Raw genomic sequence first — 115,343 nt, 5'->3', positions numbered from 1 at the left:
TGCTGCTTTACCGCAACCTGCCACTTTCCGAGATTCAGGACCGGCTGGACCGCCTGCACCCGGTGGCTATGCGCCTCGAAATGAAAGAAGCCATCAACGGTTGCTATCTCATCGACGACACCTATAACAACGATTTGGCTGGTTTAGCCATTGCCCTTGATTTGCTCGTGAACCAACCGCAGCGCGGTAAGCGCACCGTCATCCTTTCAGATTTGCTGGAGTCTGGGCTGCCGGAAGAGAAGCTGTACAGGCAGGTAGCGGAGCTGGTGCAGGCGCGGGGCGTGGAACGGCTGATTGCCATCGGTGAGAGAATCAGCAAGTATAGCAGCCTGTTCAGAACGCCAGCAGCATTTTACCCTTCCACTTCAGATTTCCTGGAACAATTTAGCCCTGTTCATTTCAGGGATGAACTAATACTGGTGAAGGGCGCGCGTGTATTTGAGTTTGAGAAGATTGTACAGGCTTTTCAGCAGAAGGTGCACGGCACGGTGCTGGAAGTAAACCTGGATGCGCTGGTGCACAACCTCAACTATTATCGCTCTAAACTCGCCCCGCATGTGCGGCTGATGGTAATGGTAAAAGCCTTTGCCTATGGCAGCGGCAGCTTCGAAGTAGCCAACCTCCTGCAGTTCCACCGCGTGGACTACCTGGCGGTGGCGTATGCCGACGAAGGCGTGCAACTGCGCGAGAATGGTATCACTCTGCCGATTATGGTCATGAACCCGTCGCCGGACAGCTTTGCAAAACTGCGGCAGTATAACCTGGAGCCAGAAATTTATGCGCTGGAGCAACTGCAGGCTTTTGTCTCCTCCCTCTCTGGCGCCGCCACCTATAAAATACACCTGAAACTGGACACCGGCATGCACCGCCTGGGTTTCACCGAAGAAGAGTTTGATGCGCTTTTCACTTTGCTGCAGCAATACCCTCAGGTGCAGGTGATGAGCGCTTTCAGCCATCTGGCTGGTGCCGATGAGGCAGTGCACAACGCCTTTTCACAGCTGCAAATCAGAAACTTTAGAGAGATGTCTGCCAAGGTGGAGTCACAGCTGGGATATCATGTCATCAAGCATGTGCTGAACTCAGCAGGTATCGTCCGGTTCCCGGAGCATCAGCTGGACATGGTGCGCCTGGGCATCGGCCTGTATGGTGTAGAGGCGACGGGCGATGAGCAGGAGGCGCTGCGCCCGGTGAGCACGCTGAAGACTACTGTATCGCAGGTAAAGAAGATAAAGCAGGGCGATACAGTGGGTTATAGTCGAAAAGGTATAGCCGACGCTGACAAAACTACGGCCACCATTGCCATTGGCTACGCCGACGGTTATGACCGCCGCTTCAGCATCGGCATCGGGGAAGTACTCATCCAAGGTCAGCGCTGTCCGCTCATCGGTAATGTGTGCATGGATATGTGTATGGTAGACGTAACAGGTCTGGGTGTGAAAGCAGGCGATGAAGTCATAGTATTTGGCCCGCAGCTGACGCTGGTAGAGTTAGCCAAACGCATCGGCACCATTCCCTATGAACTACTCACCAACGTCAGCACCCGCGTCAAACGGATTTTCTATTCAGAGTAAACTTTTTAATTTGAGGCTGCGGAGATTGCTGCCGTTGTTAGTGCCTTCACCAGCAACACATACTGGCAGTGTGTAATAAGAGGTGCGTTCCTAAGGTAGAATCAGTAAATCATAAAAATTGAGCAGGATTTTTTTGCTCCTCTCTACTTTTTTCATCTCTTAACCTGCTCATTTACAAATACTCGCATCGCCTTGTCTTCAAATCTGTAATTCTTTTGCTTTCCTACTGAACACCTTGTAACTTGCAGTTGTTTATAATGAGTCTAAATAAAAAGTAAGAGGTGCGAAAAAAGGCAGAAGAGCAGCAGGGGCAAAAAAGTGTGCGCGACCTGAAAATAGGGGAAAGCGGTGTTATCTGCTGCCTCAATGACCCTGAGATGGGCCTGAAGCTGCTCGAGATGGGCTGCCTGCCCGGCACGGAAGTGAAGCTGAATAGCCGTGCTCCTTTCGGTGACCCTATCACCATTATTGTGAACGACTATACCCTCTCACTGCGCTTAGACGAAGCCGAGACAATATTGCTCAAGTAGTAAACCAGATTCATGAGTGTTGTAACTACCCAACCTGATATACCACAGGTCGAGAGGCCTCCTGTGCAACCAACCATTGCAAAAATTGCTTTAATTGGTAATCCAAACTCAGGAAAAACATCTCTATTTAACCAACTGACGGGACTCAACCAGAAGGTAGGTAATTTCCCGGGTGTTACAGTAGATAAAAAAACAGGCTATAGCCAGCTTACCCCGAAGTTAAAGGCGCAGATTATTGACCTGCCGGGTACCTATAGCCTGTATCCTAAGTCTCTGGACGAGCGCGTTATTATCGATTTGCTCTACGACCCCGAGTCCAGGCACTACCCAGACCTTGTTATCATAACCGCTGATGCTTCTAACCTGAAGCGCAACCTGCTGCTTTTTTCGCAGCTGGCTGATTTGCAGATTCCGTCGGTGTTGGCGCTGAACATGGTGGATGTGGCTGAGCAGGAGGGCGTAAAGATAGATGTTCCTGCCCTGCAACGGGAACTGGGGGTGCCGGTAATTCCTATGAATGCCCGCAAGGGGCTGGGAGTAGCTGCCCTCAAAATTATTATGTCGCAGCAGTTGGAGACAACAAAGGCAACTTTTTATGAGGTGCCGGAGGATCTAAAGCCAATGTTGCAGGATATAAAATCCAGGTTTAGCCTGAACAACGATTACCTGGCGCTGCAGTATGCCCACCATTACAAGAACCTGAAATTTCTGCCAGAGCAGGATGTGGCGTGGCTGGATGATTTGCTGCAGGAGGCAGGTTTTCACTCTGTTACCCAACAGGCCAACGAAACTGTTGCCCGCTATACCCGCATCAACGAAATGCTGCTGGATATTGTGCGGGTGGAAAAGGCAGATAAGGCGGAGAAGTTCAGCAACCGCCTCGACCAGGTGCTGACGCACAAGGTATTCGGTTACCTTATTTTCTTCACTATCCTGTTCCTTATTTTTCAGGCGGTGTTTGCCTGGGCCAGTTACCCCATGGACCTTATTGACTTGGGAATCGCCAACCTGAATCTGCTCATACAAGAGAATTTTGAAGGGCCACTGGTGAACTTGCTCACGGAAGGTGTGATTGCCGGCTTGGGTGGAGTGCTGATTTTTGTGCCGCAGATTGCCGTACTCTTTGCCTTTATTGCCATACTGGAGGAAACTGGTTATATGGCGCGTGTCACGTTCATGATGGACAAGATCATGCGCAAGTTCGGCCTGAACGGGAAGAGCGTAGTTCCGCTCATTTCAGGAGTAGCCTGTGCAGTGCCAGCGGTAATGTCAGCCAGAACCATTGAAAACTGGAAGGACAGGATGATAACCATCTTCGTGACACCGCTGATGAGTTGCTCTGCCCGCATACCCGTTTATACTGTATTGATAGCGCTGGTAGTGCCAGAGAAGTATTACTTTGGGTTCCTGAACCTGCAGGGGATTGTGCTGATGGGGCTGTACCTGATTGGGTTCCTGGCGGCTATATTTTCTGCATTACTCTTAAAAACAATCCTGAAAGCCCGTGAGCGCAGTTACTTTATCATGGAGTTCCCTGTATATAAGATGCCGCGCTGGAAGAATGTGGGGCTTACTATTGTAGAGAAGTCGAAGGCCTTTGTATTTGAAGCCGGGAAGGTGATTGTGGCCGTATCTATCATCCTCTGGGTGCTGGCTTCTTACGGCCCCGGTGATAATTTTGAGGTAGCCCGGCAGAAAGCACTGATAGAAGCACAAGCCCAGAACCTGAACGAGGCGCAGGCAGAGAATCTGATTGCTTCTTACCAGTTGGAGTCTTCTTATGCCGGTGTTATCGGCCGCACGATAGAGCCCGTTATCCGGCCATTGGGCTACGACTGGAAAATTGGTATTGCCCTGCTTACCTCCTTTGCGGCACGCGAAGTATTTGTGGGGACCATGTCCACCATCTATAGTATTGGGGAGGAGGAGAATGTGAGCACCATCAAAAATAAGCTCATGACAGAGAAAGATGCCAACGGAGACCCTTTCTTCACGCCTGCCCGTGCTTTTTCGCTCATGATCTTTTACCTGTTCGCGATGCAGTGCGTGAGTACGCTGGCTATTGTGCGCCGCGAGACAAAAAGCTGGCAGTGGCCGCTGGCGCAGCTAATCTATATGAGCGGACTTGCTTACGTGATGGCCTTTATTACTTACCAGATTTTCAGTTAGAAGCCAGGAGTATCTACAGTGAACTAACAGTTGTTAGGAAAATGCTTTACTATTTTAGGATAAATTTATAGCTTAGGAGTATTATAGTTTTCTTGCATCTCCTGACTATGAAAAACCACTTATTAAGCCTAATAGCTGTATGCTGCTTCATTTCTTTGCTTGTAGCCCCATCTGTTAGTGCACAAATAATTTATATCGGAGATCCGTCCTCTGCTGCCACACAAAAAAGATTCAACGAAATATTCAGTAAAAACCAGGACTCCGAATCAGTGCCTGTGGCCTTAGCAGAACTTCTTCCGGAAAACACTATCAACACCGCTGATCTGGCGCTTACATTTCCTAAACATAAAATTCCGTTTGAGTTACTGAAAGTTAAGTTGCCTGTTCTGACTGACTATACAGATACCTTAGTCGTTTTGTGGTACCTGCGAAAGCCAGAGAATGTAAAGGCTGGAACCGTTAACGTGATGCTGATTGCCCAGGATGCACAGAAGAAGCTGGCCTATTTTATTGATGAAAACAACAACCGGGACTTGTCAGATGATGGCAGTCCCTTTTTCTTTGAGGAAGGAGAGAAACAACGTCAGGTCGATATTGAGGACAAGCGCATAGGCACTTTAAGCTTTGTACTTCAGAATTTAGAAGCTGCCGTAGCTGCTCCTGCCCAACCTGAGATTGCCCCTTACGGCACTAACGAGAAGTCTGAGAAAGTTGTAATTGCCCCGGACGAGAAACCACCTTTTGCCATACATTTCATTTCTGGTTTATCATCAGGCAGCGGCAAGGCCTTGTTAAGTTACAGGGAACTGCCAAGGCCAGACTCCGACGAGAGCGACAAGACATACACCTATAATGCTTCCTATTATGCTTCCCTTCACACGACAATGGGCATTGCTGCCTCGCTGTATAATTTCTATATAGGCGTGAGCGGCAGTATGGAGCTGTTTGAGGTAGGAGAGCAGTACCTGGTTGAAGAGTTTAGTAAACAAGGGGTGCCTTCGAGGCAGTTAAACCACAATACAGGATACTGGCCAAACATGCGCCTTAACCTGAATGGCTTTATGGAGTACGACTTTGTTATTGTGAATAACCTGCGTTTTGCACCTACTGCCAGCTTTACGCGCTATAATTTTATTCAAAATCACTCTTTTGTGCTCAACGGTGAGAAAGATATAAATGATTACTTTACCGAACGCTACTCCTATTCATTTGGAGGTAAAGTAAAATACGCTGTGAACAACAAATCCCTTTTCTTTCTTGAGGTTTCTAGTCGCTTTAACCACTTCAATGCCAGTTCATACTTTCCATATCTGGAGCCCGAATCGTTCAATATGAAGTTTAAACAGTTTTACGGTGGTATTGGACTTCAGGTGAAGCTTGCTTCATTTAAATAGACATTATTTTATTGCTAAAGTTATATTTATTGCTGAATACATCTTTATGCTGATGACAGGAAACTGTTTTGTAGTTTTATCGTATTAATAATGCAACAAAAAATAGCGCAATCTCCTATTTATAAAACTATATATTTTTAACAGTGTCTTTTTCATAAATGAAAAGATGGCTGTTTAAGTGCTGTGAGCCAGTTTAATAGAATAAAAGAATATTTAAAATTGGCGTATGTAAAAAATATTGCATAAATTCGATGTAATCTCACCTTAAACAACTATACATATGAAGCTACTTTTCCTCTTTCCTGACTCTCCCCGAGTGCATTTCAAAGCAAAAAATTCCGGATAACCCTGCAGTGTAGGTTTCTGCTCAGGGTCTTGTTGTTTCTATATCAGTCATGACAGCTTTTGCTTTGCTGCTGACTCTACTATAAGCTCTTTATAAACTCACGGGTTATAAAGGCTCTTTTACCTAAAGTGCGTCTGCTTTCTATTTATGCCAGCTTCAAGGCACCAGCAGTCCTCTGTCACTGATGAACTGACACATGCTTTACCCGACAAAGGCGGTAAGTTTAATCAACAGCTGTAATGTTACAGCCCCTCAGAAATCTAGGTGGATTCTGCCTTCTCTTAGACCAAAAACTTTATTTATACATTTCTATTTCTCACTTTATAACTAACAAATGAAAAAAATACTACTATTAAGCATGCTCCTTGTGATGGCGCTGCTGCAGCAAGCCATGGCGCAAACCAGGGCTGTGTCTGGACAAGTGATAGATGCAAACACTAACCTGCCTTTGCCTGGTGTTACTGTTCTCGTGAAGGGTACTACAATTGGTACTGCTACTGGCGCAGACGGAACGTATGTTGTGAATGTTCCGGAGGGAAGTAATACGCTCATATATAGGTTTATAGGTTACAAAAATGTTGAGCGGCCAATCAATGGTGCTAATGCGGTAGATGTGCGATTAGTGGTGGATGCAGAGCAGCTTAGCGAGGTGGTGGTAACTGCCCTTGGCATCGAGCGTGAGAAAAAAGCCCTGGGCTACGCCATTCAGGAAGTAGCTGGTGAAAGAGTGAACCAGGCTCGTGAAACAAACGTGGTGAATGCTCTTTCCGGTAAAGTGGCGGGTGTGCAAATCGTGAATTCCAGTGGTGCGGTAGGTTCCTCTGCCCGTATTACGCTTCGCGGTAACAACTCCCTTACAGGAGATAACCAGCCACTTTTTGTTGTGGATGGTATTCCAATTAACAACAGCACCAACACAAATGCGGGTTATGGTGGTGTGGACTATGGTAACGCTGCTGCTGATATCAACCCGAATGATATCGCTTCTATTTCTGTGCTGAAAGGTGCTAACGCTGCCGCCCTTTACGGTTCGCGTGCTGCAAACGGTGTAATCCTTATCACTACAAAGTCTGGCAGAAATGCACAGGGACTTGGTGTAACACTTGACCACAGCACAACTTGGGAAAGCCCGCTGATACTCCCTGATTACCAGGATGAATATGGACAGGGGTACAACGGCCTGTTTGAGTATGTGGACGGTGCCGGTGGCGGTGTAATGGATGGTGTGGATGAAAGCTGGGGACCACGCTTAGATGGTGCGCCAAGAGAGCAGTTCTTTGGAGTTGGCCCCTGGTCTGCAAATCCAAACAACGTGAGAGACTTCTTTCAGACAGGTAGAACCAATAACACAAACGTTGCTATTACCGGAGGAACTGAAAAAGCTAATGCCCGCCTTTCCTTAGGCTATATCGATCAGGAGGGTATTGTTCCAAACACTGACCTGACCCGATACTCTGCCAGCCTGAATGCTAACATGGCGCTTAGCTCAAAACTGAGTGCTGCTGCCAGCTTCAACTATATCCAGAACAAGAGCGACAACCGTCCATCGAATGGTTATTCAGGTGACAACATCATGCAGCAATTTGTGTGGTTTGGCCGCCAGGTTGATATCAACAGGCTCAGAGACTACAGAAACGAAGACGGTACATTGTTTAACTGGAACTACAACTACCACAACAACCCATACTTCGTTCTTTATGATAACCTGAACGGTAACCAGCGTGACCGCTTGTTCGGTAACGTTTCGTTGAAGTATAACTTCACCGACTGGTTAAACCTGATGGTGCGCGGTGGCGGTGACATGTTCGCAGAAAACCGCAAACGCGTTTGGGCTACAGGAACGATAGATTACCCGCAGGGACGTTTCTATGAATCTGAAAGATTTGTGAGCGAGACAAACTTCGACTTCCTGTTTGCTGCTGAAAGGGATCTCTCTGAGGAGATTTCTATTGGCGCTACTTTTGGTGGTAATACCAGACGTAATAATTTCAGAATGAACGATGTGCTTGTAAGAGCGCTTGCAGTTCCCGGAATTTACAACGTATCCAATGCGCAGGGTAACCCATCTCCTAGCAACTTCAGAAGCGAGCGCGTTGTAAACAGCTTGTACGGTACGGCCACCATTGGTTTCAGAGACTACCTGTTCTTAGATTTAACAGCCCGAAACGACTGGGCCTCTACGCTGCCAATCGCAAATAATTCTTTCTTCTATCCTTCGGTGTCTACCAGTTTGGTTTTCACAGATGCTTTTGGAATAGAAAGCGATGTGCTCTCTTATGGTAAGTTGAGAGCTTCTTGGGCGCAGGTAGGTAACGATACAGACCCTTACAGAACAGTCGGTACTTTCTTCTCGAATGACCCTTGGGACGGAATACCTAACCTTTCTTATACAAGCACATTGGCAAACGCCAACCTGCAGCCTGAGCAGACAACTTCCATCGAAGTTGGGACTGACCTTCGTTTCTTCTTAGACAGAGCTTACGTAGACTTTACTTATTATAAGAAGAAAACAGTCGACCAGATAGTGCCAATCAGTACTTCCGGTGCCTCAGGATTTAACTCGCAGATTGTGAACGTGGGTGAAATCGGTAACGAAGGTATAGAACTACAGGTGGGAGGTACGCCAATTCAAACTGCTGACGGATTCAACTGGGAGGTCATTGTGAACTTCGCTAAGAACAGGAACGAAGTAGTTGAGCTCACTGAAGGACTTGATGCTTATCAGTTGGGTACTTACTGGGGGCTGAGCCTTGAGGCAAGACCAGGCGAGACGTTTGGAGTATTGTACGGTACTGGCTATCTGAGAGATGATGACGGTAATATTGTAGTTGACGCGGTTGGCCGTCCGAGAAAAGACCCGGTGCGCCGTGTGCTTGGCGATATTCTTCCTGATTGGACAGGTGGTATCCGCAACACCTTCTCTTACAAAGGCTTTAACTTGAGTGCACTGCTAGACATGCGTAAAGGTGGTGACATCTTCTCTGTAACGCACATGTTCGGTCTTTATGCCGGAGTGCTTGAGGAAACATTGCAAGGCCGTGAAGACGGAATTGTTGTACCAGGTGTAAAAGACATGGAAGGTACTGTAAATGACATCAATGTTCCTTCTCAACGTTACTTCCAGTCTCTTTATGGCACACATGAAGCGCATATCTTCGATGGCAGCTTTGTGAAGCTTCGCGAAGTAACATTAGGTTATGAAATACCTCAGGCCTTAGTGAGCAAGGCCAAGTTAAGAGGTGCCAGCATTAGCTTTATCGGCCGTAACCTGCTGCTGCTCCACTCCAACATTCCGCACATTGACCCGGAGACTGCTTTTGGTGCTGATATTGCCAGCCAGGGCTTTGAGTTTGGTGCTTTACCATCAACAAGAAGCTATGGTGTAAACCTGAGACTGACGTTTTAACAAAGCTGTAGTTTAAACTATAAACAAATCCCTGACATGAATATAATTTCAAAATATAAACTTTGCTTTGCACTGCTTCTCGGCTTCGGCCTGAGCTCATGTGACAAAGATTTCGAAGAAATAAATGTGAACCCCAATGCACCTGCGGATGTGCCTGCTGTAGTGATCCTGCCGGCGGCACAGCAATCAGCGGTTAGCCGGTTGTTTGGTGCGAGCCTTAACTTAACGTATGCAGAAACCTGGGCGCAGCACATTGCTAAAATCCAGTACATTGATGAGGACCGCTACGAGTTTCGCCCTGATGCGATTGCAATACACTGGGACTCGCTCTACAGTGGCCCTCTGTACGATACACAACTCATCATACAGAAGGCTGAGGAAAGCGGCAACCAGGCTATGGAAGGTACTGGCCGCACATTTCGCGCCCTAATTTACCAGAACATGACCGACCTGTGGGGGGATATTCCTTACTTCGAGGCCTTACAAGGAGCAGAAGGTAACATGACGCCGGTATATGACGAGCAGGAGGCCATTTATATGGACTTGCTGCAGGAACTGGAGACTGCCAACACGCTGCTTGCCGCAGGAACTGGTACCATAGAAGGCGACCTGATGTATGGTGGCGATATCATGCAGTGGAGAAGATTTGCTAACTCGCTTCGTCTGCGCTTGCTTATCCATATGGCGGATGTAGCTCCTGCTATAGCAAAAGAGGGTATAGAGATGATTACTGGTGACCCGGATATGTATCCCATCTTCGAGAGCAATGATGACAATGCTGAGTTAGCCTTTTTAGGAGCCCAACCTTATCGTAACCCATGGTTCGAGAATGCTGTTACGCGTGACGACCATGCTGTAAGCCAGACACTGGTACAGTTGCTGGGTGCCAAAAATGATCCACGCCTTACGGTTTATGCTAAGCCTGCTGCCGAGCCTGTTGCAGGCGCAGGAGTTAAGTTTGGAGGAAAGACGTACGTAGGCCAGCCTAATGGTGCCTTGGTACAACCTTCTCTGCCAACAGTATCCCGTATCGGTGATTTGTACCGCGGTACAGAAACGCAGCCAATGTATGTAATGACGTACAGCGAGGTAATGTTTATTCTGGCAGAGGCTGCAGCGCGAGGCTGGGATGTTGGTATAACTGCCGCTGAAGCTTATAATGAAGGTATCATAGCAAGCATGAGTCTGAATAGAATCACAGATGATGCTGCCATTTTAGCTTATCTGGCGCAGCCTAGTGTTGCCTATGAACTGCAGGCTAACAAAATGGAAGCCATTAGTGAGCAGAAGTGGTTAGCACTGTTCGGTAACGGCATTGAGGCATTTACTGAAGTGAGAAGAACAGGATATCCGGATGAAGTAGTAGAGCCTGAAGCCTCTGCTTACCCAGGTAGAGGTGTGGCGCTTCGTTTCCCATATTCCATTCAGGAGCAGAGTACGAACCGTGCCAATGTTACCGCTGCAAGTACAGGAATAACAGATTTCCTGTTTGGGGAGCGTTTATGGTGGGATGTAGACTAAGTAGCAAGATTTAGTACCAGGTAGATAGAAAAGTGAATTAGATTTAATCTTCTTCATTGAAAGGCCTTCGGTTTCCGGAGGCCTTTCTTTTTGTGATAGGCACTAAAACAGTAACTTCAGATTAATACAACTTATACCAACTCTCATAAATTTTGTTCTATAGCAGCAAGCGGTAGTGTAGTGGTTATTCTGCCTAAACTGCCGTAGCAACAGCTAATCTAGCGATTCATATACAGCTTTTCCATTGTATGAGTCGGTGCTCTCTAGGCCGAGGGGCCTCGTCTTTGGGCATCGCGCTGGGAGTTTTTCTGCGCTAGGGCGCTGCCGCTCCCGCGGCACCTAAAAATCTCCAAAGGCGCTCAACCCAAAGACTGGAAATACCCTCACTCCGTGCCAACGGGTGGAATAGCTATGGTTATATGGAAGGAGCTTCATGTGATTTGGTATTACTTATAAATCAGAAATACCGCTGGCTGCTTGTGTATATCCGGTAGCTTCCCGTTCCACTGCTGTATAGTCTTTGTCTGGATTAACTCATGCTCCGGGGAGGTGATGTTCGCGGCAATGCACAGCCGTGTTTCCGGGTGCAGCGTCTGAAGAAGGTCCTCCAGCAACTTGTTGTTGCGGTAGGGAGTTTCCATAAAAATTTGTGTCTGGTTGCGCTGCTGCATCTCCTTTTCCAATGTTTTAAGTGCCTGCAGCCTCTCCCGCTTCTCGATGGGCAGGTAACCGTGAAAAGCGAACTGCTGTCCGTTAAAACCACTGGACATCAGGCTCAGCAGGATGGCGGAAGGGCCGGCAAAAGGCACCACTTTGATGTTCTTCTGGTGCGCATGTTTTACAACTTCCGCACCAGGGTCGGCTATACCAGGGCACCCCGCCTCCGAAATGATACCTGCATCTTTTCCTTCGTCCAGTAACGGCTTCAGCGAGGCCTGCACTTGTGCCGGAGTGGCGTCTTTATCTATCTGTACAAAAGTAAGCTGCTCTATCACCAGCTCCGGGCAGATGCTCTTTACATAGCGGCGGGCGGTGCGGAGGTTCTCTACTATAAAGTATTGCAGGTGAGCCACTGTGTCTTTTACCTGCGGCGATATCACCTGGTCTGCTGTATCTTCAGCAAGTATGGTTGGGATTAAGTAGAGTGTGCCAGTCTTTTTCATAGTGCAAAAGTATAAAGTATAACGGTGCCGGAAATAAAAAAGCTGCCACGGCTCTTTTGCAGTGGCAGCTTTGATTATCAGATAAACTGTTTAATATTTCTGAAACGCTCGTTGAAAAACCAGCACGCTGTGTGAGGTTAGAAGGAATCAGTCTGTGCTCAGGAACCTGGTTACCAGGTCGTATACTTTGTCTGGTGACTGGGCGTGTACCCAGTGCCCCGCCTCCGGTATGGTTTCTACCTCTACAAGGGTGAAGAGGTGCTCAATGCTGCCATATATGTCCTCGGGCTGTATATAGCTTGAACGGCCTCCCTTGATGAAAAGCGTGCTTTTTTTAAAAGGAACATCTGCTGTAATGCCAGCTGCAACATGTTCATAGTTCTTCTCTATAGCATCCAGGTTCATACGCCAGGCCAGCGTATTGTCTTCCTTTCGGTGGAGGTTCTTCATCAGGAACAGGCGAACATATTCCTCTTTTATATGCTGGGCCAGCTGTTCGTCTACCTCGCTGCGGCTCGTCACTCCCTCTAAGTTAACTGACTGCAAGGCTTCGATAATCTCATCGTGGTGCGGAGGGTAGGCCTTTGGCGCAATGTCCACTACAATCAGCTTGGTAAGACGCGTGGGGTATTTGAGCGCAAACTTCATGGCTACCTTACCACCCATAGAATGGCCCATGATAGCAGGTGTAGGAATCTGCAGTTCATCTATGAGGCGCAGCACATCGTCAGCCATCACATCATAATTATGCTCCTCGTTGTGCGGTGAACGGCCGTGGTTGCGCAGGTCGACTAGAAATACGTTGTAATGCTCCGCTAAACGCTTCGCCAAAGTTTGCCAGTTATCCAACGTGCCGAATAAGCCGTGCATGATAAGCAGCGGCTGCCCATGGCCCATTTCTTTATAGTGTAGTTTCATTTTTTCAAATATCAGTTAACAGTTCTAGCTTACGAATTTATGATGCAGTTTGATGGCTTAGCGATTTCCCAAACCTTCAACCCTACATCCTTAAAGCTTTAAACCACCTTTATCAGCTTTTCTTCTGCCTTGCGATCTTTCAACACGCCGAAGGGCTGTAGTTGTAATCCAAACTCCTCAAATACCTGCAGTACTTCTTCTTTGCCGGCTGGGTCTACGGCTACTAAAAGGCCGCCGCTGGTTTGCGGGTCGCAGAGGAGGTGCTTCTGGTCTGGTGTGAGTTCGGCTACTTTATGGCCGTAGCTGTCGAAATTGCGGTGGGTGCCGCCAGGTATGGCTTTTTGTGCCATGTACTCCAGCGCCTCGGGCAGCACCGACACCTTGTCAAAGTAGACTTCAGCAGATAGGTTACTGCCTTCGCACATTTCGGAAAGGTGACCCAATAAACCAAAGCCAGTCACATCGGTCATGGCTTTTACCCCCTCCAGCAGCCCCAGTGTTGCACCTATTTTGTTTAGTTGCATCATCTGCTGTGGTGCAAGCTGAGCGTGCTCCGGCTTCAGAATGCCCTTCTTCTGCGCTGTGGTCAGCATACCCACGCCTAAAGGTTTTGTCAGGTAGAGTTCGCAGCCGGCGGTGGCGGTGTCGTTTTGTTTCAGGTTCACGATGTCGACCATGCCAGTTACTGCTAACCCAAAAATAGGCTCCGGGCTGTCGATGCTGTGGCCGCCTGCCAGCGGTATACCGGCTTCGTGGCAAATGCTGCGGCTGCCCTCAATTACCCGTTTGGCAACCTCCGGTGCCAGTTTATCTATGGGCCAGCCCAATACGGCTATGGCCATCATGGGCGTGCCACCCATGGCATACACATCCGAAATAGCGTTGGCAGAGGCAATGCGGCCGAAGTCATAGGCATCATCCACAATCGGCATAAAGAAGTCGGTGGTGCTGATGGTGGCGCGGCCATCACCAATATCATACACAGCGGCATCGTCGCGGGAGCTGTTGCCCACCAGCAGGTGTTTGTTATCAGGATAACTGATATCAGTGTGCAGGATGGTATCAAGTACCTTCGGTGATATTTTGCAGCCGCAGCCAGCGCCGTGGCTGTACTGCGTTAAGCGTATCTCTTTTTCTGATGTATCTTTCATGGTTAAATTAATTTTTGGCGGCTGGCGAATTCCAGTATCCGCTGCGCATTTTCCTGTGGGTCCATGTTCGTTAATGCCAATGGCAGCACCTGCTGCTTGTTAGCCAACTGATAGGTATATGCCTTGTCGTAGTAGGAGAGGGCAATGTCCACCATTTTCTCCATGTTTCCTGCGGCAATGGCTTCCAGGGCTTCTTCTGTGGCGAGGCCACCTAAACGCTTTTTTATCTTGAGGATGGAAGCCTCCAGCAAAGCTTTGTCGGTGCGGCAGTATTCTTCGGCCAGCTTCTGTATGCGCAGTTGTTTTGGCAGCTCCAGCACAATGGTTGGTGCTTTCTGCATCCGGTCATAAAACGGCTTGGGCATCACCACGCGGCCAATGGTGATACTCTCATCCTCCAGCCACAGCGGTTGCTGTTGGTTTGCCTTTAGCAGTTTCATCCCCAGCAGGTTCTCAAAATGCTCGGTGCTGGGCTGTGGTGGCATGCCAATGCTCCCAAAAGCGGAGCCTTTGTGGCTGGCCAGTCCCTCTAAATCCGCGGTTTGCTGGCCAAGCTGCTGCAGGTGGGTGAGCAGGTCTGTTTTTCCGCTGCCGGTTAGGCCGCCAATTACCAGCAGGGGGCGTGGCTTCTGGAACTGCTCCTGCATCAGGTGCCGGTACGCTTTGTAGCCGCCCTGCAGTAGGTGAACGGTATAACCGGAGAAGTTGAGCAGCCAGGCCATGGCACCGCTGCGCATGCCGCCGCGCCAGCAATGCACCAGCAGCTCCTTGTTTTGAGCCAGCTTGCCCGCCTCCTTCACGAACTGTGACATCTTTGGGCCAAACAGGTCCAAACCCATCAGCACCGCCGGGTCGTGGCCCTGCTGCTTATAGGCGGTACCGATAACAGCGCGCTGTCCGTCGTCAAAAATAGGAAAGGAGTGTGCCTGCGGTATATGCCCTACCTGGTATTCTTTCGGCGCGCGCACGTCCAGCACCGGCAGTTGCGCTGCCTTTTGTATGAACTCCTCTATGGAAATGGTCTGTAGCATTGGCTATTTAAGTTGGCGCAGGTAAAGCTGGATAGTGTTTTCCAGCCCAAAGTACAGCGCATCGCAGATAAGGGCGTGGCCAATGCTCACCTCTGCCAGTTCCGGCAGGTTGTTTTTCAGGTATTTCAGGTTGTCCAGGTCCAGGTCGTGCCCTGCGTTGATGCCAAGGCCAAGCTGCTGTGCTTTCAATGCGGCTTTTGCGTAGGGCGCTATGGCCTGCCCGGGGCTGGAGTGGTAGCCTTTGGCGTAGGCTTCGGTGTACAGTTCTATCCGGTCTGTGCCTACCAAAGCGGCACCTTCTACCATTCCCTCGTCCGGGTCCACAAAAATAGAGACGCGTATACCCTGCTCTTTCAGTTCAAGAATGGTTTGCGTCAGGAAGTCTTTATGTTTGATTGTGTCCCAGCCAGCATTGGAGGTAATGGCATCTGGCGCGTCTGGCACCAGTGTCACCTGTTCAGGCTTTACGTCCTTTACCAGCTGAATAAAATCCGGTGTCGGGTTGCCTTCTATATTAAACTCCGTAGCTACCACTTCCTTCAGGTCATACACATCGCGGTAGCGGATGTGGCGCTCATCCGGGCGGGGATGCACTGTGATGCCCTGCGCCCCAAATCGCTCACAATCTTTGGCCGCCTGTACAACATTTGGCCTGTCGCCGCCACGGGCATTCCGTAAAGTGGCTATTTTGTTTATATTTACACTCAGTTTGGTCATGGGTATACGGTTTTTCTGCCGGAGCTTTCACGCTCTTACTTTCAAATGACTAAATTAATTGAATTTTGTTTAAGATGCTTTAAATGGCTCCGGGCATCGAAGCGTATAAAAAGTATCTGCGGTATAAACCGTTTTCCTCAAAAAATAAAACACCAATAAAAGAACTATGACACTAAAAGAACGCATCGACGCTGACATTAAGCAAGCCATGCTGGCGAAAGATAAAACCCGTTTACAGGCGCTTAGAAGTATAAAATCCCAGATACTGCTGGCAGAAACTGAGAAAGGCGGCACAGAAAGTATCTCAAGCGAAACCGAACTGAAGCTCTTGACGAAGTCTGCCAAGCAGCGGCGCGAGTCTGCGGAACTGTACGCTAAGCAAGGTCGCACCGATCTGGAAGAAATAGAGTTGGCCGAGTTGGCTGTGATAGAGCAGTATATGCCACAGCAGCTGGATGAGGGTGACCTGCGGGTGCGCCTCCTGGAAATCATACAGCGTGTGGGTGCCACCGGGCCATCAGACATTGGCAGAGTGATGGGCGTGGCCTCAAAAGAACTGGCCGGTCAGGCAGACGGGCGTGCTATTTCCAGTGCTGCCGGAGACCTGCTGAACAATACCGATTTTTAGATTTTTCCTTATTCAGCCGGTGCAGCTCACCATGTGCGGCCCCGGTTGAATAAAAGGTACAACAATTAGAGTGTAACTGTTGCAAGTGCGAAGGCGATGTCCTGTGTATTTCATCTTATATCTTGTTTCTTAACATGAGTACGTTTGATTTTTTTCTGGCTATTCCCATTGCCTACGGCGCTTTTCAGGGTTTCCGGAAGGGCCTGCTACTGGAACTGGTGTCGTTGGTGGCACTCGTGCTGGCTATACTCGGTGGCTTAAAGCTGCTGGATACGGCCTTGCCTACGATGGCCGGGTTCGTGGGCGATGCCCATGGCCTGCTATCGTATGTTACTTTCCTTTTTGTATTTGTGGGGATTATCCTGCTGATACACCTTGGGGGCCTGCTGCTGAAAAAGGTCATCGATTTTACACCCTTCGGTTTCTTTGATAATTTCCTGGGAGGCATCCTGGGAGCCCTGAAGTGGTGTGTGGCGCTGAGCCTGCTGCTTTACGTGTCTGACATGGCTGGCATCAGCGTTTCTGCTGATACGGCAACAGCCTCTATGGTATACCCGGTGGTGCTTAAAACCACGCCTTACGCACTCGATATCCTGAGTTACGTGCTTCCATTTGTAAAAGCCCTCATCAGCTCGCTGAAACACCATTTTTAGATTTGAAAATATGGCGGGTTGAAAATTTGTAAATGAGGAGATTTTAAAATAATTGATCTTGACGTTTTTGATGAAACAGCTTTCGTTGAACCATTCATCACTCTTGCGTCCTTACATTTTCAAATTTTCATATCTCCAAATTCCCAAATCACAACCATGCTACTTTTGCTGGATAACTTTGACTCGTTTACCTATAACCTCGTAGACTACTTTGGCCAGTTGGGGGTAGCGGCAAGGGTGGTGCGCAACGACGTGCCGCTGCAGGAGATACAACAGCTACCCATAGAGGCCATTGTGCTTTCGCCAGGGCCCGGGGCGCCGCGGGCGGCCGGAAGTCTGCTGGAGGTGGTGCATTATTACCACGAGCGGGTGCCAATGCTGGGCATTTGCCTGGGGCACCAGGCGCTGGGTGAATTCTTTGGGGCTACCCTGGAAAAAGGAATCCGGCCGATGCATGGGAAGGTTTCAGAAATAGTATGTGAATTGGATCCTGTTTTTGAAGGACTGCCGCAGAAGATGCCAGTTGTTCGTTATCACTCCCTCGTGTTGCGCCACACCCCGGAATGCATTGTTCCGCTGGCACATACGCAGGAAGGAGAGCTAATGGCGTTCCGGCACAGGGAACTGCCGCTTTATGCGTTGCAGTTCCACCCGGAGGCAGCTTTAACCACTTATGGTTTGCACATACTCCGAAATTGGCTTACTATTGCTAATATTGCACATTAAATTGATCGTATACTGCAGAAATACGTTTCTTTTCAAAAGTTTCGAAGCTACATGAATTTACAAATCAGGCAAGAAGGCGATTTTCAATATATAGACGAAGGAAAAGGTGAAGTACTGCTGCTATTGCATGGGTTGTTTGGCGCACTGAGTAATTGGAATGGGGTTGTAGACCACTTCTCGAAGAATTACCGTGTGGTGATTCCGCTTATGCCTATTTATGAGATGGCCCTGCACAAGGCAGGGGTGCCTGGCCTGACGTCGTTTGTAGAGGATTTTGTAAAGTTCAAGAAACTCAGAAACCTGACGGTGCTCGGTAATTCCCTTGGTGGCCACGTAGGACTGGCCTATACTTTAAAGAACGCTGACATGGTGCAGCGCCTGGTGCTAACCGGCAGCTCCGGCCTTTTCGAAGACTCGATGGGAGGGTCGTTTCCGAAGCGCGGCAATTACCAGTATGTGCAGGAGCGCGTAGGCTACACGTTCTACGACCCGAAGACGGCTACGAAAGAACTGGTGGATGAAGTGTTCTCCATCACCAACAGCAATGCAAAATGTCTGCGTATCATCGCTATCGCCAAATCGGCCCAGCGACATAATATGGCAAAGGATATCACAAACATTAAGGTGCCTACGTTGTTGATATGGGGACTGAACGATACAATTACTCCTCCCTTGGTTGGGTACGAGTTCAACAGGCTCATCGAGAACTCCGAATTATACTTCATTGATAAGTGCGGGCATGCCCCGATGATGGAACATCCGGAGAAGTTTAACAGTATCTTAGAAAAGTATTTAGTAAACACACCAATAACCGCGACAGCAACATGATTGCAGAAGAACTCATCAACCAAATGATTCCGCCGCTGAAGCTCTACGACACCGTAGACAAGGCTTTGCGTTGGATGGATGAGTTCCGTGTAAACGAACTGCCCGTGGTAAGCAACCGCAAGTACATGGGGCTGGCTACGGAGCTGAGCCTGATTGAGCTGAATGACCGCAGCCAGGCTTTAAAAGAGCTGGAGCTGGAGTACCAGGATGTGTACGTGATGCAGCGGCAGCATTTTTATGATGTAATGGAGGCAGCCATCAAGAATAAGATCCAAGTGGTGCCTGTGCTCGATGATGAACAGGAATACATGGGCATCATCACTATAAATGATACGTTGGCTGCCTTTGGGCAGATGTCGGCTCTGCAAGGTCAGGGAAGTATCCTTGTGCTTTCTATGCCGGAGCGAGACTATTCGCTTAGCCAGATCAGCCGTTTGATTGAGGAGGAAAACACCAAGATCCTGAGTGCCTATGTATCCCCGGATGAGATGGACCCCTATCAGATAAAGCTTACCCTAAAGCTCAATACCACCGACCTTTCCCGCATTATCGCCACTTTAGAGCGATTCGAATACCGTATCACTGCGCAGTTCAGCGATAGCAGGGCTGACAATGATGTGGGCCGCGATCGGTTGGACATGCTGCTCAAATACCTCGACATTTAAGCAGACGCGGTGATGCAACTGCGTACTGCTCTTTTCTTTATTTCTCTGTGGATAAGTATGGCCGCACAGGCCCAGACCTGTGAGCAGCCTGAGCTAATAATTGCAGGCGTTACATTGGCCGGCAACGAGGTTACCAAAGAGCAGGTGATGCAGCAGGAACTCACATTTGCCCCCGGCGACACCGTTGAAGCAGGTGAACTGGAGCAACTACTGGAGCAGAACCGCAAGCGCATCTTTAACCTGCGCCTTTTCCATTTTGTGAACTACTCCTATACCTGTGACCAGGGCTTTGTGCAGGTGCAGTATGAGGTGCAGGAGCGCTTTTACCTTTACCCTGTTCTGATTTTCGATTTCGCAGACCGCAATTTTAATGCGTGGCTGGAGAGGAAAGACTGGAGCCGCATCGATTATGGTGCCAGCCTGGTGCGCCGGAACTTCAGGGGGAGAAACGAAGATGTGCGGGTGCGGGTGCAACGCGGCTTTAACAAAAGGCTGGAATTCTCTTACCGTGTGCCGTACATTAGCCGCAGGCACAACCTGGGAGCAGAGTTCAGTATAGCAGATTACAGGAGCCGTACCATCAGTTATACCAACCGTAGCAACAGGCAGTATTTTTTTGAGCAGGAGGAGGGGCTGCCCATTAAGCGCACCGGCCTGTCTGCCGCACTAATACACCGGCAGAGTGTGCAGAGGCAGGAGGGCCTGCGGCTCTCATACCTGCAGGAAAGCATCTCTGACTCGGTGGTGCACCTGAACCCGGAGTACTACCGCAAGGGGCGCCATGAACGGCAGTCGCTGCGGATGGAGCTGTATAAAGCAGTTAACCTTCGGAATAATTTTGCTTATCCCCTTTCCGGGAGCTATTTTGAAGCAGGTGTGGCGCAGAGTCTTTTTCTGAAGGGCACAGGCACTCCCTTTACCACTTTGCGGGCAAAGTATGTAAACTACAGTAAACTCTCAGATAAGTATGCCTACATGCTAGGGGCAGAGGGGCAGCTACGGCTTGCATCCCGGTATGCCTTTGCAGATAACACGGCACTTGGCTTTAGGTCACTTGTGAGGGGGTATGAGCTTTTTGTGGTGGGGGGGCAGCATTACGGGCTGTTCAAACAAAGCTTAACACGAGACCTGCTGCATATTAAAAGTATAAAACTTAATTTTATCCGGAACCCTAAGTTTAATAACATACCTTTGTCTGTTTACCTGAATGCTTTTACAGATGCAGGCTACGTAGTAGACAATGTATACCAAGATAGAAACCCACTGACAAACCGCCTGCTGCTGGGAGGAGGCCTGGGTTTACACCTGGTTACGTTCTACGACATTGTGCTGCGGCTGGAGTATACAGTTAACAGGGAGGGAGGCAAAGGCTTATACTTCAGCACAGGGTTTCCATTTTAACCTAAAAAAGATGAGAATAGCTATACTAGGCAAGCCTTTCAGTGATACCATCGCACCTTTCATCCAGATGCTCTTTGATGAGCTTCAGCGGCGGAAGGCAGACTTGTTACTGGTGGAGCACTTTCACCTGTTCCTGAAAAATACAATCAACCTGGCCACCAGCATCGAGACCTTTAACAGGGGCGATAAGCTGGATGGCGTGGATGTGGTGCTCAGCATTGGGGGCGACGGTACGCTGCTTGACACAGTGACCTATGTGGGAGAGCAGCAGATTCCCATCCTGGGGATTAACACCGGTCGGTTGGGTTTTCTGGCTACCATACCCTACGACAGCATTAACATTGCACTGGATGCCCTCTACAAAGGGCACTATACTCTGGACGACAGGGCGCTGATACGCGTTGATTCCGATCAGGAAGTCTTCGACGGCATTAACTTTGGTCTGAATGAGTTCAGCGTGCTGAAACGCGACACCTCAGCCATGATAGTGGTGCACACATACATTGATGGAGAGTACCTGAATTCCTATTGGGCTGATGGTTTGGTTGTTGCAACGCCAACAGGATCTACCGGATACTCTCTTAGCTGCGGAGGCCCCCTGGTGCTGCCCCAAACTAACAATTTTGTGATCTCACCCGTATGTCCACATAACCTGAATGTCCGGCCCATGATCGTGTCAGACAGGAGTGTAATATCTTTTGAAGTGGAAGGCCGCAGTAGCAGTTACCTCGCTTCCCTCGATTCCCGTTCAACTCCTGTTGATATGAACGTGCAGCTGGCTGTAAGGCGCGAGAACTTCGCAGCCAGGCTTGTGAAGCTACACCATGTTAATTTTCTCACAACGCTGCGGAGTAAGCTGAGCTGGGGATTAGATAAGCGAAACAATATGATAAAGTAATATTAAATATATGTAATATATTTTACGAAATTCAGATTTATCCTTATTTTTGTCATAACTCGGGTTAACTTGCATCTTTATGAGTCTGAGTGAAAACAACTGATACCGTATTTTAGATTTTGATTGCTATGAAGAGATTTTGTACCCTTGTTCTGTTGCTTGTTTTTACGCTTACCCTTGTTGCCATTGATGCCGAAGCGCAGCGTTTCACTTTACGTAAGCGGTACAAGTCAATCGGGCTGACATTAGGTGCAATGAACTACTTCGGTGATATTGTACCGGAACCGGATTTTACAAGTTTCCGTTTCAAGTCCACGCGCCCGAACGTAGGTATCAGCTATACCTATCGTTATTATCCACGTGTTTCATTCAGGGGCTCTTTCCACTGGGGGCGCATTATGGGTGATGACAGGCTGAGTGCTTCCCTGGATGAAGGTGAGAATGCCGGCCGCTTCATGCGGAATCTCTCTTTCAGGAACGATATCAAAGAATTAAGTGCTGTCGCCATTATCGACCTGTTCGAGAACCGTCAGACATATGCACGTCGACCGGATTTTGTGCCTTATGGCTTTTTTGGGGTAGCTGTTTTCCATCATAACCCGAAAGCATACTATGAGAACGGCGTGCGCGAAGGTTTGTCTCCTGCTCAGGACATCCCGACAGGGTGGTATGAACTACAGCCATTGGGTACCGAAGGACAGTATGTAGATGGCGGAAACTATCCTGAGCCGTACAGCCGCGTGCAGATATCTATTCCTTTTGGTTTAGGTGTGCGTTACAAGCTCGACAGAAACTGGGACCTGAACATTGAATTAGGTTGGAGAAAGACCTTTACAGATTACCTGGATGATTCCAGTGGCTCTTTTGCCAATAAAGCTGACCTTCTCAACAATAACAGTGGCAGCGAAAATCCGGTTGCAGCAACTATACTCCACGACAGAAGCGGAGAGTCTGGCTTTGCGACTGTTCCGGACCCAAATGGAACGCCTTACAGAATTGTTCCAGGCTTTGGTACTGCTGCCAACAGCAAACGAGGCAATGCCTCAGACGATGATTGGTACATCACCACAGGTATTACGCTTAACTATATTTTAACACCTCGTATCAGAAGTCCGAAGTTTAGATAATAGTTTTGGCAACCTTTCGTTGTTCAACTAAACTCCGCTAATAATTACATGGCATTACAGAATTTTAAATGCGCACTCCTTATTTGTTTCATTCTGCAAATAGGGAGTGCTTTTTTTGGCTACGCTTCCTACGCACAAACCAAAGAGCCAGTCACAACCTCAGAACTGGGTATAGGCATTGGTGGGGCAAACTACAAAGGTGAAATTTCTCCTAATTACCGCTTTCTAAACAATCAGCCTGCGCTTACGGTTTTCTACCGCCGTGATATGTCCAACGCTATCACGCTTCGTGGCGGACTCACGGGCAGCCACCGTATTGTGGATGATAATACCTTCAGCGATGAGGCGTATGCGGACGATCGCCCGTACCATGCGTGGCGCCAGACAGAACTCCGCCTGAGTCTTTTAGAATTATCAGCGGTAATGGAGTATAACTTCCTTGATTACTACGACCCGAAGCAGAAACCGCGTATATCTCCTTACCTCTTCATCGGTGTGGCAGGCTTGTTATACAATGTAAAGTTGTACTCAGACGAGCACACCAAGGGCCGTAGCGATACAGGAAACAGCCTTAATAAACAGTTTAATACTAAAATCGGAGTTTCAGTGCCATTTGGCCTGGGGATAAAGTATGCCCTGAGCAAGCACTGGAACCTGGGCCTGGAGTTTGGTGCCCGTAAAATGTTTACGGATAGGTTTGACGCCCTGTCAAAGGATGATCCGATTTACCTTGCCAACCCACACGACAACGACTGGTACTACTACAACGGCATCAGTATTTCCTACACTTTCTACCGCAATAACTGCCCTCCCATCTACAAGAAAAATCCCGGTCTCTTAGATTAAGTTGCAATGTTTCATAAATTTATGATGCTTTTTGTAACTTGCGGGGAAATTGGATTTTGATGAATCTTAAGGAGAAAGTAAACTTAGGCAATTTACCAAGGCATATAGCCGTTATCATGGACGGTAACGGGCGTTGGGCAAAGCAAAGAGGAGGGCTGCGGATATTTGGCCATCAGAATGCTATCAAAGCAGTGCGCGACACTGTGGAAGGCGCAGCTGAGCTGGGGGTGGAATACCTGACCCTTTATGCTTTCTCTACTGAAAACTGGTCGCGGCCCAGGGCAGAAGTAACTGCGCTGATGACCCTGCTGGTATCTACCATACGGAAAGAAACCGCTACCCTTAACAAAAACAACATCCGTCTTCAAACTATAGGCGACACAGCCAGCCTGCCAGAGGCTTGCCAGCGGGAGCTATTGGAAGCCATTGAGCTTACAAAGCAGAATTCGCGCATGACACTGGTGCTTGCCCTCAGCTATAGTGGCCGCTGGGACATTACACAAGCCATGCAGAAAGTAGCAGGGGCAGTGGAGCAGGGGCAGCTAAAGGTTGATGAAATTAGTGAGGCTACTGTAGCAAGCCACCTGTCTACGGCAGGTATGCCGGATCCCGAGCTGCTTATCCGTACGAGTGGCGAGCAGCGCATCAGCAATTTCCTTTTGTGGCAATTAGCTTATACTGAACTGTACATTACAGAGTTGCTTTGGCCTGATTTCAGGAAAGAGAAACTTTATGAGGCAATAATATCTTATCAGAACCGCGAGCGACGCTTCGGTAAGACAAGTGAACAAATAATAAAGTGATAATAACACTAATGACAAGATGCATCTGGGTGCTCGTGCTTCTGCTTTTAGCAAATGCGGCCTCTTCTCAAGTATTAACCAATCCTGCTCAAACCTCTCCGGTAGATTATGCGGAGCCAAAGCAATACCGCATTGGTGGCGTATCTATAAGCGGTGCCAAGTTCCTGGAGCCTGTGGCGCTTCTTTCTGTTATAGGCCTGAAAGAAGGAGATGAGATAACAGTACCAGGAGAAGATATCAGCCGGGCTATTCAGAAGCTGTGGCAGCAGGGTATCCTGGGTGATGTGGAAGTATTTGCCCGCACAGAGGGTGACGTTATCTTCCTTACGTTTGACCTGAAGGAGCGCCCCCGCTTATCAGAATACCGTTTTTCAGGCATAGGCAAGTCGCAGGCAGAAGCGCTGCGTGATAAGGTGCCGTTGCAGCGGGGTAAAATTGTAACGGATGCGGTGCTGAACAGCACCCGCAACGTTATCCGCAATTATTACCTCGAAAAGAGTTTCCTGAACGCCAAGATAAACATTACACAGCGCCCCGACCCCACACTGCCAAACAGTGTGGTGCTCAACATCAATGTAGACAAGGGGAATAAGGTCAAAATTGCCGAAATCAATTTTGAGGGCAATGAGGCATTCGCTGATAAAAAGCTGCGCCGCCAGCTGAAGAAGACGAAAGAGAAGAGATGGTATAAAATCTTCACTTCTTCTAAATATAATAAGACGGAGTACGAAAATGACAAGCAGGCCCTGCTTGATTTTTATAGCACAGAAGGTTATCGTGATGCCACCATTGTTTCAGATAGTGTATATCGCATCAGCGAAGACAGGCTTGGCATCCGCATTACAGTAGATGAAGGCCAGCAGTACTACTACCGCAACATTACCTGGAACGGTAACTACATTTACGATGACGCTTACCTGTCGCGGGTGCTGGGTATTGCGAAAGGAGATGTATACAATAAACAGGAACTGGATAAGCGCCTGAACTATAACCCGGCAGGTATAGATGTGTCTGCCTTGTACCAGAACGATGGTTACCTATTCTTTAACATCGAACCAGTTGAAGTACGGGTGGAAGGAGACTCCATTGACTTGGAGATGCGCGTAACGGAAGGACCGCAGGCTACGATCAACAAAATAACCATCACAGGGAATGATAAAACCAGTGACCACGTAATTCTGCGCGAAATACGCACGCTGCCCGGGCAGAAGTACAGCCGCGACGACCTGATCAGAACACGTAACGAATTGGCTGCCCTCGGTTATTTCGACCCAGAGACAATTGGCCTGAACCCGATTCCGAACCCGGCAGAGGGTACAGTAGACATTAACTATAGCGTAGTAGAACGTCCTAATGACCAGATAAGCCTTTCAGGTGGTTGGGGTGGTCCGATTGGTGCTGTGGGTACGGTAGGCCTTACCCTGAACAATTTCTCTACCCGGAAAATGTTTACCCCTTCCGAGTGGAGCCCAGTACCCACAGGCGATGGGCAGCGATTATCCCTAAACATACAGGCAAACGGTAAATATTACCAGTCATACTCCCTTTCCTTCACGGAGCCATGGCTCGGAGGACGCAAGGCAAACTCGCTGACAGTTTCCTTATTTAAAACGATCAGACGATTTCCTGGTGCAGAGGAAGAAAGTCGCCTAAATGTAGATGGAGCAGCGCTAAGTTTGGGTAGAAGGTTGAACTGGCCGGATAACTTCTTCTACATGAACCACTCGTTGTCTTACAACCGCTATGATGTAAGTAACTATAACATTGGCGGTATTATAGATGGCATTTCAAACAGTATATCGCTTACAAACACCTTAGGACGTTCCAGCATTGATAATCCTACTTTCCCTAGAAGAGGATCTTCATTTACGCTGAGTGTGAACCTGACACCGCCGTACTCGCTGCTGACAAATGACCTAGATCCGATTGAGTACATCGAATTTAACAAATGGATGTTCGATGCGTCTTACTTCATAAACTTGGCAGGGAATTTGGTATTGAATACACGAGCGCACTTTGGATTCTTAGGAACCTATAGCCAGGACAATACCCTCGGGCCGTTTGAAAGATTTAAACTAGGTGGCTCTGGTTTAGGTGGTGGTAATATTTTTGTGGGAACGGAGTATATCGGTCTTCGTGGTTATGAAGATGAAAGTGTTGTAAACACAACGAGCGGAGGTTTGCTTAACCAGGGAGGTATCGCTTATAACAAGTTTGTGTTAGAAGCGCGTCAATTGATTTCACCAAACCCAGCCGCCACGATTTACGGTCTGGCGTTCCTGGAGGCAGGTAATAACTTTGGTTCTTACAGCCAATACAACCCTTTTAAGCTTTACCGCTCAGTGGGTGTAGGAGCCAGAATTTTTATGTCTGCGTTTGGTTTGCTTGGGTTTGACTATGGCTGGAGACTGGATGATTTGCCACCGGGAACCCGTGGGGATACCAGCAAAAGAGGTATGTTCCACTTTATCATTGGACAGCAGATACGTTAATACAAAGGAATTAGTATGAGAAAGTTTTTGTTTGTCTTTGTAGCATGCCTTTTGTTTTCGTCAGTTTCGCATGCACAGAAGATTGGCTATATTGACTCAAACTTTATCCTGGGCAAGATGCCGGCTTTTACCAAAGTGCAGCAGGAGATGGACAAATATGCTGCTGCATGGCAAAAGGAAGTAGAGCTTTTACAGCAGGAATCAGATAAGCTGAAGCAGGATTACAAAGCTGAAGAAGTGCTGCTGACAGAGCAGATGAAGAAAAAAAGACAGTCTGAAATAACTAAAAAGGATAACGAGCTGCGTGACTACCAGCGGAAAGTTTTTGGTTACGAGGGCATGATGTTCAAGCGCAGGCAGGAGTTAATGCGACCGGTTCAGGATGAAGTCTTCACAGCTGTTGAGAAAGTATCAAAGGCCAAAGGCGTTCAAATGATGTTTGATAAATCAGGCGATTTGGTTATGATTTATACGAACCCGGTGCACGACTATACAGAGTATGTATTGGAGGAACTGGGGCTGGCATCAGACAAAAAAAATCAACCGGGGCAGGCTCCCGGTGATAGTATAGTAGATGACCCGGCTAACTTACCGGATGTAGGTGCCGAGGAACAACAACCAGTACAGGAAAGTCAGCCTGTAAAAGGAAGCAAAAAGAAGTCTAATAACTAACTAAAACTAACAATTTACTAATTATCCAACCAATGATGAACAAGATTAAAACATTAGTAGCAGCATTCTTACTGATCAGCTTTGCGTCTTTCGCACAGACCAGCAACCAGCCGCTTAAAATTGGTTATACAAATGTAGAATACATCCTGCTGCAAATGCCGGAGAGCAAGCAAATCGAGTCTGAGCTTAAAACACACAGCACACAACTGGAAAACCAGCTGAAGACTAAGTACGCAGATTATGAGAGCAAGCTGCAGGCATATGAGAAAGGTGCCGCTACAATGGACAAGGTAGTGCGCGATGACAAAGAGAAAGAGTTGATGAACCTGAACAGCTCTATCCAGGAGTTCCAGCGTAGTGCGCAGGCCTCTTTGCAGCAAAAAGAGAAGTCTCTGGTAGACCCTGTAATCGCTAAGATCGACAAGGCTATCAAAGATGTAGCAAAAGAGAACGGCTATACCTACGTTATCAGCAATCAGGCACTGCTTGCTGGCCCGGAAGATGGTGATATTTCTCCAATAGTTCTGAAGAAGTTAGGTGTTGACCCTGCGAAAGCACAGCAGACACCAGAGCCATCTGCAACCAAGCCAGCAGCTACTACCACTACTGCTCCAGCAAAATCCAACGCCAAGAAGAAGAACAAATAGTAAGTTAACTTTTCTTGATAAGTACAGGAAAGCCGTTGTGTATACTTCGGCTTTCTTTTTTTGTACCACCTTTAGTATACCTGATTTACGTGATAGACTATACTGAAACAGAAGAAAATACAGAAGATTCTGACGAGCTTTACGAGCATCACCGTATTGTAGTGGACAAAGGACAGGCGCTGCTGCGCCTCGACAAGTTTCTGATGGACCGTTTGCCAAACGTAACCCGTAACAAGCTGCAAAGCGCCATTCGCTCTGAGTCGGTGCAGGTGAACCAGAAGCCGGTAAAGGTCAGCTATAAGGTAAAGCCTCAGGACCTGATTACGATCATTCTGGCAGAGCCCCCGCGTGACACAGACGTTGTGCCGGAAGACATACCACTTGATATTCTCTATGAGGACGAGGAACTGCTCCTGGTGAATAAACCAGCGGGAATGGTGGTGCATCCGGCGTATAACAACTGGAACGGCACGCTTGTAAATGCACTAAGCTATTACCTCCAGAACCTGCCCACTTCACGCAACGGAGAGGGAAGACCGGGCCTGGTACACCGTATTGATAAAGACACCTCCGGGCTACTGGTAATTGCCAAGACAGACTATAGCATGGCTTTCCTGGCAAAGCAGTTTTTTAACCATAGTATTGAGCGCACCTATTATGCTTTGGTCTGGGGAGTTCCGAAAGAAGAGAAAGGTACTGTAACAGGCCATGTGGGGCGTAGTGCCAAAGACAGGAGAGTGATGGCCGTTTATCCTGAAGGAGATTATGGAAAGCATGCTGTAACGCATTATAAGGTACTCCGCAGTTTCAAGTATGTCTCGCTTATACAATGCAACCTGGAGACTGGCAGAACGCACCAGATACGGGCGCATATGAAGTACTTGGGGCATCCTCTTTTCTCTGATGCCATGTATGGCGGTGATAAAATCCTGAGCGGTTCCCCCACCGGTACCTATAAAGCTTTTGTGGATAATGCATTTAAATTAATGCCAAGGCAGGCCCTGCATGCCAAATCTCTTGGATTTAAACATCCTGTTAGCAAGCAGGTAATGCAATTTGAGACGGAGTTACCTGAGGACTTTGTCGCAGTGCTGGCGAAATGGGAGCTGTATGAGGGCCAATAGTGCCTCCATTAGCCTCCGTGCTCAGGCATGATATAATTTAAATTTTAGCTTAGCAAGAAACTACACCAGCAGTAAGTAGTGTTCGCTCTTTCTATATGCTGCTCTTTTGCTTCAGTGATACACCACTTTCTTTATCAAAGCAACCTCTACCACCAGGTAAGGACGTATCATTGTAAGGGAATGTTTGCTTGCTAGCATAAAAGTACAACACCTATAAAAACAAAGAAGCCTGCTCAACTTAAGCAGGCTTCTTTGTTTTTATAGGCGATTACTATTTCTTCTTCGCGCTTTTTCCTATTTCATTCAGAGCGGCATCTGCCTGAGGGTTAGCAGGGTCTAACACCTTTACTTCCTGCCAGTACTTGGTTGCGTTATCTCTTTCCCCTTTCAGGTAGTAGTAATAACCCAGGTAAGAGTTAGCCTCAATTAAATCTCTCTTGTACTTTTCTTTATCTTCACCAGCGATTTTGATGAATTCCTCATAGTGAGGTCTCGCCAACCCTTGTTCTGTTTCAGGATCCTGGCTGGCCTTGGCTCGGGCTCTCCACAGATGGCCGTAAGCGTACGTAGGATTTGTTTCTGTTACCTTACCATAGGTTGAATCAGCTTTCTGAAAGAACTCATTTGCTACCTGCGTATCTTTAGCTGCTGCTTTCTCCTCACCGGCCATCATGTAGATGTTACCCATGTAGTAATAGTCAGCATTGCTTGGCTCTACATTCTTACGCTTTCTCTCATAAACCTGTATGGCCTTATCGTACTGGTTATTCTTAGCATAAGCATTTGCCAGTTCAGCATAAAGTTCTACGTTCGCGTCGTTCATCTGCAGCGCCTTCTCCATGTTTTCAATGGCTTTGGCTGGCTGGTTGTTTTTATTCAGGATACGGCCATAATACTCATAGTCTTCAGCAATCAGCTTGCTTGGATCCACCTTCTGCATATAGCTTTCAATTGCCTGCAGCGCTTTCTCCGGCTGGCCTAGCTCCATGTAGGAGTAAGCTCTCAAACGATTCATTACTGTATTGTCCGGCTGCGTCTGTAGTACTGCTTCTGCTTCTTGTAAAGCTTTCTCGTAGTTCTTTGTCAGGAACAGGAAGGAAGCATATTTTGCACGCGTTTCAGGCGTGTTTTCTGCCATGTCCACATATTTCTGGAAAGTAGAAAGTGCTTGGTCGTACTGGCCCGCGAAGTAATAAAGCTCACCTAGGTCGCTGTAAGCAGGAGCGAAGTTAGGGTCAATCTCTATTGCCTTTTTGAAAGCCTCTTCTGCCTCGTTGTAGTTACGGGAACTGGTATAAAGCTGGCCTCTTCTCAGGTAAGCCGTAGCATACTTGTCATCTAGTTGGATGGCTCTGTCATAGCTGCTCATGGCTTCTCCGCCTTTTTTCAGCTTCAGGTAGGCATCTCCAAGAATAACATTGGCTAAAGCGTTGTTTTTGTCGCGCTCCAAAGCCTGTTTCAGGTACGCAATACCTTTGTTGATGTCGGCCTCTGTAGCATTGGGTGCATTTACATAAGCATCACCTACCATGGCAAGCACATAAGCATCTTTCTTACCTCTGCCGCTCAGCGCTTCGTTAAACGCTTTCTCTGCTTGTGCTCTGTTTCCTTGCTCTAAAGCAATTTTTCCTAAGCCAACCTGGTTAATGTAAGACCTTTTGTTGTTTGCAATGCCTTGGTTAAAGTAATAAGCTGCTGAGTCTGTTTTTCCAGTTTTTAAGTAAATATCACCCAGAGCAAAATAAGCGTTATCAGAATTTCTGTCACCTAATTGTCTCTTATAGATGGATTTTGCTTCTTCGTAGCGCTCTAAGTCAACTGCTCTTCTACCAGCATCTCCTGTCTGAGCTACAGCTGCAGTAGCAGGAAAAGCAGCCGCCATAAGGGCAATATACTTCCAGTTTTTTGTCATCAGTATTAAAGTTTAGTTGTTTGTTGCTTTGTTGTTATCAATTTTTATGCCGTTCTCTTAGTTTCTTAATCCCACAACCCGCACTGGCATTGTGGCAGGCACAAGTCCCGACTTTAAAAATATACGTTGTCCTTGGTCTCCTCCAAGAAAAGATGCAAATCCTGTGCCAAGACCTGTACGGCCTTCAGTACTAATTACATACAGGTAACGACGAAGTGGGTAAGCCTGTTGCGCAATGTAAGCCTGGTATGGCTGATAAAAGCTCTCTGTTGTTAGAGGTGCAGGGTCTTTGCTGATGCCCACCACTTTGATCTTGTTCAGGAAGCTGACGGCTGTTGAGTCGTCAAGGTCGCTGATCCAGTTTACGCCAATAACGCCCAGTGCATTTTCGTTTTGCGCCACATAGTCAATAAGAGCTTGATGTGAGTTGGCGGCAAACGTGTTTTGCGGAAGCTTCTTGTCTGTTGTCAGTGAGTCCCGTACATAGCGGGCTGTGCTTGAATTATTATTGTCGAACACAATGGTGATATCGCCTAGTTTCGTGTCTTCTTCCAGTTTATTCCAGTTCTTCACGCGGCCATTGAAAATGTCTTTCACTTCATCCAGGGTTAACAGGGAGTCCGGGTTATTTGGATTAGTGATAAGGGCAACAGCATCTACTGCAATTCGGGTAGTGCGTGGTATACGTTTGTTTTTCTCTATTGTTGCTACTTCTTCAGGTGTCAGTTCCCGCGACAGTATCGCAATTCTGGTGCTGTCGTTTATCAGTTCTTTTACAACTTCCCCCTCCGGTTTATAGGCAGCATCGATATTCGCACGCTCGTAAATTCCCTCAAAAGTATCTACCTGTGATTCCAAAATAGGCTGGAAGGATTCATCTACACTGATATTTGTGTTTCCTGAGGTGGGGGTGCTTAAAGTAGTATCAGAAGAATTACCGCAGGAGGCTAATCCTGCCATACTTACTGCCAATGCTAGTGTAGTATATGCTCTAATCTTCATATCTGTTGTTTCTGTTGCGTGAGGAACTTTGGTATACCCTTATAAATCGTACGATACCATACAATATTAGGATGGCACCCAGAAAATACCTTACCTCAACGCTAATGCTGAGGTTTAGGTTATCACCGGCAAATATGATGAACAGGCCAAGCGCCACATAGACCAATGTCATTAACAAGCCAAATATGCGGGCAAACTTATTATAAAAATTTGCGGATGGTTTTCTGTTGTCTCTTTTTGGTCTCAGCATGTTATACGTTTCTACAGACGTGCTTATTGTTTAACCCATAAAAATAAACCTATTGCTTATAAAAAGAAAGCAGAAGCTAACAAAACTAAGCTTGTTGCCTCTGCCATTTCTCTTTCATCTTTAGTTTACTGTATGTTAAACCTTATGGGTAGGGTATACCTTACCGGTACAGTGCGGCCATTTTGTTTTCCCGGCTTCCAGTATGGCATGCTGCTTATTACTCTGAGCGCTTCTTCCTCTGTGCCAAATCCCAGCCCCTTCACTACTTCAGCTTTGGTGATGGCTCCATTAGGTGCAACTACAAAGGTTACTACTACAATGCCTTCTACTCCTGCGCGCTGTGCCTCTGATGGGTACCGCATCTTTTTGCTTAAGTAAGCGAATAATGCCTTGTCTCCTCCCACAAACTCTGGCATCTCCTCCACATGAATGAATTCTGCTGGCGGCTCCACCGCCTCGCCTGTGCCCCCCATTCCCATGTCTGTGGGTGGTGTATCCTCCACTGTGACACCTGGTATCCCGGGAATTTCTCCTTTCACATCGTTCTTCCCAATATTCAGCTTACTAAGGAGGTCCACGTCCGCCATCGTTGACGTTTCTTCTTGTGAGTTATCTTCTACTACTCTCGCCGTAACATGTTTTACTGTTTCTACCTTCTTCTCAAGCTGTTCTGCCACTGGTGTTACCTCCTTTTTTGGCTGTTCTTTCATCTTCGGCGGAGGCGGCATTATAATAAGTGGACCTGATATGACTACATCAGGCTTCACATATCTTACAGGTTCTTCAAAAAATATGCTTTCCACTAACGGTCCGACCAGTGCCCCTGAAAAAATTGCTGTTGCTATAATAGCTGCCAGTGCCATATGCTTGCCGTACGTTCTGCGCAACACATAAGCGCCGTATGCTTGGTTTCTGCCTTCGAACACTACTTTGTTAAAGGTTCTGCTTAGATAATAGCTCTTTTCCATGGGCTGTCGATTTTAGTTTTAGGATCTCATTTTATCTGTATTGTTGTTTTTGTTTCTGAACCATAATTTTGTGTTTCCTTCTTATAAGATACGCTTTTCACATTAATTGGTATGCATGCTGAGCACTTATTTTAGAAGGCACAAAAAAAAGCCCAGTCATTTCTGACTGGGCTTCTCTTTATATTATGTGCTTACTTGATTGTGTAGCGCACCGGAAGGGTATAGCGAACAGGTACTGTTCTACCATTCTGCTTACCTGGTGTCCACTTCGGCATTGATTTCACAACGCGTACAGCTTCTTCGTCGGTACCGCCACCCAGCTTTTTAATTACCTGGATTTCGGATATTTCACCTGTTCGGCTTACTACGAAAGAAAGTACCACGATACCTTCAATACCGGCACGCTGAGCAGCTGCAGGGTATCGGATGTTCTTACCTAAGTATTTCAGCATTTCGCTCTCTCCACCAGGGAAAGTAGGCATCTGCTCAACATACGTGTAAGGCTTCTCCTCTACAACTTCTGCTACCACATCGCTTGTACCATCTATTTCACCGAGGTCTACTGGTGCATCGTTACTTCCTTCTATGGTTTCCACGCCTGCATCCACTTCCTCAAGTACTTCTACATCCGGAATTTCCTCCTCTTCCACTACTTCGTTATCCCGCTTTACTACCGGTGGCGTGTACTTAACAGTAGCACGAACTGGTGGTGGGGGTGGTGGAAGATCTGGTGGCGGCGGCGGCGGCGGCGGCGGCGTTGCCTCATCAATTGGTGGCGGTGGTTGTAGATCTACTTCTGTAATTATACGATCATCCATCACAACCTCTTCCTCACCTTGTATCATCTTTGCAATCAGTGGAATACTGATAAAAAGCAGAAACAATACAGTGGCAATGATAGCGGCTTTCGTGATATGATTGTTGTACAGTCTTCGAAGTAGATAGGCACCGTATGCTTTATTTCGTCCTTCAAAGACGATGTCATCAAGCGATGCTTTAGCTGCTAAATTACTGTCCATATCTTATTGTCCTATTTGTTGTTGGGATAATAATTCTTTGTCTGCATCAGAGAATTCAACCAATGCATACTTTCTGGTGTCTGTGATCTTTATCTCGTCCAGAATATCCACTACGTTTTTGTAGCGCGATTCTTCCATTGGCTTGATCATCACAGTCATCTTGTCATTAGACTTTACCTGGGGCGAGGTCAACACTTTTCTGATGCCGGCTGCGGAGTAATCTGTCTCCTCTACTGTCGGATTGTCTGCCGCTAGACCAAAGTAGTAATAAACATCGTCGCCTTTACCAAGAATAATTGTCAAGGCATTACTTGCCTTCAGCGCAATTTGTTCTTCCGGGTTATCAGGATCCACAGGCATGTTGATTTCCATGGTCTGCGGCTTGTTAAAGGTGGTTGTAAGCATGAAGAACGTTAGCAGGAGGAAGGCAAGGTCCACCATTGGCGTCATGTCCAAATGGACAGACATCTTTTTGGCTCTTTTCTTACCCCCTTTACCGGAGTCAGCTTTTTCTTGAATTTCTGCCATATCTTTTCTCCTTTCTGATTACAGTGTCGTTGGCTTTGCTTCCATATCGGTAATCAGGTTAAACCTGTTTACTTTCTTGTTCTGCAGAATGTCGATAACACGCTGTATAGTTGAATATTCTGCGTCTTGGTCACCTTTGATAGCAATAACTACTTTGGGATTAGTTAAACGCGTCTGTAATACCCAGTCACCTAACTCGTTATTGGTCGAATCAATTGGAATACCTGTTTGCTCTACATTCTTACGGGCAGATGGATCCATCGACAGGTAAGACTTCAGTTGGTTTATTGGCAATCCGAAATTGGTTAACAGGGTGAAGGTTCTGATTTCTTCTTCTGTGAAACCAACGCCATACTTACCTGCCATTTTGTTTAATAATGCTTCCTTTGTTTGCTGACCATCTACTCCGAAGAACACGCGGTTGTTGTTACCAACCGTTATTGTGATTACGTTCGTGTCTGGTAGTATAAGCTCCGAGACAGAGGAGGGGGTATCCACTACCACCGCCTCTTCCGGAGAAAACTGTGTTGTTAGCATAAAGAAAGTAACCAGCAAGAAGGCTAAGTCAACCATTGGAGTCATGTCCAATGAAGGTTTGGTTCTTTTTACTTTTACTTTAGGCATATTATTAAATTAGAATGCTGTTAACTATACAGTTTGAGTTTTCACGGGAGCAGTATCGTGCTGAGCCGCGAAAGTAGAGATGATGCTGAAACCAGCCTCATCTATGCTATACGTAAGTTCGTCGATTTTGCTAGTGAAATAGTTGTAGGCAATGATAGCAAGCGCAGAACCTGTAATACCAAGGGCTGTGTTAATCAAGGCCTCAGAGATACCGTTTGCAAGACCTACTGCATCTGGAGCGCCACCTTGTGCAAGAGCCGCGAATGCCTTAATCATACCAAGTACCGTACCAATCAAACCTACGAGTGTAGAGATAGAGGCGATGGTAGAAATAATTACCAGGTTTTTCTCCAGCATTGGAAGTTCAAGAGAAGTAGACTCTTCAATTTCTTTCTGGATAGCAGCAATTTTCTCAGCTTTCAGCAACTCAGGCTCATTCAGCATTTCCTTGTACTTCAGCAAACCAGATTTTACCACGTTCGCAACAGAACCTTTTTGTGCGTCGCAGGCAGCAATTGCGCCGTTGATGTCACGCTGGTTCAGTTTCTGAGAGATAATTCTTACGAAACCGGCAACACTCTTTGTTCCTTTTGCTTTGCTGATAGTAAGTGCTCGCTCAATAGCGAAGATAAATACCATCAGTACAAGAGCCATCAGAATAGGTACTACCCAACCACCTTTGTACACAATGCCTAAGTAGTTGCCTGGAAGTGGATGGCTTTCCGGATCACCACCTTCGAAGTTTGCAGGGTTACCTAGTACAAACATATAGATAAGCACACATACTATGATAGATAGTGGAATAACTATTGATGCAAATATTCCACCTACCGGGCTTGCCTTTTGTTCTACATTAGCATTCTTGCTCACTACTGCAGTCTTTTTTTCCATTTTTTTAAAAGTTTAAAGTTTAGCTGTTTGTGTTGTAATTAATTGTTTGTGTAAATGTGAAATGTAATTCTGTTGCTTTTAGTTCTTATAGAATTTGCAATTTCTGCTTTTTCTCAATTTTTCAAACTATAACAGGGCCTATATTTTGAAAAAATATCAGATTTAGACTCTTCAGTTCACTAATTTAAGCTTTTCTCTTTTGAAATTCCTAATCTTAGCCTCTCTTCTGCCTGAAAAAAATGTTCCGGGCCAGCTATTGTCAAAGTATAAACATCAATCTTTTTATGCGAAATTACTGCCTCTTATACTGCTGCGCTGCTCCGGAAAAGCAATGCAAATTTATTAGTAACAAGGGCTTAAGTTGTTGAAAGTAGGGTGGTTAAGGTTTTAGGGTAACAACAATTTATCTGAAAATGGTTGCATGTGCAGCAACTAACTTAAGTAAAATTGTTATGATTTGTATCTTTTAAACTTAAAAAAAGTGATTTAAACATACGCAATGTTTCTGATGAACCGCCTGCATGCTTACCGTTTTTTTGATTTGTTCCAGTAAACGTCCATCTCCGGCAGTGTCATATCCTGCAGTTTCTTCCCATCTTTGGCCGCCTCTGTTTCCAGATACTGAAAGCGATCTATAAACTTGAGGTTTGTGCGCTCCAGTGCCTCCTCGGGGTTAATGTCGGCAAAGCGGGCAAAGTTTATGAGTGAAAACAGCAGGTCGCCGAATTCAGCGCTTGCTTTCTCCTGGTCTACTGTTCCTGTGTCTGCTACGTTAAACTCTGCTTCAAACTCATTTAGTTCCTCCTGCACCTTCTCCCACACCTGCGACTTGTCGTCCCAGTCGAAGCCAGCACCGCGGGCTTTCTCCTGTATCCGCATAGCCTTTACCAGTGCGGGCAACGATGAGGGTACGCCACCGAGCACAGATTTGTTCCCCTCCTTTAGCTTGAGTTTTTCCCAGTTCTGCTTTACCTCCTCCTCTGTATCGGCTTTTGTGTCGCCGTATATGTGTGGATGCCTGAAGATAAGCTTGTCGCACTGTGCATTGAGAACGTCAGCTATATCAAATGCGTTTTGCTCTGAGGCAATTTTCGCATAAAAGATCAGGTGCAGCATCACGTCGCCCAGTTCTTTTTTTATTTCCTGCATATCTGCTCTCAAGATAGCGTCGGAAAGTTCATAGGTTTCTTCTATCGTGAGGTGGCGCAGGCTTTCAACAGTTTGCTTTCTGTCCCAGGGGCACTTCGCACGGAGATCGTCCATCACGTCGAGCAGGCGGTTAAAGGCCTCTAACTGTTTGCCCCGCGGGCTATCGTCTAAACTAGTCTTATTCATAAAGGCAAATATAACAAAAACAATGGCAAGCTGCCTGAACAGCTACAGGAGGCAGAATAGCTGAGTATTAACTGGCGAAAGCTTCTGAAAGTATAAGTTAATTACTACTTTTGCCTACGTAAAAAAGATGGACAAGTGGCTTTAATAAAATCAATTTCAGGAATACGTGGAACGATAGGTGGGCAGGCTGGTGAAGGACTCACGCCTGTTGACGTCGTAAAATTCGCTGCTGCTTTCGGTACCTGGGTGCTTCAGACTACCGGCATAAAGAAAATTATCGTTGGCCGTGATGCCCGCCTTTCCGGTGAAATGGTGAGCAAACTGGTTTGCGCCACGCTGCAGGGGCTGGGAATAGATGTAGTAGATGTAGGGCTTTCCACAACCCCTACCGTAGAAATGGTGGTGCCGGCGAAAAAAGCAGGCGGTGGCATTATACTTACTGCCAGCCATAACCCAAAACAGTGGAATGCGCTGAAGCTGCTGAACCAACACGGAGAGTTTATATCTGATGCGGAAGGCAAGCTGGTGCTGGAAATTGCCGAGCAGGAGTCTTTTGAATTTGCGCAGGTAAACGACCTTGGCAAGTATAAGCAGAGCGATACTGCCCTTAAAAAACATATAAAGGCTATTCTGGAGCTGCCGCTGGTAGATGTGGAGGCTATCAGGGCAAAGAACTTCAGTGTGGTTGTCGACGCCGTGAACTCAAGCGGGGGCATTGCTGTGCCGATGCTGCTGGAGGCCTTAGGGGTTAATAAGATCGAGAAGCTATATTGTGAGCCGGACGGCAATTTTGCCCATAACCCGGAGCCGCTGCCAGAGAACCTCCGCGAGATTTCGAAAATAATAGAGAAAGGCAAGTATGACCTGGGCATTGTGGTAGACCCGGATGTGGACCGCCTGGCGCTGATAAACGAAGACGGCAGTATGTTCGGTGAGGAGTATACGCTGGTTGCCGTAGCCGACTATGTGCTGAAAAACCAGAAAGGCAACACTGTTTCCAATCTGTCCTCCACCCGTGCGCTGCGCGATGTGACGGAGAAAGCCGGTGGCGAATACTATGCCGCTGCCGTTGGAGAGGTGAACGTGGTAAACATGATGAAGGAGAAGAGCGCCGTGATTGGTGGTGAAGGTAACGGTGGTATTATCTATCCGGAGCTGCACTATGGGCGCGATGCCCTCGTTGGAATTGCGCTGTTCCTGTCGCATTTAGCAAAAACGGGTACCAGTATGACACGCCTACGTGCTTCTTATCCGAATTACTACATCTCCAAAAATAAAATTGAGCTGACGCCGGAGGTGGATGTGGATAATGTATTGCGCCAGATGAAGGACCGTTACGCGAAACAGCCTGTTAATACCATTGACGGCGTGAAAATAGAGTTCAATAAAGAGTGGGTGCACCTGCGCAAGTCTAACACGGAGCCTATCATCCGCATCTATGCAGAGTCAGACAGTAATGCGACGGCAGAGCACCTGGCGAATAAAATTATTGCCGATATCAAAGAGATCATCTCTGAGAAAGCTTAAAGTCTATGTGTTGTTGCCTTCTTATAATGCTTAAGTAATAATTGCGCCAGCGGAGACAGGTAACTCCTTTTGCTGGCGCAATTTTTTTTATACTTATACAGTTCAAAAAGAACAGAATCATAATCTTATTTATATGCGTGTTTATTTAGATAATGCAGCCACCACTCCCCTGGATAAAGAGGTTTTTGATGCCATGACTCCCTATATGCTGGAGCACTTTGGTAATCCGTCTTCTATACACTCGCATGGGCGTGAGGTGAGGTCGGCAATCGAGAAAGCACGAAGAACAGTAGCCAACTTGCTGAACACTTCTCCTGCAGAGATTTTTTTTACTTCAGGAGGGACAGAGGCAGACAATACTGCTATCCTCAGCACTGTTCGCACGTTAGGCCTTACGCATGCTATTTCCACAAGGCTGGAGCACCACGCCGTGCTGCACACCATGGAACTGCTGGAGAAGGAGGGGGTGCTGGTAAGCTACCTGCGCCACGATGAGCGCGGCAACCTGGACCTGGAACACCTGGAGGCGCTACTGGTTAGTCAGCCGCAAACGCTGGTGTCTGTGATGCACGCAAATAACGAAATCGGTAACCTGAACAATGTGGAGGAAATTGGGCGCATCTGCAAAGCGCACAACGCCATCTTCCATTCTGATACCGTGCAGACAATGGGGCACTATAACCACGACCTGCAGGCCCTGGGCGCAAATTTTATTGTGGGTTCGGCGCACAAATTCCATGGGCCCAAGGGGGTGGGCTTTTTATATGCAGATGCCGGAGTGAAAATTCAGCCGCTCATTCAGGGTGGGGCGCAGGAGCGTAACATGCGCGGCGGCACCGAGAACGTGTATGGCATTATTGGCCTGGCTAAGGCCCTGGAAATTGCCTGCCGCGATATGGAGGAGCACCAGCGCCATATACAGGGCCTGAAGGACAGGATGATTTACAAGCTGAAAGAGCAGATGGAAGATATCAGTTTCAACGGCATGTCGGAGTATGGAGACAAAAGCCTGTACACGGTACTGAACGTAAGCCTGCCTGCCTCTGACATTAATGAGATGCTGCTCTTTAGCTTGGACATCAACAAAATATCAGTTTCCGGCGGTAGCGCCTGCAGCAGTGGTGCCAACACCGGCTCGCATGTGCTGCGTGCTTTGGGCTGTGATCCGGAGCGCGGCTCTGTCCGTTTCTCTTTCAGTAAGTATAACACGCCGGAGGAGATTGATTTTGCCGCTGAGACATTGGCCAAAATGTATAAGAAGATGCCAGTTTAAAACTAGGCTGTTGTTTCACACATGAAGGCTTTAGCAGCAATGCTGGAGCCTTTCTTTATTCTGTATGACATTCAAATAAAAGTATAATATGAAAAGTATAGGTGTTTTCTGCGGAGCAAACTACGGCCAGGGAGAGGTATACCGGGAGACAGCCGCAACATTGGGCAGTTTAATGGCAGCGCAAAGTATAGCATTAGTTTTTGGAGGTGGTAAGGTAGGTCTGATGGGCACCATAGCTGACGCTGTGTTGGCAGGAGGTGGTCAGGCCATCGGGGTGATACCGCAAAGCCTCGTGGACAGGGAAGTTGCGCATGTGGGTCTAACGGAATTACACGTAGTTCAGACCATGCATGAGCGAAAGGCCTTGATGGCTGCCCGTTCAGATGCTTTTATCGCCATGCCCGGTGGCTTCGGTACACTTGATGAAGTGAACGAAATCATCACATGGAATCAGTTAGGCATCATCCGTAAGCCTGTTGCTTTCTATAACGTGAACGGCTACTACAACAAATTCATGGAGATGATAGACCATGCTGTAGCCGAAGGCTTTATCAAGTCCGCTTACCGCGACAGCCTGATTGTAGAAGCAGATGCGGAGCAATTACTTCACAAGATAACAATCTATGCCGATGCCACCTCAGATTTTGGCGTTGATTTCAAGCGGATTAAGGTGCTGCTTAGTTCCTGAATTTCAGAATGGCTGCATGGTTCAATTGTGAAATGGCTGAAATAAACTTATATTCTTTTCAGTCCAGCCATTTAACAATCCAGCCATTTAACAATTAACTATTAATACTGCAGCACCATTTCCTTTACGGCCTCCACCCACATTGGCTCGGAGTTTAGGCTTTCTACCAGCTGCCATTTCTCGCCGCCAGCTTCCATGAACATTTCCCTGAATTCCTCACCTACTTCTATGGTAGTCTCTAAGCAGTCCGCTACGAAGGCAGGGCTAAAGGCCAGTACTTTTTTTATACCCTTAGCAGGAAGCGTTTTCAGCACCTCATCGGTATAAGGCTGCAGCCACGGGTCTTTCAGTAACCTCGACTGGAACGTAACGGTGTACTGGTCTTCGCGCAGGCCCAGCTTTTCAGCAAGTAACCTGGAGGTGGCGAAGCAGGCAGCACGGTAGCAGTACTTGTTGCGTTTGTTATAGGTATTGCAGCAGGCCCCCAACTGGCAATAGCCTTTGTCGCTGCCCTTTAGCACCTGTCGCTCCGGAAGCCCATGGTAGCTGAAGATGACATGGTCATAGTTGTCCTGGGCCATATGCTGCCTGCCCAACTCCGCAAAAGAGTTGATAAAGCCCGGATCATCGCAGAAGCTGGAGATAAAGTTGATGCTTGGAATAACCCACCAATCCTTTACAAGTTCCATAACCTTATCCTGTACAGAGCCGGTAGAGGCTGAGGCATACTGCGGGAAAAGCGGCAGCACGATGATGCGGTCTACACTCTGCTCCTGCAACTCATCTAATGCAGACTTAATGCTCGGGCTCTGGTAGCGCATTCCGAAGGCCACATGGTAGCGGTCTCCAAGCATTGCCTGCAGCTTTTTCTGGAGGTCAAGGCCGTGGAAAAGCAGCGGAGACCCTCTTTCGGTCCAAAGCTCCTTGTAAACCTTTGCTGATTTAGGCGCCCTAAAGGGAGCAATAATACCGTTGATCAGGGCATAGCGCGCAACGGCAGGTATATCAATCACGCGTTTATCCAGCAGGAACTCACGCAGGTACTTTCTTACATCAGGTGTGTTAGGGCTGTCCGGAGTACCGAGGTTCACCAGCAGAACGCCTATTTTACCAGTGGCTTTCTTACTCATTTATCTTCAATGCTTTTCAAATTCAAAGATACGAAGTATAATTTGTTTGTTTTTATCTAAAGCTTCTATGGCTCATAGAGCTGACATCATCACTGTTAAAGCAGCTGGAACCGGAATTGTTCAGCTGTTTTGGAAAGATAAAAAACCTATAAACTCTTAAGCTGGCTTAGACCTCGCAGTGTGCGCAACTCCTGCGAGCGTCTGGCGGAGCAGCCGTGCACGCTAGAAGGCACAAACAAGTTTTCCCTCTCCTTACGCACAATTATTCTATCAATCTGTGTATCAATTATTCAGGCATCGCTATTTATCCGTAATAAAGAAGTACTTTTGCAACCTCAAATTTTAGCGTATGGCCGAAACATCACATAAAGCTGGTTTTGTAAGTATCGTGGGCAAGCCGAACGTAGGTAAATCCACGCTGATGAACGCGCTGGTGGGGGAGAAACTCTCCATCATCACTTCGAAGGCGCAAACTACGCGGCACCGTATTATGGGCATCCTGAACGGAGATGACTTCCAGGTTGTGTATTCTGACACTCCCGGCATCATTAAACCGCAATACGCCCTGCACGAGTCGATGATGAGTTTTGTGCGTACTTCGCTCGAAGATGCCGATGTGATCCTATTTGTTACGGACATCTATGAAAAGCACGATGAGGATGATGTAATCAAACGCCTGCAGCATGCGGAAGTGCCTATTCTGCTACTTATTAACAAGATAGACCAGACTACAGAAGAGGAGCTGCATGAAAAAGTGGCTTACTGGGAGGAGAAGATGCAGCCAACTGAAATACTGCCTATCTCGGCGCTGCATGGTTTCGGATTGGAGCATTTGTTCGCACGCCTGCTGCACTACCTGCCAGCGCATCCACCTTATTTTCCGAAAGATGAACTGACTGACAAGCCGGAGCGTTTCTTTGTGTCGGAGATGATCCGGGAGAAAATTTTCCTCAACTACAAAAAGGAAATTCCCTACAGCTGCGAAGTGGTGGTAGAGGAGTTTAAAGAAGAAGAAGACATCATCCGCATACGCGCTGAGATAAGTGTGGAGCGCCGCAGCCAGAAAGGCATTGTGATTGGAAACAAAGGCGAAGCACTGAAAAGAGTAGGCACACAGGCCCGCATCGACATGGAGGCGTTTTTCCAGAAAAAGATTTTTCTTGATTTGTATGTGCGCGTGAACGAAAACTGGCGTACTGACCAAAAGCTGCTTCGGCGCTTCGGTTACAGCGAGTAAGTAGGCGTACAGCAAAAGTGTATGATTCTAACTATATCATTTTCAGTACGAAAATAGAAACCAGTCATACTCTAAAGCTTCGGGGCACGGTGCTCCGGGGGCACTTTAACTATTTTATTCTTTACGATGTCGACAAACATCATTGCAATTGTAGGCCGCCCCAACGTGGGCAAGTCTACCCTTTTTAACCGTCTGATTGGCCAGCGCAAAGCGATTATGGACAATGAGAGCGGCGTTACAAGAGACAGGAGCTACGGCCACGGCCAGTGGGTTGGTAAGTATTTTACCGTAATCGATACCGGCGGCTATGTGCACGGCTCCGACGATATTTTTGAGGAGGAGATAAACAAGCAGGTGGAGTTGGCCATAAAAGAGGCCGACGTTATTTTGTTTATGGTGGATGTGGATGCCGGCTTAACAGGCCTGGATGAGGAGTTCGCGAATGTGTTGCGCCGCTCCGACAAGCCTGTTTACATCGTGGCCAACAAAGCAGATACCACTGCGCGTGCAAACCAGATGGGCGAATTCTACTCTCTGGGAATAGGCGAAGAAATATTCCCTGTCTCCTCTCAAAACGGCTCCGGCACGGGTGAGCTACTGGATGCGGTAGTGAAGCATTTTCAAGACGAAGGCGTGGAAGACCCGGATGCAGGCATCCCGAAGTTGGCGGTGTTAGGCCGCCCGAACGCAGGTAAGTCTTCGTTTGTGAACCTGCTGCTGGGTGAGGACAGAAACATTGTAACACCCGAGGCAGGTACTACCCGCGATGCAATTCATTCGCGCTACAATGCCTTCGGAAAAGAGTTTATCATTGTAGACACGGCCGGACTTCGGCGCAAGAGCAAAGTAAGCGAAGACATTGAGTTTTATTCTGTGATGCGCTCAGTGCGTGCCCTGGAAGATGCTGACGTGTGCATCGTGATGCTGGATGCCACGCGCGGAATCGAGTCGCAGGACGTGAATATCATCACGTTGGCCGAGAAGAACCGCAAGGGCATTGTGATACTGGTGAACAAGTGGGACCTGGTGGAGAAAGACACGCACTCTACAAAGGAGTTTGAGGAGGAGATACTGAAGCGCATTGCGCCTATTAAGTACATTCCTGTCATCTTTACTTCTGTTGTTACGAAGCAGCGAATTCTGAAGGCGGTGGAGAAGGCGATGGAGGTGTACGAGAACAAAACGCAGAAAGTACCTACGTCTAAGCTCAATGACCTGCTGCTGCCCGATATCGAGCGCAATACGCCGCCGGCTATCAAAGGCAAGTTTGTGAAGATCAAGTACGTAACACAGCTGCCCACGCACAACCCGACGTTTGCATTCTTCTGTAACTTGCCGCAGTACATTAAGGACCCGTACAAGCGCTACCTGGAGAACTGTATCCGCAGGCACTTCGGGTTTGAGGGTGTTCCGATTAATTTAGTATTCCGGAAAAAGTAATTCCGGACAAAGCTGGAGGCGCAGGCATACGATGTCTGCGCCTTTTTGCTTTTTAATACGATGCGGTTCTATCATACTTTGTTTTTACGGGGGCAGGAGTGGCGCCTGTTGGCTGCACCAATGCTATGCACATGTGTGCACTCAGCCGACGACACGGAAGGATACTTTTTCCGGGTGTCTTCTTAATTTGAGTATATTTTACAAACTATATGCTGGGGCGGCCGTATCCGTTTTTGATATCAGTCTGATATTCGGTGTTACCGGACCACCCGCTGCACAGACAGTCTGTGAGAGACTGATGAAAACAAAAGTTGGGATCTATGAAAAAAACATTTTTTGCATTCGCGCTGGCTAGCCTTTTCGGCTTCGGTTCCTGCGACTCACCTGCTGAAGAGAGAGTGGAGGAGCAGGACGAAAGAGTAGAGGAACTGGAAGACAGTGCTGAAGAGCGCGCCGACGAGATGGAAGACATGGAGGACAACCGTGATACAACTGCCGTTATTGAGTAAACGAAGGAAGGAGACAAATGAAACTTTAAAACAATTTAAAACTGACCAAATATGAAAAAGCCGATTTTAATGCTGCTAGCAGCTGGGTTATTTACCTTTGCTTCATGCGAGTCTACAGAAAGCAGAACAGAAGAAGGTGCTGAAGAAGTAGGAGAAGGAATGGAAGAAGGTGCTGAAGAAGTTGAGGAAGGTGTAGAAGAAGGCGCTGAAGAAATCGAGTAAGCATCGCAATTCTATTGTAGATAAAAGCAGGAGGGCCAGCATCGCTGGCCCTCCTGCTTTTTTATGGCTACCAAACCAACTTGCAGCCTTTCCTGATTGCATTCGTATAACTTTCAGGTTGGGGCTGTATTTAGTCTCAGATGAAGCTAGGGTAAAAACAAAACCGTTTATGAAAAAGATAATGTATTTGCTGTTAGCCTCCGGGCTTATGACTTTTGCCTCCTGTGCCTCTGCAGAAAGAAAAGCAGAGAAGGGTGCAGAAGAAGTAGAGGAGGCCGCTGAAAAAGTGGCTGACGAAGTGGATGAAGAAATCGACCGCTAGGACCGAACAGAGCATCTGATTAACAAACAAAGACGGGGCCTCTTGAAGAGGCCCCGTCTTTGTTTGTTCGCCTGCTTCTATGGCCCCAGTCGCTTCTGAATCATGCCGTTCACAAGGGCATATAAGCGCTGAGGTGTAAATGTGCGCCAAGGTATATCATCCAGGGTGCCGCCATAGTTTATATAGTAGTCTATGTTGTAGTTCTTCATTTCGCTCACCACAAACTCCTGGAAGCCAAGCGCAGCTATCCAGCCATCTTCAATATCCTCAAACCATTCCTCATAGTAAGAGTCGTCGGAGCCATGGAAGTTAAAAACATTCTCCCCAATGATGATGAACCGGTAGATGTCCTCATTTACCAGTGGGTCAATGATGTTGCGCTTCAGGTGCATGATGTCGTTGTGCAGCGCATCATTCCACTCCCCTATAAACTCAATGATGGCAAAGCCTGCCTCGTAGTCAGCGTACAGTATTTTCAGGAAAAGCGTTTCAGATTCAATGTCATCCCACTGGGGATGTATATAGTACCCGTAAATAGTATTGGTGTACTGCAGGAGGTTGTTCTCAGCCCCGAAAAGGGGCGAGCGCGGATCTTCGGCGGCGGAGTATTTATCTAACCAGTTGTAGAACGGTTCTATGGTATGCATAAAAATTCAATCGTAATCGGTAAGCCGGGATGTAAAACCCATTGCATCGTGTACTGGGAAGGCTGTTGCAAAGTTGAGGCTTTCTCTGCTCTTTTGTAGCCCCTCGGTCTTAAAACAAAGGAATATGGAAAAAAATCTTTCATTAGTATTCAGGATGATGTAATTTCCTGATGGAGGAACTGTTGTGTGATAACGTGCGATAAAAATGATTTTCACGTTATACCTGATGTTCTCATAACCGATCTATAGTTCTATGTACCCGTATTCACCTAAAAGAAACCCTTTTCTGTTACCTGCATCTTTTATCCGGGATGCTGCCTACTTAATACTAATGCTTTTCCTGCATGCATGCTCCACTTCTAAGGTGCCTGAGCAGGTGGAGGTGCCCGACTATACGAAGGTCTACCATCCGGTTATCAACCAGGCGGAGCTGAAAATTGTAGAGGAGAATTACGCGGAGGCGCTGACTGCTTATAAGGAGGCTTTTGCTGCTGTGCCTTCCCCCTTTGCCCGTGATTATTACAATGCCGCCGTAAGCGCCGTAAGGCTGAAGGATGAGGAGCAGGCCTTTGAGTATTTAGAGAAGCTGGTGCTGAAAGGTGTAAGCCTGCCTTATCTGGAGCGGCAAGAGGCATTTGACTCTCTGGAGAGAACGCGGGAATGGAAGAAGTTTGTAAAGCGATATCCTAAGCAGCGGGAGAAGTATGAACAGGGTATAAACGCCCCCCTGCGTGCTGACCTGGATGAGTTGTATGCCCGTGACCAGTACTTCCGGCAGGCAGAAGGAGGCTTGCGTGTGCACGGCGACACCATACGCAAAATAGAGGCAGACAACATAACCAACCTGCTGAACTGGATCAACGATTACGGGTACCCGGGCGAGGCATTGATTGGGGTTGCAGACACTTTAGAGGAGCTTCCCCGCTTCAGCATTGTAATTCAGCGGCAGACAGCAGCCAGAAAAGGCTATGACTTTAAAAGCATACTGGCGAAAGCTGTAAAAGAAGGCCGCATGGCACCACAGCCTGCGGCATATTTGCTCGACCAGCAGGCTGGAAAGAACTTGTACAATTCCAAAGTCTTTGCAAAGATCAGCTGCAAAAGGTGCAAAGAGAAAGATAAGAACTACGATAAGATACAGAGCCTGCTGCTGGAAAAAATGAGCGAGGCTGATGTGGAAGTAACAAATAAAAGGCGGGAGCAACTGGGGCTGGAGTCGCTGCAGGATTACAGGAAGAAAGTGCTGCACAACGCAGAAGACGAGCAATTTAAGCTGAATTACAATTGGTCTGTGGTGAATTATGTTGTGCCAAGCAGCGAAGCTGCTGACGTACTGCTGGAGCGGTTAACAGTAGCGGAAGAGTAAAAGCGGCTGCCGGAGGTGTTCCGGCAGCCGCTTTTACTCTTCCGCTAAAGGTTATCCTTCGCCGTTATCGCTACCCCGGAAAGCCTCCATGGCGGCGCGTACACTGCCATACTTTTTAAGTAAAGCGCCAGCCTCCGTATTTTTGAGGTTTAACTCTTCCATCAGCATCCGGATACCCCTGTCCACCAGCTTGTGGTTGGAAAGCTGCATGTCCACCATCTTATTGCCCTTCACACGGCCAAGCTTAACCATCGTAGCCGTCGTCAGCATGTTTAGCGCCAGCTTTTGAGCCGTGCCAGCTTTCATACGCGTGCTGCCGGTCACAAACTCTGCCCCTGTAATGGTTTCTACCGGGTAATCTGCTTCAGCGGCAACGGCGCTGCCTGCATTGCAAACAATGCAGCCTGTGGCAATACCATGCCTGCGGCACGTGTTAAGCCCCCCGATTACATAAGGCGTTCTGCCAGAGGCGGCAATGCCCACTACAATGTCTTTCTGGCTGATGTTATAGGCCTGCAGGTCTTTCCAGGCCTTCTCCTGGTCATCTTCCGCAAACTCTACTGCCTTGCGGATGGCGCTGTCGCCGCCCGCTATCAGGCCAACCACCATACCGTGCGGCACGCCATAGGTGGGAGGGCACTCGGAGGCATCTACAATGCCGAGGCGGCCACTGGTGCCGGCACCTATGTAAAAGAGCCTGCCGCCCTGCTCCAGCCGCTCTACAGTAGCCTGTACCAGTGCCTCCAACTGCGGAATTGCTTTCGCCACTGCCTGTGGCACTGTCTGATCTTCGCGGTTAATGTTTTCTAACAGTTCCCGCACGCTCATCTGCTCTAGGCTGTCGTAATTTGAAGCTGATTCGGTAGTAGACAATTTCTTTGGATTATGTTTATGAATGATGATTTCTGAATGGGTGACGAAAAACAAAGGAAGAATGACTAAAGCTGGTACCGTAACAAGTCCTTTATTTTTTATCCTCTTTCTGAGCTGTTATACGCTTTGCGACAGCAGCTCCTGGTGGTAAGCAATCAGGCCATCGCTTGGGCTTGTGATGATGGTGCCAATGTGCACCCCATATTTTTTCGCCACCTGGTGAAGTGTTTCAGAGAAGTGAAAAGCCACAGAACCAACAAAGTTCACAGGTATCTCAGTATAGCCTTTGTACTTGCAGACATGGTGCTCAAAGAATTCATCAAAGTTCTGGTAGATCATGGCATGGATAACCGGGTCTTTGCGTTTTTCATGCATGAATTTGGCAAAGGTGGCCAGATACGTGCTTGGCATGTCAGAGTCGTACACAGAATTCAGGATACCTTGTTTTGTGAGGCTGTAACGGTTCTTCAGCGTTATTCCTAGTTCCTCAGGCAGCTCCCGGTACAGGTATGCCCTGATAAGCATCTTGCCTAAGTAAGCACCACTACCTTCATCTCCCATCAGAAAACCAAGAGAAGGGACATTATCCACAATATTCCGGCCGTCGTAAAGGCAGGAGTTAGAGCCGGTTCCCAGGATGCAGGCCACACCTGGTTTGTGGCCGCAAATGGCGCGGGCAGCTGAAAGCAGGTCGTGGTCAATAAAGACTTCACTATCCGGGAAGAGCTTTTTCAAAGCCTGTTCCACACGCAGGTTACGGTCTGGAGAGCTGCAGCCTGCACCATAGAAATAAATGCTGTCAGGGTTTTTCTCTTTCAGGTTCGGAAGCAGTTCCGCTTCGAATATGCTGTGGATCTGAGCGGACTCCAGATATTGAGGGTTTATACCTGCCGTGAGTACTTGTTCATAAACACCTGTGGCATCCATTACGCGCCAGTCTGTTTTCGTTGAGCCGCTATCAGCTATTAATATCATGCTTTCTTAAGTTTATTTTATCGGTTCAGTCTCACTCCCAATTTAATACTTTTTTGTTAAGCCTGTCTTTTATTGGGCCTCCTTATTGCCCCTCTGTCCTATGATGGGAGTCCTTTACGAGGCCTACCGCCTCAAATTTATCAAACACGTTGGCATTATGGGGTGCGTCTGCCAATTCTTCTGTCAGGTCCTGGCCCGCCCAGTGCTCATAATGTTTGCCATCGCGCCACATCCTGGATTTCCGGACATCATAAATAACGCCTTTGTAAGCCACCCATATGTCGTCCCGGTCCTGCCCGTTCCGCGAAGCCAGCTGCTGAAGGGTGTATTCTGGTAAGTTGTTCAATAGATGCAGTTATGTAAACAAAAGAGAACAGAGGATTTCCCCGAGCCAGGATTCCGTTTAATAGTCCGGAATCAGTAGCCCGGTAAAATTATCCAATCCGTGCCTGTGTCAGCACCCAACGGTTAGGAACTTCTCCTTCAATAGCCTGCAGGTAGTCTTCGTAGCTGCAAGGGACAATACGGCTGCTCTTTTCGCTGCTGAGGGGTTCTACCTCCAGCCACCATTTCTCGCTGCTCCTGCTCTTATAAAAGTTCATGCGGTCAGGTTGGTCGCTGTTAAAGGCAACGGCATACCTGGTGAATTGTTTGCTGGTAAAATCAAGCTCGTTCTTGCGGTGGTAATATCCTTCTATGAAGTACCAGATCATAGTGGCGATGGTCATGGCTGTCAGTTCCCGGTCGTCCAGTTCCGGATCGTACTCATAGATGCCCAGCGAAGTTAAATTATCGTTCAGGCCAGCATACCAGCAAAGCTGGCAGGCCTCCTCACCTGTAAGCCCAAACGGATTGGCCGGTTCATAACCAGGGGCATCCTGGTGGCGGATAGCGGAAATATCGAACGTCAGGAGATCCGCTAAGCGCACCACCGGCTCCATCTCCTTCACCCCGCTGTGTACTTCGCCTACGCGATAAGCCTCAAAGTGGAGCTTCTCCAGGGTAGCCATCACCTCTGGCTCCACCAGGTAAGACTGGTGCCCGATTTGCCCCAGGCTAAAGAGGTAGTTCGGCTCGTGCATCAGAATTTGTCGAAGCTGCTTTTTGTTTGGAGTAGCGGAAACATCCTCTGTCATATCGACGCTGCTGTCTACGGTAACCATGTTCACCACGCGCTCCAGGTGCTCATAGCCCAAATATTGGCCATACTCCAGGTCATGAGAGCCGCCGATGATGATGGGAATGGTATTATGTGAAATCAGCACTTCCACTATTTCCTTCAGCCGCAGGTAAGTATCCTCCAGGGTGATACCGGGGCGCAGGTTGCCCAAATCCACAATTCGACAGCGGCCTGCTCCCTTGTTCAGGCTGTAAAGCCGCTGCCGTACGGCACGTGCAGGCATATTGGCAGTAGCGGAGGCATCCTCTTTCCGGCCCCTGCTTTCGCTCACGCCGAATATAGCAATATCAGCGCTCCGCCAGTCAGGTGACTTGCTTACAAAGCGGCTGATATAAGCGCCCAACGTGCGGGGCTTATTCAATGTGGAGTACACATCTTCGTTCAGCGGCTCAAAAAATATAGACAGGTTCATGGTGTTAAGCTAGAAGGGTCAAAAATACTTAAAATTTGGGTTTGCACTGATGGCTTTACCCGCAATAGAAGTCAAAATTATGTGGAGTAAATATAAGTTATTGTAAATATTCTGCCTTTAGCTGTGTCAGATTTAGAAAAATTAGTTAAAATGCATAAAGGAAACAGCAGGTGAGGTGATTACATACTTTCTCTTATCCGGCACGTTATTATTGAACATAAACCTATTCGACTAACACACCCATGAATATTACCCGAGCATTAGATCTTCTGCCTTACCAGTTGCATCACTTTCCGCAGGCCGATTGCCTTGCAGCCAAAGTGAATGGCACCTGGCAGAAATACAGCACGCAGGACGTGCAGGATTATGCAAATAAAGTGAGCCTTGGATTGCTGAAGCTGGGAGTAGGCAAAGGTGACAAGGTGGCTATCATCTCGTTTAACCGCCCGGAATGGGTGCTGGTTGACTTCGGGATACAGCAAATAGGCGCGATTAGTGTACCGCTCTACCCGACCATAACCACTGAGGATTATCGGTATATTCTGAATGATGCCGAAGTGAAAGCGATTTTTGTCGCTGACAGTTCACTCTATAACCGGGTGACAGCCGCCGCAGAGGGCATGGCTGGTATCAAGGAAATCTACACGTTTGATGATGTCAGTGGTGCGAGGCCATGGAAAGAGGTGCTGGAAATGGGCACGGGCAGCGATGTGCAGCAACTGGAGCCGCTGAAGGCTGCTGTACAACCTGACGACATCCTCACTATCATTTATACTTCCGGTACCACCGGAAATCCAAAAGGGGTAATGCTGACGCACAACAACCTGGTGAGCAATGTGCTGAGCGTTATGCCTATTGTACCGGTAAATCACACGCACCGGGCGCTGAGCTTCCTGCCGCTTTGCCACGTCTTTGAGCGGATGCTGCTGTACCTATACTTCAGAATAGGTATCTCTATATACTATGCCGAAAGTATAGAGAAAGTTGCAGATAATTTGAAAGAGGTGAAGCCTCATATCTTTACTACAGTACCGCGCCTCCTGGAGAAGGTGTACGACCGCATAGTGGCCACGGGTATGGACTTAACAGGTATAAAACGCAAACTGTTCTTCTGGGCACTGGAGCTTGGCCTGAAGTACGATCCGCAGAAAGACCTTGGCTTTATGTATAACCAGCAACTGGCGCTGGCAAATAAACTGATCTTCAGTAAATGGCGGGAAGCACTTGGAGGGAACGTAATCGCTATTGTATCAGGTGGTGCCGCCCTGCAGCCGCGCCTTGCCCGGGTATTCTGGGCTGCCAATATGCGGATAATGGAAGGCTACGGCTTAACAGAAACCTCCCCAGTAATTGCAGTAAACCGCTTTGAGCCGGAGCATAACATGATAGGCACAGTGGGCATGACCATCGATGGCGTGGAAGTAAAGATAGCCGAAGAAGACGGCGAGGTGCTGACACGCGGCCCGCATGTAATGAAAGGCTACTATAAAAAGCCGGAACTGACAGATGAAGTAATTGATAAAGACGGCTGGTTCCACACCGGCGACATCGGTACATTGGTAGAAGGTAAGTACCTTAAAATTACGGACCGTAAGAAAGAGATATTCAAAACATCAGGCGGTAAGTATGTGGCGCCACAGCCAATAGAGAATAAACTGAAAGAGTCGGTGGTAATTGAGCAGGCGATGGTGGTAGGATCCGGGCAGAAATATGCTGCCGCGCTCATAGTACCTGCCTTCTTAGGGTTACAGGACTGGTGCTCTCACAAAGGCATTAAATATACTTCAGATGCAGAAATGGTCAACCATCCTGAAGTGCTGGAGAAGTATAAGCGGGAGGTAGAGAAAACCAATGCGTCGTTGGCGCAGTTTGAAACCATCAAAAAGTTCAAACTGGTGCCGAAGATGTGGACGGTTGAAAGTGGTGAACTGACCCCAACACTGAAAGTGAAGCGGAAGGCAATCACCGAAAATCACCAGAGCCTGATTGACAGCATGTTCTAGAACTGTTTATCCGGAGCTAAACTGAAGCACAATTAACAAAAAATCCCTGCCTTTCACGGCAGGGATTTTTTGTTGCCCCTGTTTTTGGAGTTTCTGTCTAGAATTTCCGCAACTCTTTTAGCATAGAGTGAAAACATACGTATTAAATTATATGCATGCAGATAAACTTTTTGTTAAAGTAGTATGCAAGCATAACGTTTTTTGTTATATTTGGTATACACCACTACTGATACATGAAGCCGGAAGAAACTGTAGACTACAACTTTAAGGTGTGCTGGCACGCTATCTCGCGTATGTATAACACGGAGGCTGCCAAGAGCGGGATCACTACATCCATCGGGTTTGTGTTGCTCAACATAGATCAACAGCAAGGTACACCAGCCACTAAAATTGCTCCCCTGCTCGGCCTGGAGGCCCGCAGCCTGACCCGTATCCTCAAAAGTATGGAGGATGATGGCCTGATCTACAAAGTGTCTGATGCGCGTGATAAGCGACTGGTGCGCATTTTCCTGACAGAGAAAGGGCTGGAAAAAAAAGAGATCTCGCGGCAGACGGTAAAGCAATTCAATTACAAGGTGCGCGAGGAAGTGCCGCAGGAGGAGCTCGACGTGTTCTTTAAGGTATGCGCGCAAGTGCAGAGGATGATAGAAAATAAAGAGATTTTTAATACATAGACAACTATAGCCATTCTATGAAAAGAATAATAAAAAAAGTAGCGGTACTTGGCTCCGGCGTGATGGGTTCCCGGATTGCCTGCCACTTCGCCAACATCGGCGTAAAGGTGCTGCTGCTCGACATCGTTCCAAAAGAACTAACGCCGGACGAGGAAAAAAAAGGACTGACGCTGGAGAGCAAGAACGTGCGCAACCGCATAGTGAACAGCTCGCTGCAGGCAGCCGTTAACTCTAACCCGTCGCCGTTGTACCGTAAGTCAGATGCAAGCCTGATACAAACCGGCAACTTCGAAGACAACATGAAGGAAATCGCCAACGCCGACTGGACCATTGAAGTGGTGGTGGAAAACCTGAAGATAAAGAAGCTGGTGTACGACCAGGTGGAGCAGCACCGCAAGCCAGGTACGCTCATCACCTCTAACACATCCGGTATTCCAATCCACCTGATGCTGGAGGGCCGCTCTGAAGACTTTAAAAAACACTTCTGCGGCACGCACTTCTTTAATCCGCCCCGCTATCTCAAACTGCTCGAAATTATACCGACGCCGGAAACAGACAGAGAAATAGTTGACTTCCTAATGCACTATGGCAACCTGTACTTAGGCAAGACTACAGTATTGGCAAAAGACACACCTGCCTTCATCGCGAACCGTGTGGGTATCTACGGCATCATGCAAACGCTGAAGGCCATGGAGAAGACAGGCCTGAGCATAGATGAGGTAGACAGAATTACAGGCCCAATCGTTGGGCGCCCGAAATCAGCTACATTCCGCACACTGGATGTGGTTGGTCTGGATACCACTGTGAATGTAGCCAATGGCTTGTACCAGGCAGGGGAGAAGGATGAGTCGCGGGACCTGTTCCAGATTCCAGGCTATGTGCAGAAGATGGTGGAGAACAAGTGGCTGGGAGACAAAACCGGCCAGGGATTCTATAAAAAGACGAAAGACGCCAAAGGCAAAACCGAAATTCTGACGCTGGACCTGAACACAATGGAGTACGGGCCAAAGCAGAAGGTGAAGTTTCAGAGCTTGGAGGCCCTGAAGCCGATTGAGGACCTTAGAAAGCGCATCAAAGTATTCTCAAATCAAACAGATAAAGCCGCCCAGTTCTTCAACGAGACGCTGTTTGGTCTGTTCCAGTACGTAAGTAACCGTATCCCGGAAATCTCTGACGAACTGTACCGTATCGACGATGCCCTGCGTGCCGGCTTTGGCTGGGAACTTGGGCCATTTGAGTATTGGGATGCCATCGGTGCCCGCGAAGGAGTGCAGCGTATGAAGGAGGCAGGGTATGAGCCGGCAGCATGGGTAGAGGAGATGCTGGAGCAACAGAAGGAGTTTTTCTACATCGTGGAGAACGGCACCCGCCGCTACTATGACATCCAAAGTAAAGAATACAAAGCTATACCTGGCGCTGAGAACTTCATCATTCTGAACAACCTGCGTGGCAGCAAAACAGTCTGGAAAAATAGCGGCGTCACCTTAACAGACATCGGTGACGGTATCCTGAACGTGGAGTTTCACACCAAGATGAACACCATCGGCGGAGACGTAGTGGCCGGCCTGAACAAAGGGGTAGACATCGCTGAGAAGGAGTTCAGAGGCATGGTTGTTGGAAACGATGCCGCCAACTTCTCAGCGGGAGCTAACGTGGCGCTGATTTACATGTATGCCCTGGAGCAGGAGTACGATGAGATTAACTTCATGATAAAGCAGTTTCAGGACTGCATGATGCGCATGCGCTACTCGGCAATACCGGTAGTAGGCGCGCCGCACGGCCTTACGCTGGGCGGTGGCTGCGAACTGAACCTACATTGCGACCATGTACAGGCTGCCGCTGAAACCTACATGGGCCTGGTGGAGTTTGGCGTTGGCCTGATACCAGGCGGTGGCGGTACAAAAGAAATGACCATGCGTGCTGCCGATATGTATGCCGATGGCGACATTGAGTACAACGACCTGAAGAACGTGTTCCTGACCATCGGTATGGCTAAAGTGTCTACCTCTGCGAAAGAAGCTATTGACCTGGGTTATATGCGCAAGAGCGACGGCATCACCATCAACAGTAACCGCCTGCTTGCCGATGCCAAAGCGCAGGCGATACTGCTGGCGGAAGATGGGTATACCCAGCCAGTGCAGCGAACCAACATAAAAGTGCAGGGCAGAGGCGCGCTAGGTATGTTCCTGACAGGTGCAAACGCTATGTATACAGGCCGTTACATGTCAGCGCATGACCTGAAGATTTCGCAGAAGCTGGCTTATGTGATGTGCGGCGGCGATTTGTCTGCCCCAACCGAGGTGGGCGAGCGTTACTTGCTGGACCTGGAGCGTGAAGCCTTCCTGTCGCTGACAGGTGAGCGCAAAACGCTGGAGCGCATCCAGAGCATCCTGACCACAGGAAAACCGCTGAGGAATTAAAACTAAATGGTTTTATGCTGGTGCTTTATAAGAGGTACGAGCTGTAAGATCGCACCAGCGAACAACAAACAACCATGTAACAATTTAGCATTCAAGAGATATGAACAACGCATATATCGTAGCCGGATTTCGTAGCGCAGTGGGCAAAGCGCCCCGCGGTGTTTTCCGGTTTACCAGACCCGATGACCTGGCTGCTGATGTCATCAAGCACTTAATGAGTTCGGTGCCTACCCTGGATCCAGAACGCATAGACGACCTGATTGTGGGCAATGCTGTGCCGGAGGCAGAGCAGGGCCTGCAAATTGGCCGCATGATTTCGCTGCTGGCGCTGCCCATGTCGGTGAGTGGTATGACCGTGAACCGCTACTGCGGCTCTGGTATCGAGACAATCGCCATTGCAGCAAACCGCATACAAGCCGGTATGGCCGACTGTATCGTGGCGGGTGGTACCGAGTCGATGTCGATGGTGCCAACAGCTGGCTGGAAGACAGCGCCGAACTATAAAATAGCCAGCAAGAATCCGGACTGGTACCTGAGCATGGGTTTAACAGCAGAGGCTGTGGCCAGTGATTATAATGTTTCACGTGAAGACCAGGATGAATTTGCATTAAAGTCGCACCAAAAGGCGCTGAACGCAATAGAGAAAGGCTACTTCAAAGATCAGATCGTGCCGGTAACGGTGGAGGAGACTTACTTGGACGAGAACGGAAAGAAGAAAACCCGCACCTACGTGGTAGATACTGATGAAGGGCCTCGTGCCGATACCTCGCTGGAGGCGTTGGCGAGACTGAAACCGGTGTTTGCGGCAGGTGGAACGGTTACAGCCGGTAACTCCTCCCAAACATCAGACGGCGCTGCCTTTGTGATTGTGATGAGTGAGCGCATGGTGAAAGAGCTGAATCTCGAGCCCATCGCACGCCTCGTCAGCTATGCTACGGGAGGCATTGACCCGCGCATTATGGGTATGGGCCCGATTGCCGCTGTTCCTAAAGCCTTGAAGCAGGCGGGCATGACCCTGAACGATGTCGACCTGATTGAAATGAACGAGGCCTTTGCCGCACAGTCTATTGCCGTGATGCGCCACCTGGACTTTGATCCGGACAAGTTGAACGTGAGCGGTGGAGCAATCGCGCTCGGTCACCCGCTGGGCTGCTCCGGTGCCAAACTGAGCGTGCAGCAGTTCTCCGAGCTTCGCCGCCTAGGCAAGAAGTACGGTATCGTAACCGCCTGCGTGGGCGGTGGTCAGGGTGTCGCGGGGGTTTATGAGTTGCTGAAATAACGACTTTCGAATCACGTATCACGACACACGACTTTTTACATGCATAATTTTAAAGAACTGAGGGTATGGAAAGAGGGGATCATTCTGGCAAAGCTTGTATATGAGTCATCTGCTCAATTTCCTCAGGAAGAAAAATTTGGTTTAAAGTCTCAAGTCAACCGAGCAGCAGTGTCTGTTCCTTCAAATATCGCTGAAGGTGCAGGGAGAGGCTCAAACAAGGAGTTTGCGCAATTTCTAAGAATAGCTTTAGGCTCTGCGTTTGAAATTGAAACACAAATGATTCTAGCCGAAGCTTTTGGGTTTGTAACTGAGGTTGATAACAAGAGGCTAATGCAGCAACTAATGGATGTACAGAAGATGCTGAACGGACTTATAAATAAACTATAAAGTAAAAGTCGTGCTACGAGATACGTGCGACCTGATACGGAAAGATAAAAAGACAAGAAAATGGCAAATACAACAGATAACAAAACCGCCGTCATACAAGGCGGCGAATTCCTGATAAAGGAAACTAATCCGCAGGATGTGTTCATTCCTGCCGAGTTTAACGAAGAGCAGGAAATGATGGCGCAAACCTGCCGCGACTTTGTGCGCGAGGAGGTGTGGCCACTGCTGGAGCGACTCGATAACCACGAAGAGGGCCTGATGGAGAACCTGATGAAAAAAGCAGGGGAGTTGGGGCTGTTCGCAGTATCTATCCCGGAGCAGTATGGTGGTCTGAACATGGACTTTAATACTGCCCTTTTGGTAACAGAGTCTGTAGGAGGAGGGCATTCCTTTCCAGTAGCTTTCGCTGCGCACACGGGTATTGGCATGCTGCCGATTCTGTACTTCGGTACCGAAGAGCAGAAGCAGAACTACATACCAAAACTGGTGAATGGCGAATGGACTTCGGCTTACTGCCTGACCGAGCCTGGCTCTGGTTCTGACGCGCTGGCTGCTAAAACTAAGGCTGTGCTGAACGAGGCTGGAACGCATTACATCCTAAACGGCCAGAAAATGTGGATCACAAATGCAGGTTTTGCCGATGTGTTTGTAGTATTTGCGCAGATAGACGGCGATAAATTTACAGGATTTATTGTAGAGCGCGGTTACAAAGGCGTGAGCCTTGGTAACGAGGAGCACAAGATGGGTATCAAGGGCTCTTCAACACGTCAGGTGTTCTTTGAAGACTGCGAGGTTCCTAAAGAGAATGTGCTGGGCGAAATCGGAAAAGGCCACCTGATAGCGTTCAATATTCTAAACATAGGCCGTATCAAGTTATGTGCGGCGACTCTCGGTGCTGCTAAGCATGTGGCAGACCTGTCTGTGAAGTACGCCAACGAACGCCACCAGTTCAAGCTGCCTATCTCTAAATTTGGTGCAATTAAATACAAATTGGCCGAGCAGGCTATTCGCATTTATGCGGTGGAATCTGCCCTGTACCGTTGTGGCATGGACATCTACCGCAAAGAGCAGGAGCTGATGGCAGGTGGTGCGAACGAGAACGAGGCGCTGTTAGGTGCTGCCCGTGAGTTTGCAGTAGAGTGTGCCATACTGAAGGTAGAAGGATCAGAAGTTCTTGATTACGTAGTAGACGAAGGCGTGCAGATATACGGTGGCTACGGCTTCTCAGCAGATTATCCGATGGACCGCGCGTACCGTGATTCCCGCATCAACCGTATTTTTGAGGGTACAAACGAAATAAACCGCATGCTGGCAGTAGACATGATTCTGAAAAAAGCCATGAAAGGTGAACTGGATCTGATGGGGCCTGCCCAGGCAGTACAGCAGGAACTAATGGCTATACCTGATTTTGGCGCCGAAGAAGAGGAAGGCCTTTTCTCCGCAGAGCACAAAGCTATCCGTAATCTTAAGAAAGCCATCCTACTGACAGCCGGTACGGCAGTGCAAAAGTATATGAACTCCCTGGCTAAAGAGCAGGAAGTGCTGATGAACATCGCTGACATGGCCATTAAAACTTATGTAGCTGAGTCAACACTGCTGCGGGTGGAGAAGCTGGTGAGCAAAAAAGGGGAAGAAGCCGTTGCCAATGAAATTGACATTGTGCGCGTGGTGGTAAATGATGCGGTCGACACTACGTTCCAGGCAGGTAAAGAAGCTATTGCCTCTATGGCAGAAGGAGATGAGCAGCGCCTGCTGTTTATGGGGCTGAAGCGGTTCACGAAAAAAGACCTGTACAATACAAAAGAAGCCCGCCGTCGCATAGCTGCCGCTATGATAGAGGCAAACGAGTTTGTTTATTAATTTGACCATTTATAGCTGGAAAGGCTATCACCTTTGGTGGTAGCCTTTCCAGCTATAAATGCTACGATTCGGGCAGATAAATAAAAAGCACAAAATTTTTTACTGATATTTGAGATTTGAAAGAACAAATACCGTACTGAGGGTAGGCACCCGGAGCTTTATAAAAACTATGAGTGTAACATGTTTAATTCCTTTCCATAACGAAAGGGAGCGCATTGCGCATGTACTGAATGTAATTACGAGGGTTAGCCGAATCGACCAGGTTCTGTGTGTGGATGATGGGTCAACAGATGGTACAGCGGCATACATTAGAGCATACTGGCCAGAGGTGCAGGTAGTGCAGTTGGAGCAGAACCAGGGCAAGACAGCCGCTATAAAGTATGCTCTGAAATATGTAAAGCATGAGCTGATACTGATGATGGATGCAGACCTTCAGGAACTGCGGGGAGAAGAGATTGAATCGGCCATTGAGGCTTTTTACAGCCAGCCGGGGATGGATATGATTATACTGCGCCGCATTAACTCTCCATGGTTCGTGCGGTGGTACCGCAGCGATATTTTGTTGTCGGGTGAGCGCCTGATTAAAAAATCAGACCTGGAGCAGGTGACGAAACTGCGCGTGAAGCGCTACCAGCTGGAGGTAGGTATAAACCGCTATATGCTGCATCATAAGAAAGTGGTACGCTGGATGCCCTTCTCTGCAATGAACACTTATAAAGTAGACAAGCTGGGTGTGCTGGACGGCTCAAAAAAAGAATTCAGGATGTATGTGGAGATTGTGTCTTTTGTAGGGTTCTCACACATGATGCTGCAGCTGGCCTCTTTCACCAAGAAACTCCACCACAAGCAGCACATAAATAACACAGCTCCGCCAGCGCCAACGTATAACTCAGATTTGCAGAATATGAAGACCTACTTTAGCTGAATTCTGCTCAGTTTCAGCTCATCTGCTCTTCGGCTTGGACGCGCTACCGCTACGACGTTCTTATCACCCAGCCACGCCGTAAAGTCTTTCACATAAGCCAGGTCTTTGTCATTAGCTATGTTCAGTCCCACAGCTTTCGGTGCGCTGACCTTCCCGGTATTCGCATCAACCTGGCGCAGGTATAGGTCATGTTTCCCTTTCAGTTCTTCCAGAGTGAGCAGGTTTAACGTGCTGCCATTCAGGTAAGCACTGTATGAGATGCTTGAGAAAGCTTCATCAGCTGGTGCCTGTTGGTTTTTCATCAGTACAGAGTTCCATGCTCTGTTCATGAACTCATCGTACGTAAACAGGTGCAGCTCTTTCGCAAGGTAGGGCGCATCTTTACCGCCCTCTGTATACTTCTTCTCAGCCAGCACAATTAGCTTCTGCTCCGGTGTCAGGAACAGGTCTGATAGGTAGATATCTTCGAGGCGGGTTGGCTTGCTGCCGCTGCTCTTGTCCAGTGAGTTTACTTGAGAGAGGTACTCCGGGGTAAATTTAAATTCCTCAGCAAACACCATGTCCTCTGCCTCAAAATCAAATTTCACTGCCTTCAGGCTATGGTACTTGCCTGCGGGTTCCTCGGCCGATATCACGGCTCCGTAGAGCGTGCCATTGGGCATCAGCTTAAACTTGGAATCCAGGATGTAAACCGTTGTTCCATCGAAAACGCCTCCCACCAGCACCGACATCACCCGTACTTCGTCGCTGCCCGGGCTGTACTGCCGCGAGGTCAGGCGCTTCATGTTGTCAGATATAAGACTGATGTACTGCTCTCCGCTGTTGCTTACCTGCACATCCGCTGAGAGTATATTAAAGATGTCGTGCAGGTTGTATTTGGTGTCTTCAATTTTCTGCAGTTTGACATCGTACAGTGTCCCGCTAATATCCTGTATCTGCTGGCTGCTGTTGGTATGGTAGCGATAAGCCAGAAGTTTAGTGCCATCGGCAGAGGTGGCTATGCTGGCCCGGCGGCCTTTCGCCGGAGCCTCCAGCAACAGGGCACTTTCCTGCTTTTTGCCTGTGCCCAGGTCAATGCGATGGCCGTACAGTTGTTGCACTCCCTGGCCATTGTCTGCACGGTGTGTTACCACGGTGGCAGCTTCAGGGCTTGCGGAAAACGCCTGCAGCGTTTCAGTGCCTGATAGCTTTACCTCCGCCGTCCACTGCTTTTTCAGCTTAGCATTGTATTTCTCTACTGTGTAGGCATCTGCCGCGCTTCTGCTCAGAATGATGAACTCATCGTTGCCTACAGGTATGGTTTTGTGGGCAACACGTTGGCTGTATCGCTCTTTGCTTTGGTCAGGCAGGTAGGAAAAGTCTACGGATGCTTTTCTGTTGAATTGAGCATGTACAGCCTCAGTTTGGAAGAGCAGACTCAGGAGAAGAAGCGGAAGGATGAGAAGTTGTTTCACAGGTATAATAAGGGTAAGTATAAACCAGAGTTAAGTACGGCTGCTAAATATAGGAACAAATCGATTGTTTCTCGTGGAACGAAGCTTTTGCTGCGAATAGTACGCCAATATAACGCCATCCTGTGAAATAAAGGTATAACGAAATCAGCGTTTATGCGCTATAGGCTATGTTATTTTAAGCTTCACACGAGGTTTGCATAATATAAAGCTATGTCTTGCTGATGCACCTGAACCGCTTTAACTGATACGGCTCCAGTTTACTGTGTTGACGCTAAGTGATTGTATGTGCTGTCGGATATTATGGTTTTGTGGCTGGTCCAGCAGCGGGTCCGCCTCCAGCACCTGCTGTGCCGCCGACCGTGCCTCCTGCAGAATAGGAGCGTCCTTTGCAAGGTCAGAGATGAGCAGGTCCAGCACGCCGCTCTGCTGCGTACCCATCAAATCGCCTGGGCCGCGCAGTTTCAGGTCAATGTCTGCAATCTCAAAGCCGTTGTTGGTGCGCACCATTGTCTCGAGGCGGGTTTTACTGTCTTTGCTCAGCTTGTAGCCCGTCATCAGAATACAATAGCTCTGTTCAGCACCCCGGCCTACGCGTCCGCGCAGCTGGTGCAGCTGCGACAAGCCAAAACGCTCTGCACTTTCTATCACCATCACAGAGGCATTTGGCACGTTTACACCCACTTCAATTACTGTGGTGGCCACCATGATGTGTGTCTCGTGCTTTACGAAGCGCTGCATCTCGTAATCCTTATCCTGCGCTTTCATCTTGCCATGCACCATACTCACCTTGAACTCCGGAAAAGCGCGCTTCACGCTCTCGTAGCCATCCATCAGGTCCTTATAGTTCTCCATTTGCTCCGACTCCTCTATGAGCGGGTATACAATGTAGATTTGCCGGCCCAGCTTAATCTGGTCGCGGATGAACTGGAACACGCGTAGCCGGTGCGAATCAAAGCGGTGGACGGTGACAATTTCTTTCCTGCCTGCCGGTAATTCGTCTATCACCGACACGTCCAGGTCGCCATATAAGGTCATGGCCAGGGTACGCGGAATAGGAGTGGCTGTCATCACGAGCACGTGCGGGATAGTGCGCGGATTTTTGCGCCATAACTTAGAACGCTGCTCCACACCAAAGCGGTGCTGCTCGTCCACGATACAGAGACCGAGGTTTTGAAACTGTACCACATCCTCCAGCAACGCATGGGTGCCCACTATCATTTTCATGTCGCCAGACCGCAGTTGCTCGTGTAGTACTTTCCTGTCTTTTGCTTTGGATGAACCAGTTAGTTTTCCAAGATTTATACCCAGGCTATCGGCATATACCTTTAAACCCACATAGTGCTGATCTGCCAAAATCTCGGTGGGCGCCATTAAAACGGACTGCGCACCATTGTCTGCCGCAATCAGCATAGTGATAAAGGCTACAATGGTCTTGCCGGAGCCCACATCGCCTTGCAGCAGGCGGTTCATCTGCTTTCCGGCAGTCAGGTCTTTATAAATTTCCTTTACCACCCGCTTCTGGGCATTTGTCAGGTCGAAGGTGAGGTGGTTTTTGTAGAACTCGGTGAGCGTGGGCACCTGGCTAAACACCTGCCCCTTCAGCTCGGACTTGCGCACGAGCTTGTGCCGGAACAGGCGCAGCTGTATATAGAAAAGCTCTTCAAACTTCAGTCTGAAAGTCGCTGCTTTATATTTCTCCGCTGATTCCGGAAAGTGGATGTTGAGCAGCGCATTCCGCTTGTCCATCAGCCGGTAGCGGTCAACCAGGTCCGGCGACAGGGATTCCTGCACGTTTGGCAAAGCTACCTTCAGCAGCATTTCCATCATTTTACTGATGACTTTGCTGTCGATGCGGTGCGCCTTTAGCTTTTCGGTGGTATGGTAAACAGGCTGGAGAAAGGAGGTTGTTTGCTTTTCCTCGCTCAGCTCTTCCAGCTCAGGATGTGCCATGTTAAACCTGCCGTTGAACTCAGTTGGCTTGCCAAATACGATGTAATCCGTGTGGTTCTTCAGCGTTTTCTGCATCCATTTTACGCCTTTAAACCATACTAAATCCAACTGGCCGCCGCTCTCATCCACCAGCGTAGCCGCCAGGCGCTGCTTTCTTCCTTCTCCAAGCACTTCCTTGCCCCGTATACGGCCGCGCACCTGCACATAAGGCAGGCTCTCGTCCAGCTCCGCAATACTGTAAAACTGCGTGCGGTCGAGGTAGCGGAAAGGGTAGTGCTGGATGAGGTCTCCGTAGGTGAAGATCTGCAGCTCTTTCTGCAATAGATCCGCCCGCATCGGCCCCACGCCCTTCAGGAACTCTATTTTTGTGTTGAAAAAGTTAGTCAATGCCTCTGGCTCGTGATTTCTTTATAGTACAAAGATAAAAGACAAAGGACAAAAGACCTTGAAGTATAACCTCGAAAGTCCTTTGTCCTTTTTTACGTGCTCTATTCAGGAAGCTGTTCAGATTTTATAGTTGTGGATGTTATTCTGCCGTTGTTGGTGTTTTCACCAACAACACATGGGCCACTGCAAACAAAAGTTGTTGGTGAAAACACCAACAACGGCGAAACAATAGAGGGCGTATTTATCTCTTATCTCAAATCGCTACTGCCTTTCCTTCCACTCCAGCGTGTTCAGCAGGTGCACGATGTCTTTCTTTACATACTCGATGATCGGGGCCAGTGAATCGTTTTGTGTGGCGGTGCGGAAGTATAAGGCCCCGCGCAGGAAGTGCTTCGTAGAATCAGTTACATAAAACTGGAACTGACTCGGTACTTCGCCTTCCAGCTCAAAAACAGAAGCAACATCGCCTGCAGGCGTTTTTATCTGGCTTTCTTCAATAGCGTATGCTTTGATCTGGTGCTTTGCCGTCAGTTTACGGGAGTCTTCCATCAGGTCATTCAGCATCTTTTCGCTGTTAATGCCTTTGTATGTGAGCTGCACGTTGGCTCCCAGGCTTGGGTAGATGATGTTTATCCAATGCGGTTGCGCAATACCCGACGAGTCAGGGCGTATTTTGGCGTGCTCCGAAAACTCAAAGGTATACGGGTGTGTTTCCTCCAGCGGCTGATAAGCCGTCTTTGGAAGGTCAATGCGGTTGAATCCTTTTGGTTTTGGGGTATACTCTGCTGCTCCGCAGGCTGCCATGGCCGTTGCCAGACAGGCCCACAAGAACACTTGTAGCTTAGCTGACTTTCTGGTAGTGCTCTTTTTTACTTGCGACATTTATCTTAACTCGTTTTACTCGCTTAAAGTCCGCCGACTCCACGGTGAAATGAAATTGACCGTAGGATGCTTCCTCGCCAACGCGCGGAATACGGGAGAACAGCGCCAGCATCAGTCCGGCTACAGTTTCATTCTCCCCTTTTACCTCATTAAAAGCATCGAAAGGTACTTCCGCTATCTTGCAAAAGTCGTGCAGCGATGTCTTGCCATCAAAGATATAAGTATTTTCATCGAGTTGAGAATAGATAATATCATCGTCGTCGTCATACTCATCGTTTATTTCGCCCACAATTTCCTCCACAATGTCTTCCAGAGTGAGCAAGCCGGAGGTGGCGCCATACTCGTTTACCACGATTGCCATGTGCACGTGCTTGGCCTTAAACTCCTGGAACAGGGCAGAAATACGCTTGTTTTCCGGAACAAAGAAAGGCGGCCGCACCAGTTGCTGCCAATTAAAGTCTGCGCCCTTGTTCAGGTGGGGGAGCAAGTCCTTAACATAGAGGATGCCCTCAATACGGTCGTTACTAACTGTAGATACAGGAACCCTGGAGTAACCCCATTGCACAATCAAAGGCAGCAGTTCAGGCAGCGTCATACAGCTGCTGAAAGCATTCACATCCATGCGGGGGCGCATGATTTGCTTTACCGTAATAGAACCGAAGTTTACGACGCCACGCAGAATCCTGCGTTCTTCCGGCGATGTTTCCTCGTTGGATAAAGCTAAATCCAGGCTTTGGTGCAGGTCTTCGATGGTCTGGTTGTAGCCATTGACCATGTAGTGCTTCTCGAGATAGCCGCTAATGGACATGAGCAGCCACGAGAATGGGCGGATAGGTTCTTCAAGGCGGTGCAGCACAGAAGCAGTTCTGGTCAGGATGCTCAGCCGTCTTTTCTGGACATATACCTTCGGGAGCACCTCACCACAGAACACGATAAAGAAAGTAGCAAACAGCATACAGGCCGCCATCACACCTGCAGGTAACGACTTTGTACCAAACACCTGCCAGGCTACATAGGCAAACAGCATAATGATGCTCACATTAATGCCGTTGTTCAGAATAAGGATGGTGGTAAGAAGCTTGCGGGGGTTCTGCAGGAGCTGGTAAACACGTCGCTCTGTGGGCAACTTGCTGTTTTTGCATTTCTCCAGTTCCTGCTCTGAGAGAGAGAAGAAAGCTGCCTCTGCCCCCGATATGAGGGCAGAGAGCAGCAATAAAATAGCGCCGGCCAGTATGGCGGCAATGTATTCAAATCTGAGTTGTGTAAGCGAACTTTGTAGTATCTGAAGTAAACTATAACTCAGGGGGTCTCCGGAATCTAAACTGTCCAAGATCTATTTGTTTAGTGAAACATAGGTTAGAACGGCAAATCGTCTGGCTCGTCGTTCTGGAAAGCGGATGCTCCGCCTGCGGAGGCTGATGCCCCACCGCTGTAGTTGCCGCCTGAAGAGGAGGCAGAAGATGTAGACGCCTCTTTGAAAGAGCCACCACCGCTGTTGCTATTGTCATTGTCACTGCGGCCACCTAACATGGTCATGTTGTCAGCAACAATCTCTGTGCTGTAACGCTGGATGCCGTCTTTGTCCTGGTAATTGTTTGTTCTGAGCCTTCCTTCGATGTAGACAGAGTTACCTTTCTTCAGGTACTTTTCGGCCACTTCGGCCAAACCTCTCCACACAACAATGTTGTGCCATTCTGTCCTTTCCTGCTTCTGGCCGCTTTTGTCTTTAAAGCTCTCAGAGGTAGCCATTGGGAAACGGGCGACAGCTACACCGCCTTCTAAGTGACGTACTTCAGGGTCTTTGCCCAGGTTTCCAATCAAAATCACTTTGTTAACACTTGCCATGTCTTTTTACGATAATATTAAGTTAAATGGGCTACTCCAGCAACCAAGCTGGAGGCAATATGGCTTACTAAAACTGATAATGCTTTTGGGTATACAAATAGTTTCAGTCTATAAATATACCAAAATCTTTGCTTCTTTCAAATAGCTATTTATCAATACTGGCTTCGGAAGTGCCTCTATTTTTTCAACGTCAAAAAGAGCAACTCTTGTCTCTTTCAGTACCTCTTCTTTCAAACGAGAATGAAGCCTGATCCGGTAAAAACGCGCCGTGATTTTTTGGTGGCTCAGGATATGCTTGTAGTCTTTTAAAGGAGGTTGGATGTGCTCCAGGTCCACGTCCAGACCTGCCTGCTGTAGCTCCTGCACCAGCGTTTCCAGCGGCAGGTTCTTATTCGCGCTCTCATAAAGATAAAAGTCATACAGGCCTTGCCAGATGTCCCCCTCCAGCCGCTTGCGCAGGTAAAAAGCTCCCTCGTGCTCCAGCACAATGTAGTGGAAGTAGCGAGGACGCGCTGCTTTTGCTTTCTTTTTTACCGGTAGTTCCTGCACCATGCCATTGTTAAAAGCAAAGCAGCTTTGCTGCAGCGGGCAGAACAGGCAGTCGGGCATAACAGGCGTGCATTGTATGGCGCCGAACTCCATAATGGCCTGGTTGTAGGTGTCGGGGGCATCGGCGGGCACCAGGCCATCTGCCAGCTTCTGGAAAACTTTACGGGAGGCCGGTACTACAATGTCATCGGAGATGCCAAACACGCGGGACAGCACCCGGAACACGTTTCCGTCCAGCACCGCCACCTGCTCTTTAAAAGCAAAAGCCGCAATGGCAGCGGCAGTATAGCTCCCAATGCCTTTTAATTTGAGTAGGGCCTCGTAGTTGTTCGGAAATTGACCGTTGAGTTCGTCTGTAACGATTATGGCAGTGTGGTGCATGTTACGGGCCCTGGAGTAATAGCCCAACCCCTGCCACAGGCGCAGCACTTCGTCTTCGGGGGCAGCTGCCAGTTCCTGCACTGTAGGATAGGCGGCCACAAATTTATGGTAATATGGCAGGCCCTGCGCTACGCGCGTCTGCTGCAGAATAACTTCTGACAGCCAGATATAATATGGATTGGTGGTGTCTCGCCACGGCAAGGAGCGCTTGTGCTGCTCATACCAGCGAAGCAGCGTTTTAGCGAAAAAAGCCTGGGCAGGAGTAGCCATGGTTAAGGGATAAGTACAAAGGTTTTGAATTGGTGAAACAGGCCAAAGGACGGGAATGTTTACTAGTGGTGCAACACTGATATATACTGCCTCAGGCTAAAATATAAACCTTTGAACCGCGTTTAAGGGTGGTGCCAGTGGCTGAAGCAGGTATTTCGGAAGGCTAAAGCCGTGCGTATGAGGGTCTAATAATTTATAGGTAATGCTTTTACTTGTCAAAAAGTAAATTTACCTTTGTGCCCCGAAAATGACGAAGCGAACGTTGGCGCTGGTCTTAAGAAATTGAAAATTATCATATTATTAAATTATAAAAAACTAAGAAAGTGACTAAAGCAGAAGTAATATCAGAAGTTGCTGATAAAACAGGGATTGATAAGGCGGATGTACAGGCTACAGTAGAGGCTTTTTTCAAAGTGATCAAAGATTCTATGGCCGATGGTAACAACATCTACGTGCGCGGTTTTGGTAGCTTTGTGAACAAGAAGCGTGCAAAAAAAGTAGCTCGTAACATTTCTAAGAACACGTCCATTATCATCGACGAGCACTTTATTCCAAGCTTCAAGCCCTCGAAGACCTTTATCCAGAAGATCAAAAACAGCAAAAAAATTCAGGAGTTAGCTCATTCTTAATTTTTTGTATCTTTGCTGATCTAAATTTATTTAAATCAGAATACACCCTTTAGGTAAAAAGAATGTCACGGTTACAAATATTGATAGTTGTTGCAGCCATCGTGTTGGTAGCTGTCATGTTCTTTTTGCCTAAAGTGGTTGTTAACAAAGAAGACCAAGGTAACTTTGCCAAAGGCGAAACCGCAGCTGCCACCACTCCCGAAGGCCACTCAGAAGATGATGGCCATGACCATGGGGCCGGCGAAGGCGCCACAGCCGATGTGCACACACCCGCCACGCCTGAGCAACTGATGGAGCTGGCTACAACACGTGCCAGGTATAACAAAGCAACAGACGATCAGGCGCGTACGCAGCTGGCTTCAGAACTGGGAGAGGCTTATGCTGCTGCCAGTAAGTACGACAGTGCAGGTTATTATTATGAGATTGCAGCGGAAGTTCGCGGAGGCGAAAAAAGCTACAAGAAAGCCGGCGACGCGTATTATGAGGCATTTACCTTTGCGGCTACGCAGGACCGTGCTGTTGAACTGGGTGCCAAGGCACGGGAAATGTATGAGCAGGTGCTGAAGAATAATCCTTCGGAGCTTGATGCAAAAACAAACACGGCGATGACTTACGTTGCCAGCACTAACCCAATGCAGGGAATTATGCTGTTGCGGGAGGTGATTGCATCAGACCCAAATAACGAGAAGGCACTTTTTAACCTCGGTATCCTTTCAATCCAGTCCAGGCAGTACGACAAGGCTGCGGAGCGCTTCCGGAAGCTTGTGTCTGTTAACCCGTCACATTTAGAGGGAACCTTCTACTTAGCGGTGTCGTTGGCAGAGACAGGGGAATCTGAAGAAGCCAAAGCCTTGTTTAACAAAGTGAAAGGCATGAGCAGCGACCCGGCACTGGCAGCCTCCGTAGACGAGTACCTGGCAAAGCTGAACTAACGAATCAAAGAAATTATTTTATATAACAAAAAAACTACAAGACTATGCCTTGCGGAAAGAAAAGAAAAAGACATAAAATTGCTACTCACAAGAGAAAGAAGCGCTTAAGAAAAAACAGACATAAGAAGAAGTAATTCCTTCTATGTAGTTAAGGCCCACTTTGCTTTGCAAAAGTGGGCTTTGGTCTTATACATCCTAAATAACCATTTGAGAAAAATTGAGTAACGAACTGATTATCAATTCTACTCAAGATGGGGAACGCATTGCGCTTTTACAGGACAAACGCCTGGTAGAGTATCACTTCGAGTCGAAAGACACGGACTACATTGTAGGTGATATTTTCCTGGGTACTGTAAAAAAAGTGATGCCTGGCCTGAACGCTGCTTTTATTGACATTGGCTACCAGAAGGATGCATTTCTGCATTACCATGATCTGGGAGCGAATGTGAGAACACTGAACAAATACGTTAAAGCAGCGCAAACACAGAAGAACGCTTCACCAAAGCTCAACCAGATAAAGTTTGAGCCCGAGATAGATAAACTCGGTAAGATGGCTGATGTCCTCAAAAAAGGGCAGCAGCTGTTGGTGCAAATCGTAAAAGAGCCAATTTCAACCAAGGGGCCGCGCCTTTCCTGCGAAATATCGCTGGCTGGCCGATACCTGGTCCTCGTGCCGTTCTCAAACACGGTAAGTGTGTCCAAGAAAATCGTCAGCAAGGAAGAGCGCACACGCCTGAAGCGACTCATCACCTCCATTAAGCCAGAGAACTTTGGCGTCATCATCAGGACGGTGGCAGAGGGACGTGATGTGGCAGAACTCGACAGAGACCTGCGCAACATGCTCGAAAACTGGGAGGAAGGCTTTAAGACGCTTAGAATAGCAAAACCCAATGACAAAGTAATTGGTGAGCTGAACCGTTCTTCATCCATCTTGAGGGATTTATTAAACGAGAGCTTTGACAGCATAGTAGTGGACGACACGACACTCTATGACGACATCAAGGCATACATCAGTAGTATTGCACCGGATAGGTTAAACATTCTGAAGCATTATACTGGTAAAACCAAGACCTTTGAACATTTTAACATTGAGAAGCAGCTAAAGTCTGCCTTCGGCAAAACAGTGACCATACCAGGTGGCGGATACCTGGTGATAGAGCACACCGAAGCACTGCACGTTGTAGATGTTAACAGTGGGAACAAATCCAATACCGAAACCGATCAGGAGGCAACCGCGCTGAACGTGAACATGACGGCAGCCAAAGAAGTGGCCCGCCAGATGCGCCTCCGGGATATAGGTGGTATCATTGTAGTGGACTTCATCGATATGAAGTCTCCGGAAAACCGCCAGAAAGTATTTGAGGTTGTAAAGGAGGAAATGAAGCGGGATCGTTCCAGATCCACGGTACTCCCCATCTCAAAATTCGGCCTGATGCAGATTACAAGACAGCGTGTAAGGCCTGAACAAAACATTGTGACCGGGGAAGTTTGCCCTACCTGCAACGGCACCGGTAAAATAACAGCCAGTATACTGGTGACAGATGAAATTGAGGCAGCGGTAGACGACCTGCTGACCAGCCACAACCATAAGAGCCTGACGCTGTACCTGCATCCGTTTTTGTATACCTACTATACAAAGGGGATAATGTCGAGGCAAATGAAGTGGTTCTTTAAATACTTTAAGTGGGTAACTCTTGTAAAAGACACCTCGCTGGGCATCATGGATTTTAAAGTGATGGACGACAGAGGCGAGGAAATCGAACTGCGTGCTGCACTGGCAGATGTAAGCGTAGTAGCTGATGAAGTTTAAAATATAATGTAAAGAAAAAGCCGCTCCGATGAATTTCGGAGCGGCTTTTTTGTTGCCTCTGGTGTAGCTCTGGCTTAGAACTTCACGCCAAAATCAATGGAAACGCCGTTGTTCTTAACAGATATGTTTTTGTCGCCAAGCTGTTCTTCATAGTAATCGTCAATGTCAGTAAGGCCACGGTGATAGGTAAGACCGCCAAAAAGCTTCGTACTCTGGCCAAGCTGAAACTCAGCACCTCCGCCAATCAAGGCATCAGCCTCAAAAAGGTTAAACCGTTTTGATACTTTTTCGCCGTTGATAACTTTTTTGTTGTTTACCTGGGCAGCAACTTTAGTGTTCAGGGAGCCGCCAACCTGGAAGTAAGCAATAGTGCCAGGGGCTAGTTCGTTAGTGAAGAGCTTCAGTGTTACAGGCAATTCAATGTATTGCAGATTAATATCGTCTTGGCCTTTGGTGGTAACAGACGAGCCATCGGTCTCACGGGTGTAAGTGTAGGAGATTTCTGCGCCTTTGCTCCTGTAGAATAAACCGGAGCTAAAAGCATAGTTCTGCGCAAAGAAGTAGTCTGCTATTACTCCAACACCGAGCCTCAGGTTGCTGCTCTCTTTCTCAAAATTGTACCTGTCTTCTGCAATAAAGCGGTTGCCGGTTATAGTTGGGGACACCTGCAGCCCGATCTCAACCTGTGCCATCGCTGAAAAACCTGCGACCAAAAACAGCATGAGGAATGTAAGTTTCTTCATAAGTGTGGTTAAATTATACTTTGTGTTACTGTAATACGAACGAACACCTTATTTTTGTACAAAGATACGTAACAATGTATTACAGATTTCTATTACTACTAACACTTCTTCTTGCTTTTGGTTGTGACGACAAAGGCTGTGAGCTGCCTGATGAAATAGCCGGGATACCCGTTGACGTGGAAATTGAACGGCTGGAAAAGCCATTTTTCGCCGCTGCTTCCACACAGGATATCGCAGCTTTTCTAAAAGCCAATCCGCAATTTGCTGATAAATACTTACAGGCTGGCAACCAGCCCCCGGACTCCCCCATACTCTCTTCGTTGTACGAACTCGCTACAAACCCTAATCTGGATACACTGGCCCGGCAGGCTGTGCAGCGTTTCGGAGAAATGGAAGAGGAGGAGAAGCAACTGGAGACAGCGTTTAAGGTGGTGAAGCATCACTACCCTGAGTTTAATGTGCCGCAGGTGAAGACCTTCGTGACGGGGTTGGGAAGCATGGGGAACGATTTATTTGTATCGGATTCCTTATTTGTTTTCGGTTTGGATTACTTTATAGGTAAAACTGCCAGTTACCGCCCGCAGGTGTATGACTACATCCTGAGCCGTTACGAGCGGGAGAAAATGGTGCCAGCGGCTATGCTCCTGCTCTCTGACCGCTACAATCAGACGGACCCTTCTGACAGAACGCTTCTCGCGGAAATGCTGAACATAGGCAAGGCCTATTACTTTGTGCAAACGGTTTTGCCATGTACGGCTGACTCGGCTATTATCAGCTACTCAAGTCAGCAAATAGCAGATGTAAACCGCAACGAGGGCCGCATCTGGGCGCATTTTATTGAGAAGAGCCTGCTGTATGAGAAAAGCCCTTTTGTGGTAAATAAGTACATCGGCGAGCGCCCTAACACACCTGAAATAGATGGAACGGCGCCGGGCCGCATTGGTGCCTGGGTGGGCTGGCAGATTGTGCGCAAATACATGGAGCGAAACCAGGATGTAACGCTGCAGGAGTTGATGGCAGAGACCGACTACAGGAAAATATTCAACGAATCGAAGTATAAGCCGGAGAGACGGCGATAAGCTTGGTTGTTGATGGTTAAATAACTTAATTGCTGAATTGTTAAATGGCTGACATATAATGGCATCAGTAAAGTTGCAGCTATACAGTGTAAAGGAGCAGCAACCATAAATTTAACAATCAAGCGATAAAACAATTCTAATGCACATTGCCGTCCTAAACCAGCACCACAACACCCCCGATTGCCCTGCTACCTCCCGCCACTATACCTTTTTACAGTACCTTGCCCAAAAGCACCGGGTTAGTCTGGTAGCCAGCGATGCGTGGCGCAGAATGTGCGTAGCAGACAAACATACCTGGGTGCCGGCAGGAGTAGAGCTTCACGAGAGCCACGTGCCTTACGAAAATAAAATGGGCATTGCGCAGCGGCTGAAATCTTTTGTGGGTTTTGCCGGCAGTGCCTTTAGAATGACCATGCAGCTGCAGAAGCCTGATGTAATATGGGCTGTTTCTACGCCACTCACTACGCCGTGGGTAGCAGCACAGGTGGCAAGGCTGCGTGGGGTGCCGTGGGTGTTTGAGGTGCAGGATCTCTGGCCCAGCTTTCCGATTGCCATGGGCGCTGTAAAAAGTAAGTGGATGCAAAAGAGCTTGTATAGGTTGGAGAAGAGCCTCTACCGCAGTGCCAGCCATATTATAACGCTTTCGCCGGACATGACAGACTATGTAGCCGGTCTTGGCATTAGCAGGGAGAAGATCACAACTAACTATAATGGTACTAACCTGGAGATGGTGGATGCCGTGCAACCAGAGGACGTGGAGGCGCTGCGGGAGAGATACCAGCTACAGGACAAACAGGTAGTGCTGTATGCCGGCACTTATGGCCGGGCAAACGGTATGGCCACGATGCTACAGGTGATAGAAAGCCTGGCAGGTGAGCAGCAAATAAAGTTTGTGTTTGCAGGCGCTGGCTTTTATGAGCCACAACTGCAGGAGCTGGCGAAGCGGGTGCCCAATTTGTTGCTTTTGCCACCACAGCCCCGCACCGAAATCTTCAAACTGTTTAAGCTGGCAGCCCTTTCTGTTGTTTCTTTTAATAACCTGCCTATCATGGCTGTCAACTCTCCGGCGAAGATGTATGATAGCCTGGCTAGCGGTACCCCGGTGCTCGTAACGAATCCTGGCTGGACAAAAACGTTTCTGGAAGATAACAGCTGTGGCTGGTTTGCACCTGCAGAGCAGCCCGCAGTTATAGCTCAAGAAATAAAAGAGTTGCTGGCACAGCCGCAGGAACTGCAGGCAGCAGGCGCACGTGGTGCTACCATAGCCCGACAGTTGTTTGACCGGCAGCAGCTGGTGCTACAGGTCGAAGAGGTGCTGGAGCAGGTAGTGCGGTAAAACTATCTTGTGTTCTGAACAGAATCAATCTGCCAGTATTACTCTGAGGTAGAGTTGCTCAGCCTGCGAGTGTGTTTGGCCTGAAAGCTGATGAAGTTCTGTTGCGGTCTGCCCAGTAGGCCCAACCCACAAATAGCCACTGCAGCTGCCCCGCCCAGGCTACAGCTGACATACTGTGAGGCGGAGGACCAAACAAGTTAGCCCCATGTACCAGAACCAAGAAAATAATCAAAGCCCATAGGGAGTATAAGCCAGTTTTGGCCTCCGCCCATGTGGTGCGAAGGTATAGCCAAACGCCGAGCAAAAACAACAGCCCCTCCAGAAGCAGTGTGCCAGCGATAGAGTTCCAAAGCCCAAAGCCTAGCAGCAGTGAACTGCCTGGGTAAAGCGGGAGGTCCGGTACATGTACAATCAGGTCAAGGAGCCAATGGCTTACCACCAGCAAGCCCAAAACGACGGAAGTTTTGATGTCTTTCCGGAAGAGCCAGTACACCAGCGCAAACAAAAACCCCCAGCCCAACACAAACAGGAGGCTGTGTGAGAAGGGGTAATTTGTAAAGGTGTGGCACAAGCTTGCCCGGAGCGGAGTTGATGGTGGCATGCTCTAGGTTCAGGAGAAGCAGTGTAGGCCAGAGCAGATCCAGGAACTGGGTAGCCAGAAACAATGTGCCAAGCGAGGCTTTAGGTGCTGCGGCTTTGCCTGCAAAGCCAGCAGCAAAATGACCGATAAACATAGTTTTATAGAGTAGATGAAGTGGCGCATTTACTCTATAAATATAATAGATTTAGGAAAATCTAATCGTCCTTTTTTCCTTGTGACTTTGCATGGCTAACTCTATCACCCTGATAGTGTTACGTGCCTGGTCCGGGCTTACCTCCAGTTCTTCATCACCCAAAATAGCGCTGTATACATTTTGATAGAATGCAGAATAATCACCAGCTTCACTTTCTATTTTGCCGATGATGTGCAGGCCTTCGAAATCCGTGTTTAGCTTGCCCCAGATTTCTTCCGGTTCTACACCCCAGTCAGCGTTTCCTTTTGGAAACTGACCCGCTTTTAAAGCGGCTTCCTGCACATCCAAACCGTACTTTAGGAAAGAGCCTCTGTCGCCGTATATTTTGTAGCGCGGTCCCTGTTCCCGAACCAGCATACCGGCTCTTAAGGTTACCCGCAGGTTCGGGTAGTACAGCATCAGGTGAAAATTATCGATAATCTGACTGTCTTCCCGCTGTGCGCGAAGATCTGCAGAAACCTCAGAAGGTATACCAAAGAGGCACAGCGCCTGGTCTATCAGGTGCGAACCGAGGTCGTACAACAGACCTGATCCGGGAGCATCCTCTTCTTTCCATGAGTTGGGCTTCAGGAAAGTACGATACCGGTCAAAGTGCGCCTCGTACTCCACCACGTCTCCCAAAAGGTTCTCTGAAACTAACTTCAGAATTGTCTTGAAGTCACTGTCCCAGCGGCGATTCTGGTACACAGTTAAGAGCCTGCCCTGTTTCTCCGCCAATGCAATCAGTTCGTCTGCTTCGGCAGCGGTAACGGTAAAGGGTTTTTCCACCACTACGTGCTTGCCTGCCTTCAAGGCTTCTTTAGCCAGGCTTAAGTGCGAGCTGTTAGGCGTGGCCAGCACCACCAGGTCGATAGCAGCATCTTCAAAAATGGCTTTTACATTATTAACAATCTGAGCCTCCGGGTACCTCTCGTTGGCAACGGCAATGTTTTCTGGTCGTGTTTCCCTGATTTTAGAAAGGTGAAGCCCTGGCACATTGGTGATGAAGGGTGCATGGAAGACGCTGCCGGACATGCCAAAGCCAACAAGGCCTACATTGATAAGTTTGCTCATAAAACGAATAGGGTGTAGAATAAATGCTGCGTTGAATATAAGCAGAAATTTAACTTAAATCAGAGCACATCAGCTACAAAAGTTCAATTTATTTTATTCCTTCATGGCAATCAGCATGCCTGTGACGCCCTTTACCACGTCTCCCATTTTGTCAAAGTCCAGTGTATCAATTGTGTCTGTAGTCATGTGGTAGTGCGGGTTCCTCAGAAAAGAAGTGTTGTTTACCATCACCGCATTGTAGCCGTGTTTAGAATAATTCCTATGGTCTGATAAGTTTGCTAAGCCATCTGTAACCGGAAAGGCCACCGGAAACACGGGAATGGTGCAATGCTCCTGAATCCGGGCAGCCAGTGTTGCAGCTACTTCTTTCTGCGAACTATGGCCTGCGATAACTATAAAGTTACCGGTGCTCGGGAACATGCTCTTCAGGGCGGGGTCAGGGAAATTCTGAGAATTGGGGGCATCGCTGAAGTAGCCTATCATCTCATAAGCAATCATATATTTTACCGGCACCTTTTCGTTCAGCATCTGGCGTGCATGTACCGCACTTCCCATTTCTTCCGTCCCGAAAAAAGGCGGTTCCTCCAGGCAATACCCAACAAACTCTAATGTATAGTAAAGCTCTTCTTTCTGCCGGTGTTGGTGTATAAGCCGTGCCGTTTCCAGCATGCCAGCCACAGCACTGGCGTTGTCGTCTGCGCCGGGCTGCTCACCGCACACGTCATAGTGTGCCCCGATAATAATTCTCTCTTCGCTTCTCCCCTTGTACAGCGCAGACACATTCCGGTACTTTTCTCCGCCCCTTACGGTAAACTCCTGGTATTCAATTTTATCAAAAGCCAGTTGGTGAAGCTCCTCAAATATGTGCCGCGATGCTTTTTCCAAAGATTGCTTGTTCTGGTAACTGCGGGCGGGCTGAAGAGAAGTCAAAAATTCCACATCATTATACAGTCTCTGTGTGTCCGGTTTATTCGCCATAGGGTAGTAGCTTTTAAAGTATAGGGGTGATTAGTAGAAACTACGGGTAATCCAGTGGCTTTGTCTCATTATTTTTTCTTTTCGGCTATTTGCTTATGAATGCGAAATCGGGAGCAGAAGGAAAAATAAGGTGGAGTAGCAAAAGCCATTCATGAAATTCAGCAGCAACACAACCTATCATAAAAGGAGCAGCCTGCTGTGGCTGTAACTCCACAACAGGCTGCTTCTCTCAATGCATATTAGCTTTACCCGCCAAGTTTGTTCTCCGGGTCATCCGGTATGTTGGGGAAGTTTTTCTGGAAAAAAGCGCAGAAGTGGGTGAGAGGGCATTCCTCGCACTTAGGCCTGCGGGCAACGCAGATGTAGCGGCCATGCAGAATAAGCCAGTGATGCGCTTTAGACACTAGTTCCTGGGGCAGGTTTGCCACAAGTTGCTTTTCTACTTCCATAGGCGTTTTGGAAGCTTTTGTTACCAAACCTAACCGCTTGCTCACCCGGAACACATGTGTGTCGACGGCCATGGCAGGCTGGTTCCAGATAACAGAGACAATGACATTGGCTGTTTTACGGCCTACACCCGGTAGTTTTACCAGTTCCTCTACGGTGCTGGGCACTTCGGAGTTAAACTGCTCCACCAGCATCCTGGCTAGGCCTGCCAAGTGCTTGGCCTTATTGTTAGGGTAAGAAATGCTCTTGATGTATGGCAGTACATCTTCTGGTGTGGCGGTGGCAAGATGCTCCGGTGTAGGGTAGGCCTGTAAAAGAGCGGGCGTCACCATGTTCACACGCTTGTCGGTGCACTGGGCACTCAGCACCACCGCCAGAATCAGCTCATAGGGGTTGTTATAAGCCAGTTCTGTTTCAGGCTCCGGGAAATGCTGCGTGAAATACTCGATCAGGAGCTTGTAGCGTTCCTTCTTTTGCATAAAAAAAGTTTGCAATCAGTTAAGACTGCAAACTTAAGTTTTTTGAGTAATTTAAAATATTGTCGATGGCACGCTGACGGGGCGCTTTGCAGGCACCATCCAGCAACTGTTGTATCATCAGCAAATCCGAGCAGCTTTCCGCCAGCTCCAAGTCCTGCGTTAATGCTAATTCCAGCTGTTCATTAGCATCTTCTGCCAACTCGTTGTAAACATACTGAATCAGCTCATTCTGAGTAGAGGTTGTTATCATACGCTATGTTGTTGTTTAGCATCTTCTTCCTCAGGTTTATCAGCGCATAGCGCATTCTACCCAAGGCAGTGTTGATGCTCACACCGGTAGCGTCTGCTATCTCCTGGAAACTCATTTCGGCGTAATGCCGCATCATGAGTACTTCCCGTTGCGTTTGGGGCAACGTCTGGATAAGCTCGCGCAAGCGGGCATGTGTGTCCTCTTTTATCTGGAGAGACTCCGCAGAATCCTCCGAAAAAGACATGTTGTTGAACACATTGCTGCCATCTTCCAGCGTGATCATCGGGCTCCTTTTCTCTTTACGGAAATGGTCGATTGCCAGGTTATGGGCAATACGGCAAATCCAGGAAGAAAATTTACCTTCCTCGTTATACCGGCCGCCTTTCATGGTGTGGATCGCCTTGATAAAAGCGTCCTGCAGCAGATCCTCGGCAGTGTACGAGTCTTTTACTATTAAAAATATTGTCGTGTAAACTTTGTTCTTGTGCCTGTTAACTAGTTGTTCAAACGCACTCTCGTTACCTGCGATATAGAGTGATATCAAAGCAGAGTCACTCAGCTGGGTATGTGTATTCATCTTAAAGCTACATTAGGTTAACGTAAAGCTTTATATCATATTGTTGCGTTTACTAGTTTGAACAAATTTTTTCAGAAGTGTAAATCAAATATAGAGAATGCGTTTTTCATGTGCAATAGCTTTTCCTTCTATGATGAAAAAAAAATCAAAAAATTATACCTTCTCTTATACTCCTGTCGTTGTAGCCGCCTTTCGCCTTATAGTGTATCCTCTACAAAAACAGCGCCAACAGGAATCTCTTATCCTGCTGGCGCTTCGGGCAATGCTAAAAGATGCTTGAAATAAAGGCTTAAGCTACTACATCAAACAGGCCCATCTTAATCTGGAAAACCCGCGCAATGCTACTGGCTTTTTGTTTGGCTTCTGTGGCTTTGCAGCCTTCAAAATGGGTGTCTACTGTGTCTGTGAAGAGTTCGGTCCAGCGGTTAAAATGTTTTGCTTCTATGGGCAGGCGCAGGTGTTTCGGGAAGGGCTGGCCCCTGTAGGCCATGTTTCCTAAAAGCACAGTGCTCCAGAAGTTATACATAACCGGCAGGTGAGTTTGCCAGTTTACCTGTGCGAAGGAATTAAACACAGGCGAGAGCAACTCATCCTGGTTTACGGTATCATAAAATGAGTCTACCAGCAGCTTAATGTCTGCTTCTGTTTCTATGTCTTTCTTCATATCGTTCTCCCCTGATTTATCAGTACAGCATTGAAGTTGTTACAGCTTTCAGGCGCCTTAGAGTACTAAGTGCGATTGCTTTAGTTTTAAGGGTGCAATTTTAGTACATAGATGCTGCCAAAAAATGATTTGCATCACCTTCGCAAAATTTGTTAACACATTGGTTTACTGAGCATGATTCTAAAACAGCTAAAGCATTTGCAGGTGCTTCTAGCCGGGGCACCAGATTTGAATAGTTCGTGCTTTAAATGCGGTGCTATGTGCTTTTGCGTGTTGGTGCCATTCCGTTTAACTGGGTTGGGCAATAGCAGGAAAAGATGAGGAAGTGAGGGAGGTGTGCCTGTTGCTCCCGCTGGGAAACTGGAGGGCATAAAAAATCCTTCGAAAGAGCTGAGGAATCTTGCCGAAGGATGAAATTGAACACTAACAAAAGGACGTTTATCTTCTGCTGTAACCTTTAATGCGGTTCAGGATAAGCAACAGCCGACGGTTAATATCGCGTTCTTCTACAAGAGAGCACTGGGCCGAAATATGGGTTGGCGTTTGAAGCTTAGCCTCTACTTTTTTCAGATGCTCAATATAGCATTCCACAGTTGAGCAGGAGATGTTCTTGAAGGCATCTTCCTCTACCTCATTTTCCTTTTTATATTTTAGGTTGATGGCTTTTGCTATTTCAGTGTTAATAAGTTTTGTTACAGCTACGTCAGTTGTAATTTCCTGCTGAGACACCTTTCGCTCAATGTTCTCCAGCAAATTTCGAATGTCAAGTAATTCCATTGGTTCGTCATTTAAGTTTTAAAAATATTGCGATGCCAGACTAGAGGTACGCATGGGTATTATATGTGTTTCCTTAGAAAAGTATTGTTTACCTAAAGATTATACAGGTGCCTTAAAATAACCTTAGAGTAATATTCAGTTCATATTTCCTTTACCTAAGAGAGGCGGGAGCAGCTGTGTTTTCTTTTATATGAAGTAAAGGCGATATGGGAAATGTTATACTTATTTTTAAGTTAATTTGTTTCAGTGGTTTGCCTTTTGTCCATCCTGCCTTCCGCCAGAACTGAGCGGAAAATGAAAAAGGAGGGGTGCTGATAAAGGTAAGAAACCAATACTAAGCCAGAACCTGAGAGCGGCACTCCGTTAGCCACTCCAACGCATCGTGTTCATTTGTGAAATACTGCACCGTCATCAGGTCCGAATACCTGACAGGTGCAAGTGCTGATACTGATTTCTGCACCAGGCCCTCACGCTGCAACGGCGACATAAGGTACGCTATACAAACGCTGCCGCTCAGGGTGCTGTTTGCGGCGGGCACAAACGTGTTTGTAAACCAACTGCGTTGGTTTACGCAGGAAGTATTGCGCAGCCGGATGTCGTGCAGCCAGAACCGGGCATCCCGTGAAGCGGCAAACTGCAGGGCAGCCATATACCCTTCTGAGAACCTGGGCAGATCGACAGGCATACGCCATCGGCAAAAAAAGCACACGCAGATCCTTCTGATGGTAAATGTGCAGGAAAGGCAGTTCTAATTCATCCTTCATAATCATTGGCAGGCATTTTAGGCACTATCGAAACTAGCGAGGACGGAAATAGTTCTTACGGATGCTTATGTCCTATTGACAGCGCTTGGGTAATCCATTTAAAAGTAAATAAAAAGCCAGACGTTTCAATTGTCTTAAGCCAGAGAAGTATAACTATTATGAAATCTTAACAGGCAGGAATCATGGTCGTTATGCCTTTGGCCGCTTGCGATTTACAAAGATGGAAGTTATAAATAAATATAAGATTTGCAACATTTTTATAGTAAATAATATTTCTAATTTTTTGCCGGCTTTGCTGTAGTTTTGTCCCTTAAAAGTAAAAAGGAAGCATGAAAAAAGAGGCAGGCGGCAAGCACGACCCGTACGCTGTACTCCGGTTGCCGGAGTACCGTTTATACATAGTGGCCCGGCTGTGCATAACACTGGCTATGCAGATTCAGGCCGTGATAGTGGGGTGGCAGATTTATGACATAACGCAGGACCCGCTCTCGCTGGGGTTGATTGGCCTGGCGGAGGCTATTCCATCCATCATTGTATCGCTGTACGCCGGCTACATAGCTGACATGGTATCACGCAAAAAGATCATTGTGGTGGCCATAACGGCACTGTTGCTATGCTCTGCGGCGCTTCTGTTCTTTACGCTGGACCTGAGCAATGTGCTGGCGCTGTACGGCACCCTGCCTATCTATATCATTATTTTTATCAGTGGGATAGCCCGGGGTTTTATGGGGCCGGCCGTTTTCTCGTTTATGCCGCAGTTGGTGGCAAACAAGCAGCTGTACGCCAATGCCATTACGTGGAGCAGCACTACCTGGCAGGCAGCATCGCTGGCAGGGCCGGCTGCGGGAGGCCTCATCTATGGCTTTGCAGGTATAACGGCCGCTTATGCTACGGACGCCGTGCTTGTGCTGCTCTCGCTGACAGCTTTTGCTTTCATTGGTGCCAAACCATTGCCGGAGAACATTAACCCGCAGAATATGAAAGAGAGCCTGCGCTCCGGCATCAGGTTTGTGTTTGGCAACCAAATCATCTTGAGCGCTGTTTCGCTGGATTTGTTTGCGGTGCTGTTTGGTGGTGCAGTTGCCTTGCTTCCTATCTTTGCGTCTGATATTCTGGATGCAGGTCCGCAGGGGTTGGGTTTCCTTCGTGCTGCTCCTGCCGTAGGTTCGGTGCTGATGGCGGTGCTGCTGGCTTATCATCCCATGCAAGCGGATGCCGGTAAAAAAATGCTGTGGTCTGTTGCGGGCTTCGGGATGTGCATTATCCTGTTCGGGCTATCCACTAACTTCTGGTTTTCGCTAGGATTGCTGGCGCTGAGCGGTGCTTTTGATTCTATTAGCGTCATAATCCGCTCCACGCTCATTCATACCCTCACACCGGAATATTTGAAAGGGCGTGTATCGTCGGTGAATAACATTTTTGTGGGCTCTTCAAACGAGATTGGCGCATTTGAATCTGGCTTTACAGCGAAGCTGATGGGGGTGGTGCCCGCTGTGCTTTTCGGCGGTATCATGACGCTGGTGGTAGTGGGGGTTACTAGCCTGAAAGCAGACAAGTTGCGCACCCTCAACCTTAGCCCAGAGGCAGAGCCCGCCTAAACACATTATCAGAAAACACAGAGCACCGCCCTCAGGATTAAAATGAGGGCGGTGCTCTGTGTTTTAAGGATAGCTGCTAATACTTTATTTAGAGGCAGCAGCTTCTTTAGGCGCAGATTGCCCCGTAGACTTGTTGGCTTTGCGAGGGCGCCTGTTGCCGTACGTTCCTTTTGTTATCTTTCCTTTTCTTGATTTTTTATCTCCTTTTCCCATAAATAAATTTGTCTTAGATAATTGTTGATATGTTTTGCATACGAGTAGTTTGTCATAGCAGGTTCAGGTTTATACCTGAATTCATGAAAGCCGCTGGCTCCTGCCACGGTGGCGTTGGCCTTCTTTTTGAACAACGAACGGCATAGGGAGCTGTAAGGGCAGCACTGCCGCTTTAAAATACTGCCGCAGGAAATTCAAAAGTCTCATCTATCGTTACACACAGCGTGTTTCCGGCTACAGTTGGTGTAACAAAGACCTTCTATATGAGGTTATCTCTTTGTATCTTTGCAAATTAACTTAATAAGAGAAAATGGCTTCTGAAGGTTTGCTTAACCTCATCTGAGGCCGCTTTTTATATGGCATACATTCCTGAATATAACCTCGACGAGCTCGACGCCCGCCAGAACATTATCATCAAGGGAGCAAGAGTGCACAACCTCAAGGACCTGAGCGTAGCACTGCCCCGCAATAAGTTTATCGTCATCACGGGCCTTTCCGGCTCAGGCAAGTCCTCGCTGGCATTTGATACCTTATATGCCGAAGGACAGCGCATGTACGTGGAGAGTTTGAGCTCTTACGCGCGCCAGTTCCTGGGCCGCATGGATAAGCCGGATGTTGACTACATCAAGGGCATCAGCCCGGCCATTGCCATTGAGCAAAAGGTTAGCATTAAGAACAACCGTTCCACCGTAGGCACTAGCACCGAGATTTATGACTACCTGAAGCTGCTTTACGCACGCATTGGCATCACCTACTCGCCTGTGTCCGGGGAGGCGGTGCAGAAAGACTCGGTAGCCGATGTGGTGGACTTTATCTTTTCGCTGCAAGACGAGGCGCGTGTTATGATACTGGCGCCGCTGCACCAGCACAGCGACCGCTCCCTGGCAAAGGAACTGGATTTGCTGCTGCAGAAAGGCTATTCCCGCATTTACGCCGAAGGGCAGGTATACTTTATAGAGGAGTTGCTGGAGCAGAAGAAGCCAAACCTGGGAAAAGAGGTATACATCCTGGTAGACCGTGCGGTGATCTATAAATCAGATGAAGACCTGGCTTTTAGGATTGGCGATTCTGTGCAAACAGCTTTCTTTGAAGGGCATGGGGAGTGCCGTGTCATCTATGGAGAGCAGGAGCGTGTGTTCTCGGACCGCTTTGAGTTGGACGGCATGGTGTTCGAGGAACCGTCTGTTAACTTCTTCAGCTTTAACAACCCCTACGGTGCCTGCCAGACCTGCGAAGGCTTTGGCAGCGTGCTGGGCATAGACCCAGACCTGGTGATACCAGACAAGAGTTTGACGGTGTATGAGGGCGCCATCGCACCCTGGCGTTCCGATAAAATGAACGAGTGGCTGCAGCCGCTTCTGAAAAACGGCATTCGCTTCGACTTCCCGATTCACCGGCCCTACAACGAACTTTCAGAGGCCGAGCAGGAGCTCCTCTGGAAAGGCAATAAATACTTCGAAGGCCTCAACGATTTTTTTAAGCAAATACAGGGGCAGACGCATAAAATACAGTACCGCGTGATGCTGTCGCGCTACCGTGGCCGCACCACCTGCCCGGAGTGCAGGGGCTCACGCCTGCGCAAAGATGCCAGTTACGTAAAAGTGAATGGCAAAAGTATAACAGACCTGGTGCTGATGCCGATTACGCAGGTGCTGCCGTTCTTTCGGAATATTGAGCTGACGCAGCACGAGCGGAACGTGGCAGACCGGCTGGTAACAGAGGTGGCAAACCGCCTGAGTTACCTGGAGCGGGTGGGGCTCGGCTACCTTACCCTCAACCGCCTTTCCAATACCTTGTCTGGTGGCGAGAGCCAGCGCATAAACCTAGCTACTTCACTGGGAAGTGCTTTGGTGGGCTCCATGTATATTCTGGACGAGCCCAGCATTGGTCTGCACCCGAAAGACTCTGAGCAACTGATTGGGGTGCTGCGCACGCTGCAGCAACTGGGCAATACGGTGATAGTGGTGGAGCACGAGGAGGAGATGATGAAGGCAGCTGACCAGCTCATCGATATTGGCCCGGAGGCTGGCTCTGGTGGCGGTAACCTAATGTTCCAGGGTACTTTTGAGGAAATGACCAGGAGCACCGACACCTATACAGCCAGATACCTGAGCGGAGAGATGGAAGTGCCGGTGCCGCCGCAGCGCCGCAAGTGGCGCAACGCCATTGAAGTATCGGGGGCCCGCGAGAATAACCTGAAAAACCTGAACGTGAAGTTCCCGCTTGGCGTGATGACGGTAGTGACAGGTGTGAGCGGTTCCGGTAAATCAACTTTGATTAAAAAGATACTATACCCGGCCATGCAGAAGCTGCACGGCGCCACAGCCGAGGCAACGGGTAAATTTGACAAACTTGGAGGAGACTATGGCAAGATTGACCATGTGGAGTTTGTGGACCAGAACCCCATAGGTAAGTCGTCGCGCTCTAACCCGGTAACTTATGTGAAAGCGTACGATGCTATCCGGACACTGTATGCGGATCAGCCGTTGGCGAAGTCACGTGGGTTTAAGCCGTCTCATTTCTCGTTTAATATTGAGGGCGGCCGCTGCGAGGTCTGCCAGGGAGAGGGCCAGGTGAAAATAGAGATGCAGTTCATGGCTGATATCTACCTGACCTGTGAGAGCTGCCACGGACAACGCTTTAAGCAGGATGTGCTTGATATCAAGTATAAAGAGAAAAGCATCTCAGAGGTGCTCAACATGACCATTGCTGACAGCATCGATTTCTTCTCTGATCAGCCGAAAATCTCAGAACGCCTGAAACCACTGGACGATGTAGGCCTTGGCTACATTCGCCTGGGGCAGTCAAGTAATACCTTGTCAGGTGGCGAGGCGCAGCGCGTGAAGCTGGCGTCCTTCCTGACCAAAGGCGCTACCTCGCACCACGAGAACATCCTGTTCATTTTCGACGAACCCAGCACCGGCCTGCACTTCCACGACATCAGCAAACTGCTCACGTCTATGAATGCGCTCATCGAAAATGGCAACACCGTTGTGATTATTGAGCACAACATGGACATCATTAAATCTGCGGACTGGATCATTGACCTTGGCCCGGAGGGCGGCACAAACGGCGGTCACCTGCTGTTTGAAGGCACACCGGAAGAGATGGTGAAACTAAACGACAACGCTACCGCCCGTTTCCTGAAGGGAAAGGTATAGCGAAGTAGTGAAAATGTTTTGATGAAGCCGCAGATACTGATTGTGTCTGCGGCTTTTTTACCTCCCCCAGGCCCCCTCCTAAAAACAGGAGGGGGAGTTGCGTTGAGTGAACTTGCAAACCACATATCAGGTGTGGAAGCAACATAACTTTTAGGAAGCTGCTCAGAGGCTGAATAACCATTCACTATACCTAGAGCTGTATACTTTCATTTTCATAGAGGTCTCCCTCCCCTGTTTTTAGGGGAGGGCTGGGGTGGGGTTAAATTAGAAATTGTTAACTTGCCGTAAAGCTTCTGAACAAGCTAAGCAAGTTATAATCATCATCAACAAACAGATAGAACATGAGAAAGAAAATTGTAGCAGGCAACTGGAAAATGAATAAAACCTACGAGGAGGCGCTTTCGCTGGTATCAGAAATCGATAACATGGTGAAAGACGAAGTGAATGGGGATGTAACCGTGATCGTGGCGCCTCCTTTCCCCTACCTGCAGGGCGTGGGCAAACTGGTACAAGGAAATGACAAAATGCACCTGGCTGCACAGAATGTAAGCGAGTATGAAAGTGGTGCCTACACCGGTGACGTATCAGCAAGCATGCTGAAGTCGGTGGGCGTGGAGTACGTGATTATAGGCCACAGCGAACGCCGCCTATACCACCACGAAGACGCCCAAACACTCTACAAGAAGATGAAATTATCCATTGCCCAGGGCCTGAAGCCAATATTCTGCTGTGGTGAGCCGTTAGAAGAACGCGACGCAGACCGCCACTTCGAGTATGTGGGCCAGCAGCTGAAAGACAGTGTGTCTTACCTGAGCAATCAGGAGTTCGACCAGATTGTGATTGCTTATGAGCCGATTTGGGCAATTGGCACTGGTAAAACCGCCAGTTCACAGCAGGCGCAGGAAATGCACGCGTACATCCGGGAGCAGCTGTCGCGCATGTTCGATGCGGAAGCTGCCTATAATTGCACTATTCTGTACGGTGGCAGCTGCAACCCAGGCAATGCGGAGGAACTGTTTGCACAGGAAGATATAGACGGTGGATTGATAGGTGGTGCTTCCCTAAAGTCAAGGGATTTCACTGCCATCATCAAATCTTTCTAAATTGTAAATTAAAGTACAAAAAAGGCTGCCATTTGCTTTAATGGGCAGCCTTTTTTGTGTAACTTATGTTTATATTTGAGCCAATATTTATATATTACAATGCATTTATTATTCATATTCTGGATAGCTTTGTTGCCAATGTTCAACTCGCCGGCAGCTGCTCCTGCAGCGGCAGGTGAGACAAGATTTGGTAGGGATTATTGTGACATTTACGGATCAGTATACCTGGAGCGGGACCCAAAGTACAAGAATACTGCCTCCAGAATCGTTTTCCTGAATGAGGAAGAGGCTTTTGCAAACATGGTGGTGTACCGTGAAAACAACAAGCTGTTCGCCGATGGCAGGGCCATTTGGTTTGTTACTCCTACTAAGGCCTTTGCAGATCATATTCTGTACGTGACAGACCAGCGCCACCAGGCCGACTTCACCGTGTACTTTACCGACGTGCGCTCTTCGGCCACTTGTCGTGATTAATTTTGAGATGGATTTTATAGAGGTAGCTTTAAAAGTAAACGCGGAATTCGCGGACATACTAACTGCCGAGCTCGGAGAGCTCGGCTTTGATGCTTTTGTGGAGGCAGAAGATGGCTTTAACGCCTACATTGAGGAAGACCAGTTCAGCGAGGCCGAAATGAAAGAAATGCTGCAGCATTATGCTGAACATGTGGTGGTTACGTATACTGTTCAGAGGATTGAGCGCCAGAACTGGAACGAGGAATGGGAGCGTAACTTTGAACCGCTTTTTATCGGCGGGCAGGTGTCCGTACGGGCTTCTTTCCACCCGAAGCCGGAGCAGGCGAAGTACGACATCGTCATCAATCCGAAGATGTCGTTCGGCACGGGCCATCACGAAACGACCACCCTCATGATCGAGAACCAACTGACGCTGGACCACAAAGGGAAGCGCGTGCTGGACATGGGCTGCGGCACGGGCATACTAGCCATTATGGCCGGAGAGTTGGGTGCCTCAGAGATTGTGGCCGTTGAGATAGAGGATTGGACCGTGGAGAATGCCCGTGAGAATGCGGAACTCAACAACTATAGCCATATTGATGTGCGGCTGGGCGGTGCCGAGACGATAGCGGGAGAGGAACCTTTTGATATCATACTGGCTAACATTAACCGCAACGTGCTACTGGAAGATATGCCGGCTTATAAAGCTGTGCTGAAGCCGCAAGGCTGGCTGCTCCTGAGCGGCTTTTACACAGAGGACCTGCCTGCCATACAGCAGCGAACAGATGAACTGGGGCTGCAGTACGTGTCGCACCGGGAGAAGAATAACTGGGTTTCTGCCCTGTTTAAAGCCATATAACCCTTACCCATACTCTTAGCCGTACCCTTATGAAGCAACTTTTACCCTTACTTTTCTTATTTGCAGTTTTAACGGCGCAGGCGCAGACAAAGCTCTCAAATAAGCCCGCTGAGTTTATATCAGATGTGAAGACCCTCTTAACGGCCGGGAAAGTTGCGGATGCTGAAAAGCTCTCTGCTGACATGGAAGGCGTCTGGAACAGCGGCAAGCTTACCTCCAAGCAGCAGCAGCATATCATCGATATCAGCCAGTTGATGTACCGCAAGCGTATAGGCAGTTCCCAGTTCGGGCAGTTTTATACCATGGTTACGGCCGGTGTCAATACTAAAGGTATGAGCGCAAGCCAGTTAGATAAAATGCTGGAGGTGACGGAGAAAGCCGTGCAGCACGAAGATGCAAAGCGCCTGGGCCAGTTTCTGACTACTTCCAGCTTATACCTGAGCAACAACCGCCTCTATCAGAACTCCTATTATAGCCTGCGCACCTCAGGCGGCGGTTTTAACTTTGCCTATGAAGGGAACAGCAAAGCAACAGCCGAAGAAACTGACGCAGGTAATGGCTGGGACAATGTGTCCTGGGACGATGAGGCGAAAACACAGGACGAAGCTGTAGAAGATGATGGCTGGGGTACTGTCACGACTACACCAAAAAAAGAAGAAAAGAAAAAAACAGCACAGGCACGCAAAGAGAGCCTGAAGCAGCAGTTTCTGCCAGCTCAGCCTAAGGTGTCGGGGCCGGTGCTGCAGTTAGAGAAGACAGACCTCACCTTTGTCACCCCCTGGGACTCTACCTCTATCAGCAACACACAGGGGCAGTTGATGCTGGTGAACAACCTGTATGTAGGAGAGGGCGGTAAGCTTGAGTGGCAGGTAAAAGGCGAGCCTGCTACGGCAGAGCTACGCAAATACAATTTCAATATTTCGTTTGCCGGTTTTAAAGCCCCGGATGTTACGGTAGCTTACCCGGCTGTGTTAGCGTCACCTGTTGATGGTGCCTTTGAGTGGATCAGTAGCAAGCGCAAAACCGGAAATTACCCTTACCCTAAGTTCAACTCCTTCACCAGCGATGCAAAGGTGAAAAACTTAGGTAATAACGTCTCCTACAAGGGCGGTTTCTCATTGGTAGGTAACGCTATCGGGAGTAAGTCAATGGATGACAGCTTCTCTGAAATTTTGGTGTCGCATAACGGGCAGCGAAAGTTCCGCTCCCTAGCCCGCAACTTCTCCTTTGAAGATTCACTGCTGCTCACGAACCGGGCAACTGTTGCCATCTATCAGCAGAAGGATTCCCTGGTGCACCCGGCCATGCAGTTGCGCTACTCACGTATAAGCCAGGAACTGACGCTAACAAAGGACAAAGGAGCATACGCCGATGCACCTTTCATAGATAATTTCCACCAGATGGAGATCATGGCAGAGCGTTTACAATGGAAAGTGAGCCAGCCAAATGTGGAGTTTTCTGTGCTGAACTCCAAAACGCTGGTTCCGGTACAGCTCGAGTCGATGGAGTTCTTTTCCAACAGCCGGTATCAGCGGTTGGTGGGGGTGGCGCCATTTCACCCCCTTCAGGTGTTTGTGGGGTACGGGCTGAAATCGAAAGCAAAGGAGTTTTATGCCTCCGATGTAGCCAAAGGAACCAAGATAAGTGAAGCGGCTATCAGGGAGGCGGCGCAGGCAATGTCGTACCAGAGCTACCTGAACTATGACCCAGCCTCTGGCTATATTGAGCTGAAACCAAAAGCTTTTCATTATGTAGGTTCTTCCCGTGATGCAAAAGACTATGACCACATCATCATCAAGTCTGTGGTGCCATCCGGCCGCAATGCCACGCTCAACCTGGATGATAACAAGCTGACGGTAAGGGGGGTAGAGCGTATCATGTTCAACAACGATACGGCCAGTGTGTACATTCTGCCGCGAGGGAATGAGGTTCACATCCTTCAAAACCGGGATATTGAATTTAACGGCCAGATATATGCCAGCAGCCTCGCCATAAAAGGCTCCGACTTTAAATTCAATTACAAAGAGTTCAAAATAGAACTCACTAACATCGATACTGTGGCACTGGTGACGGGCAGGCGGCGCGGCCGTAACGGCAAAGTAACCGACCAGGTGCTGACGAGCAACAGAGGAGGCATGTCCGGTACCTTGTACATCAATAAGCCAACCAACAAGTCAGGAGAGAAGAACTTTGCAGAATACCCTAAGTTTGACGCTGCATCAGGGGCCAAGGTCGCCTTTGCCAGGCAGGATGTGGCGGGCGGCGCCTACGACAGTACGGTTTACTTTGCGATGCCTCCCTTTAAGCTGGATAGCCTGAGCTCAGGGCAAAACAAGATTGGGTTTGATGGCACCTTTAACTCGGGGGGCATCTTTCCACCAATCAAAACAAAAATGATCATGATGCCCGACGAAACCCTTGGCTTCGTTTATCAGCCCGGGGCAAAGGGCCTACCCGCTTACGGTGGCAAAGGAATGGTGTACGATACCATCATGATGAACTCAGCCGGTATCCAGAGCAAGGGAATGTTAAAGTACCTGAATGCTACACTGCAGGCTCCAAAATACACCTACTACAGCAACGGGGTGAAAGTAGAAGGAGGAACCTCAGTAGCTATAGCAGAAGGCCTGCACAATGGGGCAGAGTACCCGGTGGCAACACTGAAGGGCTTTAACATGAACTGGCAGCCACAGGCCGATACCATGTACCTGCAGACGGTGAATGAGCCGATGAAGCTTTACAAAGAAGAATTCGCTCTGATAGGAGTAGCTAAGCTTACACCGAAGGGGTTATACGGTAGTGGTGTGGTGGACAACGCTGTAGCCAATATCACCTCTCAGGAACTGACTTTTAAGCAGCGCAATTTCAGCGGCAACCATGCCCAGATGCTCGTGAAGTCAGATGTGGAGGGAAGGCCGGCCGTGAAGGCACAGGATGTTGCCTTTGCCTACGACATGGTAGGAGGCCTGGTGGACTTTGCCAGCGAGCAAAAGGGGGTTGCCAGCATGGAGTTCCCTAAGGCCCAGTATAAAACATCTATGAGCAGTGCCCGCTGGGACATGAAGCAGCAGAAGGTTGCATTGAAGGCAGATGAGAATGGCGGTAAAAACTTCTTCTATTCGCTGCACCCCGCACAGGAGGGGCTGCGCTTTATGGCAGCCAGTGGAGAGTATGATCTGAAGAGCAACAATTTATTAGCGGGCGGTGTGCCCTACATTGCCGTAGGCGATGCGCACGTGGTGCCCGACAGCGGCAAAGTGGCCGTAGGTGCCGATGCAACTATTCAGACACTGCGTAACGCGCTTGTATTTGCTGACTCTGCACAGAAGTACCACAGGTTCTACAAAGGAAACATAGACGTGCTGTCGCGCATTGCGATGAAGGGGGATGCGGTAATGGATTACTATAATGCCGCTTCCGATTCATTCCAACTGCAGTTCTCTGACTTTGTGTATGGTGACCCGGAAAGTGTGGAAGGCAAGAAGGAGAAGAAACAGAAAATAGCCTACACCTTTGCCTCGGCTAATATGGAGGCAGACAAACCATTCTACATTTTCCCGCGCATCCTGTACCGGGGTAAAGTCATGATGCGGGCCCCCATGCAGCACATGAACTTCGATGGAGAGCTGAAGATGAATTTCACCGGCAACCCAGATGACTCAGAGTGGTTCCCTTACAAGAAAGATACCCTGGACCCTAAGAATGTACGCATCCCCATTATCGAGCCAAAAGCGGCTGATGGCACACCGCTGGTAACGGGCTTGCACATGGCAGCGTCAGGCCAGATCTACAACACATTTGTATCGAGAAAGCAGGCACCGGAAGACCTGGATCTGTTTACCGTAGACGGGCTGCTCTCCTACAACAATGACCGGAAGGAGTTTATCATCGGTGATGAGAAGCGTGCTTACGGTGATGCGTATGAAGGAAGTATGCTGGTTTACAACGAAACCGCTCGTGCTGTCCATTTTGAAGGTAAGCTGAACCTGCTTAAGCCGGTGAAGAAGTTTGCTATAGAGGCTTCCGGTAGCGGCAACGCCAGGATGGACAGCAGCAAGTATGACCTGAACGCCTTTCTGGTATTTGACATGGAAGTGCCTGAAAAAGCGCTTACAGCTATGGCAGCGAATATGCGGGCAACTGCAGCCGGTGTCGCACCGGCTATGGACAATACCGATGAGATGATGTATAAGCTTGGCGAGTTGATTGGAGACAAAGAAGCCAAGCGTTATCTGCAGCAGAGCCGTTCCAGGCATGTGCCGCTGCCAGGATTTTCAAAGAAACTAATCCGCAGCCTCATATTAAGTGATGTGAGATTGCAGTGGTCGAACGACCACAAGGCATGGTATAGCGTGGGCAGCATCGGATTGGCCAGCATTCTGAAAGAAGACGTGAATGCACGCATGGATGGCTACATTGAGATGCGTGAAGACATGAACGGATTGCCGGCTGTGAACATGTACCTGCAGTCAGACCCTTACACCTGGTATTACTTCAGCTTCTTCGAGAATGGCTTGACCATGGTTTCTTCAGACGATAAGTTTAACAAAGAAATTGAGTCCAAGTCAAAAGGTAGCCGGGGAACCACCAGCAACTATGGCATTTATGCAGGTGCGCCGATCGAGAAAAATGAGTTTGTGCAGTACTTCCGCACGAACTATATGAAGGGCGCAGAAGGATTTAAAGTGGCATCAGAACAACAGGTAATTGAGCCGGCCGAAAGCTTTGATACCCTGGAGGAAGAGCCAAAAAAGAGCAAGAAAAAGAAGAAGAAAAAGAGCAAAAACGACCCTAACGAAGAAGAGGCAGAAATTGATATGCAATAACCACGAACTATAAAGCTTCCGTATAGAATTGTAAGGAAACTTAATTTTTGGACTGTAGATCAAGATTCACCTATATTTGGGCCTCTTTTGAACTCTTGAATGACCAGGCTTTTGCTTTAGGCAGGCCGGTAACCCGCAAGAGCAGGTCCTAGGGTAAAACGGATAATTTATGGATATACTTCTGATAGCTGTACTTTTTGTAGCGGCATACCTTATTGGCTCCATTTCAACGGCAGTCTGGATCGGAAAAGCCTATTATGGCATCGACATCCGGAAGCACGGCAGTGGAAATTCAGGTGCCACCAACACCTTCCGGGTGCTGGGCAAGAAGCCAGGTACAGTTGTCATGCTCATCGATATCTTTAAAGGCTGGACTGCCACTTCACTGGCAGGCTTCCTCATTATTTTTGATGTAGTGGCACCGGAGAACCTGGTCATCTACCAACTTATAATGGGAGCCTTGGGTGTGCTGGGGCATATTTTCCCGATATACGAACGCTTCAAAGGCGGTAAGGGCGTAGCTACCTTGCTGGGTATGATGCTGGCAATAGAACCGGTGGTCGCGCTGATGTGTATTGCCATCTTTGTCATCGTGCTGTTCACTTCCAGGTATGTATCCCTCGGCTCTATAATTGCGGCACTGGCTTTCCCTTTACTGTTGCTCCTGCCACGGTTCCACCCTGAGAATCCTATCCTGATTATATTCGGGTTTATCTTGTTTGCCGTTGTGGCGCTCACGCACCGTAAAAACATCAACCGCCTGATTGCAGGGGAGGAGAGTAAGGCAAACATCACGTTGGGGCGCAAGCGCTAACATCTTTTTAACAGAATAACAAAAGCCATCCTGCCACGCAAGGATGGCTTTTTTGTAAAATATATCAAACCAATCTATCCTGATAAACTATGAACAAATACATCAACGAAAACAAAGACCGCTTTATAAACGAACTGCTGGACATGCTGCGCATTCCGTCGGTAAGTGCTGACCCAAAGTTTAAGGAGGATGTGCTGCGCACGGCAGAGTTTGTGAAGCTGCGACTACAAGAGGCAGGCGCTGATCATGTGGAGCTGTACCCTACTGCAGGCAACCCGATTGTGTACGGAGAGAAAATGGTAGATCCCAGCCTGCCAACCGTAATCGTGTATGGACATTATGATGTGCAGCCGGCGGACCCTTACGAACTGTGGACCTCTCCTCCCTTTGAGCCGGTGATAAAAGACGGGAAAATCTATGCCCGCGGGGCCTGCGATGATAAAGGGCAGATGTACATGCACGTGAAGGCTTTTGAAACAATGATACAAACCGGCACACTCGCCTGCAACGTAAAGTTCATGATTGAAGGCGAGGAGGAAGTAGGCTCTACCAACCTGGCTACCTTTGTAAAAGAGAACAAAGACAGATTACAAGGTGATGTCATTCTGATATCCGACACAGGTATGTTAGGCAACGATACACCTTCTATTACCACGGGCCTTCGGGGCCTTAGCTATGTGGAAGTGGAAGTAACAGGCCCTAACCGCGACCTGCACTCTGGCTTGTATGGCGGTGCGGTAGCAAACCCTATTAACATCCTGTGCCAGATGATAGCCTCGCTGCACGATGAGAACAACCACATCACCATACCGGGCTTTTATGACAGTGTGCAGGAGCTAAGCCAGGAGGAGCGTGCTGAAATGGCCCGTGCCCCTTTTAGCCTGGAGAAGTATAAGAAGGCATTGGACCTAGGTGATGTACACGGGGAGGAAGGGTATGTTACGATGGAGCGAAATTCCATACGGCCTACGCTGGACGTAAACGGCATTTGGGGTGGCTATACCGGGGAAGGCGCTAAAACAGTAATTGCCTCTAAAGCCTATGCTAAGATATCAATGCGTCTCGTGCCAAACCAGTCTTCGGAGGAAATAACAGAGAAGTTCAGGAAGCATTTCGAAAGCATAGCCCCGGAAAGTGTGAAGGTGGTTGTGAAGCCGCATCATGGCGGAGAGCCCGTAGTAACGCCAACTGATTCTGTGGCCTACCAGGCAGCATCCAAAGCCTACGAAGAGACCTTTGGCGTGAAGCCGATACCAGTGCGCAGCGGCGGTTCTATACCGATTGTAGCCATGTTTAAATCAGAGTTGGGTTTGGATTCTGTTCTGATGGGTTTTGGCCTGGATACAGATGCGATTCATTCTCCGAACGAGCACTTCGGCGTGTTCAACTTCATGAAAGGTATCGAAACTATTCCGCTGTTCTACAAGCACTTCGCGGAAATGAAAAAGGAAGAGCCTGGTGCCAGGTAAGAAATAAAAGCTTGTCTTCTTTACTAGGTTTTAACTGAATGGCGCCTATAAAGCTAAAACTAGTTTGTAGCTACTGAAGCCGCTATAAAAAAGCTAGCCTCACCCAATGGGTGAGGCTAGCTTAAATGTGTGTTTTTGAAAATCAGTGGCTTATCTGCCACCGAACGTAAAGCCTACGGTTGCCATAATTGTAGAATGACGGGCATTTGTCAAATCACCTTCGAAGTAATCTTCAGGATTTTTGTTAACAAAGTCCGTCAGGCTGCCATTGTAACGTACGCCAAGGCTGATACCGCTGCTTGTTGCAAAGCCCACACCTGCTGCATACCCAACCTCAAATCTTCTCAACCCATCAATATCGCGTTCTTTTGTAGAAGATGAATAAGGATCGCCGTTCAGTGATTCTTTAGTCTTATTGTTTACGCTGAGCAGGTAAGATGCCTGCGGGCCAGCCTCGAAGTATATAGGACCAGCCTTTATTTTAGCTAGTACCGGTAAATCGATATAGTTGTAATTTATATTACCTTCTCTTCTAAAAGTGCTGCCCGTTGGGAGAGTAATTTCTGAATCTCGGTACTTAAAGCCTTTTGTGGAATAAAGTAACTCTGGCTGTATAAAGAAGAAATTGTCAATTACATCGATACCATAAGTTACACCACCATGAAAGCCGATTTTATTCTCATACCGAGACTCGTTTTTCAAGTCACCTTCGAGGTTAGAAAAATTAGCGCCACCTCTGATACCAAAACCAGACTGGGCCTGAGCTGCTGTAAATGTTACCAGCGCAAAAACAAAAATGGATAATAGCTTTTTCATAATCATAATTGGTTTGTTGTACACGCTCTAAGCGAACAGTATACGGGTTGTTAAATAAGTCTTTTTGTTGTGAATAGATAATTTGACAGGCTAACGCAGCTGATGTAAAATCAAAAGATATACACCTCTGCTTTACTGCCTGCTGCCTTTGCATGCATGCTACCAAGAGCATTACAACAAACAGGCCAAAGCATAGCAGTAAACTTATATATTAAAGAAAAGTATGTGTAAGAGCTGTATCTGAGGGTAAACAGTAGCTAAGATGAGGGTAAGAATAAAAAAGCCCGGCTAAAGGACGGGCTTCTGGTTTTCATAGTTTCATGTTGTACTAAGGCGGGTTTTATTCTATTTCTGTTTCTGTGTCAAGTTCGGTGTCTGTTTCTACTTCAGTTTCAACTGGCGCTCGTTCTTTGCTTGGTAGCAGGAAGCTTACTGTTAGCATAAACCAGTTGCTGCGTATGTTTTGTATGTCGTCATTATTATTGATGTTAGATATTTCGCCGTTGTAACGCACCCCTATACTCAGCCCAAGTGGAGTAGCAGCAAGCCCGACACCCGCTACATAGCTAAAGCTGCCACGCCTCAGAAGCTGATCTGGCTTGTACAGGTACACCGGATCATCTGCATCTGAATTTATTTCTTCTTTTATCCTGAAAGATAACTGCGGCCCACCCTCAAAGTAAAGAGGGCCTGCGTTGATACGGGCTAAAACAGGCAGGTCAATATAATCCAGCCTTACTTTGAAACCAGTTGCTTCGTACTCAGCACCTTTCTGAGAGTAAAGTATCTCTGGGTGTATCGTCAGGAAAGTATCAGGCGTTACATAAAACTGCGATGTAATACCGGCGTGAAACCCGAATACCCTGTCCAGGTTATCAACGTTGTCGCCGGATATGCCAGAGTAGTTAGCTCCAGCCCGCACTCCAAATCTTGGTTGTGCCTGTGCGGCAACAATAGTGACTATTACAAATGCAAAAAAAACAAAAAACTTCTTCATTCACTTACTCGTTTAGCTCGTTCGTGAAAACACTGGATACAAAAAATCCTGCCATAATTACAATGTTCTGGCCTGATGTAAAGCTATTACGCAGTGAGTTTGGAAAGGTCTATACCTGTGTGCTGTTTTTGGTAATGTGTATGTTCAGGTAAGGTAACCCCAATAAAGCCTTAGTAAAGGAAAGAGCGGCAGTCATTAATGACTGCCGCACCTGTTAACCGGTACAATTCAGATTTGTGGTTTAGCCCGCCCAGCCTTCTCTGTCGAGGCTACGGTACTGAATAGCCTCTGCTAAGTGTTCAATTTTAATGGTATCGCTCCCGGCGAGGTCTGCAATAGTCCTGCTCACTTTCAGGATTCGGTCGTAGGCGCGGGCCGAGAGGCCAAGCCGTTCCATAGCTGTTTTTAAAAGCGTGCGGCCAGCCTCATTGATCTGGCATAATTCCTTTACCATCTGGGAGGGCATCATGGCATTGGAGTGTACCAGTGGCGTCTCTTTAAAGCGCTTTGTCTGCAGTTTGCGTGCCTGCTCCACCCGTTCCCGCACAGAGGCGCTGTCTTCTGACTTACGTGTGGCCGTCATCTCATCAAATGTAACCGGCGTTACCTCCACGTGCAGGTCAATGCGGTCTAACAGGGGGCCGCTCACCTTGTTCAGGTAGCGCTGCACCACACCCGGGCCGCACACACATTCTTTTTCCGGATGGTTGTAATAGCCGCAGGGGCACGGGTTCATGCTGGCCACCAGCATAAAGTTAGCCGGGAAATCCAGGGAAGTTCTGGCGCGGGAAATCGTGACACGCCGCTCCTCCAGGGGCTGCCGCATGACCTCCAGCACCGTGCGCTTGAATTCAGGCAACTCATCCAAAAACAATACCCCGTTATGCGCAAGCGATATTTCACCGGGCTGCGGAATGCCGCCTCCGCCCACCAAAGCTACATCGGATATAGTATGGTGCGGCGAGCGGTAAGGGCGCGTTGTCAGCAAAGAAGCTGCTTCGCCCAGTTTACCCGCTACAGAATGTATCTTGGTCGTCTCCAGTGCCTCGTGCATCGAGAGAGGCGGCATGATGGATGGCAGGCGCTTGGCCAGCATCGTTTTGCCGGCACCCGGAGGGCCGATCATGATGACATTATGGCCTCCTGCTGCGGCAATCTCTAGCGCGCGCTTAATGTTCTCCTGCCCCTGCACATCGGCAAAATCGGCAGCGTATTGATTGACCTTGTTCTGGAAAACATCTCTCGTGTCAATTACCACAGGCTTTATCTCGCGCTTCCCGTCCAGGAACTCTATAGCCTCTAATATATTATTTACACCAATCACATCGAGGTTATTCACAATAGCAGCCTCTGTTGTGTTTTGGGCAGGTAGTATAATGCCCTTGAAGTTTTCTTTCCGGGCCTGTATGGCAATAGGCAACACACCCTTGATTGGGCGCAGCGAACCATCCAGCGACAGTTCCCCCATTATCATGTACTGCGGCAACTTATCGGTGGCCATCTGCCCGGAGGCAGCCATCATGCCCATAGCAATCGTCAGGTCGTAGGCAGCACCCTCTTTCCGGATATCGGCAGGAGCCATGTTGATAACCACCTTCTGCCGGGGGATCTTAAAGTTGAACTGTTTCAGCGCGGACTCAATACGTTGCTCGCCTTCTTTTACTGCATTGTCAGGCAGCCCTACCAGAAAATACTTTGTGCCGGCACTGACATTTACTTCTATGGTGATCGTGTATGCATTCACGCCCTGAACGGCGCCTCCGAAGGTTTTGACGAGCATGTATTACCTCTTTAAAAGATATAATTTTATGAAGACTACGAGGCGGAACACGAAGTAGGTTCAATTGATTCCGAATCAGCTGGAAACCTGAAAGCAGCGGGACGTATCCATGTGGTTAGGGGAATGGTAATGCATGGTGCGTAGCCCGATAGAAGTATGCGAAAAAAGGCCACAGCTTAGTTAAGTGTGGCCTTTGGTACGTGCACAGCTGAATTATGAAGCAGGATCAGGTCAGCTTCTGCTCCAGCAGCAGTATCAGGATATGGATGACTTTAATATGTACTTCCTGCACACGGTCAGCGTAGCCTGAATGTGCTACGCGTACCTCTACATCGCAGAGCGGGGCCAATTTGCCGCCATCCTTGCCTGTCAGGCCTACTACTTTCATGCCTTTTGCTCTGGCAGCCTCTACGGCTTTGATGATGTTGCCGGAGTTGCCGCTGGTGCTGATGGCCAGGAGCACGTCGCCAGAGTTTCCGAGTGCCTCCAGGTAGCGGGAGAAAATGGCATCATAGCCATAGTCGTTGCTCACGCAGCTCATGTGGCTCTGGTCTGAGATGGCGATGGCAGGAAGGGCGCGGCGGTCGTTGCGGTAACGGCCCGTCAATTCCTCAGCAAAGTGCATGGCATCGCACATAGAGCCGCCGTTGCCGCAGCTCAGTATTTTGCCGCCGTTGCTTATTCCTTCGGCCATTACGTTGGCTGCCGCCTCAATAGATGCAATGTTATCTGTGTCAGACAGAAAGGCGGTGAGCACTTCCTGTGCCTGCGTCAGTTCTGCCAGTATCGTAGTGGATGTCATTGTGGTGCGTTAGTTCGGTATTTCAGCTTCCTCCTCAGAGTAACTGCCTTTGTTTCTGTTGCTTCTGAATGCCTGGCGCTTTTCGTAAAGGTCGGCTTTTAGATTGTTGATTGTTAACTGTGCCCGGTGGCGGTCATATTTAAAGGCGGCAATGTGCAGATGGTTGGCCAGTAGCCTGACCAGCATCAGCAAAATGCCTGCGGAGACTAAGATTTTATAAAGTATGAGTGCCTGGTTTTCCGAGTCGATTGCAAAAATGGTGTTTTCGTCGAGTACAGAGGTTAACAGAAGTACGATGAAAATCGTGTAGACCAATACAGATAAATCAAGAATTGCTTGTAGTGCCTTCATGCTTTTAGCTGGTTTGGGTGCGACAATAAATTTCTTAAAATTAAGAATAAAATATTGCTTTCCCCTAAAACAGGCTCCTAAACCCCCAGTACGCCTAAGCCGTTAGTTGCATCTGCGTAAGCCTGGCGTATAAGCCACTATGCTGCTGCAGTTCGTCGTGAGTACCCCGCTCTACTATCCTGCCCTGCTGCAGCACCAGTATTTCATCGGCATGCTGTATCGTGCTCAAGCGGTGTGCAATCACAATAGAAGTTCTGTTTCGCATCAGGTTCGTGAGCGCCTCCTGCACCAGTTTCTCGGATTCTGTATCGAGCGCGGAGGTAGCCTCATCTAAAATAAGGATTGGCGGGTTTTTAAGGATGGCCCTGGCAATGCTCAGGCGCTGCCGCTGCCCGCCCGAAAGCTTGCTGCCACGGTCCCCGATGGTCGTTTGGTAGCCGTTCTCTGAGGTGATGATGAATTCATGGGCATTGGCAATCTTCGCGGCAGCTATTACTTCTTCCTCTGTCGCATCTACTTTGTTGAAGGCGATGTTGTTGAAGATGGTGTCGTTGAAGAGGATGGACTCCTGCGTTACCACCCCTATTTTATCGCGCACCGACTCCATGGTATAATCCCGGATGTCGTGGCCATCAATAAAAATAGCTCCTGCAGTTGGATCGTAGAAGCGGGGTATCAGGTCAGCAAGGGTAGACTTACCTCCACCAGAAGGGCCTACTAGCGCCACAGTCTTTCCTTTTTCGATGGTGAAGCTAATGTCCTGCAGCACGTGCTTATCGCCATAGCCGAAGCTTACCCGCTTAAACTCTATCTGGTGCTCAAACTCGGGTAGCGCCTTTGCATCCGGCTTATTCACCACGTTTGGTTGGGTATCAATTACCTGCAGCACCCTGTCTCCAGACACGAGGCCCCGCTGTATGTTACTGAAAGAAGCCGACATGGCTTTTGCTGGCACCAACACCTGCGAGAAAAGTATGATATAAGCGATAAATTCTGCCGGCTGCAGCTCCGATTGCTGGCTCAGCACCAGGTTTCCGCCATAGTACAGCAAGCCTGCTACCACCGTTACCCCCAGAAACTCAGAAAGCGGCGAAGCAAGGTCACGCTTGTTGGCGATGGAGCGCTGGATACGGGCATAGCGGCTATTCTGATCATGGAATTTGCTGAGTATGAATGGCTCTGCGTTAAAAGCCTTCACCACCCGCATGCCGCTCAATGTTTCATCTATAATGGTCAGAATAAAGCTAAGGGAACTCTGGCCTTCCTTTGCTTTGCGCTTCAGCCGCTTCGATATACCTGCAATCACGCCTCCTGATAAAGGAAGCAGGATAAGTGTAAATAGCGTCAGTTTTACTGACATGGTAAACAGAACGGCAAAATAAGCAATGATAGAGATAGGCTCCCTGATAACTACGGTTAGTGTATTCACAACGGAGTTCTCTACCTCCTGTATGTCCACTGTCAGGCGGGTCATCAGGTCTCCCTTTCGCTCATTCGAAAAGTAGCCCAGGTGCAACTCTGTCACGCGCTGGTAGATGGCGTGGCGCATTTTCTTAACCACATGCGCCCGCAGCGTCCCCACAATCCGGAAAGCCAGGTAGCGGAACAGGTTCGCCATGAAAATAGATATCACCACCACTATACACACGAACAATAGCGCCCCCTGGCGCCCTTCCTGCAGAATGACCTGCCCGAAGTAATAGTTAAAGAAATCAGAGAAGAAATCGATGCTAAGGGAGAACTCCGGCCTTTGCGTCACCATGGTAGCTGCATCGTCGGTGCCTACCTGGGCGAACAGGACGTTCAACAACGGGATGATCAGTGCAAAATTGAAAATGCCGAAGATAATACCCAGAATGGTGTATATAGAATAAAGGGGCACAAACCGGCTATAGGGCTTGGCAAACTGAAGTATGCGAAGGTAGGTCTTCATGCTGTTATAGGTTGTTGCCTGCCGCTTCTACTGCACCATGCCTTTTTAACTGGCGGGCAACTTATATACTAACACCTGATGGTGTTAAACAATGATTTAGAGATAATTATGCGCTGGCGCAGGCAGTTTGATGTTGCTCTAACCGCCGCAAAGATACTTATTAAAAGATAGAAAGGATAAAAATGCAAAAGGCAGAAAGTTACCTCTCTGCCTTTTGCATTACTGTTTATAAAATTCCCTTAAAACTCATGCAAGCGCTGTGGAATATTCCAACGGAAGGCAAAGGAGGTAAAGTAGGTGTTGCGGTCTAGTGCGTTTACTTCAGTATCGGTGCGGCGCACGATCTGCTTCAGGTCCAGGAACATGTTGTGGCGCAGCTGGAACGTAGCCGTCAGGTCGAGGTGCACCTGGTTGGTAGTGACGCCCTGGCCAATCTCGTTGCCATAGGTAGAAACCCGGTCAAAATAAGACAGGTTAACATTGCCGCCATAGTTCAACGTATCTGTGGCAGTTACAATATCCTGCCCAAAGCGGGTGGCAATGGCCTTACCCGTCAGGTTCAGGCGAGGGATTGGCTGGTAGTTTATAATTCCTATCAACTCGTACAGGTTCGCCCCAATAGGGTGCGCCAGCGGCTGCCTGTAGTGCTGGTAATTCCTGAACTGGTCCATGTGCTGATAAGTGAACGGACGTATGATGTTGACCTCGCCCTGCAGATCAAGGTTGTTCAGACCAAAAGCATCAATGTATTTAGCGCCAACCTGGCCTGCCTGCTTATTAGCCCACCAGCCATTCGATGCTCTGACCTCGCTTAGCAGGAACTCATCCAGCACCAGTTGCCCATACAGCTGCACGCGGTTCAGTATATTCCAGCGGAAATCAGCTCCCAGCATGGCGTTGTCTTCGCTGCCGATGCTTTGTTCTACGCTTCTATAAAAAATAATGGGATTCAGGTACTGTAGTTCAAACCTGCCTTTGCCGCGGGAGAAAACCACCTGCTCAAACAAGCCTATATTCAGGTTGTCGGTTACGTTGAGGCCCAGGCGGTGTAGTGCAATGTACTTCTTTGGAAATAGAATATCACCACCACCCCGCTTATACTCAGAAATGAGCTCCTGGAACAGGTTCATGTAGTGCAGCCGCCATACTTTAGTGTTCAGCTTCAGGAAAAAAGCAGGGGGAGCAAAGTCAGAGTAAACGAGAGAGCGGTAGCCATCTCCTATAAAATGGCGATCGTGCCCCAGTTGTATTGCCACATGCTTGGAAAGGGCGTAGCTCAGGTATCCTCTTGCCGTGAGGAAGTCATAGCCATCTCCTTTAAACCTTTTCCATAGTCCTTCATGAGGTACCACGCCATCCCGTTGAATACGGTCTACCACGTAGCCGGGGAAGCGGGCCTGATTCTCACCGATAAAGGTATAGAAGCCGAACTTCTCGTCTATAGTGCCCTCTATCTGCACACCCCGGGTGTTGATGTAGCGCGCACCGTCCGTCAGGTTGTCAAGGCCTAACTCCAGGTGCAGCACCGGGTTTACGCGAAGGGAAAAGTTCTCACCTTCATAGCTGTACAGGTCGGTCTTGTTTTGGTAGAAGTAATTCAGAATAGGCTTTCTGCTGAAGTTGTCCTCCATGTTGGTGAAGTTCCAGTTGTCGTTCAGCAGGTACTGTGTGTTAAACTGGTCTACTGCTGTGGTAGCATTGCGGGCGCTCACCTCTGCCAGGTCTGCTACGTCCTGACGGCTGTACGGCCGCACGGCCGTGTGTAGCTGCGGTACCTGGTCGCCGTACTTTATTTGGTAACGGTCTATCCAATGGTACACATCCTGGTTAAGGGGCACATACACGTCCTGCGCCTGTGCTGCAGACCCAGCGGCAAGTGTCAGGCCCAAAGCACAAAGAATACGTTTCGTGAGCATAAAGCTGTTCGGGAAAATCAGTAAATTAAAAAGCGAATGTACTGTTTTGTGCCCGATTTTGTTGAAGAACAACCAGACTTTATACTTTAACTACAACAGGTGCGGTATAAAAGCGTGCTTTGTTGCATTTTCTTCTGCATTCTGAAGTAAGTTATACCTATAGGTAGCAGGCTGACTTTGCGGCGAAAATAGACTCCTGTTTTGGCAGAACGGCTATACCTTGCGTATCTTTAAAGGAACAACATAAGCCACAGCATTTCTCATGGAAAACAGCAACATCCATATTTTAACCCAAACGCCTTCTTTAGCTAATCACTTCATTGCCGAGTTACGTGATGTAAAAGTGCACGGAGACAGCCTGCGTTTCCGGCGCAACCTGGAGCGATTGGGAGAGTTGTTGGCTTATGAAATCTCTAAAAAGCTGCCCTATACAGCTGAAACGCTTACCACACCGCTCGCTGATACACAAACCATGCTGCTGGCTGAGCAGCCGGTGCTGGCAACTATTCTGCGTGCCGGCCTGCCGCTGTACAACGGTATGCTGAACTATTTCGATAGAGCTTACAGTACGTTTGTAGGTGCTTACCGTGTGGAGGAAGAGAATACAGAATTGCAGATCAATATGGAGTACCTGGCCTCCACAAACCTGCATGATAAAATCTTAATCCTGGCAGACCCCATGCTGGCGACAGGGCGTTCTCTGGTAAAGTCTTATAAAGGAATGCTGCGCCATGGCGAGCCGAAGCAGGTGCACGTTGCTGCCGCTATCGCCTCCCCCGAAGGAGTGGCCTATGTGCAAAAGGAAATGCCAGAGGCCCTGCTTTGGCTGGGTGCCTTAGATGATCACCTGAACGAGCGCTTCTACATAGTGCCTGGCTTGGGCGATGCCGGTGACCTGGCTTTCGGTCCTAAGATTTAACCTGAACTTTTGCCAGTACTTGGCTGTTACTCACAACCTGCACAAAGCATTCTATTTTAAGGGGTTATCTTATTGAAGTTATTAGAATTGTTATGCGAATGTAGTTTCTTTCATGCGTATACAGTAGTCTTAGTACTTATTCGTTACATTAGAATGCAATTTTAGCCCTTGAACGTGTTAGTGAACCTATTAAAATATCTTTCTGTGTATCTGGTTAGTATGGTGAAGTTCTTCGCAGGACCACTAACCGGAATATCGCTGGGCCTGTCTTATTTGGAGACGGCGCTGCTGACAGTGGCGGGTATGATGACGAGCGTTATCATCTTTTCTATTATTGGCAAAGCTGTGTCGGAATGGTATTCCAGGCGCCAACGTGCAAAGCAGAAGCCCCGCTTTACTTCAAAAAACCGCCGTATTGTGAAGGTATGGACAAATTTTGGCGTGACTGGAGTAGCTTTTCTTACGCCAATCCTGCTCACGCCCATTTTCGGAACCATAGTGGCTGCCTTGTTGGGAGCGCCACGCAAACACATTTTCGTTCACATGCTCTGGAGCTCTGCTTTCTGGAGTGCCACCCTCACCCTGATGGTCTTCGAGTTCGGTGATGTAGTGGCGAAGTATCTTTAGTATTCAGGTAGGTTTGAATAGACGAAGGAGGCTGTTACGCCTCCTTTTTTGTTAGTGTCAAAAGGTGCTTAGCACGCACTGTTTTTATGCCCAGTCCAACCATCCCTAACCCCTCCTTGTCTAAGGAGGGGGACTTTTTACCCGAGCTTCTGTTAGCTATATCTCCGTAGCAGCTTAAGCGCGGGATGGTGATGAGGGTTTACTTCTTCTTACTTCCCTTCTTTTTCGTCTTTTTCCAGAAGGATGCCTTTGGATCTCCTTTACTTGGTTTGGGCTTGCCTTTCGGAATTCCCTTCTTTTCGTGGAAAGCACCTTTAAAATCCGGGTTCTCCTGGCGCTTCAGGTGGTCAATGGCTTTTGCTATTTCCTGCTGCTCTTCGAAAGGAGTCTTGAATACTTCTACTTCTGCTGGTAAAGGCAGCTCCGGAATCTGCATCCTTATCAGTTTCTCTATTTTGCGGATGTGGTACATCTCTGCTTCGTTAGCAAACGTAATCGCGGCGCCTTCATTTTCGGCGCGACCAGTGCGGCCAATGCGGTGCACATAATCCTCGTACACAAACGGCACGTCAAAATTTATCACGTGGCTCACCATGGTCACATCTATACCCCGGGCTGCCACATCTGTGGCTACCAGAAAGCGTACTTCGCCGCCCTTGAATGCCTCCATTGAATTGATGCGGGTATTCTGGCCTTTGTTGCCGTGTATAGCCCGCACTTCACCATAATTTCGGTGCTCTATAAACTTAGACACGCTTTCCGCATTCTTCTTACTCCTGGTGAAGATAATGACACGGTTCAGCTTTTCTTCATCCTGAATCAGGTGCTCGAGCATGGCAATTTTGGTGCGCAGGTTCGGCACCTGGTACATTACCTGTGTTACCGTTTCTACCGGCGTAGCCTGTGGCGTTACCTCCACACGTGTCGGGTATTCCAGGAACTCCTCCGAGAGTTCTACTACCTTGTCTGGCATGGTGGCCGAGAACAGAAGGTTCTGGCGCTTGCGCGGAATTACCTCCAGTATCTGGCGTATCTGCGGCATAAAGCCCATGTCCATCATTTTGTCAGCCTCATCCAGTATTAGTGTTTTCAGCTCCTTCAGAATCAGTTCGCCTTTCAGGTAAAGCTCCATCAGGCGCTTGGGCGTGGCCACAACAATATCAAGCCCCTGGTTGATGATCTCTATCTGTGTTTTGGGACCCAGTCCGCCATAGATGGCGGTGTAGCGTAAATCCGTGTATTTAGCCAGCAGGGCAATACTTTCCTCTATCTGCATAGCCAGCTCACGGGTAGGGGCTATAATAACCGCTCGTGGATTCATGCCTTGTGCATACTTTACCTTCATGAGGAGGGGCAGGAGATAAGCAGCCGTTTTGCCTGTGCCTGTCTGGGCGATGCCTAGGATATCCTGGCCCGCCATAATCAGCGGGATGGCTTGTTGCTGAATGGGAGTTGGTTTTTCATAACCAGCTTCTTCAATGGCATTCAGCAGTTGTTTATTCAGCTTAAAATCTTCGAATGTGGTAATCTCTTTTTCTGCTTCTTCTTCTGCCATGGTTATGCTACTTACTTTCTGTTAATGTACAAAGGTACGGTAATTAAATGGCTGGGAGGCAAGGAAGGTCCAGATTAGGTCACCCGTACTCCTCATCCCCATCCTTCCCGAGAACAAAGCCAAAAGGCCTGAGCCTGTCTATGTTGTCGAAAATAACTTTTGCGATGCCCAGGTAAGGAACAAACAGAATCATGCCCGCTATACCCCAGATTGCGCTGCCTAGCAACAGCACCATGAGCGTAGCCATTGGGTTGAGTTTTACTTTTGCACCCGTAATGTTGGGGGTGAGAATATAACTCTCCACTTGCTGCACCACCAGAAAGAAGATGGCTACAACAGCCGGCGTCCACAGTGAATCTCTGGTTAACAAGGCAAACAACACCGGAATCAGACTTCCTGCAATAGAGCCGAGGTACGGGATAATGTTCAGGAGGCCGGCCACTAGCCCAAACAGCAGGGCATGATCAATACCAATCACCATCAGCCCAACTGTGTTTATTATGGTGAGGATGAAGACGACCAGAAAAACTCCTGAGATGTAGGAACTGGCGACAGTCGTGATTTTGCTTACCATCTCATGTGCGTTGGCATCATAGCTGTCGGTGAGGCGCGATATGAAGTTCTTTAGCTTTTTCCTGTAGAGAAGAAACAGCAAGGTATAGCTCATCACAATAACAAAGCTTACCAGCATAGAACCTGCAAAAAGAAACAAGCTCCTGAGGTAGATACCCACAAACTGCAGAGAGCTTCTGAGGCTTCGCTGAATATATTCATTTTGCTCTTCCCGCGATACATTGAAATTCTCCTTCACGTACCGGTGTGCCTCATTAAGCAGTTCCGAAAGTTTGTAGTCAAGCCTTGGAAGGTCGTATGCCAGTGAGGTCAGTTGATCAACAAGGACTATAATGAGCAGTATGAGCAACACGACAACAGCCAGTACGCAGATAATGGCCGCAATGGTACGGTGTATGCCCCACTTCTCAAGCTTGCGGCAGGCGGGGGCAAGCAGCATGGCAAACAATCCTCCTATCGCGACAGGAACCATGAAGTCTTTGGCTAAATAAAGGGTACCGAAAAATAACAGCAGGGCCAGCAGCACCTGGTTAAATCGCCGGAGGGTAAAATGTTGCTCCATTTTCTGCTTTTAAAGAGTCTCCCGCTTATGTACTAAAGCTGTGGCTTATCTGTTACGGGACCTGTGCAGGTTGCTGCTGCTGAAGCTTTAGGGCTGTGGGTGAAACTATAGGTGTTGCACTTATACTGTTTTCTTGGAGTTAATTTAACTATCAAGTTCATCAATGACATTCATATATTGCTTGATAATTTATCACTCTTGAAAATGAGTTTACTACACTATGCAAAAAGAATAAAAGACTTATTATAACTTTCAAACATTGCAACATCATGGGAATAGCTGAATTAGCTAACACAATCATGCATGCTGTCTCAGATCCTAATTTACAAGAAATAGCTTCTGATATAGGTGATAAAGCTATAGAAAAATATACAGTTAACACACCATTGGAAGGAGTTGAGGGTGTGGGCTTATCCGCGAAAGTTGTCGACTACATCATAAATGTCAGGCAGCAAAGCTTTTTTCTAAAAATCTCAAGATTTCTATTTCAACTTGATGATATTTCTGAAAGTAAACGACTAGAGTTTCGAAAGCAGTTAGAAGAGAATCCAAAGTATAGGCAGAGAGTTGGTGAAGTTATAATTCTGACTTTAGAAAAAGCAGACAGGCTTGAAAAAGCGGACATTACAGGAATAGTAATGAAAGCAATGATAAATAGAAAGGTAGAAAGTAGTATGGGATTGCGATTAATTTCTATTGTCGATAGGGCTTTTCTGGATGATTTAGTTTGGCTCCACATATTTATCGAAAGAGACTCTATAACTAATAACGGAAATATTTTAGAAGCATATGTGTGTGAGCATCTTTTCGTTTTAGGATTAATTAGTTTTGGTGGAATAAATGGAGGGGATTTTTCTGGAGATTCTGGGGGTAACATATATAATCTGACAAGTGCTGGACGTGCTATGCTTGATATTGTATTCAAAGAAAAATTAATGCAGGTTATGGCATCAGATTTACAATAGCTGCTTTCAACCTACCGCTGCATCCCCTATCTTAGCAACATGAAAAGTACGCTTATAAAGAACGCACAGCTTGTTAACGAAGGAAGAACTGCCCTCACCGATGTGCTGATTAGAAACGGACGCATAGCACAGGTGGGCCAGAATATAACAGCCGAAGCCGACGAAACCATCGATGCCACCGGGCTGCACCTGCTGCCGGGCATTATTGACGACCAGGTGCATTTCCGGGAGCCAGGCCTCACACACAAGGCAACCATCAGCTCCGAAGCGAAAGCGGCTGTGGCAGGCGGCGTTACTTCGTTTATGGAGATGCCAAACACAGTTCCCAATGCGGTAACGCAGGAACTACTGGAGGACAAGTATAAGATTGCCGCTGAAACCTCGCTGGCAAACTACTCCTTCTTTATGGGCGCCACCAACGATAACCTGTCCGAGGTGCTGCTGACCAATCCGAACACGGTGTGCGGCATCAAAATATTTATGGGCTCCTCTACCGGCAACATGCTGGTGGACAACGAGGAGGCGCTGGAGCATATCTTTTCCAAAGCCAAGCTGCCTATTGCGGTGCACTGCGAGGATGAGCAGACCATCCGCGATAACATGGCGCTTTATGAAGAGAAGTATGGGGACGACATACCTGTAAAATGTCATCCGGAAATCAGGAACGAGGTGGCCTGCTTTAAATCTTCTTTTATGGCCGTGAAGCTGGCAGAAAAACACAATACCCGTCTGCACATCCTGCACATCTCCACCGAAGAAGAACTAAAGCTTTTCCGTAACGATATCCCGCTGGAGCAAAAGCGCATTACAGCAGAGTTGTGTGTGCACCACATGTGGTTCGACAAGGAAGATTACGATACCTTCGGATCACAGATAAAGTGTAATCCAGCCATAAAAGAGGCACGGCACAAAAAAGCGTTGCTTCAGGGGCTGCTGGACGATAAGCTGGACATTATTGCCACAGACCACGCGCCGCACCTATGGGAGGAGAAGCAGGGCAAGTACAAAAAAGCACCATCGGGCGTGCCGCTGGTGCAACACTCGCTGCAGATGATGCTGGAGTTTGTGCGGGAGGGCAAGCTGACGCTTGAGAAAGTAGTAGAGAAAATGTGCCATGCCCCAGCCATACTGTTCAATGTGCGGGAGCGCGGCTATATTAGGGAAGGGTATTGGGCAGACCTGGTGATGGTGGATTTAAATAAATCCTTTACCGTCAGCAAAGACAACATTTACTATAAGTGTAACTGGTCACCATTTGAGAACCATACCTTCCAGAGCACCATTACCCATACTTTTGTATCTGGGCACCTGGCTTATAACAACGGAGCTTTTGATGAAAGTAAGTTGGGAGAACGTTTGCTGTTCGACAGGTAGAAAGGACAGCAGGAGAGCAGGTAAATATTCAGGTACAATATATTTCTGATTTGTAGCAGCTTAACGTCCGGTGCCGATTTTAGAGGCAAAAAAATGCGCCAGGTTATTGCATTGTGTCATTTCCTCTGTATATTTGCACACTCAAACGAGACACGGTGGTTGTAGCTCAGTCGGTTAGAGCACCAGATTGTGATTCTGGGGGTCGTGGGTTCGAGCCCCATCTTCCACCCCAAGCCCTTGAAGCTAACTTCAAGGGCTTTTTTATTTCATTGCATGGCTAAATGGCTGTGTTGTTAAATTGTTGTATCTAGAATTGCTCAAAAGGCGGCAATTTAATGGTTTAGCAATTTAACCATAAAGCAATAAATGAGTTGTTGGTGAAAACACGCAACAACGGCGAAAGATTTCGCAGTAGGAATGGGAGAGATACAGCTAACGTTCTGTGGTAGCACGTCTTTCGGTCCTATTTATAATTTGTAATTAATAATTCATAAGTAATAAAAGTATGAGCTTAACAGTAGTAGGTTCAATGGCGTTTGATGCGCTGGAGACACCCTTCGGAAAAACAGATAAAATTGTAGGTGGTGCGGCCACGTATATCTCTTTGTCGGCTTCTTATTTTATAAAACCTGTGAATGTGGTATCTGTGGTAGGTGGTGACTTTGATCAGGACCACATCCAATTGATGCACCAGCGCAACATCAGCACCGAAGGCGTGCAGGTAAAGGAGAACGAGAAGTCTTTCTTCTGGTCTGGCCGCTATTTTAACGATATGAACAGCCGCGAAACGCTGGTAACAGAGCTAAACGTGCTGGGCGATTTCGATCCAATTATTCCAGATAGCTACCAGGGCTGTGAGTACCTGATGCTAGGCAATCTCGCGCCGCAGGTGCAGCGCACTGTTATTGAGCGCCTGAACGTGCGCCCGAAACTGGTGGTAATGGACACCATGAACTTCTGGATGGACATTGCACTGGATGCGCTGAAGGAAACCATCGCACTGGTAGATGTGCTTTCAATCAACGATGAAGAGGCGCGCCAGCTAAGCGGCGAGTACTCTTTGGTGAAGGCTGCCAAAGTGATTATGAAAATGGGACCTAGGTTCCTCATCATCAAAAAAGGCGAGCATGGTGCCTTGTTGTTCAACGAAGACAGAGTGTTCTTCGCGCCAGCTCTTCCTCTGGAAGATGTATTTGACCCAACCGGAGCCGGCGATACTTTTGCCGGTGGCTTCATTGGGTACATTGCCAGCACCGGCGACACCAGCTTTGATAATATGAAGCGTGCCGTAATATATGGCTCTGCTTTAGCGTCTTTCTGTGTAGAAAAATTTGGTACAGAGCGCTTGAAAAACCTGACACAGGAGGAGATAAACCAGCGCGTGCAGCGATTCGTGAACCTGGTGCAGTTCGACACTGTGCTGCAGTAGTTTAGCAGTAATTATACTTATTCAAAAGGGAGGTAAAATCTCCCTTTTTGCATTTTAGAAAGTTAGCCTTTCAGTAACTAGTTGCACTAGATTGTAACAAAATAGGCGGGATTGGCGTAAATATAGCTAAGTACTAAGAATGCCAATACAAGGAGACAAGACTATGAGCGAAGATAAAAATAATAATAAAGAGAGACTGCAGAAACAGTCTGAAGAAAATATTACTTCGAAAATTGAAAACAAACGACAGCAGGAAGGGTATACAGAAGACGTAGCCATTGACCCTGCTAAGAAAATTCAACAAACTGACGATTCTAAAGTACAGAACCCTAACCGCAATTTAGCACAAGGCGGTAACAACATGCCATACGATAAAAAGTAAGGCATTAAGAGCAAAATAAACACTATGGAAATATAGAAGGAGGACGGCCAATGAGGTCGTCCTCTTTTTTTGTGCCTTTAGGGTATGCAGCTGAGGCCGTAAATTCCTATCTTTCGTTTTGTTCTTACACTATTGCATGTACCAAACTGATATTTGCATCATGGGTGCGGGCCCTGGCGGCGCAACAGCAGCACTCCATCTCGCCAACAAAGGCATCCCATCCCTCCTGATAGATAAAGCTATATTTCCGCGCGATAAAGTGTGCGGGGATGCGCTGAGTGGCAAAGTGGTAAACGAGCTGCGGCGTATTGCATCGGAGTTACCAGCTTTGTTTAGCCAGCAGCAGGAGCAATTACCGTCCTGGGGAATCCATTTTATATCGCCTGGGGGGCAGCAGCTGAGCGTGCCATTCAAGTACAACTACAACAAAGTACAGGATTCTCCTGCAGGTTATATCTCCAAACGCATGCATTTCGATAATTTTCTGATAGAGCAGGTAAGGCAGCGCCCGGAGGTACAATTGTGGGAGGGAGTGGAACTGACGCAATACGAACGGCAGCAGGATGGCAGCTTTATACTTTCAGGCAAAGACGGGCAGCCGCTGGTACAGGCGAAGCTACTGATTGCAGCCAATGGTGCGCAGTCGGGGTTTGCGCGGCATGTGGCCCAACTGCAGCAGGAGCCGGAGCACTATTGCGCCGGCTTACGGGCTTATTACTATAACGTGGCGGCGCTGGATCAGGATAATTTTATTGAGCTGCACTTCTTCAAAGACTTCCTGCCGGGGTACTTCTGGATATTCCCGCTGCCAAACGGACATGCCAATGTGGGTGTGGGCATGTTGAGCAGCGCAGTGAGTAAAAAGAAAGTGAACCTGAAAAAAGAAATGCTCCGGATGATTGCTACGCACCCGGAACTGCAAAAGCGCTTCGCTAACGCTCAACTCATCGACGATATAAAAGGCTATGGACTGCCGCTAGGCTCCAAAAAGAGAAGCATCTCAGGCGACAACTATATGCTGGTAGGCGATGCCGGTGCTTTAATAGACCCTTTTACCGGAGAAGGCATCAGCAACGCTATGATAAGCGGGCGTTGGGCAGCAGAACAGGCAGCGGCCTGCCTGCAGGTGCAAAACTTTTCAGCCGCCTTTATGCAAAAGTATGATGCCGCCGTCTACAACCGCCTCTGGAAAGAACTGAAGCTAAGCCGGAAAATGCAGCAGTTGCTTAACTATCCCTGGCTCTTCAATCAGGTAGCATCAAAAGCCTCTAAAAACAAAGCACTGGCCGAAACCATCTCCTGCATGTTCAACGACCTAGACCTGCGTGAGCGCCTCAAGCAGCCGTCGTTTTACCTAAAGCTGCTTTTTAACTGATTGGACAGAGATATCCTACTTCAAAATTGGGTACTGTGTTTAAAGTAAGGCTGGCTTTATTGCCAATCTTTCAAGATTATAGTTATACAGGAAGTAACGTATAGCCAATCGGTGATTTTCCCATGATCTGGAGAAGGATAATGTCTTTCTCACCAG

102 protein-coding genes and 1 tRNA gene (1 of these 103 running past the window's edge) are annotated in these 115,343 nt (G+C 48.2%); 58 read left to right on the top strand and 45 right to left on the bottom strand.

What is annotated here, in order from left to right:
* From ACFS7Z_RS17775 to ACFS7Z_RS17750, 6 genes are all read left to right on the top strand, one after another.
* A protein-coding gene (locus ACFS7Z_RS17775; protein WP_377487432.1) for a bifunctional UDP-N-acetylmuramoyl-tripeptide:D-alanyl-D-alanine ligase/alanine racemase crosses the window boundary here: on the top strand, positions 1-1,571 show its 3' portion. 886 nt of this gene lie to the left of the window's left edge; only the last 1,571 of its 2,457 coding nucleotides appear in the window; its start codon lies beyond the left edge, outside the window; it ends in the stop codon at positions 1,569-1,571.
* A 281-nt stretch (positions 1,572-1,852) separates the two neighbouring features.
* A complete protein-coding gene (locus tag ACFS7Z_RS17770) occupies positions 1,853-2,101 on the top strand; it encodes a FeoA family protein (protein ID WP_377487430.1) in 249 nt (82 codons plus the stop codon).
* Between the two features lie 12 nt (positions 2,102-2,113).
* Complete coding sequence (gene feoB, locus ACFS7Z_RS17765) at positions 2,114-4,270, top strand: ferrous iron transport protein B (RefSeq protein WP_377487428.1); 2,157 nt, start codon at positions 2,114-2,116, stop codon at positions 4,268-4,270.
* A gap of 107 nt (positions 4,271-4,377) precedes the next feature.
* Entirely contained in the window at positions 4,378-5,664 is a 1,287-nt protein-coding gene (locus tag ACFS7Z_RS17760; protein ID WP_377487426.1) for a hypothetical protein, read from the top strand.
* Positions 5,665-6,344: 680 nt separating this feature from the next.
* Positions 6,345-9,416, top strand: coding sequence for a SusC/RagA family TonB-linked outer membrane protein (locus ACFS7Z_RS17755; RefSeq protein ID WP_377487424.1), 3,072 nt, complete (start codon positions 6,345-6,347; stop codon positions 9,414-9,416).
* 36 nt (positions 9,417-9,452) lie between these two features.
* On the top strand, positions 9,453-10,937 hold the full coding sequence (locus tag ACFS7Z_RS17750; RefSeq protein WP_377487422.1) for a SusD/RagB family nutrient-binding outer membrane lipoprotein: 1,485 nt from the start codon (positions 9,453-9,455) through the stop codon (positions 10,935-10,937).
* 446 nt (positions 10,938-11,383) lie between these two features.
* On the opposite strand, the gene ACFS7Z_RS17745 is transcribed toward ACFS7Z_RS17750, so the two are convergent.
* The 5 genes from ACFS7Z_RS17745 to ACFS7Z_RS17725 form a co-directional block, all read right to left on the bottom strand.
* A complete protein-coding gene (locus ACFS7Z_RS17745) occupies positions 11,384-12,100 on the bottom strand; it encodes an SAM-dependent methyltransferase (protein ID WP_377487420.1) in 717 nt (238 codons plus the stop codon).
* 147 nt (positions 12,101-12,247) lie between these two features.
* Positions 12,248-13,018: an alpha/beta fold hydrolase gene (locus tag ACFS7Z_RS17740; RefSeq protein ID WP_377487418.1), complete on the bottom strand. Its 771-nt coding sequence runs from the start codon at positions 13,016-13,018 to the stop codon at positions 12,248-12,250.
* 98 nt (positions 13,019-13,116) lie between these two features.
* Positions 13,117-14,169: a selenide, water dikinase SelD gene (selD, locus tag ACFS7Z_RS17735; RefSeq protein WP_377487416.1), complete on the bottom strand. Its 1,053-nt coding sequence runs from the start codon at positions 14,167-14,169 to the stop codon at positions 13,117-13,119.
* Between the two features lie 2 nt (positions 14,170-14,171).
* A complete protein-coding gene (gene mnmH, locus ACFS7Z_RS17730; protein WP_377487414.1) occupies positions 14,172-15,200 on the bottom strand; it encodes a tRNA 2-selenouridine(34) synthase MnmH in 1,029 nt (342 codons plus the stop codon).
* Positions 15,201-15,203: 3 nt separating this feature from the next.
* Positions 15,204-15,917, bottom strand: a complete 714-nt coding sequence (locus ACFS7Z_RS17725; protein WP_377487412.1) for a pyridoxine 5'-phosphate synthase — start codon at positions 15,915-15,917, stop codon at positions 15,204-15,206.
* A 166-nt stretch (positions 15,918-16,083) separates the two neighbouring features.
* Here ACFS7Z_RS17725 and ACFS7Z_RS17720 point away from each other — a divergent pair, with 166 nt between their 5' ends.
* The 14 genes from ACFS7Z_RS17720 to ACFS7Z_RS17655 all read left to right on the top strand — a co-directional run bounded on the left by ACFS7Z_RS17720 (position 16,084) and on the right by ACFS7Z_RS17655 (position 29,427).
* The gene (locus ACFS7Z_RS17720) at positions 16,084-16,545 is read left to right on the top strand and encodes a GatB/YqeY domain-containing protein (RefSeq protein WP_377487410.1); all 462 of its coding nucleotides are present in this window, start codon (positions 16,084-16,086) and stop codon (positions 16,543-16,545) included.
* A gap of 134 nt (positions 16,546-16,679) precedes the next feature.
* The gene (locus ACFS7Z_RS17715; RefSeq protein WP_377487408.1) at positions 16,680-17,198 is read left to right on the top strand and encodes a CvpA family protein; all 519 of its coding nucleotides are present in this window, start codon (positions 16,680-16,682) and stop codon (positions 17,196-17,198) included.
* Positions 17,199-17,354: 156 nt separating this feature from the next.
* On the top strand, positions 17,355-17,924 hold the full coding sequence (locus tag ACFS7Z_RS17710; RefSeq protein WP_377487406.1) for an anthranilate synthase component II: 570 nt from the start codon (positions 17,355-17,357) through the stop codon (positions 17,922-17,924).
* A gap of 51 nt (positions 17,925-17,975) precedes the next feature.
* A complete protein-coding gene (locus ACFS7Z_RS17705; protein ID WP_377487404.1) occupies positions 17,976-18,752 on the top strand; it encodes an alpha/beta fold hydrolase in 777 nt (258 codons plus the stop codon).
* Positions 18,749-19,417, top strand: coding sequence for a CBS domain-containing protein (locus tag ACFS7Z_RS17700; protein ID WP_377487402.1), 669 nt, complete (start codon positions 18,749-18,751; stop codon positions 19,415-19,417). The genes ACFS7Z_RS17705 and ACFS7Z_RS17700 overlap by 4 nt, the downstream gene beginning before the upstream one ends.
* Before the next feature lie 12 nt (positions 19,418-19,429).
* On the top strand, positions 19,430-20,818 hold the full coding sequence (locus ACFS7Z_RS17695; protein ID WP_377487400.1) for a BamA/TamA family outer membrane protein: 1,389 nt from the start codon (positions 19,430-19,432) through the stop codon (positions 20,816-20,818).
* A 10-nt stretch (positions 20,819-20,828) separates the two neighbouring features.
* Positions 20,829-21,716, top strand: coding sequence for an NAD kinase (locus ACFS7Z_RS17690; RefSeq protein ID WP_377487398.1), 888 nt, complete (start codon positions 20,829-20,831; stop codon positions 21,714-21,716).
* Between the two features lie 128 nt (positions 21,717-21,844).
* Positions 21,845-22,843 carry a DUF6089 family protein gene (locus ACFS7Z_RS17685; protein ID WP_377487396.1) on the top strand — a complete coding sequence of 333 codons (999 nt, stop codon included), beginning with the start codon at positions 21,845-21,847 and terminating at the stop codon, positions 22,841-22,843.
* Positions 22,844-22,891: 48 nt separating this feature from the next.
* On the top strand, positions 22,892-23,689 hold the full coding sequence (gene porG / locus ACFS7Z_RS17680) for a type IX secretion system protein PorG (RefSeq protein WP_377487394.1): 798 nt from the start codon (positions 22,892-22,894) through the stop codon (positions 23,687-23,689).
* Positions 23,690-23,748: 59 nt separating this feature from the next.
* Positions 23,749-24,492, top strand: a complete 744-nt coding sequence (locus ACFS7Z_RS17675; protein ID WP_377487392.1) for an isoprenyl transferase — start codon at positions 23,749-23,751, stop codon at positions 24,490-24,492.
* A gap of 11 nt (positions 24,493-24,503) precedes the next feature.
* Positions 24,504-26,984 (top strand): outer membrane protein assembly factor BamA, encoded by a 2,481-nt coding sequence (gene bamA, locus ACFS7Z_RS17670; protein WP_377487390.1) that lies wholly within the window; start codon positions 24,504-24,506, stop codon positions 26,982-26,984.
* A gap of 15 nt (positions 26,985-26,999) precedes the next feature.
* Positions 27,000-27,656 (top strand): OmpH family outer membrane protein, encoded by a 657-nt coding sequence (locus tag ACFS7Z_RS17665; protein WP_377487388.1) that lies wholly within the window; start codon positions 27,000-27,002, stop codon positions 27,654-27,656.
* 32 nt (positions 27,657-27,688) lie between these two features.
* Positions 27,689-28,303 carry an OmpH family outer membrane protein gene (locus ACFS7Z_RS17660; RefSeq protein WP_377487386.1) on the top strand — a complete coding sequence of 205 codons (615 nt, stop codon included), beginning with the start codon at positions 27,689-27,691 and terminating at the stop codon, positions 28,301-28,303.
* Between the two features lie 89 nt (positions 28,304-28,392).
* Positions 28,393-29,427, top strand: a complete 1,035-nt coding sequence (locus ACFS7Z_RS17655) for an RluA family pseudouridine synthase (RefSeq protein WP_377487384.1) — start codon at positions 28,393-28,395, stop codon at positions 29,425-29,427.
* A 271-nt stretch (positions 29,428-29,698) separates the two neighbouring features.
* Here ACFS7Z_RS17655 and ACFS7Z_RS17650 read toward each other — a convergent pair whose 3' ends face one another.
* The 8 genes from ACFS7Z_RS17650 to mazG all read right to left on the bottom strand — a co-directional run bounded on the left by ACFS7Z_RS17650 (position 29,699) and on the right by mazG (position 37,956).
* Positions 29,699-31,339, bottom strand: coding sequence for a tetratricopeptide repeat protein (locus tag ACFS7Z_RS17650; RefSeq protein ID WP_377487382.1), 1,641 nt, complete (start codon positions 31,337-31,339; stop codon positions 29,699-29,701).
* A gap of 57 nt (positions 31,340-31,396) precedes the next feature.
* The gene (locus ACFS7Z_RS17645) at positions 31,397-32,341 is read right to left on the bottom strand and encodes a PstS family phosphate ABC transporter substrate-binding protein (RefSeq protein WP_377487380.1); all 945 of its coding nucleotides are present in this window, start codon (positions 32,339-32,341) and stop codon (positions 31,397-31,399) included.
* 375 nt (positions 32,342-32,716) lie between these two features.
* Entirely contained in the window at positions 32,717-33,559 is an 843-nt protein-coding gene (locus tag ACFS7Z_RS17640; RefSeq protein ID WP_377487378.1) for an energy transducer TonB, read from the bottom strand.
* A 191-nt stretch (positions 33,560-33,750) separates the two neighbouring features.
* Positions 33,751-34,578: an energy transducer TonB gene (locus ACFS7Z_RS17635; protein ID WP_377487376.1), complete on the bottom strand. Its 828-nt coding sequence runs from the start codon at positions 34,576-34,578 to the stop codon at positions 33,751-33,753.
* A gap of 3 nt (positions 34,579-34,581) precedes the next feature.
* Positions 34,582-35,106, bottom strand: coding sequence for an ExbD/TolR family protein (locus tag ACFS7Z_RS17630; protein WP_377487374.1), 525 nt, complete (start codon positions 35,104-35,106; stop codon positions 34,582-34,584).
* Between the two features lie 18 nt (positions 35,107-35,124).
* Entirely contained in the window at positions 35,125-35,730 is a 606-nt protein-coding gene (locus tag ACFS7Z_RS17625) for an ExbD/TolR family protein (protein ID WP_377487372.1), read from the bottom strand.
* A 24-nt stretch (positions 35,731-35,754) separates the two neighbouring features.
* Positions 35,755-36,621, bottom strand: a complete 867-nt coding sequence (locus tag ACFS7Z_RS17620) for a MotA/TolQ/ExbB proton channel family protein (RefSeq protein WP_377487370.1) — start codon at positions 36,619-36,621, stop codon at positions 35,755-35,757.
* A gap of 525 nt (positions 36,622-37,146) precedes the next feature.
* A complete protein-coding gene (gene mazG, locus ACFS7Z_RS17615) occupies positions 37,147-37,956 on the bottom strand; it encodes a nucleoside triphosphate pyrophosphohydrolase (RefSeq protein ID WP_377487368.1) in 810 nt (269 codons plus the stop codon).
* A 135-nt stretch (positions 37,957-38,091) separates the two neighbouring features.
* Between mazG and glmM the strand changes: the two genes are divergently transcribed.
* The 3 genes from glmM (at position 38,092) to ACFS7Z_RS17600 (ending at position 41,444) form a co-directional block, all read left to right on the top strand.
* Entirely contained in the window at positions 38,092-39,483 is a 1,392-nt protein-coding gene (glmM, locus tag ACFS7Z_RS17610) for a phosphoglucosamine mutase (RefSeq protein ID WP_377487366.1), read from the top strand.
* Positions 39,484-39,616: 133 nt separating this feature from the next.
* Entirely contained in the window at positions 39,617-40,756 is a 1,140-nt protein-coding gene (locus ACFS7Z_RS17605; RefSeq protein ID WP_377487364.1) for a cysteine desulfurase family protein, read from the top strand.
* Between the two features lie 88 nt (positions 40,757-40,844).
* Positions 40,845-41,444 (top strand): LOG family protein, encoded by a 600-nt coding sequence (locus ACFS7Z_RS17600; RefSeq protein ID WP_377487362.1) that lies wholly within the window; start codon positions 40,845-40,847, stop codon positions 41,442-41,444.
* A 101-nt stretch (positions 41,445-41,545) separates the two neighbouring features.
* Here ACFS7Z_RS17600 and hemH read toward each other — a convergent pair whose 3' ends face one another.
* Complete coding sequence (gene hemH / locus ACFS7Z_RS17595) at positions 41,546-42,574, bottom strand: ferrochelatase (RefSeq protein ID WP_377487361.1); 1,029 nt, start codon at positions 42,572-42,574, stop codon at positions 41,546-41,548.
* A 349-nt stretch (positions 42,575-42,923) separates the two neighbouring features.
* Here hemH and era point away from each other — a divergent pair, with 349 nt between their 5' ends.
* From era to ACFS7Z_RS17570, 5 genes are all read left to right on the top strand, one after another.
* Positions 42,924-43,811 (top strand): GTPase Era, encoded by an 888-nt coding sequence (gene era / locus ACFS7Z_RS17590; RefSeq protein ID WP_162053631.1) that lies wholly within the window; start codon positions 42,924-42,926, stop codon positions 43,809-43,811.
* 126 nt (positions 43,812-43,937) lie between these two features.
* Positions 43,938-45,251 (top strand): ribosome biogenesis GTPase Der, encoded by a 1,314-nt coding sequence (gene der / locus ACFS7Z_RS17585; RefSeq protein WP_377487360.1) that lies wholly within the window; start codon positions 43,938-43,940, stop codon positions 45,249-45,251.
* 320 nt (positions 45,252-45,571) lie between these two features.
* Positions 45,572-45,760, top strand: a complete 189-nt coding sequence (locus ACFS7Z_RS17580) for a hypothetical protein (protein ID WP_377487359.1) — start codon at positions 45,572-45,574, stop codon at positions 45,758-45,760.
* Between the two features lie 51 nt (positions 45,761-45,811).
* A complete protein-coding gene (locus tag ACFS7Z_RS17575) occupies positions 45,812-45,982 on the top strand; it encodes a hypothetical protein (RefSeq protein ID WP_377487358.1) in 171 nt (56 codons plus the stop codon).
* Positions 45,983-46,151: 169 nt separating this feature from the next.
* The gene (locus ACFS7Z_RS17570) at positions 46,152-46,304 is read left to right on the top strand and encodes a hypothetical protein (protein ID WP_377487357.1); all 153 of its coding nucleotides are present in this window, start codon (positions 46,152-46,154) and stop codon (positions 46,302-46,304) included.
* A 77-nt stretch (positions 46,305-46,381) separates the two neighbouring features.
* Here the strand turns inward: ACFS7Z_RS17570 and ACFS7Z_RS17565 are convergent, their stop codons facing one another.
* Positions 46,382-46,951 (bottom strand): hypothetical protein, encoded by a 570-nt coding sequence (locus ACFS7Z_RS17565; protein WP_377487355.1) that lies wholly within the window; start codon positions 46,949-46,951, stop codon positions 46,382-46,384.
* Positions 46,952-47,204: 253 nt separating this feature from the next.
* Here ACFS7Z_RS17565 and ACFS7Z_RS17560 point away from each other — a divergent pair, with 253 nt between their 5' ends.
* Entirely contained in the window at positions 47,205-48,317 is a 1,113-nt protein-coding gene (locus tag ACFS7Z_RS17560; RefSeq protein ID WP_377487353.1) for a hypothetical protein, read from the top strand.
* A 51-nt stretch (positions 48,318-48,368) separates the two neighbouring features.
* Here ACFS7Z_RS17560 and murQ read toward each other — a convergent pair whose 3' ends face one another.
* The 4 genes from murQ to ACFS7Z_RS17540 all read right to left on the bottom strand — a co-directional run bounded on the left by murQ (position 48,369) and on the right by ACFS7Z_RS17540 (position 51,757).
* Positions 48,369-49,190: an N-acetylmuramic acid 6-phosphate etherase gene (murQ, locus tag ACFS7Z_RS17555; protein ID WP_377487351.1), complete on the bottom strand. Its 822-nt coding sequence runs from the start codon at positions 49,188-49,190 to the stop codon at positions 48,369-48,371.
* A 117-nt stretch (positions 49,191-49,307) separates the two neighbouring features.
* Positions 49,308-50,165 (bottom strand): hypothetical protein, encoded by an 858-nt coding sequence (locus ACFS7Z_RS17550; RefSeq protein WP_377487349.1) that lies wholly within the window; start codon positions 50,163-50,165, stop codon positions 49,308-49,310.
* Between the two features lie 82 nt (positions 50,166-50,247).
* The gene (locus ACFS7Z_RS17545; protein WP_377487347.1) at positions 50,248-50,511 is read right to left on the bottom strand and encodes a cytochrome b5 domain-containing protein; all 264 of its coding nucleotides are present in this window, start codon (positions 50,509-50,511) and stop codon (positions 50,248-50,250) included.
* 88 nt (positions 50,512-50,599) lie between these two features.
* Complete coding sequence (locus ACFS7Z_RS17540; RefSeq protein WP_377487345.1) at positions 50,600-51,757, bottom strand: formimidoylglutamase; 1,158 nt, start codon at positions 51,755-51,757, stop codon at positions 50,600-50,602.
* A gap of 242 nt (positions 51,758-51,999) precedes the next feature.
* On the opposite strand from ACFS7Z_RS17540, the gene ACFS7Z_RS17535 reads away from it, so the two are divergent.
* The 7 genes from ACFS7Z_RS17535 (at position 52,000) to ACFS7Z_RS17505 (ending at position 61,305) form a co-directional block, all read left to right on the top strand.
* Complete coding sequence (locus ACFS7Z_RS17535; protein WP_377487343.1) at positions 52,000-53,760, top strand: AMP-dependent synthetase/ligase; 1,761 nt, start codon at positions 52,000-52,002, stop codon at positions 53,758-53,760.
* A 233-nt stretch (positions 53,761-53,993) separates the two neighbouring features.
* Positions 53,994-54,434 carry a MarR family winged helix-turn-helix transcriptional regulator gene (locus ACFS7Z_RS17530; RefSeq protein ID WP_377487341.1) on the top strand — a complete coding sequence of 147 codons (441 nt, stop codon included), beginning with the start codon at positions 53,994-53,996 and terminating at the stop codon, positions 54,432-54,434.
* A 17-nt stretch (positions 54,435-54,451) separates the two neighbouring features.
* The gene (locus tag ACFS7Z_RS17525; RefSeq protein ID WP_377487339.1) at positions 54,452-56,854 is read left to right on the top strand and encodes a 3-hydroxyacyl-CoA dehydrogenase/enoyl-CoA hydratase family protein; all 2,403 of its coding nucleotides are present in this window, start codon (positions 54,452-54,454) and stop codon (positions 56,852-56,854) included.
* Positions 56,855-56,954: 100 nt separating this feature from the next.
* On the top strand, positions 56,955-58,133 hold the full coding sequence (locus ACFS7Z_RS17520) for an acetyl-CoA C-acyltransferase (RefSeq protein WP_377487337.1): 1,179 nt from the start codon (positions 56,955-56,957) through the stop codon (positions 58,131-58,133).
* Between the two features lie 39 nt (positions 58,134-58,172).
* Positions 58,173-58,520, top strand: a complete 348-nt coding sequence (locus tag ACFS7Z_RS17515; protein WP_377487335.1) for a four helix bundle protein — start codon at positions 58,173-58,175, stop codon at positions 58,518-58,520.
* Between the two features lie 60 nt (positions 58,521-58,580).
* Positions 58,581-60,380 carry an acyl-CoA dehydrogenase family protein gene (locus ACFS7Z_RS17510; protein WP_377487333.1) on the top strand — a complete coding sequence of 600 codons (1,800 nt, stop codon included), beginning with the start codon at positions 58,581-58,583 and terminating at the stop codon, positions 60,378-60,380.
* 169 nt (positions 60,381-60,549) lie between these two features.
* Positions 60,550-61,305: a glycosyltransferase family 2 protein gene (locus tag ACFS7Z_RS17505; protein ID WP_377487331.1), complete on the top strand. Its 756-nt coding sequence runs from the start codon at positions 60,550-60,552 to the stop codon at positions 61,303-61,305.
* On the opposite strand, the gene ACFS7Z_RS17500 is transcribed toward ACFS7Z_RS17505, so the two are convergent.
* The 6 genes from ACFS7Z_RS17500 to mutY all read right to left on the bottom strand — a co-directional run bounded on the left by ACFS7Z_RS17500 (position 61,293) and on the right by mutY (position 69,023).
* Positions 61,293-62,759, bottom strand: a complete 1,467-nt coding sequence (locus ACFS7Z_RS17500; RefSeq protein WP_377487329.1) for a hypothetical protein — start codon at positions 62,757-62,759, stop codon at positions 61,293-61,295. The two genes, ACFS7Z_RS17505 and ACFS7Z_RS17500, sit on opposite strands and share 13 nt — an antisense overlap.
* A gap of 237 nt (positions 62,760-62,996) precedes the next feature.
* Complete coding sequence (recG, locus tag ACFS7Z_RS17495) at positions 62,997-65,096, bottom strand: ATP-dependent DNA helicase RecG (protein ID WP_377487327.1); 2,100 nt, start codon at positions 65,094-65,096, stop codon at positions 62,997-62,999.
* Between the two features lie 261 nt (positions 65,097-65,357).
* Complete coding sequence (gene gldD, locus ACFS7Z_RS17490) at positions 65,358-65,978, bottom strand: gliding motility lipoprotein GldD (RefSeq protein WP_377487325.1); 621 nt, start codon at positions 65,976-65,978, stop codon at positions 65,358-65,360.
* Positions 65,938-67,308, bottom strand: coding sequence for a gliding motility-associated protein GldE (gene gldE, locus ACFS7Z_RS17485; protein WP_377487324.1), 1,371 nt, complete (start codon positions 67,306-67,308; stop codon positions 65,938-65,940). The genes gldD and gldE overlap by 41 nt, the downstream gene beginning before the upstream one ends.
* A gap of 26 nt (positions 67,309-67,334) precedes the next feature.
* Positions 67,335-67,823 (bottom strand): single-stranded DNA-binding protein, encoded by a 489-nt coding sequence (locus tag ACFS7Z_RS17480; protein WP_377487322.1) that lies wholly within the window; start codon positions 67,821-67,823, stop codon positions 67,335-67,337.
* 108 nt (positions 67,824-67,931) lie between these two features.
* Positions 67,932-69,023: an A/G-specific adenine glycosylase gene (gene mutY / locus ACFS7Z_RS17475; RefSeq protein ID WP_377487320.1), complete on the bottom strand. Its 1,092-nt coding sequence runs from the start codon at positions 69,021-69,023 to the stop codon at positions 67,932-67,934.
* Between the two features lie 323 nt (positions 69,024-69,346).
* Between mutY and ACFS7Z_RS17470 the strand changes: the two genes are divergently transcribed.
* The 3 genes from ACFS7Z_RS17470 (at position 69,347) to ACFS7Z_RS17460 (ending at position 72,394) form a co-directional block, all read left to right on the top strand.
* On the top strand, positions 69,347-69,652 hold the full coding sequence (locus ACFS7Z_RS17470; protein WP_115566595.1) for an HU family DNA-binding protein: 306 nt from the start codon (positions 69,347-69,349) through the stop codon (positions 69,650-69,652).
* A 62-nt stretch (positions 69,653-69,714) separates the two neighbouring features.
* The gene (locus ACFS7Z_RS17465; RefSeq protein WP_377487317.1) at positions 69,715-70,584 is read left to right on the top strand and encodes a tetratricopeptide repeat protein; all 870 of its coding nucleotides are present in this window, start codon (positions 69,715-69,717) and stop codon (positions 70,582-70,584) included.
* A gap of 217 nt (positions 70,585-70,801) precedes the next feature.
* A complete protein-coding gene (locus ACFS7Z_RS17460) occupies positions 70,802-72,394 on the top strand; it encodes an Rne/Rng family ribonuclease (protein ID WP_377487315.1) in 1,593 nt (530 codons plus the stop codon).
* A gap of 74 nt (positions 72,395-72,468) precedes the next feature.
* On the opposite strand, the gene ACFS7Z_RS17455 is transcribed toward ACFS7Z_RS17460, so the two are convergent.
* Positions 72,469-73,137: a porin family protein gene (locus ACFS7Z_RS17455; RefSeq protein WP_377487313.1), complete on the bottom strand. Its 669-nt coding sequence runs from the start codon at positions 73,135-73,137 to the stop codon at positions 72,469-72,471.
* Positions 73,138-73,211: 74 nt separating this feature from the next.
* Here ACFS7Z_RS17455 and gldB point away from each other — a divergent pair, with 74 nt between their 5' ends.
* Together gldB and ACFS7Z_RS17445 are read left to right on the top strand one after the other, a co-directional pair.
* Positions 73,212-74,216: a gliding motility lipoprotein GldB gene (gene gldB, locus ACFS7Z_RS17450; RefSeq protein ID WP_377487311.1), complete on the top strand. Its 1,005-nt coding sequence runs from the start codon at positions 73,212-73,214 to the stop codon at positions 74,214-74,216.
* A gap of 139 nt (positions 74,217-74,355) precedes the next feature.
* Positions 74,356-75,552: a glycosyltransferase family 4 protein gene (locus ACFS7Z_RS17445; RefSeq protein ID WP_377487309.1), complete on the top strand. Its 1,197-nt coding sequence runs from the start codon at positions 74,356-74,358 to the stop codon at positions 75,550-75,552.
* A 58-nt stretch (positions 75,553-75,610) separates the two neighbouring features.
* Here ACFS7Z_RS17445 and ACFS7Z_RS17440 read toward each other — a convergent pair whose 3' ends face one another.
* The 6 genes from ACFS7Z_RS17440 to ACFS7Z_RS17415 form a co-directional block, all read right to left on the bottom strand.
* Positions 75,611-76,153 carry a metal-dependent hydrolase gene (locus ACFS7Z_RS17440; RefSeq protein ID WP_377487307.1) on the bottom strand — a complete coding sequence of 181 codons (543 nt, stop codon included), beginning with the start codon at positions 76,151-76,153 and terminating at the stop codon, positions 75,611-75,613.
* Between the two features lie 184 nt (positions 76,154-76,337).
* Entirely contained in the window at positions 76,338-77,399 is a 1,062-nt protein-coding gene (locus ACFS7Z_RS17435) for an oxidoreductase (RefSeq protein ID WP_377487305.1), read from the bottom strand.
* Positions 77,400-77,492: 93 nt separating this feature from the next.
* Positions 77,493-78,377, bottom strand: coding sequence for a M28 family peptidase (locus ACFS7Z_RS17430; protein WP_377487303.1), 885 nt, complete (start codon positions 78,375-78,377; stop codon positions 77,493-77,495).
* 245 nt (positions 78,378-78,622) lie between these two features.
* Positions 78,623-79,303: an endonuclease III gene (gene nth / locus ACFS7Z_RS17425; protein WP_377487301.1), complete on the bottom strand. Its 681-nt coding sequence runs from the start codon at positions 79,301-79,303 to the stop codon at positions 78,623-78,625.
* Positions 79,304-79,322: 19 nt separating this feature from the next.
* Entirely contained in the window at positions 79,323-79,553 is a 231-nt protein-coding gene (locus ACFS7Z_RS17420; RefSeq protein ID WP_377487299.1) for a hypothetical protein, read from the bottom strand.
* Positions 79,528-80,130, bottom strand: a complete 603-nt coding sequence (locus tag ACFS7Z_RS17415; protein WP_377487297.1) for an RNA polymerase sigma factor — start codon at positions 80,128-80,130, stop codon at positions 79,528-79,530. Before ACFS7Z_RS17415 ends, ACFS7Z_RS17420 begins: the two co-directional genes overlap by 26 nt.
* 130 nt (positions 80,131-80,260) lie before the next feature.
* On the opposite strand from ACFS7Z_RS17415, the gene ACFS7Z_RS17410 reads away from it, so the two are divergent.
* The gene (locus tag ACFS7Z_RS17410) at positions 80,261-80,410 is read left to right on the top strand and encodes a hypothetical protein (RefSeq protein ID WP_377487295.1); all 150 of its coding nucleotides are present in this window, start codon (positions 80,261-80,263) and stop codon (positions 80,408-80,410) included.
* Positions 80,411-80,419: 9 nt separating this feature from the next.
* Here the strand turns inward: ACFS7Z_RS17410 and ACFS7Z_RS17405 are convergent, their stop codons facing one another.
* The 3 genes from ACFS7Z_RS17405 to ACFS7Z_RS17395 all read right to left on the bottom strand — a co-directional run bounded on the left by ACFS7Z_RS17405 (position 80,420) and on the right by ACFS7Z_RS17395 (position 82,256).
* Complete coding sequence (locus ACFS7Z_RS17405; RefSeq protein ID WP_377487293.1) at positions 80,420-80,794, bottom strand: group III truncated hemoglobin; 375 nt, start codon at positions 80,792-80,794, stop codon at positions 80,420-80,422.
* Positions 80,795-81,232: 438 nt separating this feature from the next.
* Positions 81,233-81,571, bottom strand: coding sequence for a hypothetical protein (locus ACFS7Z_RS17400; RefSeq protein ID WP_377487291.1), 339 nt, complete (start codon positions 81,569-81,571; stop codon positions 81,233-81,235).
* A 334-nt stretch (positions 81,572-81,905) separates the two neighbouring features.
* Positions 81,906-82,256 (bottom strand): hypothetical protein, encoded by a 351-nt coding sequence (locus tag ACFS7Z_RS17395; protein WP_377487289.1) that lies wholly within the window; start codon positions 82,254-82,256, stop codon positions 81,906-81,908.
* Between the two features lie 408 nt (positions 82,257-82,664).
* Between ACFS7Z_RS17395 and ACFS7Z_RS17390 the strand changes: the two genes are divergently transcribed.
* Positions 82,665-83,933 (top strand): MFS transporter, encoded by a 1,269-nt coding sequence (locus ACFS7Z_RS17390; protein WP_377487287.1) that lies wholly within the window; start codon positions 82,665-82,667, stop codon positions 83,931-83,933.
* Positions 83,934-84,017: 84 nt separating this feature from the next.
* Here ACFS7Z_RS17390 and ACFS7Z_RS17385 read toward each other — a convergent pair whose 3' ends face one another.
* The gene (locus ACFS7Z_RS17385) at positions 84,018-84,146 is read right to left on the bottom strand and encodes a 30S ribosomal protein THX (RefSeq protein WP_377487285.1); all 129 of its coding nucleotides are present in this window, start codon (positions 84,144-84,146) and stop codon (positions 84,018-84,020) included.
* A gap of 356 nt (positions 84,147-84,502) precedes the next feature.
* On the opposite strand from ACFS7Z_RS17385, the gene uvrA reads away from it, so the two are divergent.
* The 7 genes from uvrA (at position 84,503) to ACFS7Z_RS17350 (ending at position 96,831) form a co-directional block, all read left to right on the top strand.
* Positions 84,503-87,307: an excinuclease ABC subunit UvrA gene (gene uvrA / locus ACFS7Z_RS17380; RefSeq protein WP_377487283.1), complete on the top strand. Its 2,805-nt coding sequence runs from the start codon at positions 84,503-84,505 to the stop codon at positions 87,305-87,307.
* A gap of 341 nt (positions 87,308-87,648) precedes the next feature.
* Positions 87,649-88,410 carry a triose-phosphate isomerase gene (tpiA, locus tag ACFS7Z_RS17375; RefSeq protein WP_377487281.1) on the top strand — a complete coding sequence of 254 codons (762 nt, stop codon included), beginning with the start codon at positions 87,649-87,651 and terminating at the stop codon, positions 88,408-88,410.
* Positions 88,411-88,509: 99 nt separating this feature from the next.
* Positions 88,510-88,884: a DUF6150 family protein gene (locus ACFS7Z_RS17370; protein WP_377487279.1), complete on the top strand. Its 375-nt coding sequence runs from the start codon at positions 88,510-88,512 to the stop codon at positions 88,882-88,884.
* Between the two features lie 7 nt (positions 88,885-88,891).
* Entirely contained in the window at positions 88,892-89,722 is an 831-nt protein-coding gene (prmA, locus tag ACFS7Z_RS17365) for a 50S ribosomal protein L11 methyltransferase (RefSeq protein ID WP_377487277.1), read from the top strand.
* A 29-nt stretch (positions 89,723-89,751) separates the two neighbouring features.
* The gene (locus ACFS7Z_RS17360; RefSeq protein ID WP_377487275.1) at positions 89,752-94,548 is read left to right on the top strand and encodes a hypothetical protein; all 4,797 of its coding nucleotides are present in this window, start codon (positions 89,752-89,754) and stop codon (positions 94,546-94,548) included.
* 169 nt (positions 94,549-94,717) lie between these two features.
* Positions 94,718-95,362: a glycerol-3-phosphate 1-O-acyltransferase PlsY gene (plsY, locus tag ACFS7Z_RS17355; protein ID WP_377487273.1), complete on the top strand. Its 645-nt coding sequence runs from the start codon at positions 94,718-94,720 to the stop codon at positions 95,360-95,362.
* Between the two features lie 89 nt (positions 95,363-95,451).
* Positions 95,452-96,831 (top strand): dipeptidase, encoded by a 1,380-nt coding sequence (locus tag ACFS7Z_RS17350; protein ID WP_377487271.1) that lies wholly within the window; start codon positions 95,452-95,454, stop codon positions 96,829-96,831.
* Positions 96,832-96,981: 150 nt separating this feature from the next.
* On the opposite strand, the gene ACFS7Z_RS17345 is transcribed toward ACFS7Z_RS17350, so the two are convergent.
* The 7 genes from ACFS7Z_RS17345 to ACFS7Z_RS17315 form a co-directional block, all read right to left on the bottom strand.
* On the bottom strand, positions 96,982-97,647 hold the full coding sequence (locus tag ACFS7Z_RS17345; RefSeq protein ID WP_377487269.1) for a porin family protein: 666 nt from the start codon (positions 97,645-97,647) through the stop codon (positions 96,982-96,984).
* A gap of 340 nt (positions 97,648-97,987) precedes the next feature.
* The gene (locus tag ACFS7Z_RS17340; protein ID WP_377487267.1) at positions 97,988-98,644 is read right to left on the bottom strand and encodes a porin family protein; all 657 of its coding nucleotides are present in this window, start codon (positions 98,642-98,644) and stop codon (positions 97,988-97,990) included.
* 241 nt (positions 98,645-98,885) lie between these two features.
* The gene (locus ACFS7Z_RS17335) at positions 98,886-100,424 is read right to left on the bottom strand and encodes a YifB family Mg chelatase-like AAA ATPase (protein ID WP_377487265.1); all 1,539 of its coding nucleotides are present in this window, start codon (positions 100,422-100,424) and stop codon (positions 98,886-98,888) included.
* 226 nt (positions 100,425-100,650) lie between these two features.
* Positions 100,651-101,226, bottom strand: coding sequence for a D-sedoheptulose 7-phosphate isomerase (lpcA, locus tag ACFS7Z_RS17330; RefSeq protein WP_377487263.1), 576 nt, complete (start codon positions 101,224-101,226; stop codon positions 100,651-100,653).
* A gap of 9 nt (positions 101,227-101,235) precedes the next feature.
* On the bottom strand, positions 101,236-101,577 hold the full coding sequence (locus ACFS7Z_RS17325) for a hypothetical protein (RefSeq protein ID WP_377487261.1): 342 nt from the start codon (positions 101,575-101,577) through the stop codon (positions 101,236-101,238).
* A gap of 94 nt (positions 101,578-101,671) precedes the next feature.
* Entirely contained in the window at positions 101,672-103,510 is a 1,839-nt protein-coding gene (locus ACFS7Z_RS17320) for an ABC transporter ATP-binding protein (protein WP_377487259.1), read from the bottom strand.
* 239 nt (positions 103,511-103,749) lie between these two features.
* On the bottom strand, positions 103,750-105,426 hold the full coding sequence (locus ACFS7Z_RS17315; protein ID WP_377487257.1) for a hypothetical protein: 1,677 nt from the start codon (positions 105,424-105,426) through the stop codon (positions 103,750-103,752).
* Positions 105,427-105,688: 262 nt separating this feature from the next.
* Here ACFS7Z_RS17315 and upp point away from each other — a divergent pair, with 262 nt between their 5' ends.
* Together upp and ACFS7Z_RS17305 are read left to right on the top strand one after the other, a co-directional pair.
* Complete coding sequence (gene upp / locus ACFS7Z_RS17310; RefSeq protein WP_377487255.1) at positions 105,689-106,345, top strand: uracil phosphoribosyltransferase; 657 nt, start codon at positions 105,689-105,691, stop codon at positions 106,343-106,345.
* Between the two features lie 180 nt (positions 106,346-106,525).
* Positions 106,526-106,972: a hypothetical protein gene (locus ACFS7Z_RS17305; RefSeq protein ID WP_377487253.1), complete on the top strand. Its 447-nt coding sequence runs from the start codon at positions 106,526-106,528 to the stop codon at positions 106,970-106,972.
* 199 nt (positions 106,973-107,171) lie between these two features.
* On the opposite strand, the gene ACFS7Z_RS17300 is transcribed toward ACFS7Z_RS17305, so the two are convergent.
* A complete protein-coding gene (locus ACFS7Z_RS17300; RefSeq protein ID WP_377487251.1) occupies positions 107,172-108,527 on the bottom strand; it encodes a DEAD/DEAH box helicase in 1,356 nt (451 codons plus the stop codon).
* Between the two features lie 79 nt (positions 108,528-108,606).
* Positions 108,607-109,662, bottom strand: a complete 1,056-nt coding sequence (locus ACFS7Z_RS17295; protein WP_377487249.1) for an AI-2E family transporter — start codon at positions 109,660-109,662, stop codon at positions 108,607-108,609.
* 269 nt (positions 109,663-109,931) lie between these two features.
* Between ACFS7Z_RS17295 and ACFS7Z_RS17290 the strand changes: the two genes are divergently transcribed.
* The 6 genes from ACFS7Z_RS17290 to ACFS7Z_RS17265 all read left to right on the top strand — a co-directional run bounded on the left by ACFS7Z_RS17290 (position 109,932) and on the right by ACFS7Z_RS17265 (position 115,187).
* The gene (locus tag ACFS7Z_RS17290) at positions 109,932-110,627 is read left to right on the top strand and encodes a hypothetical protein (protein WP_377487247.1); all 696 of its coding nucleotides are present in this window, start codon (positions 109,932-109,934) and stop codon (positions 110,625-110,627) included.
* Positions 110,628-110,666: 39 nt separating this feature from the next.
* On the top strand, positions 110,667-112,001 hold the full coding sequence (locus ACFS7Z_RS17285) for a dihydroorotase (RefSeq protein WP_377487245.1): 1,335 nt from the start codon (positions 110,667-110,669) through the stop codon (positions 111,999-112,001).
* Between the two features lie 155 nt (positions 112,002-112,156).
* Positions 112,157-112,233, top strand: a tRNA-His gene (locus ACFS7Z_RS17280).
* 273 nt (positions 112,234-112,506) lie between these two features.
* Entirely contained in the window at positions 112,507-113,430 is a 924-nt protein-coding gene (locus ACFS7Z_RS17275; protein ID WP_377487243.1) for a PfkB family carbohydrate kinase, read from the top strand.
* Between the two features lie 163 nt (positions 113,431-113,593).
* Complete coding sequence (locus ACFS7Z_RS17270) at positions 113,594-113,812, top strand: hypothetical protein (protein WP_377487241.1); 219 nt, start codon at positions 113,594-113,596, stop codon at positions 113,810-113,812.
* A gap of 160 nt (positions 113,813-113,972) precedes the next feature.
* Entirely contained in the window at positions 113,973-115,187 is a 1,215-nt protein-coding gene (locus ACFS7Z_RS17265; RefSeq protein ID WP_377487239.1) for an NAD(P)/FAD-dependent oxidoreductase, read from the top strand.
* The last annotated feature ends 156 nt before the right edge of the window (positions 115,188-115,343 follow it).

It is taken from the genome of Pontibacter toksunensis (assembly GCF_042686245.1).
Classification (GTDB): domain Bacteria; phylum Bacteroidota; class Bacteroidia; order Cytophagales; family Hymenobacteraceae; genus Pontibacter; species Pontibacter toksunensis.
Note: the sequence above shows the minus strand (reverse complement) of the source record. Positions and strands in the feature narration are given on the sequence as shown.

Bases quoted from the DNA above. Each gene is read 5' to 3' on its own strand.
- feoB (WP_377487428.1), top strand. From the start codon at position 2,114: ATGAGTGTTGTAACTACCCAACCTGATATACCACAGGTCGAGAGGCCT.
- ACFS7Z_RS17760 (WP_377487426.1), top strand. From the start codon at position 4,378: ATGAAAAACCACTTATTAAGCCTAATAGCTGTATGCTGCTTCATTTCT.
- ACFS7Z_RS17755 (WP_377487424.1), top strand. From the start codon at position 6,345: ATGAAAAAAATACTACTATTAAGCATGCTCCTTGTGATGGCGCTGCTG.
- ACFS7Z_RS17750 (WP_377487422.1), top strand. From the start codon at position 9,453: ATGAATATAATTTCAAAATATAAACTTTGCTTTGCACTGCTTCTCGGC.
- ACFS7Z_RS17745 (WP_377487420.1), bottom strand. From the start codon at position 12,100: ATGAAAAAGACTGGCACACTCTACTTAATCCCAACCATACTTGCTGAA.
- ACFS7Z_RS17740 (WP_377487418.1), bottom strand. From the start codon at position 13,018: ATGAAACTACACTATAAAGAAATGGGCCATGGGCAGCCGCTGCTTATC.
- selD (WP_377487416.1), bottom strand. From the start codon at position 14,169: ATGAAAGATACATCAGAAAAAGAGATACGCTTAACGCAGTACAGCCAC.
- mnmH (WP_377487414.1), bottom strand. From the start codon at position 15,200: ATGCTACAGACCATTTCCATAGAGGAGTTCATACAAAAGGCAGCGCAA.
- ACFS7Z_RS17725 (WP_377487412.1), bottom strand. From the start codon at position 15,917: ATGACCAAACTGAGTGTAAATATAAACAAAATAGCCACTTTACGGAAT.
- ACFS7Z_RS17720 (WP_377487410.1), top strand. From the start codon at position 16,084: ATGACACTAAAAGAACGCATCGACGCTGACATTAAGCAAGCCATGCTG.
- ACFS7Z_RS17715 (WP_377487408.1), top strand. From the start codon at position 16,680: ATGAGTACGTTTGATTTTTTTCTGGCTATTCCCATTGCCTACGGCGCT.
- ACFS7Z_RS17710 (WP_377487406.1), top strand. From the start codon at position 17,355: ATGCTACTTTTGCTGGATAACTTTGACTCGTTTACCTATAACCTCGTA.
- ACFS7Z_RS17705 (WP_377487404.1), top strand. From the start codon at position 17,976: ATGAATTTACAAATCAGGCAAGAAGGCGATTTTCAATATATAGACGAA.
- ACFS7Z_RS17700 (WP_377487402.1), top strand. From the start codon at position 18,749: ATGATTGCAGAAGAACTCATCAACCAAATGATTCCGCCGCTGAAGCTC.
- ACFS7Z_RS17695 (WP_377487400.1), top strand. From the start codon at position 19,430: ATGCAACTGCGTACTGCTCTTTTCTTTATTTCTCTGTGGATAAGTATG.
- ACFS7Z_RS17690 (WP_377487398.1), top strand. From the start codon at position 20,829: ATGAGAATAGCTATACTAGGCAAGCCTTTCAGTGATACCATCGCACCT.
- ACFS7Z_RS17685 (WP_377487396.1), top strand. From the start codon at position 21,845: ATGAAGAGATTTTGTACCCTTGTTCTGTTGCTTGTTTTTACGCTTACC.
- porG (WP_377487394.1), top strand. From the start codon at position 22,892: ATGGCATTACAGAATTTTAAATGCGCACTCCTTATTTGTTTCATTCTG.
- ACFS7Z_RS17675 (WP_377487392.1), top strand. From the start codon at position 23,749: ATGAATCTTAAGGAGAAAGTAAACTTAGGCAATTTACCAAGGCATATA.
- bamA (WP_377487390.1), top strand. From the start codon at position 24,504: ATGACAAGATGCATCTGGGTGCTCGTGCTTCTGCTTTTAGCAAATGCG.
- ACFS7Z_RS17665 (WP_377487388.1), top strand. From the start codon at position 27,000: ATGAGAAAGTTTTTGTTTGTCTTTGTAGCATGCCTTTTGTTTTCGTCA.
- ACFS7Z_RS17660 (WP_377487386.1), top strand. From the start codon at position 27,689: ATGATGAACAAGATTAAAACATTAGTAGCAGCATTCTTACTGATCAGC.
- ACFS7Z_RS17650 (WP_377487382.1), bottom strand. From the start codon at position 31,339: ATGACAAAAAACTGGAAGTATATTGCCCTTATGGCGGCTGCTTTTCCT.
- ACFS7Z_RS17645 (WP_377487380.1), bottom strand. From the start codon at position 32,341: ATGAAGATTAGAGCATATACTACACTAGCATTGGCAGTAAGTATGGCA.
- ACFS7Z_RS17640 (WP_377487378.1), bottom strand. From the start codon at position 33,559: ATGGAAAAGAGCTATTATCTAAGCAGAACCTTTAACAAAGTAGTGTTC.
- ACFS7Z_RS17635 (WP_377487376.1), bottom strand. From the start codon at position 34,578: ATGGACAGTAATTTAGCAGCTAAAGCATCGCTTGATGACATCGTCTTT.
- ACFS7Z_RS17630 (WP_377487374.1), bottom strand. From the start codon at position 35,106: ATGGCAGAAATTCAAGAAAAAGCTGACTCCGGTAAAGGGGGTAAGAAA.
- ACFS7Z_RS17625 (WP_377487372.1), bottom strand. From the start codon at position 35,730: ATGCCTAAAGTAAAAGTAAAAAGAACCAAACCTTCATTGGACATGACT.
- ACFS7Z_RS17620 (WP_377487370.1), bottom strand. From the start codon at position 36,621: ATGGAAAAAAAGACTGCAGTAGTGAGCAAGAATGCTAATGTAGAACAA.
- mazG (WP_377487368.1), bottom strand. From the start codon at position 37,956: ATGAATAAGACTAGTTTAGACGATAGCCCGCGGGGCAAACAGTTAGAG.
- ACFS7Z_RS17605 (WP_377487364.1), top strand. From the start codon at position 39,617: ATGCGTGTTTATTTAGATAATGCAGCCACCACTCCCCTGGATAAAGAG.
- ACFS7Z_RS17600 (WP_377487362.1), top strand. From the start codon at position 40,845: ATGAAAAGTATAGGTGTTTTCTGCGGAGCAAACTACGGCCAGGGAGAG.
- hemH (WP_377487361.1), bottom strand. From the start codon at position 42,574: ATGAGTAAGAAAGCCACTGGTAAAATAGGCGTTCTGCTGGTGAACCTC.
- era (WP_162053631.1), top strand. From the start codon at position 42,924: ATGGCCGAAACATCACATAAAGCTGGTTTTGTAAGTATCGTGGGCAAG.
- der (WP_377487360.1), top strand. From the start codon at position 43,938: ATGTCGACAAACATCATTGCAATTGTAGGCCGCCCCAACGTGGGCAAG.
- ACFS7Z_RS17580 (WP_377487359.1), top strand. From the start codon at position 45,572: ATGAAAAAAACATTTTTTGCATTCGCGCTGGCTAGCCTTTTCGGCTTC.
- ACFS7Z_RS17575 (WP_377487358.1), top strand. From the start codon at position 45,812: ATGAAAAAGCCGATTTTAATGCTGCTAGCAGCTGGGTTATTTACCTTT.
- ACFS7Z_RS17570 (WP_377487357.1), top strand. From the start codon at position 46,152: ATGAAAAAGATAATGTATTTGCTGTTAGCCTCCGGGCTTATGACTTTT.
- ACFS7Z_RS17565 (WP_377487355.1), bottom strand. From the start codon at position 46,951: ATGCATACCATAGAACCGTTCTACAACTGGTTAGATAAATACTCCGCC.
- ACFS7Z_RS17560 (WP_377487353.1), top strand. From the start codon at position 47,205: ATGTACCCGTATTCACCTAAAAGAAACCCTTTTCTGTTACCTGCATCT.
- ACFS7Z_RS17550 (WP_377487349.1), bottom strand. From the start codon at position 50,165: ATGATATTAATAGCTGATAGCGGCTCAACGAAAACAGACTGGCGCGTA.
- ACFS7Z_RS17540 (WP_377487345.1), bottom strand. From the start codon at position 51,757: ATGAACCTGTCTATATTTTTTGAGCCGCTGAACGAAGATGTGTACTCC.
- ACFS7Z_RS17535 (WP_377487343.1), top strand. From the start codon at position 52,000: ATGAATATTACCCGAGCATTAGATCTTCTGCCTTACCAGTTGCATCAC.
- ACFS7Z_RS17530 (WP_377487341.1), top strand. From the start codon at position 53,994: ATGAAGCCGGAAGAAACTGTAGACTACAACTTTAAGGTGTGCTGGCAC.
- ACFS7Z_RS17525 (WP_377487339.1), top strand. From the start codon at position 54,452: ATGAAAAGAATAATAAAAAAAGTAGCGGTACTTGGCTCCGGCGTGATG.
- ACFS7Z_RS17520 (WP_377487337.1), top strand. From the start codon at position 56,955: ATGAACAACGCATATATCGTAGCCGGATTTCGTAGCGCAGTGGGCAAA.
- ACFS7Z_RS17515 (WP_377487335.1), top strand. From the start codon at position 58,173: ATGCATAATTTTAAAGAACTGAGGGTATGGAAAGAGGGGATCATTCTG.
- ACFS7Z_RS17510 (WP_377487333.1), top strand. From the start codon at position 58,581: ATGGCAAATACAACAGATAACAAAACCGCCGTCATACAAGGCGGCGAA.
- ACFS7Z_RS17505 (WP_377487331.1), top strand. From the start codon at position 60,550: ATGAGTGTAACATGTTTAATTCCTTTCCATAACGAAAGGGAGCGCATT.
- gldD (WP_377487325.1), bottom strand. From the start codon at position 65,978: ATGTCGCAAGTAAAAAAGAGCACTACCAGAAAGTCAGCTAAGCTACAA.
- ACFS7Z_RS17480 (WP_377487322.1), bottom strand. From the start codon at position 67,823: ATGGCAAGTGTTAACAAAGTGATTTTGATTGGAAACCTGGGCAAAGAC.
- mutY (WP_377487320.1), bottom strand. From the start codon at position 69,023: ATGGCTACTCCTGCCCAGGCTTTTTTCGCTAAAACGCTGCTTCGCTGG.
- ACFS7Z_RS17465 (WP_377487317.1), top strand. From the start codon at position 69,715: ATGTCACGGTTACAAATATTGATAGTTGTTGCAGCCATCGTGTTGGTA.
- ACFS7Z_RS17455 (WP_377487313.1), bottom strand. From the start codon at position 73,137: ATGAAGAAACTTACATTCCTCATGCTGTTTTTGGTCGCAGGTTTTTCA.
- gldB (WP_377487311.1), top strand. From the start codon at position 73,212: ATGTATTACAGATTTCTATTACTACTAACACTTCTTCTTGCTTTTGGT.
- ACFS7Z_RS17445 (WP_377487309.1), top strand. From the start codon at position 74,356: ATGCACATTGCCGTCCTAAACCAGCACCACAACACCCCCGATTGCCCT.
- ACFS7Z_RS17440 (WP_377487307.1), bottom strand. From the start codon at position 76,153: ATGCCACCATCAACTCCGCTCCGGGCAAGCTTGTGCCACACCTTTACA.
- ACFS7Z_RS17435 (WP_377487305.1), bottom strand. From the start codon at position 77,399: ATGAGCAAACTTATCAATGTAGGCCTTGTTGGCTTTGGCATGTCCGGC.
- ACFS7Z_RS17430 (WP_377487303.1), bottom strand. From the start codon at position 78,377: ATGGCGAATAAACCGGACACACAGAGACTGTATAATGATGTGGAATTT.
- nth (WP_377487301.1), bottom strand. From the start codon at position 79,303: ATGCAAAAGAAGGAACGCTACAAGCTCCTGATCGAGTATTTCACGCAG.
- ACFS7Z_RS17420 (WP_377487299.1), bottom strand. From the start codon at position 79,553: ATGATAACAACCTCTACTCAGAATGAGCTGATTCAGTATGTTTACAAC.
- ACFS7Z_RS17415 (WP_377487297.1), bottom strand. From the start codon at position 80,130: ATGAATACACATACCCAGCTGAGTGACTCTGCTTTGATATCACTCTAT.
- ACFS7Z_RS17410 (WP_377487295.1), top strand. From the start codon at position 80,261: ATGATGAAAAAAAAATCAAAAAATTATACCTTCTCTTATACTCCTGTC.
- ACFS7Z_RS17405 (WP_377487293.1), bottom strand. From the start codon at position 80,794: ATGAAGAAAGACATAGAAACAGAAGCAGACATTAAGCTGCTGGTAGAC.
- ACFS7Z_RS17400 (WP_377487291.1), bottom strand. From the start codon at position 81,571: ATGGAATTACTTGACATTCGAAATTTGCTGGAGAACATTGAGCGAAAG.
- ACFS7Z_RS17395 (WP_377487289.1), bottom strand. From the start codon at position 82,256: ATGCCTGTCGATCTGCCCAGGTTCTCAGAAGGGTATATGGCTGCCCTG.
- ACFS7Z_RS17390 (WP_377487287.1), top strand. From the start codon at position 82,665: ATGAAAAAAGAGGCAGGCGGCAAGCACGACCCGTACGCTGTACTCCGG.
- ACFS7Z_RS17385 (WP_377487285.1), bottom strand. From the start codon at position 84,146: ATGGGAAAAGGAGATAAAAAATCAAGAAAAGGAAAGATAACAAAAGGA.
- uvrA (WP_377487283.1), top strand. From the start codon at position 84,503: ATGGCATACATTCCTGAATATAACCTCGACGAGCTCGACGCCCGCCAG.
- tpiA (WP_377487281.1), top strand. From the start codon at position 87,649: ATGAGAAAGAAAATTGTAGCAGGCAACTGGAAAATGAATAAAACCTAC.
- ACFS7Z_RS17370 (WP_377487279.1), top strand. From the start codon at position 88,510: ATGCATTTATTATTCATATTCTGGATAGCTTTGTTGCCAATGTTCAAC.
- prmA (WP_377487277.1), top strand. From the start codon at position 88,892: ATGGATTTTATAGAGGTAGCTTTAAAAGTAAACGCGGAATTCGCGGAC.
- ACFS7Z_RS17360 (WP_377487275.1), top strand. From the start codon at position 89,752: ATGAAGCAACTTTTACCCTTACTTTTCTTATTTGCAGTTTTAACGGCG.
- plsY (WP_377487273.1), top strand. From the start codon at position 94,718: ATGGATATACTTCTGATAGCTGTACTTTTTGTAGCGGCATACCTTATT.
- ACFS7Z_RS17350 (WP_377487271.1), top strand. From the start codon at position 95,452: ATGAACAAATACATCAACGAAAACAAAGACCGCTTTATAAACGAACTG.
- ACFS7Z_RS17345 (WP_377487269.1), bottom strand. From the start codon at position 97,647: ATGAAAAAGCTATTATCCATTTTTGTTTTTGCGCTGGTAACATTTACA.
- ACFS7Z_RS17340 (WP_377487267.1), bottom strand. From the start codon at position 98,644: ATGAAGAAGTTTTTTGTTTTTTTTGCATTTGTAATAGTCACTATTGTT.
- ACFS7Z_RS17335 (WP_377487265.1), bottom strand. From the start codon at position 100,424: ATGCTCGTCAAAACCTTCGGAGGCGCCGTTCAGGGCGTGAATGCATAC.
- lpcA (WP_377487263.1), bottom strand. From the start codon at position 101,226: ATGACATCCACTACGATACTGGCAGAACTGACGCAGGCACAGGAAGTG.
- ACFS7Z_RS17325 (WP_377487261.1), bottom strand. From the start codon at position 101,577: ATGAAGGCACTACAAGCAATTCTTGATTTATCTGTATTGGTCTACACG.
- ACFS7Z_RS17320 (WP_377487259.1), bottom strand. From the start codon at position 103,510: ATGAAGACCTACCTTCGCATACTTCAGTTTGCCAAGCCCTATAGCCGG.
- ACFS7Z_RS17315 (WP_377487257.1), bottom strand. From the start codon at position 105,426: ATGCTCACGAAACGTATTCTTTGTGCTTTGGGCCTGACACTTGCCGCT.
- upp (WP_377487255.1), top strand. From the start codon at position 105,689: ATGGAAAACAGCAACATCCATATTTTAACCCAAACGCCTTCTTTAGCT.
- ACFS7Z_RS17300 (WP_377487251.1), bottom strand. From the start codon at position 108,527: ATGGCAGAAGAAGAAGCAGAAAAAGAGATTACCACATTCGAAGATTTT.
- ACFS7Z_RS17295 (WP_377487249.1), bottom strand. From the start codon at position 109,662: ATGGAGCAACATTTTACCCTCCGGCGATTTAACCAGGTGCTGCTGGCC.
- ACFS7Z_RS17290 (WP_377487247.1), top strand. From the start codon at position 109,932: ATGGGAATAGCTGAATTAGCTAACACAATCATGCATGCTGTCTCAGAT.
- ACFS7Z_RS17285 (WP_377487245.1), top strand. From the start codon at position 110,667: ATGAAAAGTACGCTTATAAAGAACGCACAGCTTGTTAACGAAGGAAGA.
- ACFS7Z_RS17275 (WP_377487243.1), top strand. From the start codon at position 112,507: ATGAGCTTAACAGTAGTAGGTTCAATGGCGTTTGATGCGCTGGAGACA.
- ACFS7Z_RS17270 (WP_377487241.1), top strand. From the start codon at position 113,594: ATGAGCGAAGATAAAAATAATAATAAAGAGAGACTGCAGAAACAGTCT.
- ACFS7Z_RS17265 (WP_377487239.1), top strand. From the start codon at position 113,973: ATGGGTGCGGGCCCTGGCGGCGCAACAGCAGCACTCCATCTCGCCAAC.